Source organism: Micromonospora sp. PLK6-60 (assembly GCF_019890675.1).
Taxonomy (GTDB): domain Bacteria; phylum Actinomycetota; class Actinomycetes; order Mycobacteriales; family Micromonosporaceae; genus Micromonospora.
Window position 1 is genome coordinate 1 of the sequence record NZ_JAIOAA010000014.1, and the last position, 112,563, is coordinate 112,563.

103 protein-coding genes and 3 pseudogenes are annotated in these 112,563 nt (G+C 73.9%); 41 read left to right on the forward strand and 65 right to left on the reverse strand.

Annotation, left to right across the window (positions count from 1 at the left end):
- Positions 1–200 (forward strand): annotated as a pseudogene (locus K7640_RS22545) (hypothetical protein); the annotation flags it as partial.
- A gap of 50 nt (positions 201–250) precedes the next feature.
- On the opposite strand, the gene K7640_RS22550 reads toward K7640_RS22545, so the two are convergent.
- Both K7640_RS22550 and K7640_RS22555 read right to left on the reverse strand, forming a co-directional pair.
- Entirely contained in the window at positions 251–1,087 is an 837-nt protein-coding gene (locus K7640_RS22550) for an undecaprenyl-diphosphate phosphatase (protein ID WP_222956884.1), read from the reverse strand.
- Positions 1,084–2,136 (reverse strand): LLM class F420-dependent oxidoreductase, encoded by a 1,053-nt coding sequence (locus K7640_RS22555; protein ID WP_222956885.1) that lies wholly within the window; start codon positions 2,134–2,136, stop codon positions 1,084–1,086. Before K7640_RS22555 ends, K7640_RS22550 begins: the two co-directional genes overlap by 4 nt.
- A gap of 190 nt (positions 2,137–2,326) precedes the next feature.
- On the opposite strand from K7640_RS22555, the gene K7640_RS22560 reads away from it, so the two are divergent.
- Entirely contained in the window at positions 2,327–3,298 is a 972-nt protein-coding gene (locus K7640_RS22560) for an aldo/keto reductase (RefSeq protein ID WP_222956886.1), read from the forward strand.
- Positions 3,299–3,510: 212 nt separating this feature from the next.
- On the forward strand, positions 3,511–3,702 hold the full coding sequence (locus tag K7640_RS22565) for a DUF5703 family protein (protein ID WP_222956887.1): 192 nt from the start codon (positions 3,511–3,513) through the stop codon (positions 3,700–3,702).
- Positions 3,703–3,763: 61 nt separating this feature from the next.
- On the opposite strand, the gene K7640_RS22570 is transcribed toward K7640_RS22565, so the two are convergent.
- Entirely contained in the window at positions 3,764–4,426 is a 663-nt protein-coding gene (locus K7640_RS22570) for a hypothetical protein (RefSeq protein WP_222956888.1), read from the reverse strand.
- Positions 4,427–4,466: 40 nt separating this feature from the next.
- Complete coding sequence (locus K7640_RS22575) at positions 4,467–5,795, reverse strand: M20/M25/M40 family metallo-hydrolase (protein ID WP_222956889.1); 1,329 nt, start codon at positions 5,793–5,795, stop codon at positions 4,467–4,469.
- A gap of 136 nt (positions 5,796–5,931) precedes the next feature.
- On the opposite strand from K7640_RS22575, the gene K7640_RS22580 reads away from it, so the two are divergent.
- From K7640_RS22580 to K7640_RS22590, 3 genes are read left to right on the forward strand one after another with little or no spacing between them, the layout of a single operon-like run.
- Positions 5,932–6,591 carry a hemerythrin domain-containing protein gene (locus tag K7640_RS22580; protein ID WP_222956890.1) on the forward strand — a complete coding sequence of 220 codons (660 nt, stop codon included), beginning with the start codon at positions 5,932–5,934 and terminating at the stop codon, positions 6,589–6,591.
- Between the two features lie 40 nt (positions 6,592–6,631).
- A complete protein-coding gene (locus K7640_RS22585; protein ID WP_222956891.1) occupies positions 6,632–7,639 on the forward strand; it encodes a LysR family transcriptional regulator in 1,008 nt (335 codons plus the stop codon).
- On the forward strand, positions 7,636–7,872 hold the full coding sequence (locus K7640_RS22590; protein WP_222956892.1) for a hypothetical protein: 237 nt from the start codon (positions 7,636–7,638) through the stop codon (positions 7,870–7,872). The genes K7640_RS22585 and K7640_RS22590 overlap by 4 nt, the downstream gene beginning before the upstream one ends.
- 57 nt (positions 7,873–7,929) lie before the next feature.
- Here K7640_RS22590 and K7640_RS22595 read toward each other — a convergent pair whose 3' ends face one another.
- From K7640_RS22595 to K7640_RS22605, 3 genes are read right to left on the reverse strand one after another with little or no spacing between them, the layout of a single operon-like run.
- Positions 7,930–8,280: a DUF3140 domain-containing protein gene (locus K7640_RS22595; RefSeq protein ID WP_222957007.1), complete on the reverse strand. Its 351-nt coding sequence runs from the start codon at positions 8,278–8,280 to the stop codon at positions 7,930–7,932.
- Positions 8,280–8,435, reverse strand: a complete 156-nt coding sequence (locus tag K7640_RS22600; RefSeq protein ID WP_222956893.1) for a hypothetical protein — start codon at positions 8,433–8,435, stop codon at positions 8,280–8,282. Before K7640_RS22600 ends, K7640_RS22595 begins: the two co-directional genes overlap by 1 nt.
- Positions 8,436–8,450: 15 nt before the next feature.
- Positions 8,451–11,003: an ATP-dependent Clp protease ATP-binding subunit gene (locus tag K7640_RS22605; RefSeq protein ID WP_222956894.1), complete on the reverse strand. Its 2,553-nt coding sequence runs from the start codon at positions 11,001–11,003 to the stop codon at positions 8,451–8,453.
- Positions 11,004–11,111: 108 nt separating this feature from the next.
- Between K7640_RS22605 and K7640_RS22610 the strand changes: the two genes are divergently transcribed.
- The 5 genes from K7640_RS22610 (at position 11,112) to K7640_RS22630 (ending at position 16,276) form a co-directional block, all read left to right on the forward strand.
- Entirely contained in the window at positions 11,112–11,489 is a 378-nt protein-coding gene (locus K7640_RS22610; protein ID WP_222956895.1) for a hypothetical protein, read from the forward strand.
- 187 nt (positions 11,490–11,676) lie between these two features.
- A complete protein-coding gene (locus tag K7640_RS22615) occupies positions 11,677–11,937 on the forward strand; it encodes a hypothetical protein (protein WP_222956896.1) in 261 nt (86 codons plus the stop codon).
- Between the two features lie 10 nt (positions 11,938–11,947).
- Positions 11,948–12,946: a hypothetical protein gene (locus K7640_RS22620; protein WP_308042633.1), complete on the forward strand. Its 999-nt coding sequence runs from the start codon at positions 11,948–11,950 to the stop codon at positions 12,944–12,946.
- Complete coding sequence (locus K7640_RS22625) at positions 12,939–15,611, forward strand: FtsK/SpoIIIE domain-containing protein (RefSeq protein ID WP_222956897.1); 2,673 nt, start codon at positions 12,939–12,941, stop codon at positions 15,609–15,611. The genes K7640_RS22620 and K7640_RS22625 overlap by 8 nt, the downstream gene beginning before the upstream one ends.
- Positions 15,608–16,276, forward strand: a complete 669-nt coding sequence (locus tag K7640_RS22630) for a hypothetical protein (protein ID WP_222956898.1) — start codon at positions 15,608–15,610, stop codon at positions 16,274–16,276. The genes K7640_RS22625 and K7640_RS22630 overlap by 4 nt, the downstream gene beginning before the upstream one ends.
- Positions 16,277–16,585: 309 nt before the next feature.
- Here the strand turns inward: K7640_RS22630 and K7640_RS22635 are convergent, their stop codons facing one another.
- Positions 16,586–17,857: a cupin domain-containing protein gene (locus K7640_RS22635; RefSeq protein ID WP_222956899.1), complete on the reverse strand. Its 1,272-nt coding sequence runs from the start codon at positions 17,855–17,857 to the stop codon at positions 16,586–16,588.
- Between the two features lie 5 nt (positions 17,858–17,862).
- The gene (locus K7640_RS22640) at positions 17,863–18,168 is read right to left on the reverse strand and encodes a hypothetical protein (RefSeq protein WP_222956900.1); all 306 of its coding nucleotides are present in this window, start codon (positions 18,166–18,168) and stop codon (positions 17,863–17,865) included.
- 202 nt (positions 18,169–18,370) lie between these two features.
- Here K7640_RS22640 and K7640_RS22645 point away from each other — a divergent pair, with 202 nt between their 5' ends.
- Positions 18,371–19,165 carry a DUF72 domain-containing protein gene (locus K7640_RS22645; protein ID WP_222956901.1) on the forward strand — a complete coding sequence of 265 codons (795 nt, stop codon included), beginning with the start codon at positions 18,371–18,373 and terminating at the stop codon, positions 19,163–19,165.
- Positions 19,166–19,171: 6 nt separating this feature from the next.
- Here the strand turns inward: K7640_RS22645 and K7640_RS22650 are convergent, their stop codons facing one another.
- From K7640_RS22650 to K7640_RS22685, 8 genes are all read right to left on the reverse strand, one after another.
- A complete protein-coding gene (locus tag K7640_RS22650; RefSeq protein WP_222956902.1) occupies positions 19,172–19,600 on the reverse strand; it encodes a DUF2267 domain-containing protein in 429 nt (142 codons plus the stop codon).
- Positions 19,601–19,891: 291 nt separating this feature from the next.
- Positions 19,892–20,764 (reverse strand): DUF72 domain-containing protein, encoded by an 873-nt coding sequence (locus tag K7640_RS22655; RefSeq protein ID WP_222956903.1) that lies wholly within the window; start codon positions 20,762–20,764, stop codon positions 19,892–19,894.
- Positions 20,765–20,805: 41 nt separating this feature from the next.
- Positions 20,806–21,204: a TraR/DksA C4-type zinc finger protein gene (locus K7640_RS22660; RefSeq protein WP_222956904.1), complete on the reverse strand. Its 399-nt coding sequence runs from the start codon at positions 21,202–21,204 to the stop codon at positions 20,806–20,808.
- A gap of 189 nt (positions 21,205–21,393) precedes the next feature.
- Positions 21,394–22,032 (reverse strand): uridine kinase, encoded by a 639-nt coding sequence (locus K7640_RS22665; RefSeq protein ID WP_222956905.1) that lies wholly within the window; start codon positions 22,030–22,032, stop codon positions 21,394–21,396.
- Between the two features lie 22 nt (positions 22,033–22,054).
- Positions 22,055–22,660 (reverse strand): winged helix-turn-helix domain-containing protein, encoded by a 606-nt coding sequence (locus tag K7640_RS22670; RefSeq protein WP_222956906.1) that lies wholly within the window; start codon positions 22,658–22,660, stop codon positions 22,055–22,057.
- Between the two features lie 267 nt (positions 22,661–22,927).
- Entirely contained in the window at positions 22,928–23,527 is a 600-nt protein-coding gene (locus K7640_RS22675; protein ID WP_222956907.1) for a winged helix-turn-helix domain-containing protein, read from the reverse strand.
- A 47-nt stretch (positions 23,528–23,574) separates the two neighbouring features.
- A complete protein-coding gene (locus tag K7640_RS22680; protein WP_222956908.1) occupies positions 23,575–24,078 on the reverse strand; it encodes a rhodanese-like domain-containing protein in 504 nt (167 codons plus the stop codon).
- A gap of 34 nt (positions 24,079–24,112) precedes the next feature.
- Positions 24,113–24,559, reverse strand: coding sequence for a cysteine dioxygenase family protein (locus K7640_RS22685; protein WP_222956909.1), 447 nt, complete (start codon positions 24,557–24,559; stop codon positions 24,113–24,115).
- Between the two features lie 171 nt (positions 24,560–24,730).
- On the opposite strand from K7640_RS22685, the gene K7640_RS22690 reads away from it, so the two are divergent.
- Positions 24,731–25,123 (forward strand): ankyrin repeat domain-containing protein, encoded by a 393-nt coding sequence (locus K7640_RS22690; protein ID WP_222956910.1) that lies wholly within the window; start codon positions 24,731–24,733, stop codon positions 25,121–25,123.
- A gap of 957 nt (positions 25,124–26,080) precedes the next feature.
- Positions 26,081–27,034, forward strand: a complete 954-nt coding sequence (locus K7640_RS22695) for a DUF3500 domain-containing protein (protein WP_255609787.1) — start codon at positions 26,081–26,083, stop codon at positions 27,032–27,034.
- On the opposite strand, the gene K7640_RS22700 is transcribed toward K7640_RS22695, so the two are convergent.
- The 6 genes from K7640_RS22700 to K7640_RS22725 all read right to left on the reverse strand — a co-directional run bounded on the left by K7640_RS22700 (position 27,012) and on the right by K7640_RS22725 (position 33,803).
- Positions 27,012–27,770 (reverse strand): class I SAM-dependent methyltransferase, encoded by a 759-nt coding sequence (locus K7640_RS22700; protein WP_222956912.1) that lies wholly within the window; start codon positions 27,768–27,770, stop codon positions 27,012–27,014. The genes K7640_RS22695 and K7640_RS22700 overlap by 23 nt on opposite strands.
- A gap of 63 nt (positions 27,771–27,833) precedes the next feature.
- Positions 27,834–28,343: a DUF2231 domain-containing protein gene (locus K7640_RS22705; RefSeq protein WP_222956913.1), complete on the reverse strand. Its 510-nt coding sequence runs from the start codon at positions 28,341–28,343 to the stop codon at positions 27,834–27,836.
- 76 nt (positions 28,344–28,419) lie between these two features.
- Positions 28,420–29,136, reverse strand: a complete 717-nt coding sequence (locus tag K7640_RS22710; RefSeq protein WP_255609774.1) for a GAF and ANTAR domain-containing protein — start codon at positions 29,134–29,136, stop codon at positions 28,420–28,422.
- A 193-nt stretch (positions 29,137–29,329) separates the two neighbouring features.
- Positions 29,330–31,621 carry an accessory Sec system translocase SecA2 gene (gene secA2, locus K7640_RS22715; RefSeq protein ID WP_222956915.1) on the reverse strand — a complete coding sequence of 764 codons (2,292 nt, stop codon included), beginning with the start codon at positions 31,619–31,621 and terminating at the stop codon, positions 29,330–29,332.
- Between the two features lie 99 nt (positions 31,622–31,720).
- On the reverse strand, positions 31,721–32,809 hold the full coding sequence (locus tag K7640_RS22720; protein WP_222956916.1) for a zinc-binding dehydrogenase: 1,089 nt from the start codon (positions 32,807–32,809) through the stop codon (positions 31,721–31,723).
- Complete coding sequence (locus K7640_RS22725; RefSeq protein ID WP_222956917.1) at positions 32,802–33,803, reverse strand: Gfo/Idh/MocA family protein; 1,002 nt, start codon at positions 33,801–33,803, stop codon at positions 32,802–32,804. The genes K7640_RS22720 and K7640_RS22725 overlap by 8 nt, the downstream gene beginning before the upstream one ends.
- A gap of 249 nt (positions 33,804–34,052) precedes the next feature.
- Here K7640_RS22725 and K7640_RS22730 point away from each other — a divergent pair, with 249 nt between their 5' ends.
- The 5 genes from K7640_RS22730 (at position 34,053) to ctaD (ending at position 39,737) form a co-directional block, all read left to right on the forward strand.
- Positions 34,053–35,036: a glucosyl-3-phosphoglycerate synthase gene (locus tag K7640_RS22730; RefSeq protein WP_308042641.1), complete on the forward strand. Its 984-nt coding sequence runs from the start codon at positions 34,053–34,055 to the stop codon at positions 35,034–35,036.
- A 115-nt stretch (positions 35,037–35,151) separates the two neighbouring features.
- Positions 35,152–36,318, forward strand: coding sequence for a glycosyltransferase (locus K7640_RS22735; RefSeq protein WP_222956918.1), 1,167 nt, complete (start codon positions 35,152–35,154; stop codon positions 36,316–36,318).
- 69 nt (positions 36,319–36,387) lie between these two features.
- Positions 36,388–36,840 carry a DUF4383 domain-containing protein gene (locus K7640_RS22740; protein ID WP_222957009.1) on the forward strand — a complete coding sequence of 151 codons (453 nt, stop codon included), beginning with the start codon at positions 36,388–36,390 and terminating at the stop codon, positions 36,838–36,840.
- Between the two features lie 76 nt (positions 36,841–36,916).
- Positions 36,917–37,645, forward strand: a complete 729-nt coding sequence (locus K7640_RS22745) for an STAS domain-containing protein (protein ID WP_222956919.1) — start codon at positions 36,917–36,919, stop codon at positions 37,643–37,645.
- 88 nt (positions 37,646–37,733) lie between these two features.
- On the forward strand, positions 37,734–39,737 hold the full coding sequence (gene ctaD / locus K7640_RS22750) for a cytochrome c oxidase subunit I (protein ID WP_222956920.1): 2,004 nt from the start codon (positions 37,734–37,736) through the stop codon (positions 39,735–39,737).
- A 1,132-nt stretch (positions 39,738–40,869) separates the two neighbouring features.
- Here the strand turns inward: ctaD and K7640_RS22755 are convergent.
- The 4 genes from K7640_RS22755 to K7640_RS22770 form a co-directional block, all read right to left on the reverse strand.
- A complete protein-coding gene (locus K7640_RS22755; protein ID WP_222956921.1) occupies positions 40,870–42,009 on the reverse strand; it encodes a SigB/SigF/SigG family RNA polymerase sigma factor in 1,140 nt (379 codons plus the stop codon).
- 258 nt (positions 42,010–42,267) lie between these two features.
- Complete coding sequence (locus K7640_RS22760; RefSeq protein WP_374198112.1) at positions 42,268–43,710, reverse strand: hypothetical protein; 1,443 nt, start codon at positions 43,708–43,710, stop codon at positions 42,268–42,270.
- Positions 43,711–43,807: 97 nt separating this feature from the next.
- The gene (locus K7640_RS22765) at positions 43,808–45,571 is read right to left on the reverse strand and encodes a thiamine pyrophosphate-binding protein (RefSeq protein ID WP_222956922.1); all 1,764 of its coding nucleotides are present in this window, start codon (positions 45,569–45,571) and stop codon (positions 43,808–43,810) included.
- Positions 45,564–46,691 carry a Vms1/Ankzf1 family peptidyl-tRNA hydrolase gene (locus K7640_RS22770; protein WP_222956923.1) on the reverse strand — a complete coding sequence of 376 codons (1,128 nt, stop codon included), beginning with the start codon at positions 46,689–46,691 and terminating at the stop codon, positions 45,564–45,566. Before K7640_RS22770 ends, K7640_RS22765 begins: the two co-directional genes overlap by 8 nt.
- 153 nt (positions 46,692–46,844) lie before the next feature.
- On the opposite strand from K7640_RS22770, the gene K7640_RS22775 reads away from it, so the two are divergent.
- Positions 46,845–47,387 carry a hypothetical protein gene (locus K7640_RS22775; RefSeq protein ID WP_222956924.1) on the forward strand — a complete coding sequence of 181 codons (543 nt, stop codon included), beginning with the start codon at positions 46,845–46,847 and terminating at the stop codon, positions 47,385–47,387.
- Positions 47,388–47,593: 206 nt separating this feature from the next.
- Here the strand turns inward: K7640_RS22775 and K7640_RS22780 are convergent, their stop codons facing one another.
- A complete protein-coding gene (locus K7640_RS22780) occupies positions 47,594–47,932 on the reverse strand; it encodes a DUF3817 domain-containing protein (protein WP_222956925.1) in 339 nt (112 codons plus the stop codon).
- Between the two features lie 183 nt (positions 47,933–48,115).
- Here K7640_RS22780 and K7640_RS22785 point away from each other — a divergent pair, with 183 nt between their 5' ends.
- Positions 48,116–49,594: a glutamate-cysteine ligase family protein gene (locus K7640_RS22785; protein ID WP_222956926.1), complete on the forward strand. Its 1,479-nt coding sequence runs from the start codon at positions 48,116–48,118 to the stop codon at positions 49,592–49,594.
- 1,140 nt (positions 49,595–50,734) lie between these two features.
- Here K7640_RS22785 and K7640_RS22790 read toward each other — a convergent pair.
- The 5 genes from K7640_RS22790 to K7640_RS22810 all read right to left on the reverse strand — a co-directional run bounded on the left by K7640_RS22790 (position 50,735) and on the right by K7640_RS22810 (position 54,862).
- Positions 50,735–51,343, reverse strand: a complete 609-nt coding sequence (locus tag K7640_RS22790; RefSeq protein WP_255609777.1) for a DUF6518 family protein — start codon at positions 51,341–51,343, stop codon at positions 50,735–50,737.
- Between the two features lie 114 nt (positions 51,344–51,457).
- Positions 51,458–52,105 (reverse strand): maleylpyruvate isomerase family mycothiol-dependent enzyme, encoded by a 648-nt coding sequence (locus K7640_RS22795; protein ID WP_222956928.1) that lies wholly within the window; start codon positions 52,103–52,105, stop codon positions 51,458–51,460.
- Positions 52,106–52,271: 166 nt separating this feature from the next.
- Positions 52,272–53,330, reverse strand: coding sequence for a helix-turn-helix domain-containing protein (locus tag K7640_RS22800; RefSeq protein ID WP_255609790.1), 1,059 nt, complete (start codon positions 53,328–53,330; stop codon positions 52,272–52,274).
- A gap of 62 nt (positions 53,331–53,392) precedes the next feature.
- Positions 53,393–53,554, reverse strand: a complete 162-nt coding sequence (locus K7640_RS22805) for a hypothetical protein (RefSeq protein WP_222956930.1) — start codon at positions 53,552–53,554, stop codon at positions 53,393–53,395.
- A 123-nt stretch (positions 53,555–53,677) separates the two neighbouring features.
- Positions 53,678–54,862 carry a helix-turn-helix domain-containing protein gene (locus K7640_RS22810; protein ID WP_222956931.1) on the reverse strand — a complete coding sequence of 395 codons (1,185 nt, stop codon included), beginning with the start codon at positions 54,860–54,862 and terminating at the stop codon, positions 53,678–53,680.
- 171 nt (positions 54,863–55,033) lie between these two features.
- Between K7640_RS22810 and K7640_RS22815 the strand changes: the two are divergent.
- Positions 55,034–55,219 (forward strand): annotated as a pseudogene (locus tag K7640_RS22815) (IS5/IS1182 family transposase); the annotation flags it as partial.
- Positions 55,220–55,230: 11 nt separating this feature from the next.
- Here the strand turns inward: K7640_RS22815 and K7640_RS30640 are convergent.
- The 4 genes from K7640_RS30640 to K7640_RS22835 are packed head-to-tail and all read right to left on the reverse strand — an operon-like array spanning position 55,231 to position 60,870.
- A complete protein-coding gene (locus tag K7640_RS30640) occupies positions 55,231–57,648 on the reverse strand; it encodes an SAV_2336 N-terminal domain-related protein (RefSeq protein ID WP_308042636.1) in 2,418 nt (805 codons plus the stop codon).
- A 2-nt stretch (positions 57,649–57,650) separates the two neighbouring features.
- Entirely contained in the window at positions 57,651–58,628 is a 978-nt protein-coding gene (locus tag K7640_RS22825; RefSeq protein WP_308042637.1) for a MoxR family ATPase, read from the reverse strand.
- 12 nt (positions 58,629–58,640) lie between these two features.
- Positions 58,641–60,512, reverse strand: a complete 1,872-nt coding sequence (locus K7640_RS22830; RefSeq protein ID WP_222956933.1) for a trypsin-like peptidase domain-containing protein — start codon at positions 60,510–60,512, stop codon at positions 58,641–58,643.
- A 7-nt stretch (positions 60,513–60,519) separates the two neighbouring features.
- Positions 60,520–60,870 carry a CU044_2847 family protein gene (locus tag K7640_RS22835; protein WP_222956934.1) on the reverse strand — a complete coding sequence of 117 codons (351 nt, stop codon included), beginning with the start codon at positions 60,868–60,870 and terminating at the stop codon, positions 60,520–60,522.
- A 315-nt stretch (positions 60,871–61,185) separates the two neighbouring features.
- On the opposite strand from K7640_RS22835, the gene K7640_RS22840 reads away from it, so the two are divergent.
- Positions 61,186–61,341, forward strand: coding sequence for a hypothetical protein (locus K7640_RS22840; protein ID WP_222956935.1), 156 nt, complete (start codon positions 61,186–61,188; stop codon positions 61,339–61,341).
- Between the two features lie 187 nt (positions 61,342–61,528).
- Positions 61,529–62,356: a G1 family glutamic endopeptidase gene (locus K7640_RS22845; protein ID WP_222956936.1), complete on the forward strand. Its 828-nt coding sequence runs from the start codon at positions 61,529–61,531 to the stop codon at positions 62,354–62,356.
- 112 nt (positions 62,357–62,468) lie between these two features.
- Here K7640_RS22845 and K7640_RS22850 read toward each other — a convergent pair whose 3' ends face one another.
- Positions 62,469–62,636 (reverse strand): DUF3459 domain-containing protein, encoded by a 168-nt coding sequence (locus K7640_RS22850; RefSeq protein ID WP_255609779.1) that lies wholly within the window; start codon positions 62,634–62,636, stop codon positions 62,469–62,471.
- Positions 62,637–62,907: 271 nt separating this feature from the next.
- Between K7640_RS22850 and K7640_RS22855 the strand changes: the two genes are divergently transcribed.
- Both K7640_RS22855 and K7640_RS22860 read left to right on the forward strand, forming a co-directional pair.
- Entirely contained in the window at positions 62,908–63,204 is a 297-nt protein-coding gene (locus K7640_RS22855) for a CU044_2847 family protein (RefSeq protein WP_222956937.1), read from the forward strand.
- Between the two features lie 14 nt (positions 63,205–63,218).
- A complete protein-coding gene (locus K7640_RS22860; protein ID WP_222956938.1) occupies positions 63,219–67,193 on the forward strand; it encodes a tetratricopeptide repeat protein in 3,975 nt (1,324 codons plus the stop codon).
- Positions 67,194–67,208: 15 nt separating this feature from the next.
- Here K7640_RS22860 and treZ read toward each other — a convergent pair whose 3' ends face one another.
- Genes treZ through glgX form a run of 3 tightly spaced genes read right to left on the reverse strand, consistent with a single transcriptional unit; the run spans position 67,209 to position 73,396 of the window.
- On the reverse strand, positions 67,209–68,942 hold the full coding sequence (gene treZ / locus K7640_RS22865) for a malto-oligosyltrehalose trehalohydrolase (protein WP_222956939.1): 1,734 nt from the start codon (positions 68,940–68,942) through the stop codon (positions 67,209–67,211).
- On the reverse strand, positions 68,939–71,272 hold the full coding sequence (treY, locus tag K7640_RS22870) for a malto-oligosyltrehalose synthase (RefSeq protein WP_222956940.1): 2,334 nt from the start codon (positions 71,270–71,272) through the stop codon (positions 68,939–68,941). The genes treZ and treY overlap by 4 nt, the downstream gene beginning before the upstream one ends.
- 3 nt (positions 71,273–71,275) lie before the next feature.
- Positions 71,276–73,396, reverse strand: coding sequence for a glycogen debranching protein GlgX (gene glgX / locus K7640_RS22875; protein WP_222956941.1), 2,121 nt, complete (start codon positions 73,394–73,396; stop codon positions 71,276–71,278).
- A 421-nt stretch (positions 73,397–73,817) separates the two neighbouring features.
- Between glgX and K7640_RS22880 the strand changes: the two genes are divergently transcribed.
- Positions 73,818–75,089, forward strand: coding sequence for a glycosyltransferase family 4 protein (locus K7640_RS22880; protein WP_222957012.1), 1,272 nt, complete (start codon positions 73,818–73,820; stop codon positions 75,087–75,089).
- A 333-nt stretch (positions 75,090–75,422) separates the two neighbouring features.
- Here K7640_RS22880 and K7640_RS22885 read toward each other — a convergent pair whose 3' ends face one another.
- The 4 genes from K7640_RS22885 to K7640_RS22900 all read right to left on the reverse strand — a co-directional run bounded on the left by K7640_RS22885 (position 75,423) and on the right by K7640_RS22900 (position 80,514).
- Positions 75,423–76,706, reverse strand: coding sequence for a citrate synthase (locus K7640_RS22885; RefSeq protein WP_222956942.1), 1,284 nt, complete (start codon positions 76,704–76,706; stop codon positions 75,423–75,425).
- Positions 76,707–76,875: 169 nt separating this feature from the next.
- Positions 76,876–78,930, reverse strand: a complete 2,055-nt coding sequence (locus K7640_RS22890; RefSeq protein WP_222956943.1) for a sulfatase-like hydrolase/transferase — start codon at positions 78,928–78,930, stop codon at positions 76,876–76,878.
- The gene (locus K7640_RS22895; protein ID WP_222956944.1) at positions 78,923–80,356 is read right to left on the reverse strand and encodes a methyltransferase domain-containing protein; all 1,434 of its coding nucleotides are present in this window, start codon (positions 80,354–80,356) and stop codon (positions 78,923–78,925) included. Before K7640_RS22895 ends, K7640_RS22890 begins: the two co-directional genes overlap by 8 nt.
- An 8-nt stretch (positions 80,357–80,364) precedes the next feature.
- Positions 80,365–80,514 carry a hypothetical protein gene (locus tag K7640_RS22900; protein WP_222956945.1) on the reverse strand — a complete coding sequence of 50 codons (150 nt, stop codon included), beginning with the start codon at positions 80,512–80,514 and terminating at the stop codon, positions 80,365–80,367.
- A 196-nt stretch (positions 80,515–80,710) separates the two neighbouring features.
- Here K7640_RS22900 and K7640_RS22905 point away from each other — a divergent pair, with 196 nt between their 5' ends.
- Positions 80,711–81,109, forward strand: coding sequence for a VOC family protein (locus K7640_RS22905; protein WP_222956946.1), 399 nt, complete (start codon positions 80,711–80,713; stop codon positions 81,107–81,109).
- Between the two features lie 45 nt (positions 81,110–81,154).
- On the opposite strand, the gene K7640_RS22910 is transcribed toward K7640_RS22905, so the two are convergent.
- From K7640_RS22910 to K7640_RS22935, 6 genes and pseudogenes are all read right to left on the reverse strand, one after another.
- Entirely contained in the window at positions 81,155–81,835 is a 681-nt protein-coding gene (locus K7640_RS22910) for a helix-turn-helix transcriptional regulator (RefSeq protein ID WP_222956947.1), read from the reverse strand.
- A 40-nt stretch (positions 81,836–81,875) separates the two neighbouring features.
- The gene (locus K7640_RS22915; protein ID WP_222956948.1) at positions 81,876–83,102 is read right to left on the reverse strand and encodes a glycosyltransferase; all 1,227 of its coding nucleotides are present in this window, start codon (positions 83,100–83,102) and stop codon (positions 81,876–81,878) included.
- Positions 83,103–83,105: 3 nt separating this feature from the next.
- The gene (locus K7640_RS22920; protein WP_222956949.1) at positions 83,106–85,349 is read right to left on the reverse strand and encodes a glycosyltransferase family 39 protein; all 2,244 of its coding nucleotides are present in this window, start codon (positions 85,347–85,349) and stop codon (positions 83,106–83,108) included.
- Positions 85,350–85,397: 48 nt separating this feature from the next.
- Positions 85,398–86,892: pseudogene (locus tag K7640_RS22925) on the reverse strand (sensor histidine kinase); the annotation flags it as partial.
- The gene (locus K7640_RS22930; protein WP_222957013.1) at positions 86,870–87,610 is read right to left on the reverse strand and encodes a response regulator transcription factor; all 741 of its coding nucleotides are present in this window, start codon (positions 87,608–87,610) and stop codon (positions 86,870–86,872) included. The gene K7640_RS22930 and the pseudogene K7640_RS22925, both read right to left, overlap by 23 nt.
- Before the next feature lie 76 nt (positions 87,611–87,686).
- A complete protein-coding gene (locus K7640_RS22935; RefSeq protein ID WP_222956951.1) occupies positions 87,687–87,920 on the reverse strand; it encodes a hypothetical protein in 234 nt (77 codons plus the stop codon).
- A gap of 189 nt (positions 87,921–88,109) precedes the next feature.
- Here K7640_RS22935 and K7640_RS22940 point away from each other — a divergent pair, with 189 nt between their 5' ends.
- A complete protein-coding gene (locus K7640_RS22940; protein ID WP_222956952.1) occupies positions 88,110–89,057 on the forward strand; it encodes a serine/threonine-protein kinase in 948 nt (315 codons plus the stop codon).
- A gap of 69 nt (positions 89,058–89,126) precedes the next feature.
- Positions 89,127–89,552, forward strand: a complete 426-nt coding sequence (locus K7640_RS22945; RefSeq protein ID WP_222956953.1) for an OsmC family protein — start codon at positions 89,127–89,129, stop codon at positions 89,550–89,552.
- An 18-nt stretch (positions 89,553–89,570) separates the two neighbouring features.
- Here the strand turns inward: K7640_RS22945 and K7640_RS22950 are convergent, their stop codons facing one another.
- Positions 89,571–90,527, reverse strand: a complete 957-nt coding sequence (locus K7640_RS22950) for an endonuclease/exonuclease/phosphatase family protein (protein ID WP_222956954.1) — start codon at positions 90,525–90,527, stop codon at positions 89,571–89,573.
- A 261-nt stretch (positions 90,528–90,788) separates the two neighbouring features.
- On the opposite strand from K7640_RS22950, the gene K7640_RS22955 reads away from it, so the two are divergent.
- Positions 90,789–91,640 carry a hypothetical protein gene (locus tag K7640_RS22955; protein WP_222956955.1) on the forward strand — a complete coding sequence of 284 codons (852 nt, stop codon included), beginning with the start codon at positions 90,789–90,791 and terminating at the stop codon, positions 91,638–91,640.
- Between the two features lie 213 nt (positions 91,641–91,853).
- Here the strand turns inward: K7640_RS22955 and K7640_RS22960 are convergent, their stop codons facing one another.
- The 5 genes from K7640_RS22960 to K7640_RS22980 all read right to left on the reverse strand — a co-directional run bounded on the left by K7640_RS22960 (position 91,854) and on the right by K7640_RS22980 (position 96,297).
- Entirely contained in the window at positions 91,854–92,411 is a 558-nt protein-coding gene (locus K7640_RS22960; RefSeq protein ID WP_222956956.1) for an ATPase, read from the reverse strand.
- A gap of 132 nt (positions 92,412–92,543) precedes the next feature.
- Positions 92,544–92,990: a response regulator gene (locus K7640_RS22965; RefSeq protein ID WP_222956957.1), complete on the reverse strand. Its 447-nt coding sequence runs from the start codon at positions 92,988–92,990 to the stop codon at positions 92,544–92,546.
- 69 nt (positions 92,991–93,059) lie between these two features.
- A complete protein-coding gene (locus K7640_RS22970) occupies positions 93,060–93,407 on the reverse strand; it encodes an STAS domain-containing protein (RefSeq protein WP_222956958.1) in 348 nt (115 codons plus the stop codon).
- 86 nt (positions 93,408–93,493) lie between these two features.
- Entirely contained in the window at positions 93,494–94,540 is a 1,047-nt protein-coding gene (locus tag K7640_RS22975) for a B12-binding domain-containing protein (RefSeq protein ID WP_222956959.1), read from the reverse strand.
- Complete coding sequence (locus K7640_RS22980; protein ID WP_222956960.1) at positions 94,537–96,297, reverse strand: PP2C family protein-serine/threonine phosphatase; 1,761 nt, start codon at positions 96,295–96,297, stop codon at positions 94,537–94,539. The genes K7640_RS22975 and K7640_RS22980 overlap by 4 nt, the downstream gene beginning before the upstream one ends.
- Positions 96,298–96,504: 207 nt before the next feature.
- On the opposite strand from K7640_RS22980, the gene K7640_RS22985 reads away from it, so the two are divergent.
- Positions 96,505–96,888 carry an STAS domain-containing protein gene (locus K7640_RS22985; RefSeq protein ID WP_308042638.1) on the forward strand — a complete coding sequence of 128 codons (384 nt, stop codon included), beginning with the start codon at positions 96,505–96,507 and terminating at the stop codon, positions 96,886–96,888.
- A 109-nt stretch (positions 96,889–96,997) separates the two neighbouring features.
- Positions 96,998–97,348: an STAS domain-containing protein gene (locus K7640_RS22990; RefSeq protein WP_222956961.1), complete on the forward strand. Its 351-nt coding sequence runs from the start codon at positions 96,998–97,000 to the stop codon at positions 97,346–97,348.
- Between the two features lie 66 nt (positions 97,349–97,414).
- On the opposite strand, the gene K7640_RS22995 is transcribed toward K7640_RS22990, so the two are convergent.
- Positions 97,415–97,729, reverse strand: a complete 315-nt coding sequence (locus K7640_RS22995) for a hypothetical protein (RefSeq protein ID WP_222956962.1) — start codon at positions 97,727–97,729, stop codon at positions 97,415–97,417.
- A 200-nt stretch (positions 97,730–97,929) separates the two neighbouring features.
- Here K7640_RS22995 and K7640_RS23000 point away from each other — a divergent pair, with 200 nt between their 5' ends.
- The 3 genes from K7640_RS23000 (at position 97,930) to K7640_RS23010 (ending at position 100,920) form a co-directional block, all read left to right on the forward strand.
- Positions 97,930–98,898, forward strand: a complete 969-nt coding sequence (locus K7640_RS23000; RefSeq protein WP_222956963.1) for a DUF2267 domain-containing protein — start codon at positions 97,930–97,932, stop codon at positions 98,896–98,898.
- Positions 98,899–98,971: 73 nt separating this feature from the next.
- Positions 98,972–99,775: a spermidine synthase gene (locus tag K7640_RS23005; RefSeq protein ID WP_222956964.1), complete on the forward strand. Its 804-nt coding sequence runs from the start codon at positions 98,972–98,974 to the stop codon at positions 99,773–99,775.
- 59 nt (positions 99,776–99,834) lie between these two features.
- On the forward strand, positions 99,835–100,920 hold the full coding sequence (locus tag K7640_RS23010) for an AI-2E family transporter (RefSeq protein WP_222956965.1): 1,086 nt from the start codon (positions 99,835–99,837) through the stop codon (positions 100,918–100,920).
- Here K7640_RS23010 and K7640_RS23015 read toward each other — a convergent pair.
- The gene (locus K7640_RS23015) at positions 100,894–102,192 is read right to left on the reverse strand and encodes an NAD(P)/FAD-dependent oxidoreductase (RefSeq protein ID WP_222956966.1); all 1,299 of its coding nucleotides are present in this window, start codon (positions 102,190–102,192) and stop codon (positions 100,894–100,896) included. The two genes, K7640_RS23010 and K7640_RS23015, sit on opposite strands and share 27 nt — an antisense overlap.
- Positions 102,193–102,293: 101 nt before the next feature.
- Here K7640_RS23015 and K7640_RS23020 point away from each other — a divergent pair, with 101 nt between their 5' ends.
- Positions 102,294–103,742 (forward strand): M20/M25/M40 family metallo-hydrolase, encoded by a 1,449-nt coding sequence (locus tag K7640_RS23020; protein ID WP_222956967.1) that lies wholly within the window; start codon positions 102,294–102,296, stop codon positions 103,740–103,742.
- A 375-nt stretch (positions 103,743–104,117) separates the two neighbouring features.
- Positions 104,118–105,359 carry an MFS transporter gene (locus tag K7640_RS23025; RefSeq protein WP_222956968.1) on the forward strand — a complete coding sequence of 414 codons (1,242 nt, stop codon included), beginning with the start codon at positions 104,118–104,120 and terminating at the stop codon, positions 105,357–105,359.
- A 170-nt stretch (positions 105,360–105,529) separates the two neighbouring features.
- Here the strand turns inward: K7640_RS23025 and K7640_RS23030 are convergent, their stop codons facing one another.
- The 5 genes from K7640_RS23030 to K7640_RS23050 all read right to left on the reverse strand — a co-directional run bounded on the left by K7640_RS23030 (position 105,530) and on the right by K7640_RS23050 (position 109,551).
- Positions 105,530–105,823: a DUF6510 family protein gene (locus K7640_RS23030; RefSeq protein WP_222956969.1), complete on the reverse strand. Its 294-nt coding sequence runs from the start codon at positions 105,821–105,823 to the stop codon at positions 105,530–105,532.
- 16 nt (positions 105,824–105,839) lie between these two features.
- Positions 105,840–106,601, reverse strand: coding sequence for a ferredoxin reductase (locus K7640_RS23035; protein ID WP_222956970.1), 762 nt, complete (start codon positions 106,599–106,601; stop codon positions 105,840–105,842).
- 1 nt (position 106,602) lies between these two features.
- Entirely contained in the window at positions 106,603–107,193 is a 591-nt protein-coding gene (locus K7640_RS23040; protein ID WP_222957015.1) for a sulfite oxidase-like oxidoreductase, read from the reverse strand.
- Between the two features lie 68 nt (positions 107,194–107,261).
- On the reverse strand, positions 107,262–108,281 hold the full coding sequence (locus K7640_RS23045; RefSeq protein ID WP_222956971.1) for a TerC family protein: 1,020 nt from the start codon (positions 108,279–108,281) through the stop codon (positions 107,262–107,264).
- A gap of 178 nt (positions 108,282–108,459) precedes the next feature.
- Positions 108,460–109,551, reverse strand: a complete 1,092-nt coding sequence (locus tag K7640_RS23050; RefSeq protein ID WP_222956972.1) for a glycosyltransferase family 4 protein — start codon at positions 109,549–109,551, stop codon at positions 108,460–108,462.
- Positions 109,552–109,681: 130 nt separating this feature from the next.
- On the opposite strand from K7640_RS23050, the gene K7640_RS23055 reads away from it, so the two are divergent.
- A complete protein-coding gene (locus K7640_RS23055) occupies positions 109,682–110,848 on the forward strand; it encodes a CaiB/BaiF CoA-transferase family protein (RefSeq protein ID WP_308042639.1) in 1,167 nt (388 codons plus the stop codon).
- 31 nt (positions 110,849–110,879) lie between these two features.
- Here K7640_RS23055 and K7640_RS23060 read toward each other — a convergent pair whose 3' ends face one another.
- Positions 110,880–111,290, reverse strand: a complete 411-nt coding sequence (locus K7640_RS23060; protein ID WP_222956973.1) for a DUF2267 domain-containing protein — start codon at positions 111,288–111,290, stop codon at positions 110,880–110,882.
- 192 nt (positions 111,291–111,482) lie between these two features.
- On the opposite strand from K7640_RS23060, the gene K7640_RS23065 reads away from it, so the two are divergent.
- Positions 111,483–111,755 carry a DUF2795 domain-containing protein gene (locus K7640_RS23065; RefSeq protein ID WP_222956974.1) on the forward strand — a complete coding sequence of 91 codons (273 nt, stop codon included), beginning with the start codon at positions 111,483–111,485 and terminating at the stop codon, positions 111,753–111,755.
- Positions 111,756–111,797: 42 nt separating this feature from the next.
- Entirely contained in the window at positions 111,798–112,454 is a 657-nt protein-coding gene (locus K7640_RS23070; RefSeq protein ID WP_222956975.1) for a DUF1345 domain-containing protein, read from the forward strand.
- Positions 112,455–112,563 lie beyond the last annotated feature (109 nt).

Below are 112,563 nucleotides of genomic sequence, written 5' to 3' on the forward strand. Positions count from 1 at the left end.
GTTGGGGTACGCCGGAGCAGATCACCGACCCCGAGTACTCCACCCTCGCCTTCCTCAAGGGCCTCAAGCAGGTCGACGGCTGGCAGGACATGCCCCTGACCGACGCCGCCCAGACCGTCCAGGTGTCCGCCTACCCCGACGCGTACGCGCAGTGGGAGCAGCAGGCCGCCGACCTCGTCACCCAGCACTGGAACAGCTGACCTAAACCCCGAAGGCCGGCACCCGACAACGGGTGCCGGCCTTCGACGTCTCAGGTGGCTTTGATCGTGCCGGTGAGCAGCAGGCAGAGCACCAGGGTGCCGAGCGCCACCCGGTACAGCACGAAGAGGTACAGGGTGTGGTGCGCGACGTAGCGCAGCAGCCAGGCGATGGCCGCGTAGCCGATGCCGAAGGCGATCACGGTGGCGACGATCATCTGTGCCACGGTCGGCGCGGCGGTGCCCGGGGCGGACGGCTCGAAGACGTCCGGCAGACTGAACACTCCGGATATCGTCACCGCCGGGATGGCCAGCAGGAACGAGTATCGGGCCGCGGTCTCCCGGGTGAGGTTGAGCAGCAGTCCCGCGGTGAGCGTGCCGCCGGAGCGGGACACGCCGGGGATCAGCGCCATCGCCTGGGCGAAGCCCATCACCACGCCGTCGCGCATCCGGAAGTTCTCCAGTGTGCGGGTCTGCCGACCCCAGTACTCGGCGAAGGCCAGCACCAGGGCGAAGAAGATCAGCGTGAAGGAGATCAGGTACAGGTTCCGGCCGGCGGTGCGGATCTGGTCCTTGAAGAGCAGCCCGAGAAGCCCGATCGGGATGGTGCCGACGATGACGTACCAGCCCATCCGGTAGTCGAGGCTGGAGCGCACCGAGCGGTCCCGGATGCCCAGCAGCCAGGTCCGGGCGATCCGCCAGATGTCCTTGGCGAAGTAGATCAGCACCGCCGCCTCGGTGCCGAGCTGGGTGACGGCGGTGAACGACGCCCCAGCGTCCCGGCCGAAGAAGACCGCCGAGGTGATCCGCAGGTGCCCCGAGGAGGAGACCGGCAGGAACTCGGTCAGGCCCTGGACGATGCCCAGGACGATGGCCTCGACCCAGGTCACTCGCCCACCCCGGACAGCTCCAGCGCCTCGGCCACGGTACGCAGGGTCTGCACGCCGCTGTCCCGGTCGGCGACGAACAGGGTCACCGACAGGGTGGTCACCCCGGCGGCGGCGTACTCCCGCAGCCGGTCCGCGATGCGCTCCTTCGGCCCGAGCAGCGAGGTGCGGTCGATGAACTCCATCGGTACGGCCGCGGCGGCGTCGCGCTGCCGCTTGGCGAGGTAGAGGTCCTGCACCTCGCGGGCGGCGTCGCCGTAGCCCATCCGGGTGGCGAGCTGGTTGTAGAAGTTCTGCTGCCGGCTGCCCATCCCGCCGACGTAGAGCGCGGCGTACCAGCGGACCAGTTCGGCGCAGGTGGCGATGTCGTCACCCACCACCACCGGCACCGACGGGACCACGTCGAAGCCGGCCAGTTCCTTGCCCACCTTGGCCCGGCCGGCGCGGACGGAGGCGAGCTGCTCCTCGGCGAACTCGGGGGCGTAGAAGACGGCCAGCCAGCCGTCGGCGATCTCGCCGGCCAGCTCCAGGTTCTTCGGGCCCACCGCGGCCAGGTAGATCGGGATGTGGTCGCGCGGCGGGTGGAAGCCCAACCGCAGCGCCTTGCCGGGGCCGTCGGGCAGCGGCAGGGTGTAGTGCTCGCCGTCGTAGGCGACCTCCTTGCGGGCCACGGCGAGCTTCACGATGTCCACGTACTCGCGGGTCCGGGCGAGCGGCTTGGCGAACCGTACGCCGTGCCAGCCCTCGGAGACCTGCGGCCCGGACACCCCCAGGCCGAGCCGGAACCGGCCGCCGGAGAGGGCGTCGATCGTCGCCGCGGTCATCGCGGTCATCGCCGGGGTCCGGGCGGGGATCTGCATCACCGCGCTGCCCACGTCGATCCGCTCGGTCTGCCCGGCCATCCAGGCGAGCATGCTCGGCGAGTCGGAGCCGTACGCCTCCGCCGCCCACACCACCGAGTAGCCGAGCCGGTCCGCCTCCTGCGCCAGAGCCAGGTGATCCGCCGGCGTGCTCCACGCCGTCTGGTATCCGAGGCTGAGCCCGAGTCGCACTGGTCCTCCCCCATCCGCACCACAGGTCGCATCAGGTTACGCAATGCCGGACGCCGGCCCGATCACCGGCTCGCCCGCAACGCGTCCCAGCGGCGCCGAGCCGAGGGTAGCCGCGCCGTCGCCGGGTCGGGCAGGAACTTGACTCCGGGCGAGGATGTCCGTGACGGCGGGTTCGAAATAAGGTTCACCCATGCAACAGCGACCGCTCGGCCGAAGCGGGCTGGCGGTTTCGCGGCTCGCGCTCGGCACCATGACCTGGGGCCGGGACACCGACGCCGACGATGCGGCCGCCCAGCTGAAGAGTTACCTCGACGCGGGCGGCAACCTGATCGACACCGCCGACGTGTACGGCGACGGCGACGCCGAGTCGGTGCTCGGCTCGTTGCTGGGCGCCCTGGTCCCCCGCGACGACCTGCTGATCGCCACCAAGGCCGGGTTGCGGCCGGGCAGCGGGCGGCGCCGGGACAACTCGCGGGGGCACCTGCTGCGCACCCTGGACGCCTCGCTGCGCCGGCTCGGCACCGACCACGTGGACCTGTGGCAGGTGCACGGGTACGACCCGGACACCCCGCTCGAGGAGACCCTGTCGGCGCTGGACCACGCGGTGTCCAGCGGCCGGGTCCGCTACGTCGGGGTGTCGAACTTCTCCGGCTGGCAGACCGCCCGGGCCGCCGCCTGGCAGGCCGCCTGGCCGGGGCGCGCCCCGGTGGTCGCCGCCCAGGTGGAGTACTCGCTGCTGGAGCGGGGCGTGGAGCGCGAGGTGCTGCCCGCCTGCGAGGCGCTCGGGCTGGGCCTGCTGCCCTGGTCGCCGCTGGGCCGGGGGGTCCTCACCGGGAAGTACCGGCACGGCCGTCCCGCCGACTCCCGGGCCGCCTCGCCGCATTTCGAGCGGTTCGTCGCCACCTACCTGGAGCCGCGCTGCTCCAGCATCGTGGAGGCGGTCGCCACCGCCGCCGGCGGGCTGGGCGTGTCGCCGCTGGAGGTGGCGCTGGCCTGGGTCCGGGACCGGCCCGGGGTGACCGCGCCGATCCTCGGCGCCCGCACGGTGGGTCAGCTGCTGGGCGCGTTGCAGGTGGAGCGGATGACGCTCCCGGCGGAGATCACCACCGCGCTGGACGACGTCTCCGCGCTACCGGTCGGTTACCCGGAACGCGACGGCTAGGCCCTGTCCTGTCGATCATGTCGGTGCGAGGCGCGGTCCAGGCGGCGGTCCGGCAAGGCGGCGGTTCGTCCGGATACAACACCGGTATCCGGACGAACCGACAACGCCGCCGGTCGCCGTCTGGGCCCGCCGCAGCCCGGCAATGATCGGCAGGACAGGGCCTGGGCCACAGGGGGTGGCGGACGGCCGTCCGGCTGGGCAGCATAGGTCCTATGGACTACGAATACGCGCCGCTGCGGTTGCCGCCGAACGTCGACCGGTTGACCGCCGCGGCGCAGCTGGCGATCCAGGCGGAGTTCTCCGGATGGGAGCTGGCCCGGGTGCGGCTGTTCCGGGACGGGACGCGGCAGGTGATGCTGCGCCGCCGCCGGGTCGCCCAGCCGCAGCCGGGCCTGTCGTACTGACCCGGACGCACCGCGCCGGGGCCGGACCGGACCGGCCCGACCCCGGTGCCGGTGGTGTGTGTCAGTGGGCGTGCCCGGCGTGGTCGTGCTCCTCGTCGGCCTCCAGGAACGGGTGCTCGTCGAGCCGGCCGACCAGCCGGTCGTCGGCGGCCGGCTGGAACGGGCCCACCGGGTCGTCGTCGTCGAACGACTCCAGGTCGACCGGGGTGCCCACCTCGCTGACCATCACCACCCCGTCCAGCGGCTCCAGCTCCGGCACGTCGAGCGCGGACAGCGAGCCGTCGCCGCTCTGCAACAGCTCCAGCACCGCCTCGCCGACCCCCTCGACGGGTGCCGGCTCGTCCCCCTCCGGGGTGCCCTCGCGGCGGGCCGCCTCGGCCACCCGGATCAGGCCGGCGATGCTGGGGACCCGGTAGTCGCGGCGCTGCCGCACCGAGATCACCCGCGGGTGCGGGTCGGACGCCTCGACGCCCTCGGCGCCGGCGAAGCGCTCGTCGGCCTCCTCCGGGTCGATCGACTCGACGTCCCAGGGGGTCACCTCGCCGAAGGCGTCGAGCAGCTGCTCGTCGTAGGCGAAGGAGGCGTTGTTCAACGCGACGTACGCCTGCCAGACGTCGTCGTCGTCGACCCGCCCCTGGGCGGCGCGGACGGCGGCCAGGTGGTGGCGGGCGGCGTCGATCACGCGCTCGAGGGCAGCGTCCAGCTCACCGTGCTGGTCGGTCATGTGAGGCAGTCCCTTCGCGATGGGGGGAGGTCGGGTCCGGTCAGCAGTTGCGGAGAAACCGGTCGAGAACCCGCACGCCGAACTGTAGCCCGTCCACCGGTACCCGCTCGTCGATGCCGTGGAACAGGGCGGAGAAATTGAGATCGGCCGGCAGCCGCAGCGGCGCGAAGCCGAAGCAGCGGATGCCGAGCTGGGAGAACGCCTTGGCGTCGGTGCCGCCGGAGAGCATGTACGGCACCGGCCGGGCGCCCGGGTCCTCGGCGCGCAGCGCCGCCGACATCGCGGCCACCAGGTCACCGTCGAAGGTGGTCTCCAGGGCGGGCTGGCGCTGCACGTACTCGATGTCGATGTCCGGCCCGACCAGCTCGCGCAGCTGCGCCTCCAGCAGCTCCGACTGGCCGGGCAGGCTGCGGCAGTCGATGGTCGCGCTGGCCCGACCGGGAATGACGTTGTCCTTGTAGCCGGCACTGAGCCGGGTCGGGTTGGCGGTGCTGCGGATGGTGGCGCCGACGATGTTGGCGATCGGCCCCAGCTTGGCGATGGCGGTCTCCGGGTCGTCCGGGTCGATGTCGATGCCGAGGACGTCGGAGACCTCGGCCAGGAACGCCCGGACGGTGGCGGTGACCGTCACCGGGAAGCGGTGCCGCCCGACCCGGGCCACCGCCTCGGCCAGCGCGGTGACCGCGTTGTCATCGTGCACGAACGAGCCGTGGCCGGGGCGGCCCTTGGCGTGCAGGCGCAGCCAGTCGATGCCCTTCTCGGCGGTCTCGATGAGATAGAGCCGGGTGGCCTCGTTGACCGAGTAGGAGAAGCCGCCGACCTCACCGATCGCCTCGGTGCAGCCGTCGAACAGGTGCGGGTACCGCTCCACCAGGAAACGCGCGCCGTAGTCGCTGCCGGCCTCCTCGTCGGCGGTGAACGCCAGCACGATGTCGCGCGGCGGGCGGACGCCGGTGCGCTGCCAGTGCCGGACCACGGCCAGCACCATCGCATCGAAGTCCTTCATGTCGATCGCGCCCCGACCCCACAGGTAGCCGTCGCGCAGCTCGCCGGAGAACGGATGCACCGACCACTCGTCGGCGTCGGCCGGCACCACGTCGAGGTGGCCGTGCACCAGCAGCGCGTCCCGGCCCGGGTCGGCGCCCGGGATGCGGGCGACCAGGTTGGCCCGGCCCGGCGCCGACTCGTGCAGCTCGGCGGTCACGCCGACCTCGGCGAGGCGCTCCGCGACGTACTCGGCCGCCCGGCGCTCGCCGACGCTCGTGGCGTTGTCCCCGGTGTTGGTGGTGTCGATGCGCAGCAGGTCCCGGCAGAGGTCGACGACCTCGTCGGTGGGGTCCGGTGCGGCGGAGGCGGCGTCGCTCGTCATCCGTTCTTCATACCAGCCGCCGCACCGGCCGCGCCGCGCGGCGTTTCGCGCGGGCGGCGGGCGGGTACCGGCGCTGGCGTCCCCGCACCGCGCACCGGACCCGCGTCCGGGCCGGTCGCCAGTCGAGGAGGGCGCCATGTCCGTACCCCTGCCGCCGCTGCCGCCCGCCGCGGACGACGCCTACCGGCCCGGTGGCCGGAGCCTGGCGGACCTGGTGGACCGGGAACACCGGCAACTGCTGGAGCTGTGCGACGAGCTGACCACGGCGGGCCGGGACCCGGCGCGCGGGCGGCAGGTGCTGGACGTGCTCACCGCCGCGCTGTCCCGGCACCTGTCCGCCGAGGAGCAGTACCTCTTCCCCGCCGCCCGGGCGGCGGTGCCGGAGAGCGCCGAGCTGGTCGACCGGGAGATCGAGGCCGACGGCGCGCTGCTCGGCGCGCTGAAGGCGCTCACCGGGCCGGACGACCCGGCGCTGGTCGAGGTGGCCGACCGGGTCCGCCGGCACGTCGGCCGGGTCGCCGCCCTGGTCGTCCCGCTGCGCGAGGTGGCCACCGACGCGGAGCTGATCCGGCTGGGCAACCGGTGGGAGATCGCCGAGGAGGCCGCGCCGACCCGGCCGCATCCGGGCACCCCGGCGACCCCGCCGTGGAACCGGATCGTCGAGCCGGCGGTGGGCGTGGTGGACAAGGTCCGCGACGTGGTCAGCGGCCGGCGTACCCGGCTGTCGGACCTGGACCGGCCGGCGCGGGGCCGGCCCGGCCCGGCCGGGCCGAAAGACATCGCAGACCGCCGATAGGACCCTTCCCCCGATCGCTGCGTGGTCCTACCGTCACGGTATGAATCTGGAGCTGCGGCACCTGCGGGTGGTGTGCGCGATCGCGGAGACGGGGAGTGTGACCAAGGCGGCGTCGAGCCTCGGCCTGGCGCAGCCGGCGCTCACCGCCCAGCTGCAGCGGATCGAACGCACGCTCGGCGGGGCGCTGTTCGAACGGGACCGCCGGGGCGCCCGGCCGACCGCGCTGGGCGAGCTGGTGCTGGCCCGGGCCCGGGTGCTGCTGCCGGCGATGAAGGGGTTGCAGGACGAGGCGGCCCGGCTGGCCGGCGCGGCGAACACCCCCACCCGCTACCGGTTCGGCGGGGTGAACAGCCCGATCCTGGGCCGGCTGGTGCACCGGCTGGGCGCCGAGCAGCCGCAGGCGCAGATCAGCACGTACGCCTCCTGGTCGGTGGACGAGCTGGCCCACCTGGTGGCCGGCGGCCGGCTGGACTTCGCGCTGGTGGGGGCGTGTGGCGACACCACGCCGGCGGCGGAGTTCGGGTTGCGCTGGCGGGAGGTGGCCGTCGACCCGGTGCTGGTGCTGCTGCCGCAGACCCACCCGCTGGCCGCGCGCAGCGAGGTGCGCCTGGTGGACCTGCGCCGGGAGCGGTGGGTGGCGGCGCCCGGCGACGGCTGCTTCGGTGACTGCTTCGCCGCCGCCTGCGCCCGCGCCGGCTTCACCCCCCGGGCGGTGTACGAGACCGACGTACGGGGCGGGGTCGACCTGGTGGAGGCCGGGGCGGCGGTGGCGCTGTGCCAGGCCACCTTCCGGCCGCTGGCCGGCCTGGTCACCCGCCGGCTGGCCGGCACGCCGCTGCGCTGGCGGCTGCTGCTGGGCTGGCACCCGGACTCGGCGGCGGCCCGGTACGCCGAGCCGGTGCTGGAGACGGCGGTGGCGGCGTACACCGATTCGCTGGCCGCGCACCCGGCCTACCTGTCCTGGCTGCTCGGCAACCCGGATTTCGGGGTGCGGCCGGCGCGGGACGGGGGTGCGAACCGGCCGGTGACGGGTATCAGTCCGGCATGACCGATCTCTACCCGGCCGCCGACGAGCGGGAACTGCTGCGCCAGGCGGCCGCCACGCACACCGCCGCCTCCCGGGACGTGGAGTCCTTCCTGCGCCGGCTGCCGGAGGTGCCCGGCCCGGCCGACGTCGCCGAGTACGCGAACCTGCTCAGCCGGGAGGAGCGGGCCCGGGCCGACCGGCAGGCCGCCGCGGACGCCGCCGGCCTGCGCCTGGACAGCCTGGAATCGGAGTAGCGCCCGGCAGGGCGACGGCCCCGCCCGGCTGACCAGGCGGGGCCACGCCCGGAGCGGTCAGCGTTCCACGAGCACGTCGTGGCCCAGGTCGAGCAGGGCGTGCCGCCACTTGTCGTCGGCGGCGCCCCGGGCGGGCCGGTCCGCGGTCAACGCCCGGATCCGGTCGACGGCCTCCCGCATCACCTCGACGTCGTCCGGGGTGAGGTCGACCTTGCGCTTGCTCAGCACCCGCAGGATCCGCCGGCCCGGCTCCGGCAGGTCCAGGTCCGGGTTCGCGCCGAACGCCTCCTCGCCCGAGCCGCGGGTGAGCAGCCACTGCCGCAGTTGCTCGGAGGGGACGTTGACCTCGGCGTGGAAGTCCTCCCAGATGAGCTCGACCTCGGGGTCGAGCCGCTGCTCGCGTACCATCACGCCTCCTCTTCCGGCGGCCCGGCGGGCGCCGGTTCACCGTCGTCCGGTTGCTGCTTCAGGCCCTCCGGCGGCACCCGTACCCGGGCCGGGTTCGCCGTCGGCGGCGCCACGATCGGTTCGGCCCGCTCGTCGCTCTCCTCGGGGTCGCGCATCCGACCGCCCTCCTGTCACCGCGGATGGGACGTGGTGGCCGCGCGGTAGCCGCGCTCACCGGCGGTCACGTCGAAGGTGAGCTGCCCGTCCCGGGCGTCGACGGTGACCCGCTGCCCGGAGTTGACGGCGTTCTCCAGCAGCATCCTCGACAGCCGGTTGTCGATCTCCCGCTGGATGGTGCGGCGCAGCGGCCGGGCGCCGAACTCCGGCTGGTAGCCGTGTTCGGCCAGCCAGTCCACGGCGGCGGTGGTCAGCTCCACCTCGACGTCCTGGGCGTGCAGCCGGCGGCGGGTCTCCTCCAGCAGCAGCTCGGTGATCTGGCGCAGCTGCTGCTGCTCCAGCCGGCGGAAGATGATCACCTCGTCGATCCGGTTGAGGAACTCCGGGCGGAAGTTCTCCTGGAGGCGGCGCATCAACCGCTCGCGCAGCTCGTCGCTCTCCTGCGCGCCGCCCGGCTCGCCCGCGCCGAACCCGACCGCCCGCTGGGCGCCGGTGATCAGCTCCGAACCGAGGTTGCTGGTCATGATCAGGACGGTGTTCTTGAAGTTCACCGTGCGGCCCTGGCTGTCGGTGAGCCGGCCGTCGTCGAGCACCTGGAGCAGGACGTTGAACACGTCGGGGTGAGCCTTCTCGATCTCGTCCAGCAGCACCACCGCGTAGGGGCGGCGGCGCACCGCCTCGGTCAGCTGGCCGGCCTCCTCGTAGCCGACGTAGCCGGGGGGCGCGCCGACCAGCCGGGCCACCGTGTGCCGTTCCTGGAACTCGCTCATGTCCAGCCGGACCATCCGGTCCGCCTCGCCGAACAGCGCCTCCGCCAGGGCCCGGGCCAGCTCGGTCTTGCCGACGCCGGTGGGGCCGAGGAACAGGAAGCTGCCCATCGGCCGGTTCGGGTCGGCCAGCCCGGTACGCGAGCGGCGGACCGCCTCGGCGACCGCGGTCACCGCGTCGTCCTGCCCGATCACCTTCTCGTGCAGGTGGCCCTCCAGCCGCAGCAGCCGGTCCCGCTCCTCCTCGGTGAGCTGGTTGACCGGGATGCCGGTGGCCCGGGAGACCACCTCGGCGATCTCCCGCGGCCCGACCGAGGGCACCTTGCCGTCGCCCTCGTCGCCCCGGGCGCGGCGGATCTGCTCCTCCAGCTCGCCGATCCGGTCGCGCAGGGTGGATGCCTTCTCGTACTGCTCGTCGGCGACCGCCTGCTCCTTGTCCCGGCGTACGTCGTCGAGCTGCTGTTCCAGCTCGCGCACGTCGGCGGCGGGGGTGCGGGTGCGCAGCCGGATCCGGGCGCCGGCCTGGTCGATCAGGTCGATCGCCTTGTCCGGCAGGTACCGGTCGGTGACGTACCGGTCGGAGAGTTCCGCCGCGGCGACCAGCGCCTCGTCGGTGAACCGGACCTGGTGGTGCGCCTCGTAGCGGTCGCGCAGGCCGCGCAGGATGGCCACGGTGTCCTCGACGCTCGGCTCGGGCACGAAGACCGGCTGGAACCGGCGGGCCAGCGCGGCGTCCTTCTCGATGCTGCGGCGGTACTCGTCCAGCGTGGTCGCGCCGATCACCCGCAGCTCGCCCCGGGCCAGGGCCGGCTTGAGCATGTTGGAGGCGTCCATGCCGCCCTCGCTGCCCGCGCCGCCCGCGCCGACCAGGGTGTGGATCTCGTCCAGGAAGATGATCAGCTCGTCCCGGTGCGCCCGGATCTCGTCGATCACCTTCTTCAGGCGTTCCTCGAAGTCGCCCCGGTAGCGGGTGCCGGCGACCAGGCCGGCCAGGTCCAGCTGCACGACCCGCTTGCCGATCAGGGTCTGCGGCACGTCGCCGTCGCAGATCCGCTCGGCGAGCCCCTCGACGATGGCGGTCTTGCCGACGCCGGCCTCGCCGATCAGCACCGGGTTGTTCTTGGTCCGCCGGGACAGGATCTCCACGGCCTGCTCGATCTCGTCGGCCCGGCCGATCACCGGGTCGATCTGGTCCATCCGGGCCAGGTCGGTGAGGTCCTGGCCGTACTGGTCGAGGGTGGGCGTGCCGCGGTCCGGCCGGGGCGCGGACATCTGGCCGCGCTCGGCCCCGGCGGCCTGCAACGACTCGGGCTGGATCCGCCCGGCGGCCAGCATCCGCCCGGCCGGCGACTCCGGGTTCAGCGGCAACGCCATCAGGATGTGCTCCGGGCCGATGTAGTTCGCGCCCATCGCCCGGGAGAGCTGGTGGGCGTCGAGCAGCGCCCGCTTGGCCGCCGGGGTGAGCGACAGGTTCGGCGGCACCTCGCCCCGGGGCGCGCCGTCGCCCCGGCCGCCGAGCGCGTTGACAAGCGTGTCCGGGTCCGCGCCCGCGCGCCGCACCAGGTCCCGCAGCGGCTCACGTTGCAGGGCCGCCCAGAGCAGGTGGTCGGTGTCCAGGTCGTTGCTGTGCCGCTGCGCCGCCCGGCGGGCCGCGTCCGCCAGCATCTCCCGCGCGTCGGCGGTCATCAGCCGGGTGATGTCGACCCGGTGCGCCGGTCGGCGGCCGCCCTCGCCCCGGCCGAAGTACCGGGCCAGGAACTCGTCCCACGGGTCGGAGCCGAAGTCGCCGGGTCCCATCATGTCTGTCCTCCGCTGTCGGGCGCTGGCACGGTCGACACCGCGGGCGCGGCACGGTCGCCGGTGGCTACCCGGCGGTCCCGGCGACAAACGCGGTGGCAGGCTGTGGGGGTGGACCCCAGACCGCTGCTGATCGTCGACGGCGCCAACGTGGTGGGCTCCCGCCCGGACGGCTGGTGGCGGGACCGCGCCGGGGCCGCCGCGCGGCTGCGCGACGGGCTGGCCCCGCTGGCCGGTGCGGGGCTGCCGCCGGAGCTGCCCGGACCGGTCGAGGTGGTGCTGGTGGTGGAGGGGGCGGCCCGGCACGTGCCCGGGGTGCCCGGGGTCGGTGTGGTCTCCGCGCCGGGCTCCGGCGACGACACCATCGTCGAGCTGGTCGCGGCGGCCGGGGACCGGCGCCGGGCGGTGGTGACGGCGGACCGGGAGCTGCGGCGGCGGGTGGCCGAGCTGGGCGCCGAGGTGTACGGGCCGCGCCGCGTCCGCCGCTGACCGGCGGCGTCCCGTCGACGGGACCGGGTGGTCCGCCAGCGGGACCGGCGACCCGGACGTGAATGCCGTTCGCGCACGTCAGGGCGGTAACCGGACACCCGGGCAGGAACGCGGGCAGGGCGGATGTTCGCTTCCCGACCGGCATGGGTTGTAATGGAGATCTCTCCCCGCCCCCAGGAGGTCCGCCGTGGCGAGCGTCGCCGAGCTGAAGGCAGCCATCGACATAGCCCTCCAACAGATCGGGGACGGTCAGACAGCGGTGCAGGCGGCCGGCGAGAAGCTCAACGAGGCCCAGCAGACGCTCGCCGGGGCGCTCGAGGGCAGCGGGCACGAGACGGTGGAGGCGGCCCAGTCGTCGCTCACCCAGGCCAGCCAGGAGCTGGAGGAGTGCCTCGCCGCGACGCTCGTCGCGGTCGAGCAGGCGCAGCTGTACGTGTCCACCCTGTAGAGGCCGACCCGTGTCCATCATCGAGGACGTCGGCGCCCAGGTGCGCGCCGCCGCCGAGGAGCTGCCGCTCGGGCAGCTGAACCAGGCGTTGGAGAAGTTCGGCCAGGCCACCGAGCGGCTGCGCTGGGTCCGCCAGGAGTCCGCCAACCCGATGGGGGTGCCGGAGCTCTCCGCGGCCACCGAGCACGCCGAGACCGCCGGCTACGCGCTGCGCGTCGCCCAGGAACAGCTGGCGGCCTACCTGGCCGCGATCGGGCTGGCCGGCGACGGCGGGCCCCCGCCCCCACCAGGGGAACGGCGGCAACGCCACGACCGGCCGACCGGCGACGCGCCGCCGGCCGCCGGGGCGGCCCCGCCGGAGCAGACCGCCGACCCGGCCGTACGCCGGTGGTGGGCGGTGCGGGTGGCCGAGCTGACCGGCGGCCGGGAGGGGCCGCCCGACGAGCCGGACGAGCGGATCGAGGACTCCCGGGAGCTGCTGCGGCGGGTGGCCGCCGGGGTCCGGTCCGGGGACCGGGACCGGCTGCACCGGGAGCTGCGCCGGGCGCACGCCGACGTCGGCCTCGGCCTGGCCGCGGTGGCCCCGCCGGTGCTGCGCCAGTTCGCCACCGAGCTGCTCGGCCACCCGCCCCGGGCCGAGGATCTGGGGCGGCTGCGCAGCGCGCTGGACGGCCGGGTCCGGGACCTGCTGCCCGGCCTCCCGCCGCCGGCGCTGGAGACCCTGCTGACCCGGATCTGCCGGATGCCGCCGCCGGCCCGCTCCGGCGAGCCGCCGCACGCGGCCGACTCGGCGGTCACCGCCGGGGTGGTGACCGGCCTGCTCGCCGCCCGGCTGGGCCGGGAGATACCAGCCGCCGAACCGGACCCGGGTCCGACCGGCGGCGGCGGGCCCGGCACCGGGTCCGCGCGCACCGGCGACGGGCGGAGCACCGGGAGCAACGGCGGCGGGGGCGGCACCGGGAGCAACGGCGGTCGGCGATCGGAAGGGAACGACGGACGACGTGGCTGACCTGCGCGCACAGCTGGTGTCGCGGGTTCGGGGCATGCTCGCCGAGGCGCTCGGCGCCACCCGTACCCGATCGGCCGCCGCCAGCACCGAGCTGACCTCGGCCCGCGAACGGTTGGCCCGGGTGCGCCGGGCCGCGACGGCGGTGCCGGAACGGGTCGGCGCGCAGCGCGACCGGCGGCTGGCGGAGATCGACGAGCGGCACGCCGCCCGCCTCGCCGAGCTGGCCCGCCGCGCGGCCGCCGCCGCCGCGCGGGAGGCGCCGGGCGCGGCCTCCGCCGACTGGGACGGCTGGGTGGCCACCCCCGCCGGCCGGGGTGAGCCGCCCGGCGCGGTCCGCGTCGGCACCGTCCGCATCGACGGCGCCGGGCCGGTCCCCGCGCTGGTCCCGCTGCTGGACGCCGGGCACGTGCAACTCACCGGCGGCGACCCCCAGGGGTACGCCGCGGTGGTGCCCGCGCTGCTGCTGCGCAGCGTCGGCCGGGCCGACCCGGGCGCGGTGCGGCTGTTCGGCTACGACCCCGAGCACCTCGGCGGCGGCCTGGCCGGCTTCGCCCCACTGGGCACCGCCGGGCTGCTCACCTTCGTCGGGCCGGGCGGGCTGGGCCGGCTGCTCGACGACCTGGTGGAGCAGATCCGCCGGATCAACGAGACCGTGCTGGCCGGCGAGTACCGCACGCTGCGGGAGCTGGCCGCCGCCACCGGCCGGCGGCCGGAGCCGTGGCGGGTGGCGGTGCTGCTCGGCGGGGACGAGCCGTCCCGGCACGAACGCGGCCAACTCGACCGGGTGGTGCGCACCGGCGCGGCGTGCGGGGTGCACCTGGTGGTGCGCGGCATCGACCTGCCGGACGACCCGACGGTGACCCGGGTCCGGGTGGACGCCGAGCAGGCGGTCGTCGGCGGCCTGCCGGTGGTGCTGGACGCGCCGCCGCCGGCCGCGCTGGTCACCGAGACCTGCCGGACGATCGCGTCCCGGGTCAACGCCGGCCCACCGCCGACCCCCTTCGCCGACCTGCTGCCGCCACCGGACCGGATGTGGCGGGAGGATTCCGCCACCGGGCTGGTCGCCCCGATCGGGGAGGGCCCGCACGGCCGGCCGGTGCTGCTCACCCTGGGCGACTACCCGCCGCACGCGCTGATCGGCGGCCCCTCCGGCACCGGCAAGACCAACCTGATCTTCGCCTGGATCGGCGCGCTCGCCGCCCGCTACTCCCCCGCCGAGCTGGAGTTCTATCTGCTGGACTTCAAGGAGGGCGTGTCCTTCGCCCGGTTCGCCCAGGGCCGGCGGGACCCGAGCTGGCTGCCGCACATGCGGCTGGTCGGCATCAACGTCAACACCGACCGGGAGTTCGGGCTGGCCCTGCTGCGCTTCCTCGCCGAGGAGCTGCGCCGCCGCGCGGACGCGGCCAAGAAGCACGAGGTCACCAAGCTGGCCGAGCTGCGCGCCGTCGACCCGGACGGGCACTGGCCGCGGATCGTCGCGGTGGTCGACGAGTTCCAGGCGTTGCTGGCCGGCCGGGACGTGGTCGCCCGCGAAGCCGCCGACCTGCTGGAGGACCTGGCCCGACGCGGCCGGTCACAGGGCATCCACCTGGTGCTCGCCTCGCAGGACGTGCGCGGGATCGAGGCGCTGTGGGGGCGGCCCGCGCTGGTCGCCCAGTTCACCCTGCGCATCGCGCTGCCCAAGGCGCTGCGGATCCTCGCCGAACGCAACGACGCCGCCCAGTCGCTGCCCCGGCACCACGCCGTGGTCAACGCCGAGTCCGGGCTGGTCGAGGGGAACCAGGTGGCCCGGATCCCGTCCGCCAGCGACTGGGAGAGCTGGAGCGACCTGCAACACCGGCTGTGGCGGATGCGCCCGCCGGACGCCGCGCCGGCCCGGCTCTTCGACGGCGACGCCATTCCCCGGCTGGTCGAGGCGCCGGACTTCCGGGCGCTGACCGAGCCGGAGACCGGGGTGCCGCGCAGCCCGGTGGCGCTGCTCGGCGAGATCATCGACGTGCAGTCCCGCTCGGCGGCGCTGCGGCTGCCCCGCGCGCCCGGGCGCAACCTGGCGGTGCTGGGCACCCGGGTCGACGAGGCGTGCGCGGTGCTCGACGCCGCCGCCCGGTCCCTGGCCCGCCAGCACCGCCCCGGCACCGCCCGGTTCTCCATCGCCTGCCTCGACCAGGACGCCGACCCGGCCGCCCGGGAGCTCTACGCCGACCTGGCCGGCGACGCGGCCTGGTACGACGAGGAGACGCTGCCGGAGCTGATGGCCGAGGTGGGCGACGGGCTGGCCGCACCCGGCACCCCGAGCACCCCGCACTACCTGCTGCTGTACGCCGTCGACGCGGCGGCGGGGCAGCTGGCCGGGCGGGCCGGGCGGCGCACCGGCCTGGAGCAGCTACGCCGGATCCTGCACGACGGGCCGGAACGGCGTACCCACGTGCTGGCCTGGTGGCGGGGGGTGGCCCGGATGCGGGCCGACCTGGGCGGCCCGGCGGCGCGCACGGACCAGATCGGGGCGTGGGTGGCGCTGGACGTGCAGGGCGGCGAGCTGGGCTCGTCGCTCTATCCGGGCACCGGCGGCCCGGACTGGTATCCCCGCCCCTGGCGGGGGCTCTTCTTCGACCGGGCGGTGCACCGCACCGGACAGGTGATCATCCCCTATGGTCCGTCCCGATGAACGAACCGGTGACCAGTGAGACGTACGCGGCCCAGGTGCGGCGGCTGGCCGAGCTGACCGCCCGGGTGGCGCAGCAGCGCGCCGAGGCGCACACCTGGTACGCCCGGCAGTGCGCGGCGGCCGAGCGGGCCGTGGCCGACGCCGAGGAGCAGGTGCGCCGGGCGGAGGCGGAGCTGACCGCCGCCCGGGAGTTGCAGGAACGGGTGGACGGCGAGGTGGCCCACCTCTGGCAGCAGCTGCGCGGGCGGCTGGGGGTGGGCGCGCGACGCCTCGGTGACCCGCCCGGCCCGGCCCGGGACGCCGCCGGTGACCCGGTGCCGCTGCTGCGCGGCGCGCAGGAACTGCTGGACCGGGCCCGCCAGCCCGGCGAGCTGCCCGGCTCGGCCAACCCGGTGCTGGCGCTGTGCGGGGTGGCCGGCGCGGTCGTCGCGTACGCGCTGGGGGCGGGCGCCCGGGTGCTCGGCTTGGGCTACGGGGGTGACCTGGCGGTGGGGCTGCCGGTGCTGGCGCTGGTGGTGACGCTGCTCGGGCCGCCGCTGGGCCTGGCGCCGGCGAAGCTGTTCGCGGACCGGCGGCACGCCGTCCTCGGCCCCCGCCCGATCTTCGTGGTCCTGGTCGCCGGCCTGGCCACCACCATCCTGCTGCTGACACTCCTCCCCCGCTGACCAAGCGAGTCGGCGCCGGGACGGCTTCCTCCCCGAGCCGGCCGCATCGGACGCGCGGGGCCGGCGGACACCCGGCCGGCGGGCACGACGGCGGCGGCACCTCCTCCGCCACCTACCAACTTGACCTCACAAACGAATCACCGACCCCCCACACTGCCGCAAACCGGCGGGACGCAGCCGCCACCTGATTCGTTTACGACATCAAGTTGGTAGCGCGTGAAACGCACCCCACCCAGACCGACAAAGACACCCGCCGCCCAAGCTTGCGGCGGGGCCGCCGGCCGGTCAGGCACGCCGCCCGCCGGCCGGTCAGGCGGGGACGGCGACGGCCTCCTTCAGCAGGCGGCGGGCCAGCGTGACCCGGTCGGCGTCGTCGTCCAGGCCGGGCAGGTCGCCGACCCGGACCGGCTCGCCGGCCAGCAGCCGGCGCAGCGCCGGCGCGCACTGGGCGGGCAGGGTGAGGGTGCGGTCGGTCAACCGCAGCGCGACCTTCCCGTCGCCGCTCGCGCTGAGCTGCCAGCGCAGCCCGCCGCGCACGGCGATCCGGGTGTCGGCGGCCACGGTGGCCAGCGCGGCGGCCTGGGCCAGCGGCCGGATCGGCGCCGGCCGGGCGGCCGGCCAGGCCCGCCGGCGCAGCCCGGCGGCCACCGCCGCCGGGTCGGCGCGCAGCAGCCAGTCGCGCAGCGCCTCCACCGTCTCGGTCAGCTCCGGCTCGATCGCGTCGGGGTCGGCGACGTCGGTGCCGAACGGCAGGCCGGCCCGCAGCCGGGGATCCTCGGCGGCCAGCGCCAGCAGCTCCTCCACCAGCGCGTACCGGGTCAGCGCGCGCACCCCCACGGTCAGGTGCAGCGAGCTGGACTCCTGTGCCTGCGCGCTGTGCAGCCAGCCCCGGGGCAGATAGAGCGCGTCGCCCGGTTCGAGGACCACGTCCAGCGCGGCGGGCCCGGAGGCGGTGGCGGAGACCTCGTCGGCCCGGCCGCCCCACGGCTGCCGCTCCAGCGGGTCGGGCAGCACCGGTCGGTGGATCCGCCAGTGCTTGCGGCCGTCGACCTGAAGCACGAAGACGTCGTGGGTGTCGTAGTGGGTGGCGAAGCCCTGGCTGCCGGCCGGGGTCAGGTAGGCGTTGACCTGCAACGGCTGGGCCAGCGCGGTGCCCAGGTCCCGGGCGAAGTCGACAAGCGCCGGCCATGTGCGGTGCAGGCCCTGCAGGACCAGGGTGGCGCCGTCGGCGTACAGCTGGAGGATCTTCTCGTCGAGGACCTGGTCGCCGATCTCGGCGCCGGCGCCACCGCCGCCGGTCCAGCGCGCCGCCGGCACCAGCTGGCCGTCCCTGGCCACCCGCAGGAACGGGGTACGCAGGCCGCGGCGGCTGAGCAGCTCGTCGGCGTCGGCGGGGCTGAGCAGGTCGGTGAAGCCGGCCGGGTTGGGCAGCTCCCCGGCGCGGGAGAGCAGCGGCTCCCGGCCCCAGTACCCGGTCGCGAACTTGGCCGGCTCGACGCTGACGCACCGGGTGAGCGCCGCGACGGCGGCGGACGGAACCGCCGGGCGGCCGTGGCCGCCCGGCGGGTCGACGATCGTCATGACGGTCAGGCGGCGCTGCCGTCGGCGCCACCGTCGCGCTGGCCGGGGGTCGCGCCACCGTCGGCCGGACCCTCGGCACCGCCGTCGGCGCCGCCGTCCTGCTGACCCGGCGTCGCGCCACCGTCGGCCGGACCCTCGGCACCGCCGTCGGCGCCGCCGTCCTGCTGACCCGGCGTCGCGCCACCGTCGGCCGGACCCTCGGCACCACCGTCGGCGCCACCGTCCTGCTGACCCGGGGTCGCGCCACCGTCCGCCGGACCCTCGAGGCCGCCGCCGCTGCTGGTCTGGATGTCGTCGTCGTTCAGTGCCATGGGTGCTCCCTCGGGTGTGCCGCCCCGCCGTGCGCCGGGGCTCGTGGTGCAGCGGGTGGTACCCCACGCGCGATCTTCTCTAACCACACGGTAGACGTCCCGGCCAGCCGGTACGGACGGTTCGCCACCGGTTCCCGCCCGGCGCGTCGGCGGCGCCGGTGACAGGATGGACCCGACCCGGCTGGCGACAGGGAGGTCCGCGATGCTCGTGGTGGGCACCTCCGGCTGGCAGTACCGGGACTGGCGGGACCGGTTCTATCCGGCGAAGCTGCCGCAGCGGCGCTGGTTGGAGCACTACGCCGACCGGTTCGCCACGGTGGAGGTGAACAACGCCTTCTACCGGCTGCCTGAGCGGGACACCTTCGCCGCCTGGCGGGCGCGTACCCCGGACGACTTCTGCGTGGCGGTGAAGATGAGCCGCTACCTCACCCACATCAAGCGGCTGCGCGAAGCGGCCGAGCCGGTGGCCCGGTTCCTCGACCGGGCCACCGCGCTGGGCGACCGGCTCGGGCCGGTGCTGGTGCAACTCCCGCCGAACCTGCGCGCCGACCCGGACGCCCTCGCCGCGACGCTGCGGCACTTCCCCGACGACGTGCGGGTGGCGGTGGAGCCCCGGCACCCGAGCTGGTGGAGCGACACCACCCGGCGGGTGCTCGAACGGCACCGCGCGGCGCTGGTCTGGGCCGACCGGGGCAGCCGCCCGATCACCCCGCTGTGGCGTACCACCGACTTCGGTTACCTGCGGCTGCACGAGGGCCGGGCCCGCCCGTGGCCGCGTTACGGCCGGGCGGCGCTGGCCGCGTGGGTCCGCCGGCTCGCGGCCGCGTTCGACCCCGCCGAGCCGGCGTACGTCTACTTCAACAACGACCCGGGTGGCGCGGCGATCGTCGACGCGGTGGCCTTCGCCGCGCTGGCCGGGCGGGCCGGACACCGGGTCACCCGCACCCCCTCAGACGCCGACGGCCCGCCCCCGGGTGACGGGGGCGGGCCGGGCTGATCGTGCTCAGGCCGTCATCCGGCCCAGGTCGGCGGGCATGTTGTCGGTCACGTCGTCCCACTCGCCCTGGGTGACGTGCCGGCGCAGGGTGTCCAGCACCACCTGCACCACCCGCTGCGGGCCGCCCTCCACGTCGTACGGGAAGCCCTGGCGGACCTCGTAGAGGAAGTCGTCCCGGTTCAGCTTGATCGGCACGTCGTCCGGCTGCCAGCCGTCGAAGTAGATGCCCCGGACGAGCACCGGCAACTGCTGGGCGAACTCGACGCTCTCCCCCACCGGCATCCGGTCCCGCAGCAGGTGCAGGACGGTGCGCAACGCCGCGTACGACTGGTTGCGCTGCTCCTTCGGCCAACCGTAGGCGCCCTCGATGTCCTTCAGGATCAGGTTGGTCTTGTCCAGCGAGGACTCGAACGCCGAAATCAGCTGCTCAGCCATCTGCCCACCCCCGTGTGTCGGTCTCCCACCGTCGGTCGTCGGCGCGCCGCGGCGGACCCGACGGGCCGCGCCACAGCCGGGTCGGATGCACCCGGTTGGGTCGGGCCGGCCGGCGCGAGTCACCGCCGGAGCCGACGACGTGCAGCACGGCGCCCCGCCGTGGGTCCGCCACCACCCGAACCGCCATCACAGCCACCTCCGTACCCTCGTCGCGGCCGGGTCGCCCGACCGCACACACCGTCCATCCTGGGTGCGCCCCGGGTGAGCCGGCCTCACCCCGGACGGGTGAACTCAGTCGGCGTCGAGCAGGCCGGCGAGGGTCGCGGCGTTGGTCTGCGCGTAGTCGCGGTAGCAGTTGTTCATCAGCACGTGCGTGCGTGCGGTCTCCCCGGCCAGTTCGCGCAGTTTCGGTGCCCAGTCCCGCAGCTCCCGGTCGGAGTAGCGGTAGCCGAACTTCTCGTGGATGTCCTTGCTGGTCCACTTGTCGCTGTGCCCGTGGAAGCGGACCACCGCCAGGTCGGCGGTGGCCGCGAGCACCGGGGGCACCGACGAGCGGTGCCCCTGCGGCATGTCGACGCAGACGAACGGCAACTCGTGCCGGCGCAGGAAGGCCAGCGTCTCCTCCTGGTTCGCCCCGTCGAACCAGGAGGCGTGCCGGAACTCGAAGACCGGGCGCAGCGGGGCGCACCGCTTCGCCACCTCGACCAGGTAGTCCTTGTGGTCGCGGCGGATGCCCCACCAGGGTGGGAACTGGAACAGCAGGGCGCCCAGCTTGCCCGCCTCGACCAGCGGGTCGAGCGCGGACAGGAAGCGCGTCCAGACCTCCTCGTACGCCTGGGACGACAGGTCGTCCGGGTAGACGTTCTTCTTGTCGGTGTCCGGGCGGAGGTCCTTGTAGAGCGAACCCACCCGGGTCGGGTGCCCGGTGAGCAGGCTGAACGCCTTGACGTTGAAGGTGAAGCCGGCCGGGGTGCGCTCCGCCCACAGCCGAGCCGTGCGCTCCGCGGGCGGCGAGTAGTAGGTGGCGTCCACCTCGACCAGCGGGAACTGCCGGGCGTAGTACGCCAGGCGCTTCTCCGGGTTGTCCGCCGTCTGCGGATACCAGCCGGAGTCGAGCAGGGTCCGGTCGGTCCACGAGGCGGTGCCCACCTTGATGTCACCCATGGGTGGAGTCCACCGCGCAACCGGCCGACCGGCAACCCGGCTCAGGCGGCCCGGCGCTCCCGGGTCTGCTTGCACCCCACGCAGGAGGTCGCCGACGGGAAGATCTCCAGCCGCTCGACCGGGATCGGCGCGGTGCAGCCCTCGCAGAAGCCGTAGGTGCCCTCGTCCAGCCGGGCCAGCGCGTGCTCGAACTGGGACCGCCGGTCGAGGATGGTGCGCAGCAGGGACTGCGCGGTGTCCCGCTCGGCGGTCTTGGTGCCGCTGTCGGCCTGGTCGTCACCGGCGGTGTCGCCGACCTCGACCAGCCGCAGCACCTGGCTCTGCAGCACGGCCTGCTCGTACTCGGCGGACAGCTCGTCGTAGCGCGACCGCAGCGAGAGCCGGATCTGGTCGTTCTCCGCCTGCGTACGGGCGGTGGTCTGCTTCTCCTGCACGAGCATCGCTGCCTGCCTCTCGTGGTACCCGGGCGAACCGGGGCTCTGCGCCCCGGTCCCGGTCCGTCCGGTACGCGCGGTTGTGGATCACCCGCGCTCTGTGAGCCGGGCGATTACCCGGGTCGTGGCGGGCTCAAACCGGTGACTTTCCCGCCGGTCCGGCACCGGCCGTCCGGTTTCCGCCCGGCCCGTGGCTCAGCCTGGGGTTCCGGCCTCCACCAGGGCGGGGTGCCGGGGATCGTCGGCGCGGACCACCACGTCGGCGAACGAGGCCGGGTCCACCTCGTCGGCGTAGCGGATGAAGGCGGGCAGCGTCCAGCGTTGCGCCGGGTCGGTGCGCCGGGCCAGCGCGGCCGGGGAGAGCGCCAGGTGGACGGTGACGTCGAAGGGCAGCCCGGCGCCGAGCAGCAGCGCCCCGCTGACCAGCACCACTCCCCCGGTCGGCAGGTCGACGTAGCCGGCCCGGCTGGCCCGGTCGGCCACCGGGTCCCACAGTGACGGGAGCAGCCGGCCCGAGCCGTCCGGACCGGCCGGGTCGAGCACCTCCCGGCGCAGCCCGGCCTCATCGGTCCAGCCCGCGTAGTAGGCGTCCGGGTTGGTGCGACCGTGCTCCAGCCGGATCGAGGCGGGACGCAGGAAGTCCGCCGCCCGTACGTGCAGCACCGGGCGGCCCGCGGCGCGCAGCGGCTCGACCAGCGCGGCGGCCAGGTCGTCCGGCCCGGCGGCGGGAGCGCCGTCCACGGCCACCCGCAGCCGCCCGGGCGGGGTGGCCCGGCTCAACAGGTCGGTCAGTTCGGCGACGAGGCGGTCCGGCGAGATGGGACGGATGCGCATCCGACCATCCTGCCCGGACCGGTCAGCCGCTGCGGTCGATGGTCACCCGGGCGTCGTCGGCGAGCCGGTAGCCCACCCCGTACACGGTGGTGACCAGGGGCACGTCCACCCCGACCTTGCCGCGCAGCCGGCGGACGTGCACGTCGACGGTGCGCACCCCGGCGTGCTCGTAGCCCCAGACGGCGTTGAGTAGCTGGAGCCGGGTGAACACCCGGCGCGGATGGGCGACCAGGTGCAGCAGCAGGTCGAACTCCAGCCGGGTCAGCGGCAGCGGCTCGCCGTCGCGCAGCACGGACCGGGAGGAGGCGAGGATGTGCAGCGCCGGCACGGTGGCGGCGCGCGGCCGGCCGGTGGCGCGTCCCGGCGGGGCACCCTCCGGGCGGCGCTCGGCCGGCACGCTGGCGGTGATCGTGCCCTCACCCCGTTCCAGCAGCTCCCGGGCGGCCTCCAGCAGCCGCCGGGCGGGTGGCGTGAGCGACTCCTCGGCGGCCAGCGGGATGGACAGCGTGACGGTGAGCACCGGCGTCGGGGTGCTGGCCGGTCGGCGCTGGCCACCGGGGGGACGGCCGGGAACCGCGGGTTGGGACGGATGCCATCCGGCGCGCGACGAGGCGGGGCTGACCGACATGGTCCTCCTTGGCTGGTCCGGGTGTCTCCCCACGGCCCGGGACGCCGCTGCCTCGATGCTTCCCGGGCCCCCGGCGAGGGTCAAGGGGCGGCCGCGTTGCATGAATGTGACAATTGACGAACACATCGGAGCCGTCCGCTCGCTCTCCGTACGAGCCTGATGATTACAGCAGAACCGCCCGGACGGCGCGATACGGGGGTACCCGACTTGTGCACTTCGGCCGGTCACGGTGGCGGGCCCGCCCCTCGGACGTGCCGGGTGGCCGGCTCAGCGGTCCGGGTCGACCACCACCCGGGCGTCGTCGGCGAGCCGGTAGCCCACCCCGTACACGGTGGTGACCAGGGGGTTGTCCGCGCCGAGCTTGGCCCGCAGCCGGCGCACGTGCACGTCGACGGTGCGCGCCACCGCGTGCTCGTAGCCCCAGACGTTGGTGAGCAGCTGGAGTCGGGTGAAGACGCGGCGCGGATGCTCGGCGAGGAAGCGCAGCAGGTCGAACTCGATCCGGGTCAGCGGGATCTCCCGGCCGGCGTGGCGGACCACCCGGGTCCCGGCGAGGATCCGCACCGTCGCGGCGTCCGCCGGCTCAAGCCCAGCCGGCTCCGGCGGGTCCGGCACGGCGCGCGGCCCCGGCAGGCGGCCGTCGCCCCACCGGCGGGCCGTCCCGGGCCGGGGCGGGGTCGGCTCGTGGCGCAGCACGCCCTCCCCGGTGGCGGCCAGCTCGTCGAGCAGGTCGACCAGGCGGGACAGCCCGGGGGTCAGCGCGCCGCCGCCGAGGTCGAGGGTGATGGTGAGGGTGGGCGTGGGGCGCGGCGCCGGGTCGGGGCGACCCGGCGGGTACGGGCGGGGCGAGATGGCGACGACGGTCATGCGGGCCTCCTGACGGTGGCGCCGCCACGCGGGTTGCCGCGCGGCGGTCAGTGCGCCGCCCGGCCGGCGGTCACCGGCGGCGCGACGGGCGAGGGATGGTGCGGCGGGGTGGGGCCGAGGGCGGGCAGGCCGGCGATCCGCCAGGCGGCGAAGCCGCCGACCACGTCGGTGGCCCGGCGCAGCCCGAGCTCCTGGAGCGCGGCCGCCGCCAGGGACGAGGTGTAACCCTCCTGACAGAGGACCACCACCGGCAGGTCGTAGTCGACGGCGATCGGCAGCCGGGCCGGGCAGCGCGGGTCGAGCCGCCACTCCAGGACGTTGCGCTCGATCGCCAGCGCGCCGGGCACGGTGCCGTGCGCGGCCCGTTGGCCGGCGGGCCGGATGTCGACCAGCAGCGCGCCGCGCCGGTACGCCAGGTGGGCCTGCTCGGGGTCGAGCCGGCGCAGCCGGGTCCGGGCGTCGGCGAGGATCTCGTCGATCCCCCGCGACCCGGGTGGCGGCACGGGACAGCTGTCGGCGCCGATCGGCGTCGCGGGCGGGGTCACGCTCATCGGGGCGTCCTTCCAGGGTTCGGGGCGGGCCGGGTCACCACGCCACGCCCGCCTCGGCCACCTCGGCGGCCAGCAGCCGGCCGGCGACGAGGCGGTAGCGGGTCATCCGGGTCAGGGCCGGGGCGTAGACGTGCACGCTGACCGCGGGCTGGTCGCCCCGGTTGGTCACCCGGTGCACGTGCCGGGCGCCGAACCGGCGCGCGGCGCCGGCGGCGAGCCGGTGCGGGCGCAGCCGGTGGCCGCTGACCGTCTCCTCGGTGAGCTCCCCGGCCACCACCAGGAAGGTGCCGGCCGAGCCGCCGTGGTCGTGCAGGTCGGTGCCCTGGCCGGGCAGCCAGCTCAGCGCCCACACCTCGTGGCCGGGGCCGGCCGCCAGGCGGGCGTACCACCGCTGGGCCGGGTCGAAGCACAGCGGCACCGGCCAGTCCGCGGGGTCGGCGTACCGGCGGGCGACGGTGAGTAGATCGGGCTGGCGGCTCATGGCGGAGTTCCTCGTGGACGGCGTGACGTGGTCGACCCACTATAGAATGCAAACCCTATAGGTTTAGTAGGCAATACCGGATGGTGGGACGGCGGGTCGGCCCGCCGGCCCCGCCGTCCCGCTCGCGCCGGTCGCCGGGCGCGGCCGGCGACACTCGCCTAACCTGGGCGGATGCCCGAGGACCTCGACGCCGAGACGCTCGCCTACGCCCACCGGATGTTCGACCTCGCCCGGGCGGGCGCCACCGACGAACTGGCCGCCCAGGTGGACGCCGGCCTGCCCGTCAACCTGACCAACGGCAAGGGCGACACCCTGCTGATCCTGGCGGCCTACCACGCCCGCCCGGAAACGGTGGCCGCGCTGCTGGCCCGCGGCGCGGACCACCGCCGCGCCAACGACCGCGGCCAGACGGCGCTCGCCGCGGCGGTGTTCCGGCAGAACCCCGACACGGTACGCGCGCTGCTCGACGCCGGCGCCGACCCCGACCACGGCAACCCCTCCGCGGTGGAGACCGCCCGCTTCTTCGACCTCCCGGCGATGCTCACCGCGCTCGGCCGAGGCTGACCCGCCGCGGCCGGACGTGGCGCGGCAGGATGTGGCACTGTGCGGCGCTCTGCGGCCCGGCCCGGCCCGGCGCTGCCACGCCACCCGGCGCTGCGCAGTGCGACGCGAGCCGGCGCTGCGCAGTGCGACGCGGCGCCCTGTGCAGCGCGACGCGGCCCGGCGTTGTGCAGTGCGACGCGGCCCGGCGTTGTGCAGTGCGACGCGGCCCGGCGCAGTGCGACGCGGCCCGGCGCAGTGCGACGCGGCCCGGCGCTGCGCAGTGCTACGCCACCCGGCGCTGCGCAGTGCGACGCGAGCCGGCAACGCGACGTGGCGCTGTGCGACGCGGATTGCCCGGTGCTACAGGACCGGTCGGTGGTGGCCGGTGCTACGGGGCCCGATGCGACGCGGTGTTCCCCGGTGCGGCGGCGCGCGGCGTGGCATGACAAGCGCGGCGCGGCGGTCCTCGCCGACGTGGAGCCCGGCAATCCGCGGGGGCCCGGGGGTGTGCTCCAGCAGCCTACAAACTTGATGTCGTAAACGAATCATCCCGCCGGGGGAAGCACCCCGATGGCGGGATTCCGCTGTCACCCTGATTCGTTTACGACATCAAGTTGGTAGCTTGCCGACCGACCACCCCGACGGTGTGCGGCCTGGGGCGATATCCGCCGGGGGCACGGACGGGCGACGAGGGCGGCCTGCCTCCGGGCGCCCGGCGAGCGACGGCATAGTCCCGATGCACATCACCGGCGGTCAACGATTCCGCCACTCCGCCCGCCCGTCCCAGAACACCCGGGCGGCGCCCCCACTCGCGCCACGCCGCACCGCAGGCGCCGCCACCGCCCACGCCGCACCGCACCGCCCACGCCGCACCGCGCCGCCCACGCCGCACCGCGCCGCGCGATGTGACCTCCTGGAAGCGGGGGTGGACGCCGCCCGAGGTATACAGGGGCGGTGGAGGATCCCGTACCCGAGCAGATGCGTGCCGCCGCGACCACGCTGCTGGCGACGCTCGACGAGCCGGCCCGGCGGCGTGCCCGGCACGACTTCGACGACGACGCGGCCCGCCGCTGGCTGGAGTACCGACCCCGGCCCCGGCCGGGCGCCTGCCTGGCCGACCTGGACGTCGCCGGTCGCAAGGCCGTCCACCGGCTGCTCGCCACCGCGCTGAGCCCGGCCGGGTACGCCCAGGCGATGGCGATCGTCGGGCTGGAGGAGGTGCTGGACCGGGCCGAGGGCTGGCGGCGCGGACGGCACAGCGGCGACTACTGGGTGGCCGTCTTCGGCGACCCGGCCCGCGACGACCGGTGGGCCTGGCGGGTCGAGGGCCACCACCTGTCGGTCAGCATGACCGTGGTGGCCGATCAGGTCTCCCCGGCGCCGATCTTCTTCGGCGCGAACCCCGCCGCCGTCCGGCACGCCGGCCGCCCGGTCTCCCGCCCGCTCGGGCCCGAGGAGGACCTGGCCCGGGAGCTGCTGGAGGCGATCGGCCCGGCGGGCCGGTCGGCGGCCGTCGTCGCCGACGAGGCCCCGGCCGACATCATCAGCGCCACCCGGCCGGTGGCGCCGGGCCGGCTGGAGCCGCTCGGCGTGCCCCGCGGCCGGCTGGGCCCCGGCGGCCGGGCGCTGCTGGACCAACTCGTCGCGCTCTACCTGGACCGGCTGCCGCCGGAGCTGGCCGCCCAGGAGGCGGGCCGGCTGGCCGGCGGTGAGCTGCACTTCGCCTGGTCCGGGCCGACCCGGCCGGGGCAGCGGCACTACTACCGGGTGCAGGGCGACGACCTGCTGATCGAGTACGACAACACCACCGACGACGGCAACCACGCGCACACCGTGCTGCGCCGCCCGGCCAGCGACTTCGGCGCCGACGTGCTCGCCGACCACCACGCCACCGCCCACTCGGGCCCGGTCAGGGGCGGCGGGCCTCGATGAGGAAGCGCCGGGCGTGGGCCACGAACGGCCCATCGGCCCGGATCCGGTCGTGCAGCCGGCGCAGCGCCTCCCGGTACGCCCCGACGGTGAACCCCGGCACCGTCCAGATCACCTTGCGCAGGAACCAGGCAACCGCGCCGACGTCGTGGAACTCCGCCCGCAGCGTCGCCGTACGCAGGTCGACCACCGTGAGGCCGGCGGCCCGGGCGGCGGCGACCGCGTGCTCCGGGTGGCGGGTCGCCGGGGGCGGCAGCGGGCCCATCATCGCCTCGCTCAGCTCGCGCATGGTGCCGGGGCCGATCTGCTGGGAGAGGTAGCTGCCGCCGGGGGTGAGCACCCGGGCCACCTCGGACCACACCGTGTCCACCGGATGCCGGCTGACCACCAGGTCGAAGGTGGCGTCCCGGAACGGCAGCGGCGCCGCGCTGTCCGCCCGGACCACCCGGCCGCCGACCCGGCGCAACGTACGGCGGGCCACGGCGACGTTCGGCGGCCACGCCTCGGTGGCGACCAGCAGGGGCGGCGGCGTCGGCGCCTCGGCGAGCACCTCTCCCCCGCCGGTGTCGATGTCCAGCGCCGCCCCGGCGGTGGCCAGCCGGGCGCCGATGAGCCGGGCGTACCCCCAGGGTGGCCGCTCCTCGGTGGCCCGCCCGGTCAGCCAGGAGAAGCCCCAGCCGTCGACGGGCGCGGCGTCGGCCTCGGCGAGCAACGTGTCGAAGGTGCGCTGATCGGTCACGCCCGGCAGCCTGCCCGCCCGGCCGGTCCCCCGGCAACGCGTTTCCCGGGCGCCGGACGCGGGTCAGGCCCGGCCGCGGGTCAGGCCCGGACGGCGGATGATCTCGGTGGTCGGGCCGGTGAGGTCGCGCAGCGCGCCGACACTGGGTTCCCGCCGGTCGAACTGGCGCATCAGCCGGGCGCCCAGCGCCACGCCGACGCCACCCACCGCCAGGGCGAGCAGTTCGACGACGAGCAGGACGCCCGACGCGCCCCGCTGCGGCGAGTCGGCGCGGATCAGGCAGGAGATCAGGAACAGCCCGGCCACCGCCGTGTTCACCAGGTTGAAGGTGACCGCGGTGCGGCGGGTCCGGCCGGCCCGCACGTCCCACAGGTCGATCATGCCGGCGACCGCGGCCAGCCCGGCGGCGACCAGCGCGGCGATCGCGGTCCAGTAGCCCACCTCGCCCAGGAAGGCCGGCCCGCCGACCACGTGGGCGAGATCGAAGAGGGTGGCGCAGGCGAACAGCCCGTACGGGAACGTCACCAGCATCGGTTGGATGGGGTGCCCCTGCACCCGCAGTCGGCTCTCCATCGGTTTCCTCCCTGGTCCACGCGGTTCACCAGTCCAGGGTGCTACCCGGGCGCCACCGGGGCGAAACGATCTCGGCTCAGCCCTCCCGGGACCGGGACACCGTGCGCACCAGCCGCTCGGCCACCTCGCGCAGCGGGATGTCCAACGAGGAGGCGGCGCTGCGCAACACCTCCAGGGCCTCCGGCGCCGGGCAGCCCCGCTGCGTCATGATCACCCCGATCGCCTGCCCGACCACGCCCTCGCCCAGCAGCGACGCGTCCCGCTCGCCGGCCTCGGCGGCCTGCCGCGCCCGGTCCCGGACCGCGGCCAGCAGCAGCCCCGCGTGCTCGGCGAGCAGCATCGCGGTGAGCTGGAGGCGGGGCGCCAGCGCGGCGGTGCTGTCGGCGTACAGGTTGATGGCGCCGATCACCTGCTCGTCCACGTCGACCGGCGCGGAGATCACCCCGCGTACGCCGAGCGCCCGGGCCCGCGCCGTCCAGACCGGCCAGCGCTCCTCGGCGGTCAGGTCCTCCGAGCTGGTCATCTCACGGCGGCGGATGGCGGCCATCACCGGCGTGTCCGGCCCGTGGCGCAGGTCGTCCAGCTCGGCCAGCCGGTCGTCGGAGGCGGCCACCCCGGCCGGTTCGCCGGCGCGCAGCGCGGTGAACCCGCACCAGGTCGCCCCGGGCACGGCGTCCCGGACGATCCGGACCAGCTCGGCCAGGGCCCGGTCGAAGTCGTCGACCGCGATCAGCCCCGCGGTCAACTCCCGCAGCAGGGCGGCCGTCTCCAGCACGCCGAGGGTGTCGTTCATCGGGTCCTGCGTGTCCAGGTTCACCGGACCCCGGCCCCCGAAAGATCTGCCACCGGCGCCGTTGCCTGTGTCATCGTCTCGTACTCTCTCCCGATTCGTGAGCCCCGGGCTACTACCCTCGCAAACCAGGATCGAAACCGCGCAAAGGGGTCCCCTCCGGCGCGGTCGGCGCCGGCGGGGACCCCCGGGTACGTCAGCGGGCGCCGCTCAACCGGCGCCCCACCGAGGCGATCAGCCGGTCCAGCTCCGAGCCGAACGGGTTGTCGTGCACCAGGTACGTCCAGGTGGCGCTCGGCCGGACCAGCTTCGACGCGTCCGGCTCCCAGCCGTCGTCGAACTCGGTCTCCTCGAAGGTGGCGATGGTCCGGGCCTCGATCTCCGGCACCAGGGCGGTGAACGCGGGCACCGCGGCCCGGTGGAACTCGTCCAGCGGGTCGAGCCGGCCCAGCGCCCGCAGGTGCACGCCCTCGCGCACCTCGGACAGCTCGGCCAGGTGCTCGGCCCAGAGCCGGTCCAGGTGGTAGAGGGCGATCGTGCGGGCCACGTCGGCGAGCAGGTCCTCGTCCATCTCGCCGGCCTTCTCCGGCACCCGCTCCAGCAGCATCACCCCGGCCACGTCACTGGTCAGCAGCCGCTCCCGACGCTCGGCCAGGGCCTTGCGCTGCTGCTCGATGACCACGCTGTAGCGCCAGGTGTTGCGGTGGATCTCGTGGTTGACGCCCTCGGCGACCCGCTGGGCGTGCTCGACCGCGTAGTCCACCTGCGGGTCGGTGACCAGGCCGTCGGCGTTCATCCGGGGCGACGGCGGGACGGTGTCGCCGGCGTGCCGGACGACCAGGTCGTCCTCCAGGCTGACGAAGAAGACCGACCCGCCCGGGTCGCCCTGCCGGCCGGCCCGGCCGCGGAGCTGGTCGTCGACCCGGCGGCTGTCGTGCCGGCCGCTGCCGATCACGTAGAGGCCGCCCAGCTCCGCCACCCGGTCCCGGTCGGCCTGGTCGCTGCCGCCGAGGCGGATGTCGACGCCCCGACCGGCCATCTGGGTGGAGACGGTGACCGCGCCGTACGCGCCGGCCTCGGCGATGATCGCCGCCTCCTCGTCGTCGTTCTTGGCGTTGAGGACCGCGCAGGGCACCCCGGCGGCCTGGAGCCCGGCGGCCAGCCCCTCGGACTCCTTGACGTCCAGGGTGCCGACCAGCACCGGACGGCCGCGCTCGTGGTTGCGCCGGATCTCGTCGACCAGCGCCTCGTCCTTCTCGGCCCGGGTGGCGTAGATCCGGTCCGGCTCGTCCTCCCGGACGCACGGGGTGTTCGGCGGGATCACCGCCACCTCGAGGCCGAAGAACTCGCGCAGCTGGTCGCCGACCAGCACCGCGGTCGCGGTCATCCCGCACACCGTCGGGTAGAGCCCGACGAACGCCTGCACGGCGATGGTGCCGAGCACCTCGCCCTCGGCGGTGGCGTCGAGCCCCTCCTTGGCCTCCACGGCGGCCTGCAGGCCGTCCGGCCAGCGCCGGCGCTGGGCCACCCGGCCGCGCATCTCGTCGATCAGCTCGACCGAGTCGTCCCGGACGATGTAGTCCACGTCCCGGTGCAGCAGGGCGTGCGCGTGCAGCGCCACGTTGACCGCGGAGAGCTGGCCCACGTGCTCCTCGTCGTAGAGGTCGATCCCGCCGAGCTTCGCCTCGACCGCGGCCAGGCCGTCACTGGTGAAGGCCACGCTGCGGCCGTCCTCGGCGACCGTGTAGTGCTTGCCCTTGCGCAGGCCACGGACCAGGGCGGCGGCGGTGTGCACCGGGTCCTGCTCGCCGGGGACCGCGCCGGCCAGGACCATCGGCACCCGGGCCTCGTCGATCAGGATCGAGTCGGCCTCGTCGACGATGGCCGTGCGCAACGGCGGCTGCACCCGGTCGGCGAGGTCGGTGACCAGCTGGCCGCGCAGGTAGTCGAAACCGGCCTCGCTTACCGAGATGTAGGTGACGTCGCAGGCGTACGCGGCCTTGCGCTCCTCGGGGGTGGAGGCCTCGTTGACCCAGCCAACGGTGAGCCCGAGCAGGGTGTAGACCGGCTCCATCCACTGGGCGTCGCGGCGGGCCAGGTAGTCGTTGACGGTGAGCACGTGCACCGGCCCGTTGCCCATCCGCACGTGGCCGTACGCGGCGATGGTGGCGGTGAGCGTCTTGCCCTCACCGGTAGCCATCTCGGCGACCTTGCCGGCGAGCAACGCCATCGCGCCCAGCAGCTGGACGTCGTACGGGCGCTGGTCGAGCCCGCGACGGGCCGCCTCCCGGCCGACGGCGCAGAGCTCCGCGTAGCCCTCGGCGGCGCCGGCGGCCTCGGTCAACTCGGCGTCGGAGAGCTTCTCCAGCTCCTCCTCGCGCGCGGCGATGCGCGGCAGCAGCTTCTCCAGCGGGGCCAGGTCGACCGTCGTCCCCGGGCGCTGGAGGAACCGCCGGAACCTGGTCTTCATCCGTTGCGACACACCCATGAGCCGCAACGGTACGCGAACCGCGCCGGGTTTCGTGGTCCGGCCGTCCCGGGTCGGCCGACTTGTCCCGCCGAGCCACCCTTCGCGCCGATCGCCCGGTCAGCCGGTGAAGATCACCTGGAGCTCGGAGCGGCGCCGCTCGGCCAGGTCGGTCAGCACCCGGGGGGCCTCGGCGAGCGGCTCCACCGCGGTCACCAGATGCTTGCGGATCTGGTCGCCGTACTGGCGCAGCAGCTCGATCGTCTCGGCAGAGAGCCGCTCCCGGTCCCACACCGGGGCGAGCCCGCGCGGCACCCGGCCGATCTGCGCGCAGCGCAGCGACAGCCCGTTGTGGTGGAACTCCTCGCCGAACCGGACCGCGTCCGCGCCGGCCTGGTAGAAGGCCAGGTCGATCACGGTGCCCTGGGGGCGCAGCAGGCGCAGCGCCAGGTGCAGCGCCCAGGCCTGGCCGCGGCACTGGAACACCACGTCGGCGCCGCGGTCGCCGGCGGCGTGGTGCCACCGGGTCTTCAGCACCACCGCCGGGTCGTCGGCGTCCGGGTCGAGGGTCTCCAGGCCGAGCGCCTCGGCCACCGCCCGCCGCTGCGGCGTCGGGTCCAGCACCACCACCGAGGCGGCGCCGTGCCGCTTGGCGAACAGGGCGGTGAGCAGGGCGACCACGCCGCTGCCGACGACCGCGACCCGCCGGCCCCGCACCCCGTCGCCCAGCGAGCGCACGTCGGTGCCGCAGAGGTCTGCGGCGGCGTGCAGCACGCCGTTGGCGCAGATCGGCCCCATGTGCGCGACGTACACCCCGAGCATCGGGTCCAGGTCGTCCGGCAGCGGCACGAAGCGCTCGGCCAGCGGGTCGGCGACGTAGCCGCTGCGGTGGCCGTAGGTCATCGCGCCCACGGCGCCCACGGCGACCGCCGGGGTGCGGCTCTCCACCACCCGGCCCACCTGCATGTAACCCAGCCGGGTGACCGGGTACGGCGTGCTCGCCTCCCCCGGCTGGAAGAGCCCGAGAGCCGCGTTCCAGGTGACGTTGAGGTAGGGGTTGGTGCCCTTGACGAAGCTCAGCTCGGTGCCGGCGGAGACCCCGCTGAACAGCGTCTCCACCCGGAAGCCCCCCTCGGGCAGCGCGGGGACGTCCTGCTCGACCAGCTCGACCCGGCCCGGGCCGCTGACCGCCACCACCCGGTCACGCATCGACGGTCACCCCCGCCAGCGCGGCCGGGCCGGTGGGCAGGGCGACCGGGCGGCCGGTCCGCGCGCTGTCCGCGACGGCGAGGGCGAGCCGCTGGGTACGCAGCGCCTCGGCGTACGGGACGCGCACGTCCTCGCCGACGCCCCGCACGGCGTCCACGAAGGCCCGGTCGACGGCCACCCGGGCGCCGTCCGGGTCGGCGGGCAGGTGCCGCTCGCCGTCGGCGTCGGTGACGGTCAGGCCGTCCTCGGCCAGCGACAGGGCCAGCCCGTCGGCGAGGATCTCCAGCCCGGCGCGGTGCTTCCAGGTCAGCACGCAGGCGGCGGCCAGCGTGCCCACCGCGCCACCGGCGAACCGCAGGGTCGCCGCGGTCACCGAGTCGATGTCCGCCCCGGCCACCGGCGGCGGTGAGCCGTCGCCGTACGCGGTCACCTCGACCACCTCGCCGGCCAGCACCCGGACCAGGTCGAGCACGTGCGCGGCCTGCTCCACCACCGGGCCGCCGGAGCGGTCCCGGACCGCCCACCAGGCCACCGGCGGCACCTTGTCCAGCCAGGCGCCGTTGACCATCCGCACCGGACGGTCGGCCAGCAGCTCCCGGGCCTGCTCCACCACGTGCAGGTAGCGCCAGTGGTGCCCGACGGCGGTGAGCAGCCCCCGCTGCTCGACCAGCGCGCCGATCCGCTCGGCGGTGTCCAGGTCGACCGCGACCGGCTTTTCCACGAACATCGGCACCCCGGCGGCGATGACCGCCTCCTCGACCGGACCGTGCGCGAACGGCGGCACACACACGTACACCGCGTCGAGCCCGGCCGCGAGCAGCTCGTCCACGTCGCCGAAGGACCGGCCGCCGTGGGTGGCGGCCAGCGCCTCGGCCGCGTCGCGGGTCACGTCGGTCACCCCGACCAGTTCGACGTCGGCGAACTGGCTCAACACCCGGGCGTGGCGTTGCGCCACCCCGCCGGCCCCCACCAGTCCCACCCGGCATGTGCGCATCCGCCACCGACCTCTCCACCGCGGTTTCACGTTCCGCGCAAGCTCTCCCCGGGCCGGCGGCGCGCCAAACCCGCAGCGCGCGTGCAATCAGACGTTCATGTCCCGGGAACCGGTACGGGTGATCTTCGTGATCAGTCTGATAGCGATGATCCGGTTAGCGCGGGGTCGCGATTGGGAAATCCAGTTCCGCGTTTCCGCCACTATCTGGGGGTGCCTGTGCGGGAAACAGAATCGACCGTGTCACCGGTGGTGGAGGCATGGGCCACGTACCGGACGACCTCGGCCACCGAGTGGCCGGCCCGACGGCTGGTCCGGGCCAAAGGCGACACCAGGGTCAGTGTGGTGCTGCCGGCGCGCAACGAGGAGGCGACGGTCGGCGCCATCGTGTCCACCATCCGGGAGCACCTGGTGGACCGGGTTCCGCTGGTCGACGAGCTGATCGTCGTCGACTCCCGCTCCACCGACCGTACCGCGCAGGTGGCCCGCGCCGCCGGCGCCGAGGTGGTCAGCCAGGACGCGATGACCCGCGGCCTGCCCCAGCTGACCGGCAAGGGCGACGCGCTGTGGGCGGGGCTGGCCGCCGCCGAGGGCGACGTGGTCGCGTTCGTCGACGCCGACCTGCGCGAGTTCCGGCCGCACTTCGTCACCGGCCTGCTCGGCCCCCTGCTGACCGACCCGTCGGTCGACTTCGTCAAGGGCTTCTACCACCGGCCGCTGGTGGGCCAGTCCAGCGTGGAGCCCGACGGCGGCGGGCGGGTGACCGAGTTGATGGCCCGGCCGCTGCTCAACCTCTTCTGGCCGGAGCTGGCCGGATTCGTGCAGCCCCTGGCCGGCGAGTACGCCGGCCGTCGTGACGTGCTGGCCCGGGTGCCGTTCGTCTCCGGCTACGGCGTGGAGACGGCCATGCTGATCGACCTGCTGGAGCTGGTCGGGCTGGACGCCCTGGCTCAGGTGGACCTCGGTGAGCGCAAGCACCGGCACCAGGACACCGCCGCGCTGGGCCGGATGTCCGCGCAGATCCTGCACACCGTCTGGGCGCGGCTGCAACGTCGTGGCTGGGCCAGCCCGGGCAGTTCCCCCGCGCCGCTGCTCACCCAGTTCCGCCGCGGCGGTTCGGAGGCACTGCCCAACCTGGAGCGGGAGATCGTGGTGAGCGACGTCTCCGTGCAGGAGCGGCCACCGCTGGCGCAACTGCGCCACCGGGTGCCCCGCCGCCCGTTGGCGGCCGCGTGAGGGTCCGGTCCGCCGGACCGGCCGCAGCACACAGCGACACCCGGCCGCACCGGCCGGTCGGTGGCGAAGCGCGTACGCCCGCGGGCGCCCGCGCCGACGGAAGGAATCCCGCACGATGAGTCTCACGGTCCTGATGAACGCCGGTCCCTGGCTCTCCGTGCCCCCGCCGGGCTACGGCGGCATCGAGAACGTCATCGCCACCCTGGTGCCGGAGCTGCGCCGGCTCGGGATCCGGGTGGTGCTGGCCTCGGTGGAGTCGAGCACCCTGCCGGTCGACGAGAAGATCTCGGTCTTCCCGGACGGCCAGTTCCACGCCCTGCAACGCCCGTACAACCAGGTCTGCGGCGTCGCGCAGGCGCACCTGGGCGGGGTGGCCCGCGCCTGGCACTCCCGCGACGACATCGACCTGGTGCACGACCACGTGGAGGCGGTCGGGCTGGCCACCCTGGCCGCGATGGGCCCGGCCGGCCCGCCGGTGCTGCACACCCTGCACTGGGACCTGGCCAAGCACCCCGAGCTGTACGGCAACCTCGACGGCGGCGACCGGGTCCGGGTCAACGGCGTCTCCGCCTCCCAACTGGCCCGCGCCCCGCAGGCGCTGCGCGACCACTCGGTGGGGCACGTGCACCTGTCCACCCCGCTCGCGGTGGGGGCCGACCGCCGGCCGACGGTGACCAAGGGTGACCACACCGTCATCCTGGGCCGGATCAACCCGGGCAAGGGGCAGGACCTCGGCGCCCGGCTGGCCCGCCAGGTCGGCTTCCCGCTGGTGCTGGCCGGCCCGGTCGGGCCGTACCACCGGCCGGAGGACCTGGCCGCGGCGGGCGACGAGGCGCGGCAGAACCCGGACGTCCGGTTCTTCCACGATCACGTCGCCCCGCACCTCGACGGCGACCTGGTCCGCTGGGTCGGCACGGTCGCCGGCCAGGAGCGCGACGACCTGCTGGCCTCCGCGCGGGCGTCGCTGTTCCCGCTGCGCTGGGAGGAGCCCGGCGGCACCGCCGTGGTCGAGTCGCTGGCCCTGGGTACGCCGGTGGTCGCCACCTCCCGCGGCTGCCTGCCGGAGCTGATCGAGCCCGGCCGGACCGGCCTGCTCACCACCGACGAGGAGGAGTTGGGCGAGCTGGTGCTGGCCGCCGGCCTGCTCGACCCGGCGGAGTGCCGGCGGGAGGCCGCCGCCCGGTTCACCCCGGCGGTGATGGCGCAGCGGTACGTCGAGCTGTACGAGCAGGTCCGCCGGCTCGCCGCCGCCCCGCAGCGCCGCCAGCTCCAGCCGGCCTGACCGTTTGTCCCCTCCCGGGCCGGGAACCCACCGGTCCCGGCACGGGAGGAGGGTGCGGTGAGCGGAGCGATGGCACACGCGCGGGCGCGCCGGGGTCCGGCCGACGGGCACCCGCCCGTACGCCGGGCCGCCGCCACGGTGGGCGTGATCTTCCTGGTCATCGGGGTGCTGGGCTTCGTGCCGGGGATCACCACGAACTTCGGCGACCTGCACGTCGCCGGGCACGCGTCGGGTGCCGAGCTGTTCGGGGTCTTCCAGGTCTCGGTGCTGCACAACCTCGTACACCTGGGGTTCGGGGTGGCCGGCCTGGCGATGTCCCGGACGGCGCCCGGCGCCCGCGCGTTCCTCGTCGGCGGCGGGGCGATCTATCTGGTGCTCTGGCTCTACGGGCTGGTGGTGGACCGCTCGACCGGCGCCAACTTCATTCCGGTCAATCCCGCCGACAACTGGCTGCACCTGCTGCTGGGCCTCGGCATGATCGGTCTCGGTGTGCTCACCGCGCGTGGCGACCGTCACCGCTGAGCGGTGCCGTCACGGTTTCGTGCCCCCGTCCGTCGGGTAGTTCGCAGGCCACCGACGCGACGGAATCGAGGACTCCATGCCGAGCCGGATCAGGTGCCTGGTCGAGGACGAGGGACCGGTCACCGTCGTCCGCATCGCCGGCGGGCTGGACACCGGGACGATCCGGCCGGTGCACGGGGTGCTGGACCGCTGCCTGACCGAGCAGCCGGACGCGCTGGTGGTCGACCTTTCCGCCGTCCGGGTGGAGGATCCGCTCGCGCTGTCGGTCTTCGTGGCCGCGGCCCGGCAGGCTGCCAGCTGGCCGGGGGTGCCGATGGTGCTCTGCTCCGCGCCGCCGGAGGCGGCGGCCCTGCTGGCCGAGTCGGCCGCGTGCCGGGTGGTGCCGGTGCGCCCCGACTGCGACGCCGCGACCCGGGCGGCGGCCGGCGCCGCGGCGCCCCGGCTGCGGGCCCGGCTGGACCCGGTGGCGGGCGCCTGCCGGCGGGCCCGGGAGCTGGTCAGCGACGCCTGCGCCCGGTGGAACCTGCCCGAGGCGGTCGGCCCCGCCTCGGTGGTGCTCAGCGAACTGGTCGGCAACGTGGTCCGGCACGCCGGCACGCCGATGCGGGTGACCATGACGCTGCGCCGGCCGTACCTGCACGTGGCGGTCTTCGACGGCAGCCGGGAGGCGGCCCGCTGCGGCAGCGGTGATCCGCTGGCGGAGGGCGGCCGGGGCCTGCTGCTGGTGCGGGAGCTCACCCGCGGGTGGGGCAGCTCCCCGGCGGCCGGCGGCAAGGTCGTCTGGGCGATGCTACCGGCGAACTGACCGAATTTTCCGCTCTCGCCTGGTTTGATGGGTGACGGGGCAGGGTAGCCACGCCCGTCCTTTCCGCCGTCACGACGGGGTGAGAGTCATGCCCAAACGGGTAGTCACGGAGCCGGCCCGCGACCGGGGGCCGGCCGTACTGGCCCCGGCCCGGTTCGGTGGCTATCCGGGACCGGTGCGTCCGGCGCTGCCGGGCAACAAGCTCCTCCGGCTCCTCGGCACCACGGACGCCAAGGAGATCGGCCTGCTCTACCTCGCCACGTCGTTCGTGTTCTTCCTGATCGGCGGGGTGCTGGCGCTGCTGCTGCGCGCCGAGTTGGCCCGGCCGGGGATGCAGTTCCTCTCCCCCGAGCAGTACAACCAGGCGTTCACCATGCACGGCACGATCATGCTGCTGCTCTTCGCCACCCCGCTGGTGTTCGCCTTCGGCAACTACATCGTGCCGCTGCAGATCGGCGCGCCCGACGTGTCGTTCCCGCGGCTGAACGCCTTCGCGTACTGGCTGTACCTATTCGGCGGGTCGATCGTGCTGGGCGGCTTCGTCGCCCCCGGCGGGGCCGCCGACTTCGGCTGGTTCGCGTACACCCCGCTGAGCGACGCCCAGCACAGCCCCGGCGTCGGCGGGAACATGTGGATCGTGGGCCTGGCCATCTCCGGTCTGGGCACCATCCTCGGCGCGGTCAACATGATCACCACGATCCTGACCCTGCGCGCCCCCGGCATGACCATGTTCCGGATGCCGATCTTCACCTGGAACCTGCTGCTCACCAGCGTGCTGGTGATCCTGGTCTTCCCGCTGCTGGCCGCCGCGCTGTTCGCGCTCGCCGCGGACCGCCTGCTGAACGCCCACGTGTACGACCCGACGACCGGCGGGCCGATGCTCTGGCAGCACCTGTTCTGGTTCTTCGGCCATCCCGAGGTGTACATCGTGGCGCTGCCGTTCTTCGGCATCATCACCGAGGTCATCCCGGTCTTCTCGCGCAAGCCGATCTTCGGCTACACCGGCCTGGTGCTGGCCACCATCGCGATCACCATCCTGTCGATGAGCGTCTGGGCGCACCACATGTTCGGCACCGGCCAGGTGCTGCTGCCGTTCTTCAGCTTCCTCAGCTATCTGATCGCGGTGCCGACCGGGGTGAAGTTCTTCAACTGGATCGGCACCATGTGGAAGGGGCAGCTCACCTTCGAGACACCGATGCTGTTCGCCGTGGGCTTCCTGGTGACCTTCCTGCTCGGCGGCCTCACCGGCGTGCTGCTGGCCAGCCCGCCGGTGGACTTCCAGGTCACCGACTCCTATTTCGTGGTGGCCCACTTCCATTACGTACTGTTCGGCACCATCGTGTTCGCGGCCTTCTCCGGGGTCTATTTCTGGTTCCCCAAGATGACCGGCCGGCTGCTCGACGAACGGCTCGGCAAGGCGCACTTCTGGACCATGTTCGTGGGCTTCCACATGACGTTCCTGGTGCAGCACTGGCTGGGCGCCGAGGGCATGCCCCGCCGGTACGCCGACTACCTGCCGAGTGACGGCTTCACCGGGCTGAACGAGATCTCCACCATCGGCTCGTTCATCCTCGGCGCCTCCACCCTGTTCTTCATGTACAACGTCTGGAAGTCCTGGCGGTACGGCGCCGCGGTCACCGTGGACGATCCCTGGGGCTTCGGCAACTCCCTGGAGTGGGCCACCACCTGCCCGCCGCCGCTGCGCAACTTCGACCGGATGCCCCGGATCCGCTCCGAGCGGCCCGCCTTCGACGCCAAGTACGGCTCACTCGTCTCCGACCTCGGCCGCGACCTCCCCCAGCGCACCACCCGGCCACCGCAGGAGTTCCGCGAGGAGCTGCACCGCGAGCCGCACCCCCTGGAGTCCCCGGCCGCCGAGGGCGCGCACGGCGCCCGGGAGGCGGTGGCCTTCCACCCGGCGCCCCAGTCCGGCGCCCGGCCGGTGGAGGTGCCCGAGCCGGAGGAGATCCGCCGGCCCAGCTTCGAGCAGACCGACGAGCCCGAGGCGGGCGCACTCGGCGCCGATCGCGCCCCGCAGGAGAACGAGCGGTGGCGCCACCCGCACAGCAAGGGCGACACCCCGGACCACTGACCCGCCAGCCGCCCGGCCCTGCCGCGCGGACGCCACCACCGGCCGCACCGGCCGCCGTGCCATCACCCACCGGCCGCCCTGGCCGCGCGGGGCGTCCGGCCACGCGGGCCATCCCGACCACACAGGCGCGCACCGGCGGGCGGCGCACGCCGCGCCGGGCCAGCCACCCGGCGGCGCACGGCGTGCCGGGCCAGCCGCACGGCGGCGCACGGCGTGCCGGGCCAGCCGCACGGCGGGCTGGGCCCACCCGGCGGTGCACGGCGGACAGGGCCAACCACCCGGCGGAGCACGTCGGGCCGGGGCCAGCCACCCGGCGGAGCACGTCGCGTCCGGGCGGCCACCCCGGCGGCGGCACCGGCCGTGTTGCCACGTCTCGGAGAACAACTACTGCCCGCGGGACGGCGCCGTCAGGGCGCCGCGCACCGAGCAGCCAGCCCCCGACCAGGTCTCTCGAACGCGCGGGCGGGGCCAGCGGGACCGAGTTCGGCGCACTACCAACTTGATGTCGTAAACGAATCAAAGCGGCTTGTGTCAGGTCGGCCTCACCGCCCTGAGCAGGGGCGCTCGTTCGTCCATCCTGGATGGCGATTCGTTTACGACATCAAGTTGGTAGCGTGCGGAAGACACCTCGGCTGCCAGCCGGCGACACGCCGGCCGGACCGTGTGCCCGACCGTCGGCGAACCCGCCGAGGTCGCGCCCGCCGGAAACCCCAACACCCCGCCTACCGGGCCACCATGTCCCGCCGCACACCCCGACACGCCGCATACCGCGCTACCACGCCCGCCGCATGCCCCAACATCCCGCACACCGGGCCACCACGCCGGGCCACCACGCCCCGCCGGACACCCCCGACATGCCGCACACCGGGCCCACCACGCCCGCCGGACACCCCAACATGCCGCACACCGGGCCACCAGGCCCGCCGCACACCCCAACATGCCGCATCACGCCGAGGTCCGCGCCGTCACGCCCGCGGCCGGACACGCTGGCCCAAGCCCAAGCCCAAGCCCAAGCCCAGCCCAAGCCCAAGCCCAAGCCCAAGCCCAAGCCCAAGCCCAGCCCAAGCCCAAGCCCAAGCCCAAGCCCAGCCCAAGCCCAGGGCCAGGCCCGGTCGGGGTCGGTGGGGCACCGTCAGGCGTCGGCGGTGGCGGAGAGGCCGGCGGCGGTGAGCGAGCGGCGTACCCCGGGCTGGACCCGGGTCAGCCGCAGCGGCACGCCGGTGCGGGCGGCGGCGTCCCGGCCGGCCATCAGGGCGGCGATCCCACCCGCGTCGAAGCCGCCGGCGCCCACCAGGTCCACCACCACCTCGCGGGGCTGGCCGGTGACCGCCTCCAGCATGGCCCTGCGCAGCTGGTCGGCGCCGTCGCGGTCGATCTCGCCGCCCACCTCGACCACCACCCGGTCGCCGTTCTGCCGGACCGAGATCTTCGACTTCGCCGGCTCGGACTCGGCCGCGCCGTTTTGCCAGGGCGGCGGCGCGTCGGCGAGCATCGCCTGGCGCAGCCAGGTCAGCGCCCGGGACAGCAGCCGCGAGACGTGCATCTGGGAGATGCCGAACCGGGCGGCGATCTCCGCCTGGGTCTGGTTGCCGTAGAAACGCATGGCGAGGATCCGCCGCTCCCGCCAGGGCAGCCGGTGCAGCAGTCCGCTGACGGTGACCCGGTCGTCCACCGACTCCAGCGCGTTGTCCGACTCGCCGACGAGGTCGCCGAACTCGGCGGAGCTCTCGCCACCGACCGGCGCGTTGAGCGAGGCCGGGCTGTAGCCGGCCGCCGACTCCAGCGCCGCCAGGATCTCCTCCTCCGGGGTCTCCAACCGCTCGGCCAGTTCGGCCACGCTGGGCGCCCGGGACAGCTCGCTGGTCAGCGCCGAGGTGGCCTGCCCCACCTCGAGGATCAGGTCGCGCAGCCGGCGCGGCACGTGCACCCCCCAGGTCCGGTCCCGGAAGTGCCGTTTGATCTCGCCCACGATGGTGATCGCGGCGTACGCGGTGAACGAGCCCCGTTCCGGGTCGTACCGGTCGACGGCGTTCACCAGGCCCAGTCGGGCCACCTGTTCCAGATCCTCCAGCGGTTCGCCACGGCCCCGGTAGCGGCGGGCCAGCCGGCCGGCGAAGGGCAGCGCGAACCGGACCAGATCGTCGCGCGCCTCCTGCCGCCGCTCGGGCGGCAGCCCCGCGATGCGGGCCGCGTACGCCAGCGCCGCCGCGTCCAGGTCCTCCAGGCCGCGTTCGGTGGCCGGCGGGGTCGTCGTGCTGGTCTGTCCGTACATCCGCGCCTCCCTCGGGAAGGTCCCCGCCCGGATCGGGAAACCGGTCCTACGCGTGGTCGACCCACGCACCGGGACGGAAGTGGGGTTACGTGACTGGATGCCTGCGAGCGGGCGACCGCACGCCACACGGCGTGATCAGGCCGTCGCAGCGAGCGGTGTTCCCGCTCCGTAGGTACTCAATCACGCGACCCCGGGTTCGCGAGGATGTTTCGGCTGTACCGGGCCGAGCCGGTCGGCCGAGCCGGCCGGTCTGGCGGTTCAGCGCACCAGCAGGCCGTGCGCGTCCCCGGCGTCCCGCAACGCCCGCAACGCGTCGGCCACCGGCAGCGGCGGCGGCACCGGCAGGTCGTACGGCTGGTTGCGCAGCACCTCGGTGGCCCGGCTGGTGGGCACGGAGGCCACCGGGTAGCCGCGGGCCGAACCCCGGTCCAGGGCGCGGCGCCGGCGGCCGAACGCGGCCACCGCCAGCCACTGCGGCAGCCCGGCCAGGGCCGGCGAGCGGACCCCGGGCGGTTCCGGGAGTACGTCCACCGAGCTGAACGGCTCGCTGCCGGCGAGCCACCACTCCACCCCCTCCACCCGTCGCCGGGTCGCGTTCTCGCACCAGTACGGCACCAGCCCCGCCCGCACCACCTGCCACGGGTCGAGCAGCCGGCCGCACTCCACCACCAACCGGTCGCCGGTCTTGCCGCTGCGGCGCAGCCAGCCGCGGTACAGGTCGGCGGTGGCCGCGCTGAGCGCCTCCGGCTGCGGGACCAGCACCCGGTGCAACGGGTGGCCGCGCCGGCCGGCCCAGACCGCCACGCTGTCGGCGAACCCGCCGTCGACGCCCGCCTCGGCGGGCTCCCGGGGCGCGCTGACCTCCGGCGGCGCCCAGTGGGCACGGGCCCCGCCGGCGGCCCGGAGCACCTGGCGCAGGGCGCGCGAGTCGGGGTGGAAGTCGACCGGCTCCAGCCCGCTGGCCGGCGAACCGACCTGGAAGCTGTGCCCGGCCCCCTCGTCGCGTACCGGCCAGGTGCGGGCGTCGCGCAGCAGCAGCACCGCCGCCCCCGGGTGCAGCCGGTCGGCGAGGAACCGCCGGTACGCCGCCGGCAGCGTCCGCCAGCGCACCGCCAGCGACACGGTGGCCCCGGCGAGCGACCCCCGGCTGGCCGGGCAGTGCACCTGGCGTACGTGCACGTCCGGGTTGCCGGCCAGCAGGCGGGCGGCGAGGGCGGCGCCGTGGTCCAGGGCGGCCGCCGGCCGGTCCACCGCCCCGCCGGTCCAGTGCACCGTCATCTCGAACGAGGCGGGCAGCCAGGGCATGTCCAGCGCCACGGCCAGGTGGGCGGCGGCGCCGTGCGGCGAGCCGATCAGCACCCCCGGGTAGCGACGCCGCGGGTACTGCCCGACCAGCCAGTCGGCGACCCGGGCGGCGTCCACCTCCGCCGCCTGTGCGGGGGTGAGCGCGACCCGGGTGACGGCCCGGGCGGCGGCGGCCCGGCGTACCGGGTCGGGCGCGCCCGGGAAGCGGGAGACCGCCCCGGGGGCGCCCAGGTCGGCGCAGTCCGCGCCGCGCAGGGCCCGGGCCGCCGCGGCCACCAGGATCCGCGCGGTGCTGCCCACGGCGACCACCCGGTCGCCGGCCAGCCCGGCGCCCGCCGCCACCACGTCCCGGTGCGTCTCGGGCACCGGGCCCACCCTGCCTCGTTCGCTCACCACGCGGCCCGGCTTCCCGCCCCGAACGGGTCTAAACGGGCATCTGCCGTCGGTCGGGATCATTCGCTGCGCGGCGGCGGATGCCCGCCGACCGGGGACGTCAGCGGATGTCCTCCGCCTCCACGGCCATCGCGGTCTCCAGCACCCGGTCGCGGACCCGGCGCGCGGCGTCACCGGCGGCGAAGACGCCGCGCAGGTCCGCGAAGGCCGGTTCCGGCGGGGCCAGCGGCACCCGGGCGTCCACCACCGCCTCCAGCACGCTGGGCCGGTCGGCGGCGAGCACCTCGTCCCACGCCGCCCCGACCAGGTCCGGCCGGTCCACCCGGACGCCGTGCAGGCCGAGCAGCCGGGCCCAGCCCGCGTACGGGACGTCGGGCCGGCGGTCGGCCGTGCTGGTGGGGAACGTCCGGCCGCCGCCCACCCCGGACTGGTCGCGGTTGTTGAGCACCAGCACCACCAGCCGCGGGTCGGCCCACTCCGGCCAGTGGTGGGCCACCGTGATCAGTTCCGCCAGCCCGTTGAGCTGCATCGCCCCGTCCCCGACCAGCGCGAGCACCGGCTGGTCCGGGCGGGCCAGCTTGGCCGCCACCGCGTACGGCAGGGCGCAGCCGGTCGAGCCGAGCGTGCCGCAGAGCTGCGCGTTGACCCCCGGCGGCAGCGCCAGGTGACGGGCGTACCAGTAGAGCACCGAGCCGACGTCCACGGCGACCGCGCCGGTGCGCGGCGCCCGGGCCGACAGTTCGCGCAGCACCAGTTGCGGGTTCACCGGCTCGGCGGGCGCGGCGGCCCGCTCTTCGGCCTCCGCGTGCCACCGGTCCACCGCCGCCTCGACGGTGGCCCGCCACTGCGGGCTGCGCCGTTCCGACACCCGGTTCAGCAGCGCCCGCAGCGTTTCGGCGGCGTCGCCGACCAGTGCCACGTCGACCGGGTAGTGGCTGCCGATCCGCCGCCCGTCGATGTCGATCTGCACCGTCCGGGTCTGGCCCGGCATCGGCAGGTACTCCGTCCACGGCTCGGTGGTGCCCACCATCAGCAGGGTGTCGCAGCCCCCCATCAGCTGGGCGCTGGCCGCGGTGCCGACCTCGCCGAGCACCCCGGTGTGGAACGGCAGCCGCTCGTCGAGCACCGGCTTGCCGAGCAGCGAGGTGGCCACCCCGGCGCCCAGCCGGTCGGCCAACGCGACGATCTCCGCGCCCGCGTCCCGCCCGCCCTGGCCGACCAGGATCGCCAGCCGGCGGCCGGTGTCGAGCAGCGCGGCGGCGGCGTCCAGGTCGGCGTCGTGCGGCAGCACCCGGGCCAGCGGGGCGCCCGGGGTGGCGGTCACCAGGCGCCCGTGCTGCGGGTACCGGTCGGCGACCGGCGCGACCTGCAACGCGCGGGGCAGCACCACGCAGGTCGGGCTGCGGGTCGCCGCGGCGGTCTGGAACGCCTGGTCGAGCAGCGGCGCGACCTGTTCCGGCGACCGCCCGTAGCGGACGAACTGGTTGCACACGTCGCCGAAGAGCCGGCTCAGCCCGATCTCCTGGTGCGCGTTGCCGAGCGGCCCGGTCACGTCCTCGCCGACGATCGCCACCACCGGCTTGCTGTCCAGCTTGGCGTCGTACAGGCCGTTGAGCAGGTGCACCGCGCTGGGGCCCTGGGTGGCCAGGCAGACGCCGATGCCGCCGGTGAACTTGGCGTGCCCGGCGGCCATGAAGGCGGCGGTCTCCTCGTGCCGGGCCGGCACGAACGCCGGGTCGCCGCCGGCGTGGTCCAGCGCGTCGACGAGCGGGGCGATCGCCGCACCGGGGCAGCCGAACGCGCGGGGCACCCCCCAGGCGCGCAGCCGTTCCACCACCAGGTCGACGACGGTCCGCTCAGCCATGGACGAACCGCCCGGGGGTGCCGACGTCGACGTAGCGCAGCACGGCGCCCACCCCGTCGGTGAGGTCCGGGGCCTCGTCCGGGCCCAGCACGGCCAGCTCGGCGTGCGTGCCGACCAGCGCCCGGACCAGGGCGGCGTCGGCGCGGACCTGCTGCCGTTCGGTGGCCGAGGTGCCGACCAGCCGGCGCGGGTCGGTGGCGATGTCGGTCGGCTCCGGGCCGATCCACAGCCGGCCGTCCGCGGACGGGTCGTCGACCAGCAGCATGGTGTCGACCTGGTTGCGGCGCAGGGCGTCGACCACCGCGTCGAGTCCGGCGCCGACGTCCTCCTGCATGCCGAAGCGGTCCAGCGCCTCGGTGATCCGCTGCTCGGCGACCTCGGCGATGGTCTGCACGGTCAGGTCGTCCATGGCCTCCGGATCGGCGCCCCCGGTACGCGAGCCGGCGTCGGTGCGGACCACCACGTCCTGCCACCGCTCGGGCAGTTGGGCGGCGACCATGCCGGTGGCCCGGATGTCGCCGGCCAGCACCACCACGTCGGCGCCGACCCGCTCGGCCAGCTCGGCGGTGGCCGCCGCCACGTCGCCGGCGTTGTGGTGCCACGCCTCCATCGCCGCCCGCTGGTAGCGGGACTGGGACCAGCCGCCGGGTTTGACCTGGTGCAGCTGGTGGCTCTCCCGCCCCTTGACGTGGGCCCGACGCGGGACGCCGCCGGCGCTGACCGCCACCGCGTCCGCGCCGGTGCGGTCGGCCAGCACCCGCACCCAGGAGACCTGTTCGCCGCGCTGGGCGAGCAGGGGCATGACGTGCGGCAGCGGGGAGACCGCGGCCAGGTCGCGCAGCGGCGGGGCGGAGAGGTACTCGGAGAGCACCAGCCGGCCGTGGCTGGCGAAGGCGGCCAGGCCGTAGTCGCCGGGCATCGGGTCGTGGCCGCGTACCACCCGGTCCAGCGCGGCGATGGTCGGCTCGTCGGCGCCCTGGTCGGCGAGTTGCCCGCTGAGGGCCCGCCAGCGCAGGTCCAGCGCCGGGCGCGCGTCCTGGGTGTCCCGGGAGGCGTCCAGGTAGACCGAGCACCACGGCCCGGGACGGTCGTAGAGCGGGCGCAGGAAGGACAGCTGCATGCTCGACCCCTTTCCGGCTCGGCCCCCCGCATACCCGCGCCGCTGCGCTTGTCACCTGGCGGGCCCGCGCCCCGTGACCACGATTCATTCACGTCGTTCAACCCGCGGAGCCGATACCATCTGTGAACGGAACGGGACTCTCGGTGGTGACCGATGGATACTGACCTGCAATACCCGCGTGTGGTCCGCCCCACGGAACGGATCATCACCGCCCGGGTGGTCCGCCTGCTCGACGGCTACCCCCGCGAGGTGCGGGTGGGACAACCGGTGCTGGTGGCGGTGCTGACCGCCGCCGGGCTGGCGGGGCTGCTGCTCCGGCTGGTGCGGGCGGTGCTGTCCAGCGGCGGTGGCGCGGCCCGGCGCAGCTTCAAGGACCTGAAGAAGGGGCCGGAGTTCCTGGTCACCCCGGTGCGCCTGCGCGACGGCGCGGGCCGGCTCTGCGAGGTGGAGCTGCACGGCCACCTGCCGCAGAGCGCCCTGCACCCGGCGGACCACGTGCAGATCACCCTGCGCCCGCAGCGGGACGCCGACCTGCCGCCGCGGATCGAACGGATCGTCAACCTGACCACCGGGCAGTTGCTCACCCCGCGGGTGCCCACCCTCTGGTCGCACCTGGGCCCGCCGCTGCTGCTCCAGGCCGTCTTCGGCGCGCTGCTGATCGCCGCGCTGGCCGGCTGGTCGATGCTGACCGGCTGATCATCGCCGCGTTACGGCTGCGGGTGCGTGTTGGCAAGCGGGCGATCCGGCGGGTCCGGGCCACGGGAAGGCGGGGCGGACCGGCGGTGGTCTGCGATTGAGCGTGATACCTCAGAGTCATCAAAATTACTCTGAGGTATCACGCTCGATCTGGTCGGTCGGTCCGGCGGCCGGGGCCGGCCCGGCGGCCGACGCAAGCCCGGTGGTCAGCCGACCGGGGTGGGCGTGCGCGGCTGCACGGGAGTCGGACGCAGCAGGCCGCGGCGCCGGGCCCAGCGCTCGAACAACAGGGTGGCGAACGGCGGCACGGCACAGGCCAGGGCGACCGCGGTCACCGGCAGGCTCCACCGGTGCAGCCGGGCCACCGCCAGCACCAGGACGCCGTACGCCACGAAGAGCCCGCCGTGGATCGGGCCGAAGATCTGCACCCCGGTCTCGTCGGCCGGCGGCCCGTACTTGACCGCCATCCCCACCAGCAGGGCTAGCCAGGAGCACGCCTCGGCGATCGCGGCGACGACGAACAGCCGGGTGATCTTCTCGCGCATGCCGCCCATGCTAGCCAGCCTCGCCGGGCCGGCCGCGGCGCAGGCGGCGACGCGACCGCCGTCACGGTCACCACGCCGGGTAGGTGCGACGCGACGGCGGGTGGGTAAAGAGGTATTCGGGTCTATCCCCCGCCCGCCGAGCCATGCGAGGTTAGGGGGACCAACGGTGACAGGGTGGTGACCATGGGCGAGGACGTCGGCGTACGCACCTTCAGTCGGGAGGATCGGGCCCGCTACCGCGAGAAGGTCCGCCGCTGCCTCGACGTCTTCGCCGAGATGCTGCGCGAGTCCCGGTTCGACGTGCAGCGGCCGATGACCGGCCTGGAGATCGAGCTGAACTTGGTCGACGACGACTCGATGCCGGCGATGCGCAACGCCGACGTGCTGGCCGCGATTGCCGACCCGGCCTTCCAGACCGAGCTGGGCCAGTTCAACGTCGAGATCAACGTGGCGCCCCGCCGGCTGGCCGGCACCGGCACCGCTGAGTTCGAGCAGCACGTCCGGGCCAGCCTCAACGCCGCCGAGGAGAAGGCCCGCACGGTCGGCGCGCACATGGTGATGATCGGCATCCTGCCCACCCTCCGGCCGGAGCACCTGACCGCCGAGACGCTGTCGGCGAACCCGCGCTACGCCCTGCTCAACGAGCAGATCTTCGCCGCCCGTGGCGAGGACCTGCGGATCGCGATCAGTGGGGTGGAGCGACTCGGCACCACCGCGGACACCATCACCCCGGAGGCGGCCTGCACCAGCACCCAGTTCCACCTGCAGGTCAGCCCGGACCAGTTCGCCGACTACTGGAACGCCGCCCAGGCCATCGCCGGCATCCAGGTGGCGTTGGGGGCGAACTCACCGCTGTTCTTCGGCCGGGAGCTGTGGCGCGAGACCCGGGTGCCGCTGTTCGAGCAGGCCACCGACACCAGGTCCGAGGAGATCAAGGCCCAGGGGGTACGCCCGCGGGTGTGGTTCGGGGAACGCTGGATCACCAGCGTGTTCGACCTGTTCGAGGAGAACGTCCGCTACTTCCCCGCCCTGCTGCCGGTCTGCGACCCGGAGGACCCGGCCACCGCCCTCGCCGAGGGCGGGGTGCCGAAGCTCGCCGAGCTGCGGCTGCACAATGGCACCGTCTACCGGTGGAACCGGCCCGTCTACGACGTGTTGAAGGGCCGCCCGCACCTGCGGGTGGAGAACCGGGTGCTGCCCGCCGGGCCGACCGTGTTGGACACCGTCGCCAACGGCGCGTTCTACTTCGGACTGGTCCGGGCGCTGGCCGAATCCGACCGGCCACTGTGGTCGCAGATGTCGTTCAGCGCGGCCGAGGAAAACTTCCACAGCTGCGCCCGGCACGGCATCGACGCCCAGGTGTACTGGCCGGGGCTGGGCTACCTGCCGGCCACCGAGCTGGTGCTGCGCCGGCTGCTGCCGCTGGCATACCAGGGGCTGGACCGGGCGGGCCTGGACCCGGGTGAGCGGGACCGGCTGCTCGGCATCATCGAGCAGCGCTGCCTGACCGGGCGCAACGGCGCGACCTGGCAGGTGGCGACGCTGCACCGGCTGGAGTCGGCCGACCACCTGGACCGGCCGGAGGCGCTGCGCCAGGTGGTCCGCCACTACGTGGAGCTGATGCACAGCAACCGCCCCGTGCACGAGTGGCCGATCCCCTGACCGATCAGCCCGCGGCGCCCCAGGGCGACGGGGCCTCGTGAACGGTGCCGGCCGGGGGCACCGGTGGATCGGAGGTGCGACATGCCCGAACCCTAGAGCGACATTTTGGAGCCGCCGCTCCCGGCAGCCGGTTGCCGACCTGCCGCCGCCGCGGTGCTACCGGCGCCAGGGGTGTCCTCACCGCAGGCTACGAACTTGATGTCGTAAACGAATCACGCGGCCAGTCGAGACCGGGACCTATCCTCCCAAAAGCGCTCGTCCATGCCCTCACGTGATTCGTCTACGTCATCAAGTTCGTAGGCTGCGGATCGACCACCTTCCCGGGGGAGCCTCCGGGCGCGGCACGGACGCACGGCAAGGCACGGACGCACGGCAAGGCACGGACGCACGGCAAGGCACGGACGCACGGCAAAGGCACGAACGCACGGCACGGACGCACGGCACGAACGCACGGAACGGCACGGCACGAACGCACGGAACGGCACGGCACGGACGCACGGCGCGCCACGGACGGCGCGGCAGGCGTGGGCCGGCGCACAAGCCTCCGCCGGCCGACGGGCCGTCGGCCGGCGGAGGTGGGGCGCGGCGGCCCGGGAAGCCGCCGCGCAGCGACCGTCGGTCAGCCGGTGCCGCAGGAGACCGAGGGCCAGGTCCAGTTGCCATTGTGTGGGATCGTCATGGTCCAGTCGTGCGAGCCGAGAGGGTGGCGGTGCACCCACCGCCGCCGCCACCGCCCCCGCCGGCACCACGACCGCCGCCCCCGCCACCACCGCCGGAGCCGCCGATCGTGATGTGCGAGCTACCACTGCTCTGGTAGCCCTCGGCCGCCATGGCCATCCAGTTGTGAATGCCCGGGTCGTCCCCGTCGCGGTAGCGACCCGGATCGACAGGAGTCGAGATCTGTCGATGCCGAAAATTATGCGACCGCCGTATCGGAGCGTCAATGACTCTCGGAAATGTTTCGGAAACATGCTGGCGTGGCGGTAGCGGGATCTGACGCGGCGATCGCCGCGCCCAGCAGCAGTTTCCGCAGCGCTCGCCGCGCACGTCCGCCGGCCCGCCCCAGGAATCCGCCGAACACACCGACTTCGGCGGCCGTGAGTTCCGGAAGGATTCCGGAGCGATGGACCGCAGGCCGAGTCAGCCGCCGAGGGCGGCGAACGTCACCGCACCGAGGCCGGCCAGCGGCACCGCCACGGCCGCGGCGAGCAGTCGCACCCGCGCGGACCCGCCCACCAGCACCACCAGCAGCACCGCGAGCCCGAGGTCGATGACCACGTTCCACCACGCCCCCGGATAGCCGGACCGCGCCTTGCCGACGAAGCGGAGCGCCTCCTCGACGAACACGGCCGCCGGCAGCGCGACACCCACGACCCGCCGCCAGCCGGCGGACCGGGCCCAGGTGCCGGCGACGCCGAACACCACGCCGGCGAGTACGCCGAACGCCATCCAGAGCAGCGCGGTGGGCGCCCCGATGACGGCGAGGTCGTCCCCCTGGAGCAGCGCCGCCGCCAGGTAGTAACTGGGTACCGCGACGACGAGCAGCGCGCTTGCCGCCACCGCCGCCCGCACCGCCCCCGCGCGGATCCACCAGCCGAGCGCGAACGCCGCGACCGCCCACGTCGCGGTGGAGTTGCCCAGCTCGGCGAACGGGTACGGCACCCACTTGATCCAGACGAAGTCGAGGAACCCGAGCAGGAAGCCGGCGACCGGCACGAGGAAAACCAGGACGCGACGAGAGGGTGACATGCCGACGAGCATACTCAGTATGCTCGTCCCGCGATCATGGCGTGGTGGCGCCTCGAAAGCCACGAATGCCCCGTCGACCACCACGACTCCATGATCGACGTGGACGGGCCTCGATCAGGCGGACGCGCAGCGTTTGCGCAGCTCCGGCACCCCGGGCCCGGTGAGGTCGTCGCAGTAGGCACCGCGGCCGGCCAACGCCATGGTCAGCGCCACGGTGGGACCGGCGACCAGCGGCCCCTCCCCGGCGGCGAAGGGGCCGTCGGTCGCCTCGAACCGCAGCCCCGCGCCGGTGGTACGGCTGGTCACGGCGAAATTCCGCCGGACGAAGAAGCCGGCGACGGGCGTGACGACCTCGACCGGGGGCGTGCGAGCGATCCCCAGCGGACGCCGGATGTCCTGGGCGTGCACCACCACCTCGCCGAGCCAGGCCACGGTCGGGCCGAGGGGCGCGGTTCTACTGTCGATCACCCGCCGGAACCGGGCGAGGGTCTCCGCCGGGGTGGCGCCCCGGTACTCGACGAGCCGCCGGGCGTTGTGCCTGTCGAAGTCGAACCCGGCGCCCGCCACACTGACCATCCAGCGCAGCGGCCCGATGCTCGTCCCCGCTGTCATGTGCGCGACGACCTCCTCCACCGTCCACCGCCCACACAGCGACTGCTGCGCCCACTGTGCCGGGTCGAGGGTGGCCAGTTCGTCGGCGAGCGCGGCGCGCTCGGCGTGTGCGGCGGCCCACAGGGCCGCAGATGGCGGGGTGGCGGGCATTCGGACCTCCGGCGGCGGGGGCGACCAGCGACGCTTGTCGTGATCTCGGATAGTAACCCGATCACCACCCGCCGGGGCCGACCGGTCAGCCATCGACGGCCGCGAACTCCACAGCGCTCCCGCCGACACCTGCCGGCGATCGTCGCGGCGCATGCTCGCCCGCCGCTCACCGGGTCAGGCCGACAAGCGTCGCCAGCCGCGCCACGCCGGCCGGCGCCGGGCGCCCCCGGGCGATCTCCGCGATCACGGTACGCGCCACCGGCCGTAACCGGACCTCGGCGGGCGCGACGCCGTCCGCCTCGACCACCGCCCGGCCGGCCGCGCGCAGGTCACCCACCGCCAGGTACGCCCGCGCGGCGTCGAGCAGGTAGGCGGCCCGGAACTCGGCCGGCAGCCGCCGCCACGCCTCCCGCCGGAGCACCCGCTCGTGCCGCTGCACCGCCGCCCCCGCGTCGCCCGACCCGATCGCCGCCACCACCCGGGCCAGCTCGACGGCGACCGGCCCGAATCCCGGACACAGTGGATCGTCCCCGCGCCGTGCCGCCAGCTCGGCGGCCCGGTCCAGCAGGTCGTCGGCGTGCCGGCGCTCGCCACAGCCGGCGGCGGCGAGCGCGGCCTGGAGCAGCAGCGGGCCGTGCGGCGTACCCGTCGAGGTGGTGGTGGGGACGGCGGTGACCGTCACGGCCAGCGCCAGCCGGTCGCGGCCCAGCGCGCGCAGCGCCTCGCCCACCGACGCGGCGGCCGGCGCCGCCAGCAGCGGATCGCCGCCCGCCCCGGCCATCGCCCGGTCGGCGGCCAACCAGCCCAGGTCGGCCTCCCCCAGCTTGACCAGCACCGCCGAGGCGACCCGGTACGCCGGCACCAGCAGCTCCGGTGCCGCCCCGGCCAGCCCCCGCGCGGCGTCGAGCAACCCCGGCAGCAGGCGCACCGTCTGCGCGTAGTGGGCGTGCTGGTAGGTCAGCCAGGCGTGCGTCACCTGCCGGCGCAACTCCCCCGGCGACAGCGCGGTGCGGCCGGCGTCGTAGCTGGCGAGCGCCGCGCGGACCGCGTCCACTCCGGCCGGCGGGCCCACGGACGGCGGGGCGGGCGCGCCGAGCAGCACCGACGGGTCGACCCGCAGCACCTCGGCAATCTCCTGGATCACCGAGTACCGGTCCAGCCCCCGCACGCCCCGCTCCACCTTGTCCACCCAGCTCTTCGACCTGCCGAGCCGGTCGGCCAGCATCTGCTGGGTCAGCCGGCGGCGTACCCGCCACCGGGCCACCCGCCGGCCGATCGGCTCACCGGTCACCGCCGCCACCGCCGGTCCGGCACCGCCCGGGTGGTGTCCTCGGCGGGTATCCGGTCCGCCTCGGCCTGGGCGAGGAGTCGCTGCTTGGCGGCCTCCCGCTCGGCGGCCTCGACCTGCTCTCCTATGCTCTCCGACGCTGCGTCGCCCTGACCGCTCATACCGCCTCCACTGGCGACACGGCAGTGCAGAAACTGATCACCACCGCGCCCGGTTCGAAGGGAGGCACGCGCCTCCCAAATTCGGACACTAGGAGGCTGGGGTTGTGGGTTGATTACTGTTGGTTATACCGCCAGCGTGATGCCCATCCGGCTAGCGAGAACACGCAGATCATCAGGGATTGCTCGGCGTCTCGCCCGCTGCGCAAGCGCCACCACCGCATCCCTGGCGAGCGGGTTCAGCGTGAAGGGCACCGGCGCCGCCCGTTCAGCCTGCACGAAGGCGGCCACTGCGGCGGCGTCCCGGCGACCCCCGTCCGCCAACGCCCGGCCGAGGTCGAGCCAGTACGACTGCTGGCGATTCGTCGCCACGAGGACCTGTGGCCGCACCTTTCGGGAAAGCTCGATGACCTTCCCGGATTCGCCCTGCTCGGCCGCGATCGACATCTCCCAGAGCCCGACGTTGGTCGGCCCGAAGCCGCAGCCGTTGAACCCTGCCCCGTCCGGTGGATCCCCGAGACTCGCCGCCTCGCGGGTCGCCTCGGTGAGATGGTCGCGAGCGACGTCCATGCGACCACTCACCGTCGAGGTCAGCGCGGCCGAGAGATGAAGCTGCCCGAGCATCTGCCGCATTCGTTGATCCCCGGCATCGGCCTGGAGTTCAGCCAACGACCGGTCGGCGGATCTGGCTGCGAGTGGCGCGGATTCGATCGGCAGACTCTGCGCGAACGCGAACCGGCTGGCGCCGATCCACGCCCGGTCCTCGATGTCCTCGGCGGCCAGCACCGCAACCCGCGCAGCGCTGAGCGCGAGATGCCGGAACCCAAGATGCCGCAGGCATGTCGATGCTTGGTACGCAACCTGGGCGAGGACTTGACCACCCACGGCGGCAGCATCGACGAGGAGGTCCGGCAACATACGAGCCATCGCCGGGTAGTTGCAGCTCATGCGTAGACGGTCGCTGCGGGCGATATCCGCAGTGAGCTCATCCCCTGAGCGACTCGGCGGCCGCCGCTCACCCTCTTCGATCTCGATCAACGCCGACCAGATCGCGGGTACCGACTGCGCGGCACTGTCGCGGGCCGGATCGCCAGGCTCGGTGCCCTGCCCAAGCAGATCGGCCACCGTGATCTGCAGGGCGGCGGCGATGGCGACAAGGGTGGAGCGGCGGTCGATGGTCTTTCGGCCCGACTCAACCTGCGAGATGTAGGACTGACTGATGCCGGCAAGGCCAGCCAGGACCGCCTGAGTCATCCCACCACGGCGCATCCGCCAGTAGCGGACCCTTGCGCCGATCGTGTCCGGCTTCAACGTGGCTCTACACTCCAGTCAGCGGCCTGGAAGGCGGTGAGAAGTTCCCAGCGCGCTCCCAATTGGACGCTACACCCCGCTGCCGAGTTGACGCACTTCTCCACCGCCTTACGCGAGCTCCGCGACGAACTGACGGCCGACCCGGCGGTCGAGACCTCAAGGGGCGACTGGCGGCACCAGTTCCGGCGTGTCCGGGCCGCCCACGCGAAGATCCGCGCCCGCGGAGAACGAGCAACCGCCACGCTCAAGACCTCGAAGCTCCTGGTCAAGCTGCGCTGCTGCCCACGCCGAGCCACCGCGATCATCCAAGCGATCCTCGCCCTGCATCACATCGGAACCAACGGCTACGCAGGATGAAAATGGCTCGATCAGTCGTTGCCACTTGGGTAGTTCGTCCGGGCTGGTTGGCGATTGAAGTCATCCCACAGGAGAGCAAGGCCACGGCCGATATGGTGGCCGGTGCCCACGGCCCAGGATTCTTGCCGAAACCTCGCAACGCTCTCGGGAAGGCTTATTAGCCCGGAAGTAGCCTGCACGTCGTCAATCATGGCACGAATGGCTTCCCGCACCTCATCGAGTCTTGCGCTGTCCCCTCGATACCAGAAGATTGCCGGCAAGCCCGCTCTCAACCCAGCTAGTAATTGCTGTCCGCCGATGCTGCCCGGCGTCGGAGGTTCGCTGAGCACCAACACCACCGCATCGGGTGACAACGACAACGACGCTTCCATCTGGGCTACGCTCTCCGATGCCGTCGCATGGTAGAGCCGGTGCACTCCGCGTGGTTGGAGCAGGCGCTGCCATCGACGCCCCCATTGCCGATGCCAGTGGGGTGCCCGGATGCGCTCGAGGCTCCGCACCACGATGGGGAAACTCCATACCAACGGGGTGGGCATCCGTGAATCGATCCCTGTTCGCCAGGTATCGACGGGCTCGTTGAGCAGACGAAAGGGTAGAATGAATTCGATGGCCACCGACTCGGGATGGTCTGACCACCGTCGCTGCATCTCCGCGACTATCTGGTTGACGGTCGATTCCAGTTCCGCATAGCTGACATAACGGTCGTCGCCCCGAACCGACTGCCAGTTCGGTGAAGCCCATTGGTACCAGTGCGAGACGATAAACGTGTCGTCAGCTCCGCCGTATTCCTCGAACTGCATGACCAGATAAGAAGTTCCGACAAGACGTGGGGTGCTCGGCGAGGTCTGTCCGGCCCGCCCCCACTGCTCGGCGCCGATGTGAGGCGGGTCCCGATCTGGCATGTCCACCGCTGTGGGCTGTCGGTGTCGGACACTCACCGCGACGTGTGGAGCGTGTACTCCGAGGCGATCGACAAGGGGTTGGCACACGCGGGAGAACTCGATGCGAAGCGCGTGGTCGACCTCCGTGTTACCGGCGTGCCGCTCCGCCATGTAGGTACCCACCTCGGAGACAGCCTCGGCGATCTCGTGGTGGCGCAGCGTCGACTGCAATACGGGCCGTAGCCCCAGCGGCAGATCGTAAACGACGTCGGTGCCGATCTCGCCTGTCGGCTCAAAGATTCCGGACATGTGCAGTTCGGCGATCTCGGCCGGGCCGGTCTGCGGCAGGAGCCGGTCCTGTATATGCCGCATGACGGGAATCGTCAGTGGGGCGGTGGCGGCGAGGAGGCTCGCGAGTCGGAATGTGTCGGGAGCGACCGAGGTGCGCAGCACGAATGCATGCTCGGCCGGACTCGACGGGGCGGGTATCAGCTCTGGGGTGGCCGTGTGGGCGGTCCTTTCCCTGCCGACGATGGCGACTGCGGCGTCCAGCCCGCGGTTCGAGGTCCCGGCAGTGAAATGGGCCCAGGGGCGCAGCCATTGCCGATCCAGTTCTAAAACGGGGATCGCGATCGCCCTGGACACGTCTCGGAGGACGCCGTCACGGCGCATCTGGGTGCGCGTCGTGGCATTGCTGGCTCCTCGGTGGGGTGCGGTGAGACGACCGTCGAATGTATCGAGCCACGTGTGACGCCACAGCCGTTCCGGAAGCAGTTCGATCAGTACGACGGCGGCCTGCTCGCCCCAGTCGGCCAAGGCAGTGGCTGCCGCACCAGTTTGCCAATTGGGACCGAGGCCGTCCGTGATCATGAGTATGAGTTGCTGTCGTCCAGCCCTCAACAGCGACGCGGACGGACGCATCCGGTCGGTCGGATCCGTGGTTCGAGCCAGCATCGACATGCCGTCGACGTTGTGTAGATGCGCGACGGAAATGTTTCGAAAGGCACCAAGATAACGACAAGTGTCAATGAAAGCGTCGATGGTGTCGTGCCACAGCGCGGCGAATGGACTCTGATCGATAACGATGGTGAGATCCAGCCAGCGATCGGGGACGGGCCGCATCACGGGCAGCCACAACCGTCTCTCGGCGATCTGGGCTACGGTGGCGGCCTCGTCAAGTTCGAATCGCTGCTGCGACACTGCGCGACGCTTTAACGGTCGCAGCGAGCGCAAGATTTGCAGCGGTCTGTGCAGGCCGGAAGTGCGACCTGTCTTGCTCGCTCCCTGTGTAGCGGCGAACTGGCCCGCGCTCGGAGACCGGGCGGGTCGGCTCGGCCATCGGGGCTGCTGCGGAGTGCGCGGGACCGATACTCGAGGTTGCGACGGCGGCTGCCCGTCGTGATCCGGGGGCTGCACCCGCGAGGGTGCGGGGTGCCCGCTCGGCAGGTGGGCGGCCAGCCAGAGACAATCTGCGATCTCGACTGCCGTGGCGGAGCCGGTCAGGTCCGCCAGGATTCGCTGGATGAGGGTGACGTCGACGGTCGCCACGGTCAGAGATCCGGATCGCCCAGGCGATGCAGAACCGACTGAGCGAGTTGCTCGCGGTTGAGAACACCGTTGACCTGGAGGCTCGCGGCCATGTACACCGCGTTCAAAAGTTGGTCGGTCGACAGATCGGCGACTTCCCGTCGGCTCAGGAACATGGTGATCAGATCTTCACTCTCTTGGGCGAGTGCCGATCCAAGATGGGCGGCGACGATCCTGTTCAGCCTCTCGTGCGAGGGCGGCGATAGTTCCAGTCGAAGGCAGCGGCGCAGGAATGCTGGCGGAAAGTCGCGCTCACCGTTGCTGGTCATGATCACGATCGGAAAGGCCAGACATGAGACCTGTCCATCTCGGACAGTTGCCACCGTGGCCCCGTCGGCCGTGCCCACCGCAACCTCGGCGAGTTCCTCAAGGCGGACCAGTTCCGGGATTTCAAAACGACCCTCCTCGAAAATCTCCAGCAGGTCATTGGGAAGGTCGATGTCACTCTTGTCCAGCTCGTCGACCAACAGCACCCGGGGTCGCCGGGTGGGCAGCAGCGCCGTGCCGAGCGGGCCGAGACGCAGATAGCGTCCGATGTTGCCCGCGCCCTCCAGTTGTGCGCCCTCCAGTCGACCCACCGCGTCATAGTGATACAGAGCTGCCGCGAGCGTGCTACGACTGGTAACAGGCCACCGAAGAACCGGTCCGAGCTTGAGTTCGTGGGCAACGGCGTAGGCCAACGCGGTCTTCCCTGATCCTGGCATTCCCGTCACCAGCAACGGGCGCCGCAGATAGAGAGCGGTGTTGACCATCTCCACCGTCGACCTATCGGCGATGTAACGGTCAGCCCGCGACGCGGCAGGTCCCTGGATAGTGCCGGCAAGGTCAGGCTCGTAGAACGGCGACCTGGCCTCGAACGTTCGCCACGGCGGCGGCGGAGGCAGCGACTGGATGCCGTCGTGTGGTGCGCCAGAGCCTCGATATACGTGCCACTCGTCCACTGCGAGTTCCTCTCACTCCCGTGAGTCCGTGTCAGGCGCCTGGGGTCGCTTCATCGGCGGGGGCTGGCTGTACGGATCGTCCCAAAGCAGCACCAGGTCCTTCCCACACGGCGTCGTACTGTCCGGTGCCAACGCGTCATTGCGTAACGCGCGGACGCGCTCGGGAAGTTCCTGCAGTGGGGTCTGCTGCAGCATTGCGGCGATGTCGCGGACGAAGTCGGCACCTGGACAGGGGCCGGTGCGGGGCGCTTTACACTTGAGGCACTGCCGGCGCTGCCACAGCACGACGGGTACGCCCGCGGGAAGAGCCACGTCCAATGCGGCTCGGGTGGCCGACCCGAACGGTGAGGCCGCCAGGGCGAGGGCACCCCGCATGGGATCACCTTCGATGAGGCCGTCGTACGCTTCGTGCGGCCATTCCTCGCAGACGATTGGCGTGAGCAGGTCGCCGATCGGCGCTGCCGCCAGGTTGTCCCACCGCACCTGCCACATGCCCTGCACTCCACGGTCATAGCGGCGATCGACATCGCGCAACACGACCGGGTAACGACGGCCCAATTCGACCCACTGCGCGCGGGGCCACAGACGCCAGCCCCCGACATGCTCGTCCATGAGCTCAAGTGGCGCGAAGATCTCGATCCGGACCCGGCTCGCGGTGCCGCCGGCTGCTTGCAGTTCCTCAGGGAGCAGAGCTCTCAAATCACCCCAGGCACGCTCAGGTGTCAGTGATTTCCGCCCGATGTGCACCGGTACCGAGTCACCGGTGTTGAGGTGCCGCCAGACGTTGAGCCGGACCAGACCGCGATCCTGGCTTGCCGGGGTCAGCTCAGCCATGAGGGCGACCGTTTGGGGCACCGTGGGTGACACGGCCATTCGACGGTTGGCGGCGGCAGCTTGTCCTCGGCGGTGTGACACCGCCAGTACCCAGTCGCCCAGCGCCCTCGCGTGGGCATCTGCACCATCACGCGCGAGGTCCGCGGCGTAGGCGACAGCGAGGGGCAGGCTATGGTCGTCACCGCGATACAACTGACTGAGATCTTCCGCCACATCCCGGTAGTCGATCAATGGCGCCTCGGGTTCAGCCGCCAGGATCCCGGCGACGCCGTTCCATCGGAGCCTGTGAGCATCGACCACGGGCAAATCAGCTAGCAACGCACGAAGTTTCCGCTCCTCGCCGACGTTGAGCTCGGAGGTAGGTGCTGCTCGGATCGCATCGACATGTCTCAGCCAAGGAGTATCGACCGCATGATATCGATCGTGCGCTCTCCACAATCGGCGATAGAGAGATTTTTCGATGCACCGGAGCGCTTTGAGTGGGACTGCCCGGCCGCCCATCGACGTATTGGCCAATCGCTGCGATTTGGTGATACCGCACACGGCGCCAGTTTCCAGGGACAGGACCGGTCCGCCCGACATGCCGGCCGGAATTTCGTTGCTCTCAAGCTTCAGGAACTGCTCCGGCGGGTACGAGGTCAGCCCGCCATACCGGAGGACAGTCGGCTCAACCTCGGGTGTCGCCTGATAGATGGCAGAATGACCGATCGCAAGAACGTCACTCTTCAACGGTGGATAGCGCTGCTCCAGGAAAGCGCACCCATGGCCGTACGGACCTTCGTCGAGTTCCACGACGGCAAGGTCCGGATACGGCCAGGTACCCGTCGCGGTCGGCTGCCGAGAGGCCCACCGCACGGTCGCAGAAGCTTTGTGGCCCGGCCAGGAGACAGTGACCTTCGTTCCGATCTCCGCTCCTGTTACATGGGCGCAGGTGAGAACGAACCCCGGCGCAGCGAAGAAACCACTACCGGTGGTCCGCCCACCTTCTACGAGGACCAGACACTGGTCACGCAGAATATCGGCTATGAAGTCGGCATGTGGCCTGGTCATGCACGTGTCAGCCTGCAGCCAGTTCGGTTTGACCCCAAGTCGCCGTGACCTTGATCGTCGCTCCACCGGTCACACCGGTCAGTGCAGCAACAACACCGCCATCAGCTGTGGCGAGTTCCATCCCGAACTCGACGGTAACCTGATCGGGACTCGCCGCTCGGAGCCCTTCCCGCACGCTGGTCACTGCACTGTGCAGGGTCTCCTGCAGACCCCGTACCGCCGCCGCTGCCCTGTCTTCAATGCCTACGTCCGACGGGCCTTCGCCCCTCACTACAGCGCTAGCCCGACCATCGACGATGTCGACCCGGGCCCACACCAACGTGCCGTCAGGCATCGTCACGGGCAAGATCTCTTTCACGGTGGCCGCTCCACAGATCGACGAATGGTAGTCCTCGAATGCTTGCGCACTGCTCGGTTGGCCTCAACCCACGATCCGGACGAACATCTCGGCCTCTAGTACGGCAGGCGCACGCTTACCGGGGCTTCGGCGGATTTCAGAGTGACACGATCGCCGCTCTCTCCGCCGGCAACTCGATCCCGTCCCTCATCACCGTGACCCCTCCGAAGTGGCCAGCAGCACCCGCCGCACCACCCCCGGCAAACTTTCCCGCCGCGCCCGCTCCGCCAGATTCGCCACGACACGCGTCTCGCCGCGCCGCGCCCGGTGGCGACCGTGGCGGCCAGCTCCGGCTCGGGGTGGCTGGTGAAGAACTGCCACGGCGTGGTGGCCGCCCACTCCTCCCCCATGAACAGCATCGGGGTGAACGGCGCGGTCATCAGCAGCGTCGCCTCCGCCCACCCGTCCAGCTCGGCCGGGTGGGTGCGATAGGCGTCAGGAGCCCGCGACGGAAGCCCGCACTGTCGGTTTGGCGGCTGCGCACAGTGACGGTCGCGTGCCACTTTTCAGCAGGGTGATGGCGGCACGGCGGCGGGCGGACCCGGCGCACGACCGGCACGCGGACCTACCGGAGATGGGGGACGTCATGACCGGACAGGAAGCCCACGGACGGACGAGGGTGCGGCGCCTCCCGGCCCCGCCGAGGCAATTCGACCCGTTCGCCGCCGCGCAGAGCGAGCTGAACCGGTATGGGCTGCCGCCCCGGCCCGACCCGAAGACCCGACCCGGCGAGGCCGAGCTGTGGGACCGCCAGGCCCGCCGCTACCAGGACTTCGACCACCTCGATCCGGAGTTCGACCGCACGACGGCGGACCGGCCAGCGGTCGGCAACCGTGCGCTCGGGCCGGATCCCATCGAGTCGTGCGGCTACCAGCTCACCACCACTACCTCGGCGCCGTTCACCATCCTGTTCGTCACCTGGACGGTGCCGAGCCTGCGCTTCGCGGCCAGCCCGTTCGGCGTCAACCATTTCCGCACCTTCGCCGGTCTGGGCTTCCTCGACGTCCACGTCGAGATGTCCGTGGACTCCGCACAGCAGGTCACCAGCCAGCTGTGGGCGCAGGGCGTGGGCAACGTCAACCTGCCGGTTCGCCCCGGTGACGTGCTGAGCGCCTCGCTGTGCCTGAACACGAACGCGGCCGGCACGGCGAGCTACTTCTTCACCAACGAGACCAGCCGGCAGACGATGAACTTCTCGATCGACACCGGGTTCCCGCCCGCCGTGACCGTGAACGCCGGCGTCAGCCGCGGCGACCTCAACCTGCCGGTCCATCCGCTCGCCCAGTTCGGCGCCGTCTACTTCGACGAGATCAGCGCCTACACGACCGCCGGCAGCCGGTCGCTCACCTCGGGGCAGGCGATCACCATGGTCGAGTCGAACGGTGCCACCCTCGCCACCCCGGTCCGGCTCACCGACTTCACCTTCAAGGCCGTGTACGGGACCTGAGCGCCGGACACCGAAGAACCGCTCGCACCTTCGGTGGGACGACCTCCGCGTCTCATTATTGATGCCTATCTATGTGTCCCAACCGCAGGCTCCCGGCGTTGCGGCCGGCGATTCAGAGCGACACGATCGCCGCCGACTCCGCCGGCAGCTCGATCCCGTCCCGCATCACCGTGACCCCCTCCGAGGTGGCCAGCAGCACCCGCCGCACCACCCCCGGCAAATTCACCCGCTGCGCCCGCTCAGCCAAATTCGCCACCACCAGCGTCTCACCGCGCCGCATCACCAGGAACTATCGCCGGAGACGTCCCGGCCTACCTTGCCAATGGCACCCCGCCTGAGCGGCGTCGTACCGGCGACCCGATCGGTTGACGGGAACCTCGCCAGGGCTGTCGTCAATGCGACGCCGGACGGTACGGATCTTGCGTGCGGCGGACGGCTCGCCGAAACTACCCGTGCCGCGCCGCCACGAACGGCACCGAGTTGATCACGCGCGGGAATGACGACGTCGAGGGGTCTTGCGGATGCAGCCGGGGCAGAGACGGGCGCGGCAGGTGGAGCGGGTCACCGCCAACGGGGTGGAGTTCTATGCCGAGCTGGCCGAAGGTGGCGGCCCGCAGAGTGTCACCCTGGACGAGATGCTGTCGTTCGACGGCGTCCGTGACACGGTCGAGGCCATCGCCGATGAGCTTGGCCAGGTGTGGGACAGGGTCAAGCCGTCGGAGGCAAGCGTGGCGTTCGGGCTGGCGCTGACGGCCAAGGCCGGCAAGTTGACGGGGCTCCTCGTCGACGCCAACGGGGAGGCGAGTCTGACGGTCACCCTCACCTGGAAACGGCCCGAGCCGGCCTGAGACGGGGCGAGCGGGTGCACACGCGGGTCGACTCCCGGCAGCTACGCCGTCACGTCGTACGGATCGAACGGACCGACACCGGTGCGGTGCTGGGCACCGGCTTCTTCGTCGCGCCGGGCTGGGTGCTCACCGCCGCGCACGTCGTCTACGACCACGTCAACCGGATGGCGTGGGACCAGGTCCGGGTGGTGCCCGCCGACCGGGACGTGGGTGTCGACCCGGTGGATGCCGATGTGCTGGCCCGGTCGGCACCTCCGGCGACCGGTTCCGCGCTGTGGCCGTACCCGGATCTGGCGGTGTTGCGGCTGCACGCCACGGCCGAGTGGGTCGCCACTCATCCCTGTGTCTGGCTGTCCGGTGGGCAGCCGCTGAACCAGGAGTGTCACGCGTTCGGGTTCCCGCGTCGCGAGGAGGGCGTGGATCCGAGGGGAGCACCGGCGTCGTTCACGTTCGAAGGTGTCACCGGTGACGAGTACTTCCAACTGAAGGCGGGGCAGGCGGCGCCGGGCCTGTCCGGGGCACCGCTGGTCTGCCCGACCCTACGGGCCGTGGTCGGGGTGGTCACCGCCACCCGCGACAAGTACAGCGACCTCGGCGGGTGGGCCGCGCCGCTGGCGGCGCTGTTGTCCGGCGGTCCGGGTGTGCCCGACGAGCTGGTCGAGTACGGCAGACAGCTCGCCTCGGCAGGCAGCGCGGCGGTGCTGGCCAACCGGGCAACCTGGCATGCCGTGCTGCCGATCGACGGCGCTGACGACCTGGTCGAGCAGCCCTGGACGCACACGCACGTGCAGCCCGGCACCGGCCAGCCCTCCACCATGCTGCGTCCCGAGTTCGCCGTGGTGGACTACCTGTTCCGCGGCGACACGCTGGCCACTGTCGCGCAATGGTGTGACGGGCCGCAGCGGCTGTCGGTCCGGTACATCGACGCCAGCGGCGGCAGCGGCAAGACCCGCTTCGCCGTCGAGGCGTGCCGCGCCCAGCACGCGCGCGGCTGGATAGCCGGCCTGCTTCCCGCCGATGATCGCAGTGTCGACACCCTGCCCCTACCTCGCCTACTCGTCGTGGACTACGTCGAGGAACGCGACGCGAGCGCCCTGTCCGCTCGGCTCGCGGCGCTGAGTCGCTCGGCGTCGGCCCTGGCGCCGGTCCGGCTACTACTGCTGAGTCGCCCCGCTGCCGGCGCGTTGGCCGGGCAGTCGTTGGCACCGCTGACTGAGGCCGCCTCCGGTGCGGCGCTGGCCGCGCTGGACACCGCCGTGGACACCACCACGGCGGTGGCCGACCTCACCCGGGAACAACGACGCGCGCTGTTCGCGACCGGGCTGAGCGCGTTCGGCCACACCTGGCACGGCGCTGGCTGGACTCCCCCGACCGTCGACGTCGACCTGTCCGACCTCCGCTACGGGCGTCCGCTGGATGTGCTGCTGGAGGCGTTCGACGTCGCGCTGTCCGGGCCGCACTGGAAAACCGACGGGCGGCCCCCCGTGGACCGGGCGCTCGTCCACGAGGCGAGACGCTGGTACGCCCGCCTACCGGCTCTCGATCACCGTCTGGTGCGGCTCTGCGTGGCCCTCGCCACCCTCGCCGGCGCCCGTGACGAGGACGAGGCGCAGGCGTTGCTGGACCTGATGATCGACCCCGCTGATCCGGCACCCGCCCCGATGCGTTCCCTGGTCGACCGGTGGCTACGCGGCCTGTACGACGGGCCCGACCGGTGGAACCCGCTGCGTCCCGACCGGCTCGGCGAGGCCCTCGTCGGCCAGGTCCTCGAAGAGCAGAACGACCACGGCTCGACGCTGCTGGCTTCCGTGTTGGCGCTGCGCTCCGACGAGCAGGTCCAACGCGCCCTCGACGTGCTGGTGCGACTGGCCACCACCCCGGCGGTCGCCGAGGTAGCCGCGACGACCCTCGCCGGCAGGTACGCCGAGCTGGTCCAGCGTTGCGCTCGCCAAACCAGAGGTGGCCATCGAGGAGCACCCACGGCCGCCGATCAGCCGTCGATCCCGCGGCCCTCGAGCACCGGCCTGCTCGACAGTCTCTGTCGCGCGCACACGGCGCTGCTCACCTCCGCCCGCGTCGCCGGCCTGCCCATCACCGTCCGATCCCAGCTCATAGTCGCGTGCGACGCCCTCGGCGCACTCGCCCGCGACTACGGCCGTTCTGCCGACGCGAGCGCCATCTTCACCACCGTCCTGGCAATCGTGGAGCGGTTGGCAGCCAGCGAGCCCGGCAACACCGACTACGCCAGAGCCCTGTCGGTCGCCTACAACAAGCTGGGCGACCAGGCCCGCGACAACGGGCAGACCGACCCTGCCCGGCAGCTGTACCAACAGTCGCTCGGCATCGCCGAAAGACTGGCCAGCACCGAACCCGACAACACCACCTACGCCCGCGACCTGGCGATCTCCTACAACAAGCTGGGTGACCTCGCCGCCGCCAACGGGCAGACCGACCAGGCCCGACAACTACACCAACAATCACTCGCCATCGCCGAACGGCTCGCCAGCACCGAACCCGACAACACCACCTACGCCCGCGACCTGGCGATCTCCTACGAACGACTGGGCGACCTCGCCGCCGCCAACGGGCAGACCGACCAGGCCCGGCAACTGCACCAGCAATCACTCACCATCCGCGAACGGCTGGTCACCACCGAACCCGACGACGCCGGTTCCGCCCGGGACCTGGCGATCTCGTACAACAAGGTGGGCGACATCGCCCGCGCCAGCGGGCAGACCGACCAGGCCCGACAGCTGTACCAACAATCACTCGCCATCGCCGAACGGCTGGTCACCGCCGAACCAGACAACACCGGCTACACCCGTGACCTGGCGGTTTCCTACAACAAGCTGGGTGACCTGGCCGCCGCCAACGGGCTGACCGACCAGGCCCGACAACTACACCAACAATCACTCGCCATCGCCGAACGGCTCGCCAGCACCGAACCCGACAACACCACCTACGCCCGCGACCTGGCGATCTCCTACGAACGACTGGGCGACCTCGCCGCCGCCAACGGGCAGACCGACCAGGCCCGGCAACTGCACCAGCAATCACTCACCATCCGCGAACGGCTGGTCACCACCGAACCCGACAACACCAGCTCCGCGCGGGCCCTGGCGATCTCCTACAACAAGGTGGGCGACATCGCCCGCGCCAGCGGGCAGACCGACCAGGCCCGACACCTGTACCAACAGTCGCTCGCCATCGCCGAACGGCTCGCCACCATCGAACCGGGGAACACCAGCTACGCCCGCGACCTGTCGATCTCCTACGAACGACTGGGCGACCTCGCCGCCACCAACGAGCAGACCGACCAGGCCCGACAACTACACCAGCAATCACTCACCATTCGCGAACAACTGATCAGCACCGAACCGGACAATCCCACCTACGCCCGCGACCTGTCGGTCTCCTACAACAAGCTGGGCGACCACGCCCGCGCCAACGGGCAGACCGAACAAGCCCGACAACTGCACCAACAGTCGCTCACCATCGCCGAACGGCTCGCCACCACCGAACCGGAGAACACCACCTACGCCCGCGACCTGTCGGTCTCCTACAACAAGCTGGGCGACCTCGCCGCCGACAGCGGGCAGCTCGACCAGGCCCGACAGCTGTACCAACAATCACTCAGCATCCATGAACGGCTCTCCACCATCGAGCCGGAGAACACCACCTACGCCCGCGACCTGGCGATCTCCTGCGAGCGGCTGGGTGTCCTGGCGCAGCGGGTGGACGATGTCGAGACGGCCGAGGCGCTGCTCACCCGGGCGGCCGACACCCGCCGCGCGCTGCACCGTCAAGAACCGGACCGCGCCGATTTCACCGAGGAACTGGGTGTCACGCTCGCCCTGCTGGCCGGCATCATCACCGACGACGCCCGGGCCGCGGTGCTCGCAGAGGCCGTCGGGCTGCTCGCAGCCTTCGAGGAGGCCGGCACCCTGACGCCCAAGGGCGCGGCGGTGCTGCGGTGGTTGCGCCAGTAACGCCGACGCCGCGCCTCAGAGCGACACGATCGCCGCCGACTCCGCCGGCAGCTCGATCCCGTCCCGCATCACCGTGACCCCCTCCGACGTCGCCAGCAGCACCCGCCGCACCACCCCCGGCAGGTTCACCCGCTGCGCCCGCTCGGCCAGATTCGCCACCACCAGCGTCTCGCCGCGCCGCATCACCAGGAACTGGTCGCCGTGGCGCACCTCGACCCGGTCCAACCGGGGATCCGACAGGTCCGCCCGCGACCGGCGCAACGCGATCAGTCGCCGGTGGAACTCGTACATCTCGCGGTGTTCAGGTTTGTCGAGCTCCGCCCAGTCGAGCCGGGAGCGCAGGAAGGTGCGCGGGTCCTGCGGGTCGGGCACGTCGGCGGTGGCCCAGCCGTGCGCGGCGAACTCGCGCCGGCGCCCGGTGGCCACCGCGGCGGCCAGCTCCGGCTCGGGGTGGCTGGTGAAGAACTGCCACGGCGTGGTGGCCGCCCACTCCTCCCCCATGAACAGCATCGGGGTGAACGGCGCGGTCATCAGCAGCGTCGCGCCGACCCGCAGCATCGCCGGGGACAGCGTGGCGGAGATCCGGTCGCCGGTGGCCCGGTTGCCGATCTGGTCATGATTTTGCAGGTACGCCACGAAGCGGTGCCCCGGGACGCGCTGCCGGTCGACCGGCCGCCCATGGGTGCGGTTGCGGAAGCTGGACCAGGTGCCGGCGTGGAAGAACGCGCCGGTCAGCACGTCGGTCAGGCACTCCAGCGAGCCGAAGTCGCCGTAGTAGCCCTGCCGTTCCCCGGTGAGCAGGGTGTGCAGGGCGTGGTGGGCGTCGTCGTTCCACTGGGCGTGCAGGCCGTAGCCGCCGGCCTCCCGGGAGGTGATCAGCTTCGGGTCGTTGAGGTCGGACTCGGCGATCAGCGACAGCGGCCGGCCCAGGTGGGTGGCGAGCGCCTCCACCTCGACCGCCAGCTGCTCCAGCAGGTGCACCGCGCCGGCGTCGGGCATGGCGTGCACGGCGTCCAGCCGCAGCCCGTCGACGTGGTAGTCGCGCAGCCACATCAGCACGCTGTCGATGATGTAGCGGCGCACCTCGCCGGAGTGCGGGCCGTCGAGGTTGACCGTGCGACCCCACGGGTTGCTCTGCTCGCTGAGGTAGGGCGCGAAGCTCGGCGCGTAGGCCCCGGAGGGCCCGAAATGGTTGTAGACGACGTCGAGGATCACCCCCAGCCCCTTGGCGTGGGCGGCGTCGACCAGCCGTTTCAGGCCGTCCGGCCCGCCGTACGGCTGGTGCGGGGCAAACCAGCAGACGCCGTCGTAGCCCCAGTTGTGCTCGCCGTTGAAGGCGTTCACCGGCAGCAGCTCGATCAGGTCGACGCCGAGGTCGACCAGGTGGTCGAGGTGGTCGATCACCGCGTCGAAGGTGCCCTCCGGGGTGAACGTGCCGACGTGCAGCTCGTAGAGGACGCTGCCGGGCAGTTGCCGCCCGGTCCAGCCGCCGTCGGTCCAGCGGTAGGCGGCGTGGTCGTAGACCCGGCTGGGGCCGTGCACCCCGGCCGGCTGCCAGGCCGAGCGGGGGTCGGGCAGCGGCCGGTCGTCGTCGTCGAGCAGGAAGGCGTAGTCGGTGCCCGGGCCGGCGTCGGGCACGTCGACCCGCCACCAGCCGCCGGGCGCGACGGTCAGCTCCCGGTCGGCGGCGCCGGGCCGGCGCAGCCGCACCCGGGCGGCCTCGGGCGCCCACACGGTGAACTCGGTCATGGGGCGGCCTCCACGGAGTCGGCGGGGGCGAGGAGGGCGACGGGATAGGTGCTCAACAGATCGTCCAGGAGCAGCTCAGACCCACTGTAGACCCGACCGGTGAACATGTCCCTAACACTGTTGCCGGAAATCGACAGGGTGGTGTCCCGCCAGCCGCCGGCGCGGGCCAGCCCGAGCGGCAGCCGGGTCGCCACGGCCACCGCGCCACCCCGGTCGAAGGCCACCGCGTGCGCCCCGGCCGGCCCGTGCGCCGGCACCGGCCGGTAGCCGGTGAACAGCTCCGGGTGGTCGCGGCGCAGCCGCAGCGTCCGGGAGACGACCAGCAGTTTCGCCGCGCCGTCCGCGGCCACCGCCGGCCGCCAGCCGGCGTCGAGCCGGTCCAGCAGCTCCCGGCGTACGGCGAAGTCGACCGGGCGGCGGTTGTCCGGGTCGACAAGCGAGTTCTCCCACAGCTCGGTGCCCTGGTAGGTGTCCGGCACGCCGGGCATGGCCAGTTGCACCAGCTTCTGCCCGAGCGAGTTGACCCAGCCGGCCGGGGTGATCTCGGCGGCGAACGCGGTGATCTCGGCGTGCAGCTCGCGGTCGTCGTACATCCGGTCGACAAGCGCGTGCAGCGCGTCCTCGAAGGCCGGGTCGGGGTCGGACCAACTGGTCGAGGCCGCCGCCTCCCGGGCGGCCTTCTCCGCGTACGCGTGCAGCCGCTCGCGGTCCAGCGGCCAGGCGCCGACGGCGGTCTGCCAGAGCAGGTGGGCCAGGTCCGGGTCGGGCAGCGGGACGCGGGCGGTCCACCGGGCGACCTGCTCGGCCCAGCGGCCCGGCAGCTCGGCGAGCACGGCGAGCCGGGCCCGGACGTCCTCGCCGCGTTTGGTGTCGTGGGTGGAGAGGGTGGTCATGCTCGCCGGCCAGCGGACCTGCCGGGCGGTGGCGAAGCGGTGGAACTCCGCGGGCGGCACGCCGACGTGCGCCGGTGAGCCGCCGACCTCGTTGAGCGCCACGAACCGGCTCCACCGGTAGTAGGCGGTGTCCTCCACGCCCTTGGCCATCACCGCGCCGGTGAGCTGCGGGAAGCGGGCGGCCAGCTCGTGCCCGGGGTCGCGGAGCAGGGCGGTGACCGCGTCCAGGGTGGCGGTGAGGTCGGGGCGACGCCGGCCGGCCTCGGCGCGGGCGGCGGCCAGGTGCCGGGCGCCCTGCGGCGGATAGCCCCGGTAGACGGGGAAGCAGGCGGCCAGCTCGGCCAGGGCCGCCTTGGTGGCGTCGGGGTCCAGCTCGGGGGCGAGCGCGGCGAGCCGGGTCAGCTCGGCGGCGAGCAGCCGGGTGGCCGCGGCCAGCTTGGTGTCGTGGGTGAGGTCCTGCCAGGAGGTGTGCCGGCCGGTCAGCCGGGCCTCCAGGGCGGTCAGGTCACCCTCGGCGGCGCCGTCGACGAAGAGGCCGCAGACCGCGGCGAGGGCGTCGTAGCCGGTGGTGCCGTCGACCGGCCAGTCCGGCAGCTCCTCGCCGTACTCCAGGATCTTCTCCACCACCAGCCAGGCGTCCGGGGCGGCGGCGCGCAGCCGGGCCAGGTAGCCGGCCGGGTCGCGCAGCCCGTCCGGGTGGTCGACCCGGATGCCGTCGACGTCGCCGGCCGCCACCCAGCGCAGGATCTCGGCGTGGGTGGCGGCGAAGACGGCCTCGTCCTCCACCCGCAGCCCGGCCAGGTCGGAGACGGCGAAGAACCGGCGGTAGGTCAGCTCGGCGTCGCCGCGCCGCCAGTCGACCAGCTCGTAGTGCTGCCGGTCGTGCACCTCGCGGGGCGTCCCGTCGCCGGTGCCGTCGGCGATCGGGAAGCGGTGCTCGTGGTAGCGCAGCTCCCCGTCGACCAGCTTCAGGTCGTCCAGCGCGTCGGGGGCGTCGGCGAGCACCGGCAGCAGCAGCCGGCCCCGGTCCCAGTCGATGTCGAACCAGTCCGCGTACGCCGAGGCGCGCCCGGCGCACAGCACGTCCCACCAGGCCGGGTTGGCGGCCGGTCGGGCCACCCCGGCGTGGTTGGGCACGATGTCCACGACCAGGCCCAGCCCGGCCGCGCGCAGCGCCCGGACCAGGCGCTGCCGGCCGGCCTCGCCGCCCAGCTCCGGGTTGACCGCGCGGTGGTCGACCACGTCGTAGCCGTGCGGGGAGCCGGGGGTGGCGGTGAGCAGGGGCGCGCTGTAGAGGTGGCTGACGCCCAGGTCGCGCAGGTAGCCGGCGAGCCCGGCGGTGGCGTCGAGGTCGAAGCCGGGGCGGATCTGGACGCGGTAGGTCGACCCGACCCGCGTCGTCGTTTCCGGCACGTCGGGTCGGGGGGTGTCGGGCATCGGTCAGACCGTCCTCTCCAGGACCAGCAGCGAGCGGTCCGGCACGCAGACGGTGCCGCCCGCCTCGACCAGCGTCGTCTTCTCCGGATCCGGTTCCGCGGTGCTGATCACCAGCTCCCAGCGCGGCCCGAACTCCTCGCCGGGCACTGTGAAGTCCAGCGGCGCGTCGTGGGCGTTGAACAGCAGCAGGTACGAGTCGTCCCGGTGCCGCTGGCCGTACTGGCCGCGTTCGGGGATGCCGTCGCCGTTGACGAACAGGGCCACCGAGCGGCCGAAGTCGTTGCCCCAGTCCTCGTGGGTCATCTCCCGGCCGTCCGGGGTGTACCAGGCGAGGTCGGGCAGGCCGGAGCCGGCGGCCCGGCCGCCGACCGGCAGGCCGGTGAAGTAGCGGCGGCGGCGGAAGACCTGGTGGCGGGCCCGGAAGTCGGTGAGCCGGCGGACGAAGGCGAGCAGCTCGGGATCGGCGCGGTCCCAGTCCACCCAGGCCAGCTCGTTGTCCTGGCAGTAGGCGTTGTTGTTGCCGTGCTGGGTGCGGCCCAGCTCGTCGCCGTGGCCGAGCATCGGCACGCCCTGGGAGAGGATCAGCGTGGCCAGGAAGTTGCGCCGCTGCCGGGCCCGCAGGGCGAGCACGCCCGGGTCGTCGGTGTCCCCCTCCACCCCGCAGTTCCACGACCGGTTGTGGCTCTCGCCGTCCCGGTTCTCCTCGCCGTTGGCCTCGTTGTGCTTGTCGTTGAACGACACCAGGTCGTTGAGGGTGAACCCGTCGTGGCAGGTGACGAAGTTGATGCTGTGGAACGGGCGGCGGCCGTCGTCCTGGTAGAGGTCGGCGGAGCCGGAGATGCGGGAGGCGAACTCCGCCAGGGTGGCCGGCTCGCCGCGCCAGAAGTCCCGTACGGTGTCCCGGTATTTTCCGTTCCACTCGGTCCACAGCGGCGGGAAGTTGCCCACCTGGTAGCCGCCCGGCCCGACGTCCCACGGCTCGGCGATCAGCTTGACCCGGCTGACCACCGGGTCCTGCTGCACCACCTCGAAGAAGGTGGAGAGGCGGTCCACCTCGTAGAACTCGCGGGCCAGGGTGGCGGCGAGGTCGAAGCGGAAGCCGTCGACGTGCATCTCGGTGACCCAGTACCGCAGCGAATCCATGATCAGTTGCAGGGAGTGCGGGCTGCGCACGTTGAGGCTGTTGCCGGTGCCGGTGTAGTCGACGAAGTAGCGCCGGTCGTCGTCGGAGAGGCGGTAGTAGCTGGGGTTGTCGACGCCCTTGAAGCTCAGCGTCGGGCCCAGGTGGTTGCCCTCGGCGGTGTGGTTGTAGACCACGTCGAGAATGACCTCGATGCCGGCCGCGTGCAGCGCCTTGACCATGCCCCGGAACTCCTGCACCTGCTGGCCGAGGCGGCCCAGCGCGGAGTAGCCGTGGTGCGGGGCGAAGAAGCCGATGGTGTTGTAGCCCCAGTAGTTGCGCAGCCCCAGGTCGGCGAGGCGGTGGTCGTGCACGAACTCGTGCACCGGCATCAGCTCGATCGCCGTCACCCCGAGCTGCTTGAAATAGTCGATCATCACCGGGGAGGCGATCGCCGCGTACGTGCCGCGCAACTCCTCCGGGATGTCCGGGTGGCGCATGGTCAGGCCGCGCACGTGCGCCTCGTAGATCACCGAGTGGTGGTACGGCGTGCGGGGCGGCCGGTCGTTGCCCCAGTCGAAGTACGGGTTCACCACCACCGACTTCGGCATGAACGGCGCCGAGTCGGTCTCGCTCATCCGGTCCTGGTCGCCGCCCACCTCGTAGTCGTAGACCGCCTTGTCCCAGGCGACCTCCCCGTCGACCGCCTTCGCGTACGGGTCGAGCAGCAGCTTGTGCGGGTTGCAGCGCACCCCGTTGGCCGGATCCCACGGGCCGTGCACCCGGAAGCCGTAGCGCTGGCCCGGCTCGATGCCCGGAATGTACCCGTGCCACACGTACGCGTCGACCTCGCGCAACTCCACCCGGCGCTCGGCGCCGGTGTCCCACTCGTCGAAGAGGCAGAGCTCGACCTTCTCCGCGACCTCCGAGAAGATCGCGAAGTTGGTGCCCATCCCGTCGTAGGTGGCCCCCAGGGGATAACGCTCGCCCGGCCAGACCTGCATGTCGCTCCTTCAACGATGATCGTGAGCGCACGGTCGGGCGGACCGCCGATGCGCACGCCGCTAATGCCCCGGCGCGGCGGCGGGCAATCCACCCCTTCGGACCGTAACCGAAATCCGCCCTGGCGATGAGCGTGCGACGTTCGGGTGTCATCCGTCACGATGACCCTTTTCGAGATGCGCCGCGCCGCCCGATGGCCTTTGCTATGTGCGGGCGCGCGTCGCCGCGCGTCCGTCTCGGCCCTCGGCCACCCACCCACCTGAGTTCCCCGCCGCCATCGTCGCCGGCGCGTCCCACCCTGCACGGACGGAGATCGTTGTGAGCAACCCGCGGTCCGGCGCCCACCCGGATCGGACCTGCCGCCCCTCCCCCACCTCCACACCCCGGCCCCCGCTCGGCGGCGCCCGCCCGCTGCGGGTGCTGATGCTCTCCTGGGAATACCCGCCGGTGCTCGTCGGCGGACTCGGCCGGCACGTGCACGCCCTGTCGGTGTCGTTGGCCGCCGCCGGCCACGAGGTCACCGTCGTCACCCGGCACGCCGACGGCGCCCCGCTGGAGGAGTACGTCGACGGGGTCCGGGTGGTGCGCGCCGCCGAGGACCCGGTCACCTTCCCGCTGGCCACCGGGAGCCTGCTGGCCTGGACGATGGCCTTCAACCACACCCTGACCCGGGCCGCCCTGCGTGCCGCCTCCACCGGCGGCTACGACGTCGTGCACGCGCACGACTGGCTGGTCGCGCACGCCGCGATGACCGTGCGCGACCACCTCGACCTGCCGCTGGTCAGCACCATCCACGCCACCGAGGCGGGCCGGCACCAGGGCTGGCTGCCCGAGGAGATGAACCGCACCATCCACGGGGTGGAGCACTGGCTGGGCACCTCGTCGGTGCGGACGATCGTCTGCTCGGGCTACATGCGCGACGAGGTGACCTCGCTGTTCGGGGTGCCGGCCAACCGGGTCGACGTGGTGCCCAACGGCGTCGAGCCGCACCGCTGGCGGGTGCCGGTGGCCGCGGTCGCCGCCGCCCGGGCCCGGTTCGCCGCCGACGGCCCGCTGGTCACCTTCGCCGGCCGGCTGGTCTACGAGAAGGGCGTCCAGCACCTGCTGGCCGGGCTGCCCCGGCTGCGGGACCGGCACCCGGGGCTGCGCGCGGTGATCGTCGGCGACGGCCCGTACCGGCCGGAACTGCAGGCCGAGGTGCACCGGCTCGGGCTGGGCGGCACGGTCAGCATGCCCGGCTTCCTCGGCGGCACCGACCTGCCGGCCGTGATGGCCGCCTCGGACTGCTTCGCCGTGCCCAGCATCTACGAGCCGTTCGGCATGGTGGCCCTGGAGGGCGCCGCCGCCGGGGCCCCGCTCGCGGTCTCCGCCACCGGCGGGCTCGCCGAGATCGTCGAGCCGGGCGTGACCGGGATGACCTTCCGGCCGCACGACCCGGACGGCCTCAGCGACGCGGTGCACGCGCTGCTGTCCGACACCGATCGGGCCCGCGCCCTGGCCCGCCGCGCCCGGACCATGGTCGACGAGCAGTACGGCTGGGCGGCGATCGCCGGCCGCACCGCGGCGACGTACGCCTCGGCGATCACCCAGACGCCGGGCTTCGTCGCCGAGCAGGCCACCCACCAGATGACGTACGGCCGGCCCCGCCCGCTGATCCCCGACGGCAACCTCCTCGCCGCCGCCGGCCTCCGCTGAGGTGTAAGGAGGGTGCCCTTATTAACGCATTCTGCATAGCAAGGGCCCCTTCTTAACACCCCCCGCTCAGCGCACCCGCCTGCTGCGGGCCCCCGCGCTCGACATCCGGCATGTCGCGCTTCCGCAGGCCGGAAGGGTGCGACATGCGGCATGTGGCGCCCTCCGCGGGCCGCGACATGCGGCATGTGGCCCCTTCCGCGGGCCGGGAAGGCGGACGAACGAGGCCGCCGACCCGGTTCGGGTCGGCGGCCTCGGGTCAGCTCGCGGCAACGGGTGTTAAGCAGGGGCCCTTCCTATACCGGAGGCGTTAACAAGGGCACCTTCCTTGCACCGTCAGCGGGTGGTGATGTCGGTGTAGTTGCGCTCGGCGGCGCCGGTGTAGATCTGCCGGGGGCGGCCGATCTTCGTCTCCGGGTCGTTGATCATCTCGCGCCACTGGGCGATCCAGCCCGGCAGCCGGCCCAGCGCGAACAGGACGGTGAACATCTTGGTGGGGAAGCCCATGGCCTTGTAGATCAGGCCGGTATAGAAGTCCACGTTCGGGTAGAGCTTGCGGGAGACGAAGAAGTCGTCGGCGAGCGCGATCTCCTCCAGCTGCATCGCCAGGTCCAGCAGCGGGTCCGGCTTCTCCATCCGGCCGAGCACGTCCTGGGCGGCCTTCTTGACGATGGCGGCGCGCGGGTCGTAGTTCTTGTAGACCCGGTGGCCGAAGCCCATCAGCTTGACGCCGTCCTGCTTGTCCTTCACCTTGCGGACGAAGGACTGCACGTCGCCGCCGTCGACCTGGATCTTGTGCAGCATCTCCAGCACGGCCTGGTTGGCGCCGCCGTGCAGCGGGCCGAACAGCGCGTTCACGCCGGCCGAGACCGAGGCGAACAGGTTGGCGTTGCTGGAACCCACCAGCCGGACGGTGGAGGTGGAGCAGTTCTGCTCGTGGTCGGCGTGCAGCACGAAGAGCATGTCGAGCACGCGGGCCATCACCGGGTCGACCTCGTACGGCTCGGCCGGCACGCCGAAGGTCATCCGGAGGAAGTTCTCCACGTAGCCCAGCGAGTTGTCCGGGTAGAGCAGCGGCTGGCCGATCGCCTTCTTGTACGCGTACGAGGCGATGGTGGGGACCTTGGCCATCAGCCGGACCGTGGAGATCTCCACGTGCTCGGAGTCGAACGGGTCGAGGCTGTCCTGGTAGAAGGTCGAGATCGCGCTGACCGCCGACGAGAGCACCGCCATCGGGTGCGCCTCGCGCGGGAAGCCGTCGAAGAAGCGGCGCATCTCCTCGTGCAGCAGCGAGTGCCGGCGGATCCACTCGGTGAACTCGGTCAGCTGCTGCTGGGTCGGCAGCTCACCGTAGATCAGCAGGTAGGAGACCTCCAGGAAAGAGGACTTCTCCGCCAGCTGCTCGATCGGGTACCCGCGGTAGCGCAGGATCCCCGCGTCGCCGTCGATGTAGGTGATCTCGGACGAACAGGATGCGGTGTTGACGAACCCGGGGTCGTACGTGGTCATCCCGGTTTCCTTCAGCAGCTTGCTGACCCCGATGCCCGCGGGGCCCTCGACCGCGCTGTGCACCGGCATCGAGAGCTGCCCACCGGGGTGATCGAGCTTGACTTCCGTCATGTGGTCCCTCGCTTCGCCGGCGAAATCCTCGTTGAATTGCCTTCGCTTTTACCGTAGTCACGGCCCGGCCGATACCGCCCACCGTGGTTCGGGGGTGAGGTATGCGTCACCCGATTCCCGACCTGGATGATCGGAAACCCGCTCGCGCACCGGAAAGCGGAAGGCTACCTCAGGACAGCGTGAGGCGACGAAGCGTGTCACCGGGACCGACCCGGTAGACATCGAGCTGGTTCTCTCCCACCCGGTACAGCCGGTCGTCGGGGAGCAGGGCCGCGAAGCGCCGCCCGGCCGGGTCGGCCGGCACCACCGGGACCACCGCGCCGACCCGGCCGTTGACCGCCACGGCCAGCAGCGTGCCGTCCGGCACCGACGCCGGCACGGTGCCCCAGACCAGCGCGGGCAGCTCGCCGTCGTCCGCCCGGACGTCGCGGAACGCGGCCAGGTTCGCCACCGTGGCGCGGCCACCGCCGCCCGGTCGGGCACCCACCTCGGTGCCCACCAGCGGATGCACGGGTACGGGCGGCAGCGGCCCGGGCACCCCGCCGGTGATGGTGACCGGCTCCCCCGGCCGGTCGTAGAAGCGCTTGTCGGCGCGGTCGCGCGGCGACTGCCGGGCCGACCGGCCGTCGACCCGCCAGGGCAGCCGTACGTTGGCGTAGTCGGCGATGGTGGGCAGCAGGTCGACGTGCTCCCAGTTGCGGTCGTCCACCCGGCCGGTGCGCTGGCCCGGCTCCTTGACGAACATCGGCACCCAGGCGACCTGGTCGGCGGCGTGCTCGATCGCCCCCATCCCCCGGCCCTGCCAATCCTGGCGGAAGCTGACCCCGTGGTCGGCGGTCACCACGACCAAAGCCTTGTCGTACAGGCCGGAGGCGCGCAGGGTGCGCAGCGTCTCGCCGATCAGCCGGTCGGTGTAGCCGAGCTGGGCCAGGTGCCGGGCCCGGGCCAGGTCGACCCAGCCGGCGCCGTCGTTGGGCAGGTCCTCCGGCGCGTCGTAGCGCGCCCCGGACGGCAGGAACGCCCACGGCGCGTGCGGCATCAGCAGGTGCAGGAAGTGCAGCGTGGGGCGGGCGCTCGGGCGCAGCCCGGCGAGGAAGCTGGTGAACCGGGCCGGCTGGTTGTCGTCCAGGCTGTCGAAGCGGAACTTCGGGTCGTCCGGGACGGGCTCGGCCGCGTCCAGGCCCGCCTCGGCCGCGGTCTTCTCCCGGTACGACTCCTCCGGGTCGATCCGGCTGTCCACCGGCGCGGCGACCTGGCGCAGCAGCTTGCCGCTCTCCCGCACCAGCACGCCGAGGCCCTGCTCGGGGGTGCTCGGCTGCTCGCACCGGCTGGGTGGGCAGAGCCGGGTGATGCTCTCCTCGGCGCGCACCTCGTACAGGCCACCGAGGGCGGTGAAGAGGTTGTCCGGGTACTGCGAGTAGTGCGGCGCCACCCCCTTCGCCGGGTACCGGCCGGTGAGCATCGCCGGCAGCGCGTACGGGGTCCAGCCGCTGACCCCGGTGGCGTTGCGGTACCAGGTGGAGCCGCCGGCCAGCTCGGCGAAGTGCGGATAGCGGCCGGCGTCGACCTTGCCGTCCGGCCCGAGCAGCGACTGCAACGGGAACTCGTCCAGGACGATCATGACGATCGGCGGGTGCACGCCCGGGCCGGCCTGGCCGGCCGCGCCGCCCTCGCCGCGCGGCAGCACCACCGCCGAGGCGGGCGAGGCGAACAGGAACAGCAGCACGAACACCGGCGGGCCGATCGCGGCGACCCGCAGCACCCGGCCGGGGGCGCGCCAGCGCCGGTGCGCGGCCGCCCCGGCGGCGCCGGCCAGCGCCGCGACCAGCAGCAGCGGTACGCCCCGTAGCGGCGTCACGTGCCGCCCCACCTGCACGGCGAGGGCGGCGAGCAGCAGTCCCACGAACCCGGTGTGCACCGCCGCCCGGACCGCCCGGCCGGCCAGCCGGCTGGCCGCGCCGAGCAGTGCCACCGGCAGCGTCGGCACCACCGCGATCAGCGCCACCAGCAGCAGCACGTCCCGCTGCCGGGCCCGGTGGAACAGGAAGAAGTCGGGGCTGCGGCCGAGCACGTCCAGCACCGGCTGGGTGACCACCAGGCCGACCAGGGCGACCACCTCCAGCGCCCGGCGCAGCTCCGGCCGCCACCGGGCCGGTGCGGCGCGCCCGGCCGATTCGGGGGCGGCCGGCGGCGCGGCGGTGGGGGCCAGCGCGGGCTCAGCCACCCACCATCACCTGGTAGAGGGTGCGGGTGCCCGAGGGCAGTTCGAGGCGCTGCACCAGCCGGCAGCGGCCGGTGAGCAGCCGTTCGAACTCTTCGGGGCGGTAGTCGGGGAAGAGGCCGTCGGGCTTGTTGGCCAGCAGCCGGCGCGCCATCGGGTCCTCCGGGTGGACGAACTCGACGACCAGCCGGCCGCCGGGCGCGCACCAGCTGGTGAGGCAGTCGACGACCTCCGGCAGCGGCACGTTGCGCCCGATGGCCAGGTGGTGCACCAGGGCCAGGGCGAGCACCACGTCCGCGCGGGCCGCCCGGGCGGCGAAGCCGGCCCGTTCGACGCCGCGCCAGCCGCCGCCGGGCGACGGGTCGGCGAGGTCCATCACCAGCGGCAGGATCCGCCGCTCCCGATCGGCGCGCAGCCCGCGGTACAGCTCGTCGACGACCGCCGGGTCCTGCTCGACCGCCACCACGTAGCGGGCGTGCCGAGCGGCGAGGCGGGCGTACCGGCCGTCGTTGGCGCCCAGGTCCAGCACCAGGTCCGGCTCGGCGGCGGCGGTGACCGCGTCGGCCACGAACCGTTCCTTGGCCACCCGGTCCTGGCCGGTGTAGCCGCAGGTGCGCTGGTAGTCCGACCAGTGGCTGGCGCCGGGGCGGTGGTCGAGCCGGCCGACCAGCTTCGCCAGCCCGCGCACGGTGGCCAGGGCGAGCTCGCGGGAGTAGCCGGCGGCGCGCAGCTGCGCCCGGACGTCGGAGGTGCTCGCGGCGGCGTTGCGCCGCTGCATCGCGCCGTGCAGGTGGACGTGGGTGGGTACGCCCGGCAGCAGCCGCCGGGCGCCGCCGAAGATGCGGCGCATCTGCTCGGGCTCGACCCCGTCGACGCGGGCCCGCAGGAACGGCTGGAAGTCCAGGCCGAGGTGGGCCTGCAGCAGCAGCGGATAGAGCAGGGTCTGGCAGAACTGCCGGTAGCCCGCCCAGGGCTCGCCGTCGCGGGCCGGGGCGAACGAGCCGACGTCGATGAAGACCGGGTCGACGCCGCGCCACTGGAGGTTGTAGGCCGAGCCGTCCTTGGTGGTGAAGCCGCCGGCCAGGGCGGTGCGCAGGATCTCCAGGTGCAGCAGCGCCGCGTCGCGCAGCATGGCGAACGACCACTCGTACGGGTGCGAGACGAACGGGATCCGCTCGTGCCGCAGCACGGCGGCCCACTCGCCGCCGTCGGACGGCAGCGGGCCGGCCGGGTCGACCAGTTCGGTGCCGCAGACCTTGCCCTCGGCCATCAGCGCCGGGAAGAAGTCGGTGCCGGCCAGGGCGTGCCAGTCGGCCGCGGCGCCGGCGTCCAGCGCCCGCAGCACGTCCGAACCGGCGTGGAAGACCCGGTTCGCCGGGTCCCGGAACGAGCCGGGCTCGGCCCGCAGGTCGCCGTCGGGGATCACCATCGCGCGGGTCAGCCCTGGTCGGTGGGCTGGCGGCGGAACCGGGCGACCAGGCGGCGCCAGTAGAGCTTCGCGGCCACCGCCGCCCCCGCCACGCCGCCGACCACCGCCTGCACGATCAGGCTGCCGGATCCCGCGTCCAGGTAGGCCAGGTGCATCACCGCCCGCTCCTCTCCCTCGCCCGCTGTTGCCCGGCACGACCCGGGCCGCACCGCTGGGGTTTATGGCCGGTTAAGCCGGACTTGCCTCACTTGTCACCGTACGCGAACGGTGCCGGCCTGTCGGCCACACCAGGACACTCCGTCCGGTCCGTTTCGTTCAAGACCGGGCCGCGCCCGGCCGCGTAGCGTCCCCGACATGGCACCTCACCTCGACCTGATCGGCACGGTCGTCACCGACATGGCCCGCACCCTGGCCTTCTATCGCCGGCTCGGCCTGGACGTGCCGGCCGGCGCCGACACCGAACCGCATGTGGAGATCACCCTGCCCAACGGGCTGCGGCTGGCCTGGGACACGGTGGAGACCATCCGGAGCTTCCATCCGGACTTCCACCTGCCGACCGGCCCGTCCCGCGGCAGCCTGGCGTTCCGGTGCGACAGCCCGGCCGAGGTGGACCGGTACTGGACGGAGCTGACCGAGGCCGGCTACCACGGCGAACTGCCGCCGTGGGACGCCTTCTGGGGCCAGCGGTACGCCGTGCTGCACGACCCGGACGGCAACGGGGTGGACCTGTTCGCCCCGCTCGGCGAGCAGTAGCCCGACCGGCCCGCCGACCGGCGGCGCGCTCGACCAGCCGACCCGTCAGCCGGCGAGCAGCGCGGTCGGCGGCGCCCCGGCCAGCTCGCGGACGTCGCGGGTCAGGTGCGCCTGGTCGGCGTACCCGGTCCGGGCGGCCACCTCGGCCAGCCCGACGCCGGTCCGGGCGAGCGCCAGCGCCCGGCGCATCCGCAGGATGCGGGCGAGGGTCTTCGGGCCGTACCCGAACAGGGCCTGGCTGCGCCGGTGCAGCAGGCGCGGGCCGAGCCCGACCTCGGCGGCGGCCGTGGCCACCGGCGCGCCGGTGGCGAGCAGCGCGGCCACTCGCGGCCCGAGCGGGTCGGGACCACCGGCGGCGGCGAGCCGCCCGGCGGCGATCGCGGTCAGCCCGGCACCGGTCGGGTGCTCCGCCAGCCGCTCGGCCGCCTCGTCCGCCGCCCGGCCCCAGAGCGCCGCCAGCGGCACCCGGCGGTCCCGCAGCTCGTCTGCGGGCACCCCGAACACCGCCGGACCGACGCCCGGGGGCAGCCGCAGGCCGAGCCAGCGCTCCCCCGGCGCGGCGAGGCTGCGGTACGCCGTCCGGTCCGGCCCGGCCACCAGCAGCCCGGACCGGCTGGACCAGAGCAGGTCGAGGCAGCCGTCCGGCAGTACCCGGGTGGGCGCCCCGTCGCTGACGGCGGCCCAGAGCACCGCGCCCGCGATCCCGGCCGGTCGTTCCCGATACACGCCGACCAGCGTGCCACGACCGGGCCGGGACGCGCGCGCCTCAGCGGCGGTGGTGCATGGCGAGGCGCAGCAGCGCGAAGCGCAGCACCGTGGCGGCCAGGTTGGCGACCACCAGCACCGCCGGCTCCAGGATCCGCGGTGGGTGGGCGACGACCGCGTGCAGCACGGCGAGTGAGCCGCTGGTCAACGCCAGGCCCAACCCGAAGGCCAGCAGGCCCTGGAGGTGGTGCCGGCCGGCGTGCCGGCGACCGGTGACGCCGAAGGTGAGCCGCCGGTTGGCCGCCGTGTTCGCGATCGCGGTGAGCAGCAACGCCACCAGGTTCGCCGCCTGCGCCCCGAGGACCGGCCGGGTCGCCACGAACAGCGCCAGGTAGGCAAGCGTGCTGGCCACCCCGATCGCGGCGAACCGGGCCAGTTGCCGGGGCAGGCCCGCCGGCACCCGGGCCGGGGGCGGACTCAGCGGCGCCCGGCCCAGTTGCTCGCGCAACCGCCCCAGGGGCAGCGCGCCGGTCAGCAGGGCCCGGCCGAGCCGGCCGATGCCCCGCAGGTCGGCCAGGGCGGTGGCGACCAGCTCCACCCGGCTGTCCGGGTCGTCCACCCAGTCCACCGGCACCTCGTGGATGCGCAGCCCGGCCCGCTGGGCCAGCACCAGCAGTTCGGTGTCGAAGAACCAGCCGGTGTCGCGCACCAGCGGCAGCAGCTCGCGCGCCACGTCCGCGCGGATCGCCTTGAAGCCGCACTGCGCGTCGGAGAACCGCACCGCGAGGGTGCCGCGCAGCAGCAGGTTGTAGCCGCGGGAGATGATCTCCCGCTTGGGCCCGCGCACCACCCGGGACGTCCGCGCCAGCCGGGTGCCGATGGCCAGGTCGGAGTGGCCGGAGATGAGCGGCGCGACCAGCGGCAGCAGCGCGGCGAGGTCGGTGGAGAGGTCCACGTCCAGGTAGGCCAGCACCGGCGCGTCGGAATCCGACCAGGCCGCCCGCAGCGCCCGGCCCCGGCCCTTCTCGGCCAGGTGCCGCACCCGCACGTCGGGCAGTTCGGCGGCGAGCGCCTCGGCCACCGCGAGGGTGCCGTCCACGCTCGCGTTGTCCGCCACGGTGATCCGGAACGGGTACGGGAAGTGCGCGCTCAGGTGCGCGTGCAGCCGGCGTACGCAGGGTTCGAGGTCGGCCTCCTCGTTGTACACCGGCACCACCAGGTCCAGCACCACGGTCCGCGCCTGGGTGGGCGTCTGCACGGCCGGGCGCTCCGCGCTGGAAGGGATCATGCCTCAGCCCTGCTTTCCGCTGCTCAGGTCATAGACGGTGACCCCGTCGACGGTCCGCGACTCGAAGTTCTCGGCCACCCAGGTGGCGATCTCCTGCGACGCGGTGCTGCCGCCGGTGGCCCGGAACCCGCCACCGCCGATGAACCAGTGGATCCGCCCGGCCGCCACGTGCGCCTGAAACTGGGCGAGCGTCGGCGCCGGGTCGCTGCCGTTGAAGCCACCCACCGGCATCACCGGCGCACCGGTCGCCAACTGGTAGCCGGAGGCGTTGTTCGAGCCGACCGTGGCCGCCACCCAGGTGTACGCGTCGGCGTCGGCCGTCAGCAGCTGCTTCAGTTCGGCGCTCGGCTCGCGGCTGTCGAGCAGACCGCCCATGCCACCGCGCTGGCCCGGCCCGCCGGGGAACCCGCCGGCGCCGTTCGGACTGCCGCCGCCCGGGAAGCCGGGAAACTGCCCGCCGGGGAAGCCGGGAAACTGCGGCCCGGCCTGGCCCGGCGCGCCGTTCTGGCCGCCGTCCGGGCGGCCCGGGAACCGGCCGTCGCGCTGCCCGTCCGGGAGAGCCCGGCCGCCGGGGAAGCCGCCCCGGCCGGGGCCGAACCCGCCCTGCCCGGCCGGGCCGGCCGTCGGGATGGCGCCGGTGTGCGGGGTGGCCGCGGTCTGCGCCGCGTAGGCCGCCGGGCCGGCGAGCGCCGCCACCGCGCCGAGGATCAGCCCGAGCGGCACCGCGCGCCGGGCCCACCGGTGGGTGAGCAGCAGCAGCGCCACCGCCAGCAGGCCGGCGGCCGGCACCGCGACCCGCAGCCACGGCTGCCAGTCGGGGCTGCGCCCGAGCAGTCGCCAGGACCACCAGACGGTCACCGCGAGGGTTATCGCGAGCGTGCCGGTGGCGACCAGCGCCCGAGCACCACCGGGGCGGGTGGTGGCCGGCGCCCACTCGCCGCCCGGGCCGGCGGTGTCCGTGGCTGCCGGGGCCGGCGCGGTGCGCACCCGCCAGAGCAGGACCACCCCGCTGCCGACCAGCGCGCCGACCGCCGGCGCCAGCGCCACCGTGTAGTAGGCGTGGAAGATGCCGGACATGAAGCTGAAGATCAGCCCGGTGACCAGCAGCCACCCGCCCCAGAGCAGCAGCCCGGCCCGGGCGCGGTCGGTGCGGGCCGCCCGGCCGGCGAGCACCAGGCCGGCGACCAGCAGGATCAGCGCGGCCGGCAGCAGCCAGGAGATCTGGCCGCCGACCTCGGTGTCGAACATCCGCAGCCAGCCGGTCTGGCCGGAGAACGGGCCCCCGCCGCCGACGCGGCCCTCCTCGTCGCCGGTGATCCGGCCCAGGCCGTTGTAGCCGAGGGTGAGTTCCAGGATGCTGTTGTGCTGCGAGCCGCCGACGTAGGGCCGGGCGGCGGCCGGCACCAGCTCGACCACCGCCACCCACCAGCCGGCCGCGACCAGCACCGCCAGCCCGGCCAGCAGCAGCTGACGGATCCGACGCCACAGCCCGGTCGGCGCGGCCAGCAGATAGACCGCCGCGAACACGGGGATCACCAGGAACGCCTGCAGCATCTTGGTGAGGAAGCCCAGGCCGACCAGCGCCCCGACGGCGACGATCCACCGGGTGCTGGCCGTCTCCACCGCGCGCACCGTGGCGTACGCGGCGAGCACCAGCGCCAGCACCAGCAGCGCGTCGGGGTTGTTGAACCGGAACATCAGCACCGCGACCGGGGTGAGCGCGAGCACCGCCCCGGCGATCAGGCCGGCGACCGGCCCGTACCAGCGGCGGACGGTGGCGAACAGCACGCCGACGGTGGCCACGCCGAGCAGCGCCTGCGGCACCAGGATGGACCAACTGCTCAGGCCGAACACCCGCACCGACAGGGCCATCAGCCACAACGAGGCGGGCGTCTTGTCCACGGTGATCGAGTTGGCCGCGTCGGAGGATCCGTAGAACAACGCCTTCCAGCTCTGCGAGCCGGCCTGCGCGGCCGCCGAGTAGAACGAGTTGGCCCAGCCCGAGTCGCCCAGCCCCCAGAGGTACAGCACCCCGGTGGCCAGCAGCAGCACGGCCAGCGCGGGCCGCACCCAGCGCGGGTCCCGCACCGGCGGCGCGGCCCCCGGCGGCGCGGCGGGCACGGCCGTAGCCGGCTGCTCGGGCGCCGGGCTCGCGGTCCCATCGGGTGCGGTTTCCCGGCTCGCGGATGTCCCGACTTGCGGCGCCGGTCCGGCCGGCGGGGTCAACAGGCTTCTCGTCGCGTCCATGCCGGCCAGCCTGGCCGGCGCCGTTGTGCCGCACCGATGGCCGGGCTGTGCGTCAGCTGTGGAGTTCGGGCAGGCGGACCGTGAAGACGGTCCGCCCCGGCTCGCTGGCCAGCCGGACGGTGCCGTGGTGCGCCGCCACCACCGCGGCCACGATGGCCAGGCCGAGGCCGGTGCTGCCGTGTTCCCGGGACCGGGAGCTGTCCCCGCGGGCGAACCGTTCGAACACCTCGTCGCGCAGCTCGGGCGGCACCCCGGGGCCGTCGTCGGCGACGCTGAGCTCCACCGCGCCGTCCACCCGGGCCAGTCGGGTGGTGACCGTGGTGCCCGGCGGGGTGTGCACCCGGGCGTTCGCCAGCAGGTTCGCCACCACCTGGTGCAGCCGCGCGGCGTCGCCGGGCACGTCGACCACCTCGTCGGGCAGGTCCAGCCGCCACCGGTGCCCGGGCCCGGCGACGTGCGCGTCGGCGACCGCCTCGACGACCAGCGCCGTGAGGTCGACCGGCTCGGTGACCAGCGGCCGGCCGGCGTCGAGGCGGGCCAGCAGCAGCAGGTCGTCGACGAGCCCGGTCATCCGGGTGCTGGCCGACTCCACCCGGCGCAGCGCGAGCGCCACGTCGGGCGGCACCCGGTCCCGGCCGCGCCGGGCCACCTCCGCGTAGCCGCGGATCGCCGCCAGCGGCGTACGCAGCTCGTGGCTGGCGTCGGCGACGAACTGGCGGACCCGGGTCTCGCTGGCCTGCCGGGCGGTGAGCGCGGCGGCGACGTGCCCCAGCATCCGGTTCAGCGCCGCGCCCACCTGCCCGACCTCGGTGCGCGGGTCGGCGTCGGGCACCCGCACGGACAGGGCCACCTCGCCCCGGTCCAGGGGCAGCTCGGTGACCCGGGTGGCGGTGGCGGCCACCCGGTTGAGCGGGCGCAGCGTGGCCCGCACGATCAGCGCGCCGAGGCTGCCCGCCACCAGCAGGCCGGCCGTCACCACCCCGGCCTGCGCCACCAGCATCCACCAGACGGTCTGCTGGACCCCGGTCAGCGGGTACGCCACGGCGATGACGTCGCCGTCCGGCGCGGTGCGGGCCACCGCCCGGTAGTCGCCGCGCTCGCCGAGGTCGACGGTGCGGGGCCGCCCGTCGCGGGGCAGCCCGGTCAACGGGGCGACCGCGTCGACGGGCAGGTCGGCCAGCTCGCCGTCGGCGGTGCGGATCCGTGCCCGGGTGTCCCCGTCGGCGATCCGGACGGCCACCGAGCCCACCGGGAACCCGGGCGGCGGCTCCGCCGCCCGCTGCGCGCCGAGGGGCCACTGCCGGTCCCGGTCGGGCCGCAGCCACGGGGGCAGCTCGCCGCGGCGCCCGTTGTCCAGGGTGATCTGCTCGTCGACCCGGGCGATCAGGAAGTGCCGCAGGGCGACGGTGGTGAGCCCGCCGATGCCGATGCTGACCAGGGCGAGCAGCAGCACCACGGAGACCACCAGGCGCCGCCGCAGCGACCAGCCGGCCAGCCAGCGCCGCAGCCGCCCGAGCCGGTCACTCCGCGGGCTTGAGGACATACCCGGCGCCCCGCAGGGTGTGGATCATCGGTGCCCGGCCCGCGTCGATCTTCTTGCGCAGGTACGAGATGTAGAGCTCGACGACGTTGGCCTGGCCGCCGAAGTCGTAGCTCCAGACCCGGTCGAGGATCTGCGCCTTGCTCAGCACCCGGCGCGGGTTGCGCATCAGGTACCGCAGCAGTTCGAACTCGGTGGCGGTCAGGGTGATCAACTGCCCGTCCCGGCGGACCTCGTGGCTGTCCTCGTCCAGGCTCAGGTCGCCGACGGTGAGCACGGCGTCCTCCCGGGCGGCGACCGCGAAGCCGGAGCGGCGCAGCAGCGCCCGCAACCGGGCGATCACCTCCTCCAGGCTGAACGGCTTGGTGACGTAGTCGTCGCCGCCGACGGTGAGCCCGGCGACCCGCTCCTCGACGGCGTCCCGGGCGGTCAGGAAGAGCACCGGCACGGTGGGGCTCTGCTCGCGCAGCCGGCGCAGCACCTGGAACCCGTCCAGATCCGGCAGCATGACGTCGAGGACCACCGCGTCCGGCTGGAACTGCCGGGCCGCGCTCAGCGCGGCCGTCCCGTCGCCCGCGCTGCGCACCTGCCAGCCCTCGTAGCGCAGCGCCATCGAGAGCAGGTCGGTGAGGGTGGGCTCGTCGTCGACCACCAGCACCCGCACTGGCTCACCGTCGGGTCGGCGCAGCTCGATCCGGCCCTGCGCGGCCTGCCCCTCCATGACCATGCCCCCATCGTCGGCCCGCTCCCTGTGCCGCGCCTCTGCGGCGCCTGTGTGCCCGCTGTACGGGGTCCGGCTACTCGCCGGCGCCGAGCGGGTAGGTGTGCACGAACCGCATCGTCCAGCCGCCGGCCGGGTCCGGGCGGTCCCGCTCGTAGAGGTGGTCGGGGCCGGTGCCGCCCGCCGGTGCCGGGCCGTCCGGATGCCGCAGCACCCAGCGGGGCGGCGGGCCGCCGTCCGCCTCGGCGGGCAGCGTCCGGACCAGGTCGTGGGCCGGCCCGCCGACGAACCGTACGCGCACCTCAGCCATCGTCGACCACCGTCCGTCGCGACGCCGACACCCCGGGTGACGCCGGCCCTGCCCGCACGCTACCGCAGCGCCGGCCCGCCCTCCGCCGACCCGCACGCAGAACGGTTTGCCCTGCTCGCGGCCCGGGTATCGGGTCCGGCAGCGCCGGCTGCGGGCCGGCGGGAACGGGCACGACGACGAGGAGCACCGATGCGCACGCTGGCCGGGCGGTACGAGCTCGAGCAGCGGATCGGCATCGGCGGCATGTCGGAGGTGTGGCGCGCGCACGACGTGGTGCTGGACCGGCCGGTCGCGGTGAAGCTGATGGCCCCGGACGGGCGGGACGAGCGGGCCTCGGTGGAGCGGATCCGGGCCGAGGCCCGGTCGGCCGCCCGGCTGGTGCACCCCAACGTGGCCAGCGTGCACGACTTCGGCACGGCGACGACGGTGCCGGGACGCGAGTCGCCGTACATCGTGATGGAGCTGGCCGAGGGCGAGACGCTCGCCAGCCACCTGCGCGCCGGCCCGCTGGACTGGCGCATCGGGGTGCGGGTGTGCGCCGAGATCAGCGCCGCGCTGGCCGCCGCCCACGCGCACGGCATCGTGCACCGGGACGTGAAGCCGGCCAACGTGATCCTCACCCCGGCAGGGGTCAAGGTGCTCGACTTCGGCATCGCCACTCCGGCCGGCGCACCGGACCGGACACCGGACGGCATGGTGGTGGGCACCCCCGCCTACCTGGCCCCCGAGCAGTTCGACCGGCGGCCGGCCACCCCGGCGGCCGACATCTACGCGCTGGGCGTGCTGCTCTACTACTGCCTCACCGGGCGGTTGCCGTACCCGGCCGACTCGACCACCCAGCTGCTCGGGCTGCGGCGGCGGCAGGCCCCCGAACCGCTGCCCGAGGTGCCCGGACTGCCCGCCGAGGTGGCCGAGCTGTGCCAGCGCTGCCTCGACGACGACCCGGCCAACCGACCCACCAGCCTGGTCGCCGCGCTGGTGCTCGCCGAGGCGGTGGACGCCCGGGTGTACGTGCCGATGATGGCGGCGGTCCCCCGCCCGCGCACCCCGGCCGTCTCGCCGTGGACCGAGCGCGCCGCGGCCGAGGTGACCGAGGCGGCCCAGATCACCGACTGGGACACGATGGCCGAGCGCTGAGCTGGGCGGACGCGCCGTTTCACCGGTGCCGGGCCGGGTAGCCGTCGGGTCGACGACGGGAGGAACGCCATGCCGGATCCCAGTTCCTGGCTGCACGAGGCCACGGCGACCGCCGCGGGAGGTCACGTACGCACCGACGACGGCGGGCTGTCCACGGCGCTGGCGTCCCCGTTGGCGCCGCACTGCACCGGGCTGACCCCGGAGCAGCTGCTCGCCGCGGCGTTCGCGTCCTGCCTGCACCACGCGGCGGTGGAGGTCGCGGGCGAGATCACCGACGAGGCGCACACCGTCCAGGTGACCGCCGAGGCGAGGCTGGGGCGCGACGACGACGGCCGGTACCGCGCCGACGTGCACGCGTCGATCTCCTCGGCCGGGCTGACCCGGGAGCAGTTGGCCACCCTGGTCGAGCACGCGGACCGGCTCTGGCCCTTCTCCAGCGGGGACAGCACCCGGCACCGGTTGACCGTCGCTGCGGCGGAGAACGGCCGGCACTGAGCCGGCGGGCGCCGCTGGTCAGCGGAAACCGGCGGTCACCGCCCGATGGTCGCTGTCCGGGGTGGCCAGCACGCCGGCGGTGGTGGGGGTGAGCCCCCGATAGAGCACGTGGTCGGGGCGGGTCAGCGGCAGCCGGGCCGGCCAGGTGAAACCGAAGCCCCGGCCGGCGTCCGCCTGGGCGTCACGCAGCAGCCGGCCGAGCGGCCGGAAGGACCGGTCGGTGCTGGCCGTGTTGAGGTCGCCGAGCACGACCAGCCGCGGCGCCGGATCCGCCCGTACGGCCGCGGCCAGCGCCTCGACGGTGCCGTCGCGGGTGGTGGTCTGCCCGGCGCGGGCCGACCCGAGGTGGGCCACGTACACCGTGACGTCCCCGCCGGGCGCGGCGACCACGGCCCGCAGGGCCCGGGTCCAGCCCAACCCGGTGTCCACCCCGTCCTCGGCGCGGATCGGGTAGCGGCTGTACAGCGCGACGGTGGAGACGGCCGCGCGGTGCGGGTACCGGGCGGCCAGCGGCGCGGCGATTCGGCCGTCGTCGGCGACCTCCTGCAGGGCGATCAGATCCGGTTCGGTGCGCAGCAGCGCGGCGACGGTGGCCGCCGGGTCGGGATTGTCGGCGCGCAGGTTCTGGCTGGCCACCCGGAGCCCGGTGGGCTCGCCGGAGGCGCGGGACGGCAACCAGGCGGCCCCGTGCTGGACCGACCAGATCACCGCGGGGAGCAGTACGGCGACCAGGGCCCACCGCGAGCGGCGCAGCACCGCGGCCAGCGCCAGCGGCGGCACGGCCAGCCCGAGCAGCGGGGTGGCGCTGTCCAGCAGGCTGCCGAAGCCCCGCACGTTGGGCACCAGGCCGTGGCCCACCAGGACGGCGGCGAGCAGCACGGCGAGCACGCCGACGACCAGGCCGCGCGCCGGCCGCCGGGCCCGCTCGCGGTCCGGGGCGGGCTCGTCGAGCACGCCGCCGATCACCGCCCGCATGCGCTGCGGGGCCGACGGGCCCTCCCCGGGTCGGTGCGGGGCCCCTCCCCCGAACGGACGATCGGGACGTTGGCCGCATTCGATACGATCGCGCGCACCCTTCCTCCCAGCGAATCATCGTTTAACCGGAATTCCGGTCATGTTTGCTTAGCCGGCTTCGTGGTCTACCGAGGGTAATGACGGGCCGGATCATGGCAAATTGTGTCGCATCCCACCAACTACCCCGATGGCAAGGGCGAAGAACCTCTCTAGGTTCGGCGGGTGCATCCCGACGACTCCCCTGAGCAGAAGCAGCCCGCCACGCGACCGGCCAGCCGTTCGACCGATGCCCCCTCCCCCGAAAGGCGGGTGGGTCGCCACCGCGTCCCGGAGCCGCCCCGGCGGGCGCTGGTGCGCTCCGCCCCGTTCCGGGTGGCCCTGGCCACCGGGGTGACCTGCGCGCTGGGCGCGGCGGCCTTCGCCGGCGCCGGTCTCGGGGACGCCGAGGAGACCCCCCACGACCCGCTGCGGGAGGCGATGGCCGAGCGGGCCGCCACCGCGGCGGACCAGCCGGCCTCCCGGTCCCTGGACCGCGCGGCCGTGCGGCTGCCACCCGCCGCCACCGGCTCACCGACGCCCGCGCCGAAGCCCACCACCCACCGGGCGATCCCGCGCAAGCCGGTCCCGCCGGGCCCGCCCCGACCGGTCGCCGGGCTCGACCAGGCGCAGATGAACAACGCCAAGGTCATCGTCGACGTCGGCCGCGGCCTCAAGATGCCCCGCCGGGCCCTGGTGGTGGCGCTCTCCACCGCCATGCAGGAGAGCGACCTGCACAATCTCGCCAGCGAGGTGGTGCCGGAATCCCGCCGGTACCCGCACCAGGGCACCGGCGCCGACCACGACTCGGTGGGCCTGTTCCAGCAGCGGCCGAGCAGCGGCTGGGGCACGGTGCGCCAACTGATGGACCCGAAGTACGCGGCCCGGGCGTTCTACCTCGCCCTGCGGGAGGTCCCCGGCTGGCAGGACCTCAGCGTGACCGCGGCGGCCCAGGCGGTCCAAATCTCCGCCTTCCCGAACGCGTACGCCCCGCACGAGCGGCGGGCCACCACCGTGGTCGCCGCCCTGCTGGTCTGACCCGGGGGCGGCACGCTCGCCCCGCTGCGGACCGACATGCCGCATGTCGCGCCGTCACGGCCCACGGAAGGCCCCACATGCCGCACGTCGTGCCCTCAGGGACCACGGAAGGGCCGACGTGCCGCATGTCGTGCCGTCACGGCCCACATTCCGCGTGCCGCGCCCCGGCCCACTCGGGGGGCCGCGCCCGGCCGTCTCGCGGGAGTGCCCGGGTCAGGCGACTCGCGCGTCCGGCTCCGGCTCCACCGGGGCGTCCGTGGCGCCAGCGGCGACCCGGGTCGCCGGCACCCCGGCCGCGGCGGTCGGGGTGTCCACCGGCACGGTGACACCGGAGAGCAACTGTTCGGCCCGGGCCGCCCGCCGCCGGCGCTCGTCGAGGGCCGCCTCGAACTCCCGGCGCGCCCGCACCGCCTCGGCGTAGGCCCGCTCGCGCACCTGACGGGCCTCCTCACGGGCGGATTCGAGCTCCTGGCGGGCCGCGGCGAGAATCTCCGCCGCCTCCCGCCGGACGCCCGGGGCGTGGCGCTGGACCGCCCGGCGGTCGACGGATCCGGGGTCGACCCGCCGATCGGGATCGGCGGCGATCCCGCCCCGGCGCGCCAGCCCGGCCCGCAGCAGGACCGCCTCCCGCCGGAGCTGGTCCCACTCCTGTCCGGCGGCGGCCAGCCGCTCCAGCCGCGCGACGAGCCGGCTCAGCCGCGCGTCCACCTCGTCGAGGCAGGAGTCCACCTGCCGCTGGTCGTAGCCGATCTCAACGACCGAGAATTCCATGCTGTCGCCCCCCAGGCAGCTGATGTCGATCCGCCACCTGTCGATCCTCGACGGCGCGGGCCCGGGGCGCGGGGATTTGAGAAAAATATTCACTATCCGCGTGCCGGCCGGCGGCATCGCGCAGCGGAACCGTCAGGCGCGCTTGGGGAGCACGACCACCCGGCCGAAGAACTCGTCAATGCGGTGCACCACGTCGTTGAAGTCGTCCAGGTCGATCGGCTTCGTCACGTACGCGTTGGCCTGGAGGGTGTAGCTGCCGACGATGTCGGTGTCGGCGTTGGAGGTGGTCAGCACCACGATCGGGATGGTTCGCAGGTCCTCGTCCCGCTTGACCTCGCCGAGCACCTGGCGACCGTCCATCCGCGGCATGTTCAGGTCGAGCAGGATCACGTCGGGCCGGTGCGCCTCGGCGTGCCGTCCGGTCCGCCGGAGGAACTCCATCGCCTCCTGGCCGTCGTTGACCACGTCGATGACCTTGTTGACGTCGGAGTCGGCCAGGGCCTCCTCGATCATCAGCACGTCGCCCGGGTCGTCGTCCACCACGAGGATGCGAACCGGGTTCGGGGCACCTGCGCGCATCGGAACACCTGTTTCTGTCGGGGAGGACGGAGGCAAACCGGTCGCTGCCGGCCGGGGAAATCTAGCCCATCACGGTAGGGATCGCGAGGTGGGGTCGGCGGTGTCCGGGTCGTAGCTGAGCACCCCGACCAGACCGGTCACCTGGAGCACCCGGTGGACCCGGCCGGTCGCGCCGGTCACCCGCAGCCACCCGCCGTCGGCGGCGGCGAGGTTGTCGCCCCGGACGAAGGCGGCGATGCCCGTGGAGTCACAGAAGGTCAGCTCCGACAGGTCGATCAGGAGCTGGCGGGCGCCCTCGGCGGCGAGCCGGTCGATGGCGGCGTTGAGCTCGGGCGCGGTGCTCATGTCGAGCTCGCCGGCCAGCCGCAGCCGCGCCGTGCCTCCGTCGTGCGGGGCGTATGTGACGGTGAAGGTCACCGTGTTCCCTCTCGCTCCCACCGCAGGCGGACGCTTGCAGTGGGGCAAGTATACGCAGGGCACCGGACAGTCCCGGTACCCGGCGATCATCGTCCGGCGTGGCTCACCTCGGTGACCAGAGCCTCACCCGCGACGAGGAAGCGGCCGGCCCGGGGGAAGTCGTGCAGCGCCCGCCGGTAGTGCGACAGGGTCATCCCCACCGCCCCGGCCGGTACGCCCCGACTGGTCAGGATCTCCACCAGCCACCGTACGAACTCGGTGAAGAGCGAGGCGTCGTCGACGTAGAGCGCCGCGGCCAGGAAGTCCACGATGTAGCCCAGGTCGCTGACGGTCGAGTCCAGCTGCGCCCCGGTGTAGGAGCTCATCCCGGGCACCCGGTCGCGCAGGTCGGCCAGCGCCGAGTCGATCAGCTCACCCCGCCGCTTGAGCAGGCCGCCGTATTCGTCGTCGGCGAGATGGGACAGCTCGGCCGGCGGCACCCGGCGCAGCGCCCGCTCGTCGGCCACCAGGTCGGCCGCGGTCGGCGCGTCCGGCGCCCAGGCCACCCCGAGCCGGCGCGCCCACCGCCCGTCCTCGCCGAAGCCCCGCCCGCCCACCACCACCGGCACGTCCGAGCGGCGGCACGCCTCGATCATCCGGTGCGCGTGCGGCAGGCGCATCGGCAACGCACAGGCCAGCGCCACCGCGTGCGCGTCGTGCCGGTGCAGGTACGACACCAGGTGCGCGACCGGCACGCTGGCGCCCAGGAAGGTGACCTGCCAGCCGCGCAGCCGGAGCACCTCGGCCACCAGCCGGGGCGGCAGCGCGTGCCACTCACCGTCCATGCAGGCCACCACGACCCGGCCCCGGGTCGGCCGGGGGTTGGCCCGGCCGGCGATCGCCGCCACCACCCGCTCGCTGATGTGGGTGGCCGCGTGTTCCTGGGCCACGCTCCACTCGTTGCGCGCCCAGCGCTCGCCCACCTCGGCCTGCGCCGGGGCGACCAGGTCGAGCAGCACCCGCTCGGCCGGCACCCCCGCGTCGAGCAGCCCCCGCGCCACCTCGATCGCGGCGTACTCGTCGGCCTCGGCGAGGCAGTCCAGGTAGCGGGAAAAGGCCTGACCGGGATCGGTCTCGATGGCGGGCGCCGTCACTCCTGGTGCTCCCTCTGCTCCGGCGGGCGGGGCACCGCGTGCAGGTGGCGGGAGTTGCGGGCCCCCGTACCGGTGGCACGCAGCGCCAGCACCGCGATGTCGTCGTGGTCGCCGTGGCCCAGCCAGTCGCAGGTCACCTGCTCGACCCGCTCGGCGAGCGCGGGGGCCGGCATGCGGTGGCAGCCGGCGAGGGCGGTGACCAGGCGCTCGGGGCCGAACAGCTCGTCGCCGCGCCGGCCGCCGCGCGCCTCGGTCACCCCGTCGCTGTAGAGCAGGCAGGTCTCACCGGGCGCCAGCCGGACGGTGACCTCGCCGATCCGCGGGTCGGGCACCACCCCGACCAGCATCCCGCTGAGGCCGACCGGTTCGACCTCGCCGCCGGCGCGCAGCACCAGCGGCGGCAGGTGGCCGCCCCCGGCCATGGTCAGGGTGAGACTGCCGTCGCGGTGCGGGCGCACCACGCCGAGCACCATCGTGGCGAAGCGGCCCTGGCCGTGCGCCTGGGTGGTCTCGAGCAGGGCGTCGTTGAGCAGCCGCAGCAGCCGGACCGGGTGCGACTCCACCCGGTGCAGCGCCTGCAGGCACTGGCGCAGCTGGCCGGTGAAGACCGCCGCCTCCACCCCCTTGCCCGACACGTCACCGAGGAAGAAGACCGAACCGCCGTCGGCGAGCCGGTGCGAGCCGTAGAAGTCCCCGCCGATGCGCAGCCCGGCCTGGGCGGGCCGGTACGCCGTACCCCACTGCACGCCGGTCGCCTCGGCCGGCTCCACCGGCAGCAGGCTGGCCTGGAGGGTGTCCGCGACCTCGGCCTGGTCGCGGTAGAGCACGGCGGTGGTGAGCGCGGCGCCGGCCCGGGCCGCGAACGCCCGGACCAGGTCGATGTCGGCCTCGTCGTAGAAGCGGGTGGCCCGCCGGGCGACCAGCAGCACCCCGGTCGGGGCGTCGTGGCCGGGCAGCGGCACCACCCGGGCGGACGTCTCGTGGGCGGGCAGACCCGGCAGCCAGCCGGCGTCGACGGCCTGCTCGACCAGCCAGTCCACGGCGTGCGGTTCGGCGCCGGCCAGGCCCTCCTCGATCGCCGCCGGCAGGTCGGTGGCGGCCAGCACACCACTGTCGACGATCGGTGTCTCGTCCTCCGAGCGGGCGGCCCGCCACCAGCGCGCCCGCCCGGCGCGGGGGGCGAGCACCAGCACCGAGACCTCGGCGAGGGTCGGCACGGCCAGCCGCACCACGGCGGCCGCGGCCCGATCCGGATGCAGCGGGTTGCCCAGCTTCTCCCCCACCACCGCCAGGAAGGCCGAGCGGGCGCGCTCGGTCAGCAGCGCGTCGGAGCGGGTGACGCTCTCGGTGACGTCCTCCACGTAACGGCAGGAGCGCCCGGCGGACAGCGGCACCCGGCGGACCCGCAGCCGGCGGCCGCGGTGGGTGAACTCCGCCGGAGCGTCCGGGGTGGTCAGCTCGCGGATCCCCGCGGTGACCAGCGGAACGTCGGGGGTGACCTCGGGCAGCAGGCGCGCGGCGACGGCGCTGAGGTGACGCACCACACCGTCGGCGTCGCAGACGATCAGGCCCTCGCGGAAGTGCTCGACGACCTCGGACCAGTCCGGCTCGGCGTGACCCCGGTCCGGGGCGAGCGGTGGCAGGCCGGACGCAGGCCGGGTCGGAGCGTCGGCGGCCCACGCCGGAGCCCGTGCGGCACTCGGCGTGGAGATCCGTCCGTCGCCCGGGTCCCAGCCCCTGACGTCGGCAGCAGTCACCAGCTAAGCCCCACTCCTCGTCGATTCCCGCGGACCGTTCGCCAACGGTCGTGTTCCCGTCTCTTCCGCCCCACCCTACGCCGGTATGCCGGTACCGCCACCCCAGGCGAGTCCGGCCCCGCCCGGGCGTACCGGGCGGCGGGCCGCCGGCGTTGTTACGATCCCGAACGAACCGGCCCGACCGGCGGCCTGCGGAAAGGCGTGAGTGTGGCATCCCATGGGCGGAACGCCGAGACCACCCCGCTGAGCATCAGCATCGACGACTCGGACCCCGCGGCTCCGCTGCTGCGGGTCGGCGGTGATCTCGCCTTCACCACCGCCGCGCCGCTGCGGGCGGCGGTGGACCGGCTGCTCGTGGCCGGCCCGCCGGCGCTCCTGTTCGACTTCGGTGGGCTGCTCTTCATCGACAGCACCGGCCTGTCCGTGATCGTGCACGCCTGGCGGGAGGGGCAGCAGCGGGGCACCCGGGTCGTGCTGCGCGAGACGCCCCGGTTCCTCACCACGATCCTGGACATGACCGGGGTCACCGGCCTGCTCGCCCGGCCGCTGCCCGTGGTCACGCCGGCGGCCCGGCCCGCCACCCCGGCCTGAGCCGGTTCCCGGCGTCGCCCGGGCGACGTTCGGCACCCGGCGGCGGGTTTCCCCACCCTTGCCTGCCCCCGGGGGTTTCCGTTCTCGGCCCGACTGGGAACATGGAGACATGCCACCCCAGCTGTTGACCATCACGGTGCATCCGCTGGACGCGGGTCGCGCCCGGCTACGGCTGACCGGCGACCTCGACTTCGACACGGCGCCGGAGCTCGTCGCGGCCGCCGCCGACGCCCGCCGCGACGGGCACCAGCACCTGCTCATCGACCTGTCCGAGGTCGGGCTCTGCGACTCCTCCGGGCTGAGCGCCCTGGTGGTGGTCCACCGCGCCGGGACGGGGCCGATCGAGCTCACCGGGGTGGGCCCGTCGCTGCAGGCGCTGCTGGCCCGCACGGGCCTGGCCGAGTTGCTCGCGGTCGCCCCGCCGGTGGTGGACGGGCAGGCCGTCCGCGAGGTCGGCTGACCGGTCCGCCCCGGGATCGAGGCGGCCCCCGGCCCTGGGACCAGGGGCCGGGGGCCGGAGTAATGCCTATGCCGCGGTGACCGGTTGCAGTCGCGGTCCGCTCTCCCGCAGCTCGTCCGGATTCGGCGGCTCGGCGTCGTCGGGCGCCCCGGAATCGGGCGTCTGGAACAGATACCGGACGAACTCCCCGCCCACCTCGTTGTCGTCCGCACCCGGCCACTGGCCGACACAGTCGACCCCGACGACCTCGCGGCCGGTACCGTCGGCTTCCTCCAGCAGCGCCCAGAGGCTCACCGGATAGCAGCGGGTCCCCTCCGGGGCCACCTGCCAGCGGGCGTACCACCCGGGACGCGCCGGGACGATCTCGACGATCCTCTTCATGACGACCTTCCCTTCCGCCTGCTCGGACGAAATTCCGGTCCACGCGAATCGTGCCGGTGGCCCGGGTGAGCACCCCTCACCCGCAGTGGATGAAGCCGGGCCGGCCCGGCCCGCCCCGGAGGCGGCCGTTACCTTCCTCGCCCGCCCGGGAACGCCACCGGATCGGAGCACACCAGCCGACGCGGAGACGAGGTGTGACGATGCGCAAGCAGATGGAAGGCGACAACCAGCGGCGCCGGGCCCTGGCCCGGGAGGCCCGCGAGCGTGGGCGGCGGGCCAGCGAGACCCGCGCCAGCCTGAGCGCCACCAAGCAGCCCACCCATCTCGACCAGGGCAAGCGGGCCGGACCGCCGCCCGCCGGCCAGCGCAAGCCGGACAGCACGCGAGGTGGCCCCGCGCCGCCCGCGGTGGCGTCCCGCGCGCCCGCCTGGCCCCGGCCGGATCCCGCCCCGGGGGCGCCCACCATGAGCTACCGGGAACTCGTGGACGACGTCGGCCGCCGGGCCGGGGTGGACTTCTTCACCGCCAAGGTGGCGGCGGAGGCGACCGTGCTGACCCTGGCCTGGGCGCTGGACGAGGCGGCCCGCGAGCGACTGCTCGAGGCGGTGCCGATGAAGCTGCACGACGTGGTGCCGGTCGACGGCGTGGGCCGGCACGAGGACCTGCCGGGCTTCCTGGCCGAGGTCGGTCGGCGCAGCCGGCTCACCCCGGAACAGGCGCGCTACCAGGCCCAGGCCACCCTCGCCGCGCTGGCCGAGCGGGACGCCGACCTGGTGGCCTCGCTGGACGTGCCCGACGGGCTGCGCGACCTGGTGGCGTCCCCGCCGGTCGGCGGCGGGCTGGTCGGCGCGAGCACGTCGTCCGCGCCGCTGAGCGAGGCGGAGCTGCGCGTGGCGCTCGCCCGGCTGCCGTACTGGTCCAGCGACCGCCGCTCGCTGGTGCGGACCGTCGAGCTGCCGGCGGAGAACCTCGACCGGGTCCTGGACCGGGTCGACCGGCTCCGCGACGAGACGGGCCGGGCACCGCAGATCGGCCGGCCGACCGCCGACACGGCGGTGCTCACCGTACGCAGCAGCCGGGCCGACGCGGTCACCGCGCGCGACGTGGACCTCGCCGGCCGGGTGGACGACGCCGTCGACGAGGCCGGCGCCGGGATGAACGCCGGCTGACCGGCACCACCCGGGCCCGTTCGCGGTGACATCCGCGGGCGGGCCCGGGCCGGCCCGCGCTACCGTGCGGCCCGTGCCCACCGCAGACGACGCGCCCGAACTGGTTGCCGACCCCCGCCGGCGCACCGGTCGCACCCTGCTCGCCGGGGGCGTCGCCCAGTCGTACGTGGACGTCGCCGATTCCCGCCACCTGCACTTCGAGTACGTACGCCGGATGGCGCGGCTGCTCGACCTGGCGGCCCCGCCCGGCGCCCCGCTGACCGCGCTGCACCTCGGCGGCGGCGCGCTGACCCTGCCCCGCTACCTCGCCGCCACCCGGCCCGGCTCGGCGCAGACCGTCATCGAGCGGGACCCCCGGGTGGTGGAGCTGGTCCGCCGCGAGCTGCCGCCGCTGCCCGCCGAGGTACGCGTCGAGGTCGCCGACGCCCGCGCCGCGGTCACCGCGGCCGCCCCCGGCCGGTACGACGTGGTGCTCGCCGACGTCTACCGGGCGGCCCAGATGCCGCCGCAGGTGGCCGCGGTCGAGTTCGTGACCGAGGTGGCCCGGGTGCTCCGGCCGGACGGCGTCTACCTGGTGAACGTCACCGACCTGCCGCCGCTGGTCTTCAGCCGCGGCCAGGTCGCCACGCTGCGGGCCGTCTTCGGCGACGTCTGCCTGGTCGCCGACCGGCGGATGGTGCGCGGCCGGCGCTACGGCAACGTGGTGCTGGCCGCCGCGGCGCGTCCGGGGCGGCTGCCGGTGTCCCGCCTCGCCGCCCGGGTCGCCCGGGACCCGGTGCCCGGCGCGGTGCTGCACGCCGCGACCCTGGACGGTTTCGTCGCCGGCGCCCGCCCGGCCACCGACGCCGGCCTCGGCACCGACCTGCCGCCGGCGTGAGCGTCCCGACGGGCCGGCGTCCGGGGTTTCCGGGCAGGTGCGCGGGGTAGCCGCGCCGGATGAGGGACGGCGACGACCGGCGTACGGCCCGGCGGGCGATGATCGTCATCGGCCTGCTGCTGGCCACCGTCGCCGGCCTGGCGCTGGTCTGGCTGACCCGGCGGGTGCTGGGCTGGCTGGTGCTGGCCGCGTTCTTCGCGGTCGCGCTGAAACCGGCGGTGGACGCGCTGCAACGCCGGCTGGTCCGCCGGCGGGCGCTGGCCACCCTGCTGGTCTTCGTGGCCGCCTTCACCCTGCTGGCCGCGCTGGGCGCCGGCATCGTGCTGCCCCTGCTGGACGAGGTGGGCCGGTTCGTCGACCGGGCGCCGGAGGTGTACCGGGAGGCCCGGGCGGGACGCGGGCCGGTCGGCGAGGTGTTGGCGCGGCTGGGGATACGCGGCTACGTGACCTCGCACCCCGAGCAGCTGCGGCGCTACAGCGACCAGCTGCGCCAGCCGGCGGCGGGGGTGGTCCGGGGCGTGCTCAGCACGCTCGCCGGGCTGCTCACGGTGGTTGTGCTGGCGTACCTGATGGTGCTGGAGGCCCCGAAGATCATCCGGACGACGCTGGCCCTGGTGGGCGACGGCCCGGCCGCCCGGCTGCGGCGCATCGGGCGGGAGTGCTCCCGCACGGTCACCGGCTACCTGAGCGGGAACCTGCTGATCAGCGTGATCTGCGGGGTGCTCACCTTCGTGGTGCTGGTGCTCAGCGGCGTCCCGTTCGCCGGGGTGATCGCCCTGCTGGTCGCGATCGCCGACCTTATCCCGCTGGTCGGGGCGACCCTGGGGGCGATCATCGCGGGCGGGGCCGGGTTCCTGCACTCCCCCACCGCGGGCATCGTGGTGCTGGTCTTCTTCGTGGTCTACCAGCAGGTGGAGAACCACCTGCTGCAACCGGTCATCATGGGCCGCGCGGTGCGGCTCAACCCGCTGACCGTGCTGGTCAGCGTGCTGCTCGCGGTCGAGCTGGCCGGCCTGCTCGGGGCGCTGCTGGCCGTCCCGGCGGCGGGCGTGGCGCAGGTGCTGCTGCGCGAGTTCGTCCCGGCCCGGCGGCGGCGACCGCCCCCGCCCGCCGGCCGGTCAGCCGCGCCGGATGACCTCGGGTGACTCGCTCTCCAGCGGCACCGCGTGCGCCGGCACCAGGCCGAGCTGCACCGCGGGCCGGGTCAGGGCCGCGTCGAGCACCCAGTCCGCGCCGATCCGGGCCCGGTTCGCCGGCATGGCCAGCAGGTGGTAGCCGCGGGTCACCGCCTTGGCGGGCAGCCCGGACAGCGACAGCTTCAGCGGGTTCGCCGCCGCGTCCTTGCCGCCCAGGTCGACCACCCAGCCCAGGTCGTGGTGCTTGTACGGCTTGCGCCGGCCCTGGCCGTAGGAGGCGGCGATGTTGTGCGCGACGAGCTTGCCCTGCCGCTGCGCGTGCTGGGCGGTCATCGTGCAGATCTCGCCCGGCCGGGTCAGGTCCGGCACCGCGGCGGCGTCGCCGCAGGCGTACACCTCGGGATAGCCGGGCACGTTGAGGTACTCGTCGGTGACCAGGCGGCCCTTCTCGGTCCGCAGGCCGAGCTGGGCCACGAACGGGTCGGGGCGTACCCCGACGCACCAGGCCAGGGTGCAGGTCGGCACGTACTCGCCGTCGGTGAGCCGGACCCCGTCGGGGGTGGCCTCCGCGACCGAGGTGCCCATCCGCACGTCGACGCCGCGGCGGCGCAGCACCCGGTCGGCGGTGATGGACATCCGCTGGTCGAGCTCGGGCAGCACCCGGGACGCCACGTCGAGCAGCATCCAGCGGGGCCGTACGGTCAGCCGGGGGCGCTGGGCGGCCAGCGCGTCGGTGAACAGCTGCCCGTGCGCGGCGACCTCCGTCCCGGTGTAGCCGGCGCCGACCACCACGAAGGTGGACCGGGCCCGCTGCTCGGCCGGGTCCTCGGCCTGCTCGGCCAGCTCGATCTGCCGGACCACGTGGTCGTGCAGGTACAGCGCCTCGGGCAGGCCACGGAAGCCGTGCGCGTACTCGGTCACGCCGGGGATGGGCAGCAGCTTGTTGACGCTGCCCACCGCCAGCACCAGCCGGTCGTAGGCGAGCTGGTTGCGGTCGCCCTCGGGCTGGGTGAAGCCGACCCAGCGGTTCTGCAGGTCGACCCGGTCCGCCTCGCCGATCACCACCCGGACCCCGTCGAGGGTGCCGGACAGCGGCACCGAGATCCGGGTCGGTTCCACCACCCCGGCCGCCACCTCGGGCAGCAGCGGCAGGTAGAGGAAGTAGTCGGTCGTGTTCAGCAGCACGATCTCGGCCCGCTCGCCGGCGAGCCGGTGCAACGTCTTCGCCGCGTGGTAACCGGCGAATCCGGCCCCCACGATCACCACCCGAGGTTTCGTCATGTGCGTTGCCGTTCCCACCCGCACGCCCGACAAACGCGGGCACGCCGGGATTCACCGGCGTTGATATGGACAACCGGCATCGAATGTGGTGAGGATGCTTCATGGGAGCAGACGAGACGACCGGGGCACGCCCCACCGGGCCCAGCCGCCGGACCTTCCTGACCGCCTCCGCAGCGGCCACCGCCGCCGCCGTCGCCACCCCGGTGGCCGCCACCCCGGCCGCCGCCGCGCAGACCACCGCCCCACCCGGCCCCGGCCGACCGATCACCCCGCAGCCGCCGGACCGCGAGCTGCGCGCGCTGCTGCGCGAGATCGACCGGCACCGGATCGAGGCCACCGTGCGCCGGCTGGCCGCCTTCGGCACCCGGCACACCCTCTCCGACCAGGACGACCCGGAGCGCGGCATCGGCGCCGCCCGGGACTGGATCCACCAGCGACTGACCGGGTACGCCGCCGCCTCCGGCGGGCGGATGACGGTGCAGCTCCAGTCGTACGTCCAGCAGCCCGCGTCCCGGATCCCGGTCGCCACCCGGATCACCAACGTGGTCGCCACCCTGCGCGGCGACACCGCGCCCGAGCGGGTGTACGTCGTCACCGGGCACTACGACTCCCGGGCGACCGACGTGCTGGACGCGGTCAGCGACGCGCCCGGCGCCGACGACGACGCCTCCGGCGTGGCGGTGCTGATGGAGCTGGCCCGGGTGCTGGCCACCCGGCGCACCGAGGCGACGATCGTCTTCGCCGCGGTGGCCGGCGAGGAGCAGGGCCTGTACGGCTCGACGTACCTGGCCGGGCAGCTCAAGGCGGCCGGCGTGGACGTGCAGGGCATGTTCAGCAACGACATCGTGGGCTCGTCCACCGCCGACGACGGCACCCGCGACCCGCGGCTGGTCCGCCTCTTCGCCGAGGGGGTGCCGACGGCCGAGACCCCGGCGGAGGCGAGCACCCGGCAGTCGGTCGGCGGCGAGAACGACTCCCCGTCCCGGCAACTGGCCCGGTTCGTCACCGACGTGGCCGACCACAGCCTCACCGACATGCGGGTCCGGGTGATCTACCGGCGGGACCGCTACCTGCGGGGCAGCGACCACATCCCGTTCCTCCAGCAGGGCTGGCCGGCCGGCCGGTTCACCGAGCCCAACGAGGACTTCGCCCACCAGCACCAGGACGTCCGGGTGGTCGACGGCAAGCAGTACGGGGACCTGCCGGAGTTCTGCGACTTCGACTACATCACCCGGGTGGCCCGGGTGAACGGCGCGGCCCTGTGGTCGCTGGCCCAGGGCCCCGGCACACCGAAGGGGGTCGTCGTGGTCACCACCAACCTGACAAACGACACCACCCTGCGCTGGCGGCGCGGCGACGAGCCGGACCTGGCCGGCTACGAGGTGGTGTGGCGGGAGACCACGGCCGCGCAGTGGCAGCGGGTGATCGCCGTCGGCGACGTCACCGAGGCGACCGTCGACCTGTCCAAGGACAACGTCTTCTTCGGCGTACGCGCCGTCGACCGCGCCGGCCGCCGCAGCCCGGTCGCCTTCCCCCGCCCCGGCAGCTGAGGTGTAAGGAGGGGCCCCTTATTAACAGACGTCTGTTAATAAGGGGCCCCTCCTTACCCGCCGAAGGCGGTAGCTTTAGCGGGTTCCGCAACGATCGGAGGATGATCATGGGTACGGCTGCTCTCGGCACGATGTCGGCCTCCGCTTCGTCGCGGGTGATCCCGGTCCGCTGACCCCCCGGGCCGATCCGGCCCACCGGGGGCACCGCGCCCCTCGCCCGTCGCGAAGCGATGAAGTGACCCGCCGTCCGGGCGGGTCCTCCGTCCTGGCGTGACCACGCCACCACATCGCTTCCGAGGGAGTCCTCGTGTTTCCGCAGTTTCCGTGCGGGCGCCGCCGCGCGCCCGGACGTCGGCACGTCCCCGGGCGGTCGGCATGACCGCCACCCGTACCGCCGGGAAGACCCGGCTCGGCCCCGATTTCCGCCGGCTGTGGACCGCCAACGCCGTGTCCAACCTCGGTGACGGCGTCACCCTGGTCGCCGGCCCGCTGCTGGTCGCCTCGATCTCGACCGAGCCCGCGGCGGTGGCCGCCGCGGCACTCGCCCCACAACTGCCCTGGCTGCTGTTCAGCCTGGTCAGCGGCGCGCTGGTGGACCGGCTCGACCGGCGGAAGCTGGTGGTCACGGTCAACCTGGCCCGGGGCGCGGTGCTCGGCGCGCTGGCGCTGGCCGTGGTCACCGGCACGGCCACCGTCCCGCTGATCTGCCTGGCGTTCTTCCTGACCGGGCTGGGCGAGACCCTGGCCGACACCGCGTCGGGCGCGCTGCTGCCCTCGGTGGTGCCGGCCGAGCAGTTGGAGCGGGCGAACAGCCGGCTCTTCGCCGCCTTCGTGGTGGGCAACCAGTTCGCCGCGAAGCCGCTCGGGGCGTACCTGTTCACCGTGGGGGTGGCGGTGCCGTTCGCGGTCGACGCCGGCAGCTTCGGGCTGGCCGCGCTGCTGGTGGCGCTGCTGCGCTGGCGGCCGGTGCCGGCCGCCGACCCGGCGGCGCCGCGGCCCGGCGGCGGGCGGCTGCGGTCGCTGGGCGCCGACGTGGCCGCCGGCCTGCGGGCGCTGTGGTCGGTGCCGACGCTGCGGGTGCTGGCGATCTGCATCGCGGTGATGAACGTGGCGTTCTGCGCCGCGTTCGCCGCCTTCGTGCTCTACGCCCGGCAGCGGCTCGGGCTGGGCGACGTCGGGTACGGCGTGCTGCTGACCGCCTCGGCGGTGGGCGGGCTCGCCGGGACCGTGCTGGCCACCCGGCTGCGGGCCCGGTTCGGCACCCCGACGCTGCTGCGGGCGGGGCTGCTGATCGAGGTCGGGTTGCAGCTGGTGCTGGCCACCACCCGGCAGCCCGGGGTGGCCGGGGCGGCGCTGGTGATCTGGGGCGGGCACGCCATGGTCTGGGGCGTCCTGGTGGTGTCGCTGCGCCAGCGGCTCGTCCCCGATCCGCTGCGCGGCCGGGTGGGCAGCGCCTACGCGCTGGCCGACCTGGGCGGGGCGGCCGTCGGCACCGCGCTCGGCGGCCTGCTGGCCCAGGCCACCGGCGTCCTCACCGCCCCGTTCTGGGCCGCCGCGGCGGCCCTGACGGCGCTCACCGTCGCCGCCTGGCGCCCCCTGGGCCGCACCGACGGCTGATCCGCCGGCCAGCCCCGGGCCCGGTCACCGCACCCGGTGGCCGGGCCCCGGGCGCGGAGGTCCACCCGCCAATTGCCGCATCTCGCGCCGTCCCCGCGCCAGAACACCCCAGCCTGCCGCAACCCGCGCCAGCCCGCCCGGGCGCGCTCGCGCCAGGCCGCCCGGGCGGGCTAGAGGGGGCGAGGGTGTGGCTGGTCGAGTGGCATCGGTACCTGGAGGAAGGTGGTGCCGCGCAGGTCCAGCCAGGCCCGGTCGGGCGCGCGGACCAGCCGCAGCATCACCTGGTCGCAGGCCGGGCAGCGGCCGACCAGGCCGGGCGCCTGCGCGAAGACGTGCAGGCCGGCCATCGGGCCGACCATCCCGCACGACTCGCAGCGGCCGGTCGCGCTGCTCAGGTCGACGGCGAACAGCTCACGCAGCGGCCCGTCGAGCATGTTGCCGTCCACGTACGACATGTCGGTCATCGGCTCTCCTCGCCGGTCATCCGGTGGGCCCGAACCGCTCGGTCCGTACCCGCCGGGTCTGGTGGCCCAGCCCCACCAGCACGTCCGCCACCGTCTCCACGAAACCGGTCGGCCCGCAGACGTAACAGAGCGGCTCCAGGTCCGGCGGCCAGCCGTGGCTGTTGACGTCGGCCACGCCGATCCGGTGCGGCTCGCCCCGCCAGCCCTCCGGCGCCTGCCGGGTGTACACGTAGGTCACGTCCAGGCCGAAGTCGTCGCGGGCGCGGGTGCGCAGCTCGTCGGCGTAGATCACGTCCTGCGGGGTGCGCGCCGAGTAGATCAGCCGGAACGGCGCCCGGTTGCCGGCCGCCCGGCGGGCCCGGACCATCGCCATCAGCGGCACCACCCCGGAGCCGCCGGCCACCAGCAGCACCGGCGCGGTCTCCTCGGGCCGCCACACGAACCAGCCGCCCACCGGGCCGCGGACCTCCACCGGGTCACCGGGGGCGTAGGCGTCGGTCAGGTACGGCGACACCTCGCCGTCCGGCACCCGCTGCACCGTCAACGCGATCCGCTCCCCGTCGGCCGGGCCGGCCAACGAGTACGACCGGGCGGCCTGGTAGCCGTCGGCGGCGGTGAGCCGGACGTCGACGTGCTGCCCGGGCAGGTGCCCCGGCCAGCCCGGCACCGCCAGGATCAACGTCTGCGCGGTCGGCGTCTCGACCCGCCGCTCCACCAGCCGGGCCACCCGCCACATCAGCGGGGTGCCGGCCCGCCGGCCGGTCGTCGGCGCGGCCACCTCAGTCGCCCTGGTAGCGCTGCTCGCGCCACGGGTCGCCGTAGTCGTGGTAGCCGGCGGTCTCCCAGAAGCCCGGCTCGTCCTCCACGGTCAGCCGCACGCCGCGCACCCACTTCGCCGACTTCCAGAAGTAGAGGTGCGGCACCAGCAGCCGGGCCGGGCCGCCGTGCTCGGCGGGCAGCGGCTCGCCGTCGTAGGAGTGCACCACCCAGGCCCGCCCGTCGCGCAGGTCGTCCAGCGGCAGGTTGGTGGTGTAGCCGCCGTAGGAGTGGGCCTGCGCGTAGTCGGCGGCCGTGTCCACGCCGTCGAGCAGCGTGTCCAGCGAGACGCCCTGCCAGCTGGTGCCGAACTTCGACCAGCGGGTCACACAGTGGATGTCGACGGTCGGCGTCTCCTGCGGCAGGGCCATCAGCTCGTCCCAGGACCAGCGGAACTCGGCCCCGGTCTCGGTGGAGATGACGAACTGCCAGGTGTCCAGCGGCACCCGCGGGGTCGGGCCAGCCGACAGCACCGGAAAGTCCTCGGTCAGGTACTGCCCTGGGGGCAGGTCCGGCCCGGTCGTACGGCGGCGGCCCGAGAAGCCCGGCGACACGATTCCCACCCGTCAGTCCTACCACCCGGCGCACGCCGACGGGAGGGTTCGGCACAGGACCGCGCGGGTCAGGACCGCTCGGACACCACCTCGCGATCGCCGGGCGTCCGGTCTCGGGTGGCGCGCAGGCTGGTCAGGGTGACGATCACCAGCACCCCGATGATCACGCCGAGCGAGGCGAGGGTGGGGATCTCCGGCACGCCGGGCCAGATGCCGTGCGCCCAGTGCAGGCCCAGCTTGACGCCGATGAAGGCGAGGATGACGGCCAGCCCGTAGCTGAGGTGCACCAGCCGGCTCAGCGCGGCGTGCAGCACGAAGTAGAGCGCCCGCAGGCCGAGCAGGGCGAACGCGTTGGTGACGAAGACCAGGTACGGGTCCTCGGTGATGCCGTACACGGCGGGCACCGAGTCCACCGCGAAGACCACGTCCGTGGCCAGCACCGCGACCACCACGAGGGCGAACGGGGTGAGCGCGCGCCGCGCGCCCTGCCGGACGGTCATCCGGGTGCCGTGGTACTCGTTGACCACCGGCATGAACCGGCGCAGCAGCTTCACCGAGCGCATCTTGTTGATGTCGACCTCCTGCTCGTGCCCGGACAGGGCGTCGCGCAGCAGCTTGATCGCGGTGGCGATCAGGATGAGGGCGAAGAGCAGGAAGGCGAAGTCGAGGGTCTGCAGCGCGGCGGCGCCCAGGGCGATGAAGACCGCGCGCAGCACCAGCGCGCCGGCGATGCCGTAGAGCAGCACCCGCTGGGCGAGCACGGCCGGCACCGCGAAGGCGGCCAGCAGCAGCATGAAGACGAAGAGGTTGTCGACCGAGAGGGACTTCTCGACCAGGTAACCGGTCAGGTACTCCACGCCCTGCTGGGAGCCGAACCGGGCCCAGATCCAGACGCCGAACGCCAGCGGCAGGGCGATGTAGAAGGCCGACCAGCCGAGCGCCTCTTTGATCGAGACCTCGTGCGGCTTCCGGGTGACCAGGAAGTCCAGCACCAGCAGGGCGAGCACCCCGCCGATGGTGACCGCCCAGAGCGTGGGCGTGCCGACCGACGACAACTGGCCGGCAGCAACGTACGACAATTCAGACATGGGGCCTCCTCGAACACCGTGACATGTTCGAGGTCTCCTTCACCCACCATCGGTGGGCAACCACCCGAGGCATGCCCGGGGCACGCCGTACTGACCGGAATGGTTCGTGGGAAGTACTCCCCTCGTGGCGACAAGGTTAGGGCAACCTTCTGAGGAACGCCAACACCCGTCCGGCGGGTCACCCGCCGTCGCGGTGCAGCGCCCGTCGGTACAGCTCAAGGTGCGCGGCGGCCACCCTCGGCCAGGTGTACGCGGCGACGTACGCCCGGCCCCGTTCGGCCAGCCGGCGGCGCAGCACCGGGTCACCGAGCAGCCGGCCGACCGCCGCGACGATCGCCGCGCTGTCCTCCCGGGCCCGGATCACCGCCACCGCCCCGGCCCGGTGCGGCGCCCCGTCCCCGCCGTCGGGCACGGTGACCGCCGTCGGCGTGCCGTGCGCCAGCGCGCTGAGCAGGTGGCCGCTCGTCGCGCCCACCCCGGCCGGCGCGGGCAGCACCGCCACGTCGGCGGCGTGCAGCGCGGCGGAGATCCGTTCGGGCGGCAGCGGGCCGGTGACCGTCACCGCGTCGGCGGCGGCGTACCGGCGGGCCAGCGCGGCCGGTTCCTCGGCGGGATCGGCGGCGGTGCCGCCGCCGATCACCAGCAGGCGCAGGTCCGGATGCGCCCGGCGCAGTTCCGGCAGCGCCCGGACCAGGTGACGCAGTCCGCCCTCCGGCCCGGCCGGGCCGAGGAAGGCGAGCAGCGGCGCCCCCTCCGGCAGACCCAGGCCGGCGCGCATCCGCCGGCCCGCGCGGGCCGCCCCCGGCTGGTCGGTGACCGGGGGCGCCGGCGGGATGACGACCGGTTCCGCCCCACCCGGACCGGGTACGTGGATCGCCGGGTCCGTCACCACCACGGCGGCGCTGCCCCGGCGGAGCCGGTCGGTGAGCCGGTGCCACGCGGAGCCGAGCCGGCCGGCCGGCTGCCCGTCGTGGTCACCGTCGGCGTGCAGCGTGGTGACCAGCGGGGTGGTCCGCGGCAGCAGCCCGGGCAGCAGCCCCGGCAGCCGATGTCCCGAGGAGGGCAGCTGCGCGTGCACCAGGTCGGGGCCGAGCCGGCGCACCTCGCGGGCCACCGCCAGCCCGCCCGTGGTGCCGACCGGCACCCGCTGCACCCGCACCCCGGCGGAGTCCAGCGCGCGCACCAGGTGGGTCAGGTAGCCGCCGAGCCCCTCCCCGTCCTCCCGGTACGGGTCGTGCAGCATGGCCACCCGGATCGGCTCCTCGGCCATGCCACCCCCTCGGCTCGCCCGTCGGGGCGGGGTTCCCGGGGCCTGTCGCGGCAAACCCGCGCCCCGCCTAAGGTGGGCCCGCGGGCCCACCGCCCGCGGCGACCCCGGTCGCGCGCAGGAGGGAGACCCGGTGACCCAGGACAGCGCACCGACCGGCCCACTGGCCGGCGTCCGGGTGATCGAGCTGGCCGGCATCGGCCCCGGCCCGTTCGCCGCCATGATGCTCGCCGACCTCGGCGCGGAGGTGATCCGGGTGGACCGCGCGGCCGGCGCCGATCCGAGCGGCGACGGGCCGCATCCGGACCTGCTCAACCGGGGCCGCCGCTCGATCGCGGTGGACCTCAAGTCGGCCGCCGGGCGGGACGTGGTGCGCGACCTCGTCGCCGGGGCGGACGTGCTGCTGGAGGGCTTCCGCCCCGGGGTCACCGAACGGCTCGGGCTGGGCCCGGCGGACTGCCTGGCGGCCAACCCACGGCTGGTCTACGGCCGGATGACCGGCTGGGGGCAGCACGGCCCGTCCGCCCCGCACGCCGGCCACGACATCGACTACCTGGCGTTGACCGGGGCGCTGCACGGCATCGGCCGGGCCGGTGAGCGGCCGGTGCCGCCGATGAACCTGCTCGGCGACTTCGGCGGCGGGGGGATGATGCTCGCGCTGGGGGTGGTCGCCGCGCTGTACGCCGTCCGCGCCGGCGCGCCGGGCCAGGTGGTGGACGCGGCGATCGTGGACGGCGTGGCGGTGCTGAGCACGCAGATCCACGCGCTGCGCCGGCTGGGCATGTGGCGCGACGAGCGGGGAGTGAACCTGCTCGACGGCGGCGCGCCGTTCTACGACACCTACGAGTGCGCCGACGGCCGGTACGTCGCGGTCGGCGCGCTGGAGCCGCGCTTCTACGACGAACTGGTCCGGCTGACCGGGTTCCCGCGCGACGGTGACGAGGCGCTGGACCGCACCGACCCGGACAACTGGCCGGCGCTGCGCGCCGCCTGGGCACGACTGTTCCGCACCCGTACCCGCGACGAGTGGACGGACCTGCTCGCCGCCTCCGACGCGTGCGTGGCGCCGGTGCTGGACTGGCAGGAGGCGCCGGAGCACCCGCACCTGGCGGCGCGGCAGGTCTTCGTCGACCACGCCGGGGTCACCCAGCCCGCGCCCGCACCGCGCTTCTCGGGCACCCCCACCGCGCTGCGCCGCCCGCCGCCGCATCCGGGCCAGCACACCGACGAGGTGCTCGCCGAGGCCGGCCTGGACGCCGACCGGATCGCCGAGCTGCGGGCCACCGGTACGGTGCGCTGACCCGTACCGGGTCCGGTCCGGTGGCGCGCGGTCAGGCCCGGCGCAGGGCGGTGCCGGGGGCCAGCGCCGGCTCCACCACGTCCCGGTAGTCGCGCGGCAACTGCACCACCACGTCGTCGAACTCGCCGCCGGTGATCGCCTCGCGCACGGTGGTGAACACGGCGCGTACGGCGGCCCGGGTGCCCGCCTCGTCGGCGCCGCAGCGCCGGCCGACCCGGTCGAGGAACTCCCCCGCGCCGAACCGCTCGGCCGCCTCCGTGCCGGGTCGGGTACGCAACGCCGGGCGCAGCGGCTCGGGCAGTTGCTGGGCGAGGTCGAGCACCTCACCCGCGGTCAACCGCTCGGCGAGCGTCGCCAGGGTCGCCCGGATCAGCTCGACCGCCCGGTCCGGGGCCACGCCGGCGCGCTGGGCGACCTGGCCGACGAAGGTGTCGTGGTTCATCCGTGGCACTCCCTCCGGGCGGGGCCACCGGCGACCGCCGCCGGGCGGTGCCGCCTACCCGGCGCGCGGGGTCGGAAAACGCGGGGTCGCGGGCCGGGGCCGGCGAATTTCGGCGGGTCCGGGTGCGTGACCGGGCGGTGGACGGGTAACCGCGCCCGGTCGTGTCCGCAACGTGGCTGAGGAGCCCGACTGATGGCGACCTACTCAGACGTCCTGCAGTACCTGTCGAGCCTGGACTACCCGGCCGAGAAGGACGACGTCGTCCGCGAGGCCGAGCGGGAGGGCGCGCCGCCGGACGTGTTGCGGGCGTTGCGGGCGCTGCCGCCGGTGGACTACGCCAACGGTCAGGAGGTCGCCCGGTCCGCCGGGATCGAGGCCGCGCCCGAGGTGGGCGCCGGCCAGCGCGCCGCCCAGGCCCGGGACAAGCGGCACCAGCGGGTCTCGCAGCACCTTCGTGGTATCTGATCCGGCCGTGCGGTCCGCGCCGGCCGGCCCGACCGACGCGCGGTGAGGCGGCGCGCCGGCCCGGACGGCCACACCCCGGCCGCCCGGCAACTCGCGGTGCTGGCGGTGGTCGGCCTGGCCGGTGGCGGCGCTTTCGCCGCACTGGCCACACCGGCGCTGGCGCCGCTGGTCGGCTGGGACAGCGCGGCGCTGAGCTGGCTGCTGCTGGTGTGGTGGCGGCTGTGGCCGCTGGACGCCGACCGGACCGCCCGGCTGGTCGTACGGGAGGACCCGAACCGGCCGGTGCGGGACGCGCTGCTGCTGGCGGCGTGTGTGGCCAGCCTGGTGGCGGTCGCCGTGGTGCTGGCCGACGCCCGCTCGGTGCCGGACGGGCCGGTCCGGGACGCCTACGGCGCGCTCGGCGTGCTGAGCGTGTTCCTCTCCTGGTTCGTGGTGCACACCGTGTTCGCCATCCGGTACGCCCGGCTGTACTACTCGTCGGAGGAGGGCGGGGTCGACTTCCACCAGCGGGCCCGACCGTGCTTCGTGGACTTCGCGTACGTGGCGTTCACCGTCGGGGCGACCTTCCAGGTCTCCGACACCGACGTGTCCAGCTCGGAGATCCGCCGGACCGTCCTGCGGCACGCGGTGCTGTCGTACCTGTTCGGCGCGGTGGTCATCGCGGCGACGGTGAACCTGCTCGCCAGCCTGGCCGGCTGAGGTACGGCGGGAAAGGCGGCGGGGCGCCCCGAGTCACGAACCGCGACCTGGGGCGCCCCACAGAACCTGCCACTGCCGGCGGTCCGCGCCCGAACCGGGTCGCGACCGC

What these genes read in the sequence shown, in the direction of transcription:
- K7640_RS22560 (WP_222956886.1), top strand. Translation starts at nt 2,327, where the DNA reads ATGCAACAGCGACCGCTCGGCCGAAGCGGGCTGGCGGTTTCGCGGCTC.
- K7640_RS22565 (WP_222956887.1), top strand. Translation starts at nt 3,511, where the DNA reads ATGGACTACGAATACGCGCCGCTGCGGTTGCCGCCGAACGTCGACCGG.
- K7640_RS22570 (WP_222956888.1), bottom strand. Translation starts at nt 4,426, where the DNA reads ATGACCGACCAGCACGGTGAGCTGGACGCTGCCCTCGAGCGCGTGATC.
- K7640_RS22575 (WP_222956889.1), bottom strand. Translation starts at nt 5,795, where the DNA reads ATGACGAGCGACGCCGCCTCCGCCGCACCGGACCCCACCGACGAGGTC.
- K7640_RS22580 (WP_222956890.1), top strand. Translation starts at nt 5,932, where the DNA reads ATGTCCGTACCCCTGCCGCCGCTGCCGCCCGCCGCGGACGACGCCTAC.
- K7640_RS22585 (WP_222956891.1), top strand. Translation starts at nt 6,632, where the DNA reads ATGAATCTGGAGCTGCGGCACCTGCGGGTGGTGTGCGCGATCGCGGAG.
- K7640_RS22590 (WP_222956892.1), top strand. Translation starts at nt 7,636, where the DNA reads ATGACCGATCTCTACCCGGCCGCCGACGAGCGGGAACTGCTGCGCCAG.
- K7640_RS22595 (WP_222957007.1), bottom strand. Translation starts at nt 8,280, where the DNA reads ATGGTACGCGAGCAGCGGCTCGACCCCGAGGTCGAGCTCATCTGGGAG.
- K7640_RS22600 (WP_222956893.1), bottom strand. Translation starts at nt 8,435, where the DNA reads ATGCGCGACCCCGAGGAGAGCGACGAGCGGGCCGAACCGATCGTGGCG.
- K7640_RS22605 (WP_222956894.1), bottom strand. Translation starts at nt 11,003, where the DNA reads ATGATGGGACCCGGCGACTTCGGCTCCGACCCGTGGGACGAGTTCCTG.
- K7640_RS22630 (WP_222956898.1), top strand. Translation starts at nt 15,608, where the DNA reads ATGAACGAACCGGTGACCAGTGAGACGTACGCGGCCCAGGTGCGGCGG.
- K7640_RS22635 (WP_222956899.1), bottom strand. Translation starts at nt 17,857, where the DNA reads ATGACGATCGTCGACCCGCCGGGCGGCCACGGCCGCCCGGCGGTTCCG.
- K7640_RS22640 (WP_222956900.1), bottom strand. Translation starts at nt 18,168, where the DNA reads ATGGCACTGAACGACGACGACATCCAGACCAGCAGCGGCGGCGGCCTC.
- K7640_RS22645 (WP_222956901.1), top strand. Translation starts at nt 18,371, where the DNA reads ATGCTCGTGGTGGGCACCTCCGGCTGGCAGTACCGGGACTGGCGGGAC.
- K7640_RS22650 (WP_222956902.1), bottom strand. Translation starts at nt 19,600, where the DNA reads ATGGCTGAGCAGCTGATTTCGGCGTTCGAGTCCTCGCTGGACAAGACC.
- K7640_RS22655 (WP_222956903.1), bottom strand. Translation starts at nt 20,764, where the DNA reads ATGGGTGACATCAAGGTGGGCACCGCCTCGTGGACCGACCGGACCCTG.
- K7640_RS22660 (WP_222956904.1), bottom strand. Translation starts at nt 21,204, where the DNA reads ATGCTCGTGCAGGAGAAGCAGACCACCGCCCGTACGCAGGCGGAGAAC.
- K7640_RS22665 (WP_222956905.1), bottom strand. Translation starts at nt 22,032, where the DNA reads ATGCGCATCCGTCCCATCTCGCCGGACCGCCTCGTCGCCGAACTGACC.
- K7640_RS22670 (WP_222956906.1), bottom strand. Translation starts at nt 22,660, where the DNA reads ATGTCGGTCAGCCCCGCCTCGTCGCGCGCCGGATGGCATCCGTCCCAA.
- K7640_RS22675 (WP_222956907.1), bottom strand. Translation starts at nt 23,527, where the DNA reads ATGACCGTCGTCGCCATCTCGCCCCGCCCGTACCCGCCGGGTCGCCCC.
- K7640_RS22680 (WP_222956908.1), bottom strand. Translation starts at nt 24,078, where the DNA reads ATGAGCGTGACCCCGCCCGCGACGCCGATCGGCGCCGACAGCTGTCCC.
- K7640_RS22685 (WP_222956909.1), bottom strand. Translation starts at nt 24,559, where the DNA reads ATGAGCCGCCAGCCCGATCTACTCACCGTCGCCCGCCGGTACGCCGAC.
- K7640_RS22690 (WP_222956910.1), top strand. Translation starts at nt 24,731, where the DNA reads ATGCCCGAGGACCTCGACGCCGAGACGCTCGCCTACGCCCACCGGATG.
- K7640_RS22695 (WP_255609787.1), top strand. Translation starts at nt 26,081, where the DNA reads ATGCGTGCCGCCGCGACCACGCTGCTGGCGACGCTCGACGAGCCGGCC.
- K7640_RS22705 (WP_222956913.1), bottom strand. Translation starts at nt 28,343, where the DNA reads ATGGAGAGCCGACTGCGGGTGCAGGGGCACCCCATCCAACCGATGCTG.
- K7640_RS22710 (WP_255609774.1), bottom strand. Translation starts at nt 29,136, where the DNA reads ATGAACGACACCCTCGGCGTGCTGGAGACGGCCGCCCTGCTGCGGGAG.
- secA2 (WP_222956915.1), bottom strand. Translation starts at nt 31,621, where the DNA reads ATGGGTGTGTCGCAACGGATGAAGACCAGGTTCCGGCGGTTCCTCCAG.
- K7640_RS22720 (WP_222956916.1), bottom strand. Translation starts at nt 32,809, where the DNA reads ATGCGTGACCGGGTGGTGGCGGTCAGCGGCCCGGGCCGGGTCGAGCTG.
- K7640_RS22725 (WP_222956917.1), bottom strand. Translation starts at nt 33,803, where the DNA reads ATGCGCACATGCCGGGTGGGACTGGTGGGGGCCGGCGGGGTGGCGCAA.
- K7640_RS22735 (WP_222956918.1), top strand. Translation starts at nt 35,152, where the DNA reads ATGAGTCTCACGGTCCTGATGAACGCCGGTCCCTGGCTCTCCGTGCCC.
- K7640_RS22740 (WP_222957009.1), top strand. Translation starts at nt 36,388, where the DNA reads ATGGCACACGCGCGGGCGCGCCGGGGTCCGGCCGACGGGCACCCGCCC.
- K7640_RS22745 (WP_222956919.1), top strand. Translation starts at nt 36,917, where the DNA reads ATGCCGAGCCGGATCAGGTGCCTGGTCGAGGACGAGGGACCGGTCACC.
- ctaD (WP_222956920.1), top strand. Translation starts at nt 37,734, where the DNA reads ATGCCCAAACGGGTAGTCACGGAGCCGGCCCGCGACCGGGGGCCGGCC.
- K7640_RS22755 (WP_222956921.1), bottom strand. Translation starts at nt 42,009, where the DNA reads ATGTACGGACAGACCAGCACGACGACCCCGCCGGCCACCGAACGCGGC.
- K7640_RS22765 (WP_222956922.1), bottom strand. Translation starts at nt 45,571, where the DNA reads ATGGCTGAGCGGACCGTCGTCGACCTGGTGGTGGAACGGCTGCGCGCC.
- K7640_RS22770 (WP_222956923.1), bottom strand. Translation starts at nt 46,691, where the DNA reads ATGCAGCTGTCCTTCCTGCGCCCGCTCTACGACCGTCCCGGGCCGTGG.
- K7640_RS22775 (WP_222956924.1), top strand. Translation starts at nt 46,845, where the DNA reads ATGGATACTGACCTGCAATACCCGCGTGTGGTCCGCCCCACGGAACGG.
- K7640_RS22780 (WP_222956925.1), bottom strand. Translation starts at nt 47,932, where the DNA reads ATGCGCGAGAAGATCACCCGGCTGTTCGTCGTCGCCGCGATCGCCGAG.
- K7640_RS22785 (WP_222956926.1), top strand. Translation starts at nt 48,116, where the DNA reads ATGGGCGAGGACGTCGGCGTACGCACCTTCAGTCGGGAGGATCGGGCC.
- K7640_RS22790 (WP_255609777.1), bottom strand. Translation starts at nt 51,343, where the DNA reads ATGTCACCCTCTCGTCGCGTCCTGGTTTTCCTCGTGCCGGTCGCCGGC.
- K7640_RS22795 (WP_222956928.1), bottom strand. Translation starts at nt 52,105, where the DNA reads ATGCCCGCCACCCCGCCATCTGCGGCCCTGTGGGCCGCCGCACACGCC.
- K7640_RS22800 (WP_255609790.1), bottom strand. Translation starts at nt 53,330, where the DNA reads ATGCTGGCCGACCGGCTCGGCAGGTCGAAGAGCTGGGTGGACAAGGTG.
- K7640_RS22805 (WP_222956930.1), bottom strand. Translation starts at nt 53,554, where the DNA reads ATGAGCGGTCAGGGCGACGCAGCGTCGGAGAGCATAGGAGAGCAGGTC.
- K7640_RS22830 (WP_222956933.1), bottom strand. Translation starts at nt 60,512, where the DNA reads ATGACCAGGCCACATGCCGACTTCATAGCCGATATTCTGCGTGACCAG.
- K7640_RS22850 (WP_255609779.1), bottom strand. Translation starts at nt 62,636, where the DNA reads ATGCGGCGCGGTGAGACGCTGGTGGTGGCGAATTTGGCTGAGCGGGCG.
- treZ (WP_222956939.1), bottom strand. Translation starts at nt 68,942, where the DNA reads ATGACCGAGTTCACCGTGTGGGCGCCCGAGGCCGCCCGGGTGCGGCTG.
- treY (WP_222956940.1), bottom strand. Translation starts at nt 71,272, where the DNA reads ATGCCCGACACCCCCCGACCCGACGTGCCGGAAACGACGACGCGGGTC.
- glgX (WP_222956941.1), bottom strand. Translation starts at nt 73,396, where the DNA reads ATGCAGGTCTGGCCGGGCGAGCGTTATCCCCTGGGGGCCACCTACGAC.
- K7640_RS22880 (WP_222957012.1), top strand. Translation starts at nt 73,818, where the DNA reads ATGCTCTCCTGGGAATACCCGCCGGTGCTCGTCGGCGGACTCGGCCGG.
- K7640_RS22885 (WP_222956942.1), bottom strand. Translation starts at nt 76,706, where the DNA reads ATGACGGAAGTCAAGCTCGATCACCCCGGTGGGCAGCTCTCGATGCCG.
- K7640_RS22895 (WP_222956944.1), bottom strand. Translation starts at nt 80,356, where the DNA reads ATGGTGATCCCCGACGGCGACCTGCGGGCCGAGCCCGGCTCGTTCCGG.
- K7640_RS22905 (WP_222956946.1), top strand. Translation starts at nt 80,711, where the DNA reads ATGGCACCTCACCTCGACCTGATCGGCACGGTCGTCACCGACATGGCC.
- K7640_RS22915 (WP_222956948.1), bottom strand. Translation starts at nt 83,102, where the DNA reads ATGATCCCTTCCAGCGCGGAGCGCCCGGCCGTGCAGACGCCCACCCAG.
- K7640_RS22920 (WP_222956949.1), bottom strand. Translation starts at nt 85,349, where the DNA reads ATGGACGCGACGAGAAGCCTGTTGACCCCGCCGGCCGGACCGGCGCCG.
- K7640_RS22930 (WP_222957013.1), bottom strand. Translation starts at nt 87,610, where the DNA reads ATGGAGGGGCAGGCCGCGCAGGGCCGGATCGAGCTGCGCCGACCCGAC.
- K7640_RS22935 (WP_222956951.1), bottom strand. Translation starts at nt 87,920, where the DNA reads ATGGCTGAGGTGCGCGTACGGTTCGTCGGCGGGCCGGCCCACGACCTG.
- K7640_RS22940 (WP_222956952.1), top strand. Translation starts at nt 88,110, where the DNA reads ATGCGCACGCTGGCCGGGCGGTACGAGCTCGAGCAGCGGATCGGCATC.
- K7640_RS22945 (WP_222956953.1), top strand. Translation starts at nt 89,127, where the DNA reads ATGCCGGATCCCAGTTCCTGGCTGCACGAGGCCACGGCGACCGCCGCG.
- K7640_RS22950 (WP_222956954.1), bottom strand. Translation starts at nt 90,527, where the DNA reads ATGCGGGCGGTGATCGGCGGCGTGCTCGACGAGCCCGCCCCGGACCGC.
- K7640_RS22960 (WP_222956956.1), bottom strand. Translation starts at nt 92,411, where the DNA reads ATGGAATTCTCGGTCGTTGAGATCGGCTACGACCAGCGGCAGGTGGAC.
- K7640_RS22965 (WP_222956957.1), bottom strand. Translation starts at nt 92,990, where the DNA reads ATGCGCGCAGGTGCCCCGAACCCGGTTCGCATCCTCGTGGTGGACGAC.
- K7640_RS22990 (WP_222956961.1), top strand. Translation starts at nt 96,998, where the DNA reads ATGCCACCCCAGCTGTTGACCATCACGGTGCATCCGCTGGACGCGGGT.
- K7640_RS22995 (WP_222956962.1), bottom strand. Translation starts at nt 97,729, where the DNA reads ATGAAGAGGATCGTCGAGATCGTCCCGGCGCGTCCCGGGTGGTACGCC.
- K7640_RS23000 (WP_222956963.1), top strand. Translation starts at nt 97,930, where the DNA reads ATGCGCAAGCAGATGGAAGGCGACAACCAGCGGCGCCGGGCCCTGGCC.
- K7640_RS23010 (WP_222956965.1), top strand. Translation starts at nt 99,835, where the DNA reads ATGAGGGACGGCGACGACCGGCGTACGGCCCGGCGGGCGATGATCGTC.
- K7640_RS23015 (WP_222956966.1), bottom strand. Translation starts at nt 102,192, where the DNA reads ATGACGAAACCTCGGGTGGTGATCGTGGGGGCCGGATTCGCCGGTTAC.
- K7640_RS23020 (WP_222956967.1), top strand. Translation starts at nt 102,294, where the DNA reads ATGGGAGCAGACGAGACGACCGGGGCACGCCCCACCGGGCCCAGCCGC.
- K7640_RS23025 (WP_222956968.1), top strand. Translation starts at nt 104,118, where the DNA reads ATGACCGCCACCCGTACCGCCGGGAAGACCCGGCTCGGCCCCGATTTC.
- K7640_RS23030 (WP_222956969.1), bottom strand. Translation starts at nt 105,823, where the DNA reads ATGACCGACATGTCGTACGTGGACGGCAACATGCTCGACGGGCCGCTG.
- K7640_RS23045 (WP_222956971.1), bottom strand. Translation starts at nt 108,281, where the DNA reads ATGTCTGAATTGTCGTACGTTGCTGCCGGCCAGTTGTCGTCGGTCGGC.
- K7640_RS23050 (WP_222956972.1), bottom strand. Translation starts at nt 109,551, where the DNA reads ATGGCCGAGGAGCCGATCCGGGTGGCCATGCTGCACGACCCGTACCGG.
- K7640_RS23060 (WP_222956973.1), bottom strand. Translation starts at nt 111,290, where the DNA reads ATGAACCACGACACCTTCGTCGGCCAGGTCGCCCAGCGCGCCGGCGTG.
- K7640_RS23065 (WP_222956974.1), top strand. Translation starts at nt 111,483, where the DNA reads ATGGCGACCTACTCAGACGTCCTGCAGTACCTGTCGAGCCTGGACTAC.